Below are 115,343 nucleotides of genomic sequence, written 5' to 3'. Positions count from 1 at the left end.
TCGAGCACCGCCTCGGTCATCATCATCAGACGGCCAGCCAGCTGAATCCCGGAGAGGCGTAGATAGATCTGCTTCTTGACCCCCTTTGGGGAGATAGTCCACCACTCGTTGTAACTTCGCCCCTGCTGAAAATCACCGAGGTAGCGTTGCAACAACAGCGCTATGGCTGTGGCCATATCAGCCGAAAAATCCCTGGAACAGAGCTCGTCCAGGGAGGTGGCCTCCCAGAGGGGAAGTGCTGCGCGGTTTGCCCAGAAAATATGGTGATGTTCGATGTCATAGACCCAGATAGGGGTATGTAGAACATCCATTGTCTTCAGTAACCGTTCGTCAAGCGTATTCATCTGGTCAAAGTCATTCATGCTGGATGGTCACTGGTGAACCGGAAAACAAATGGGCAAACCGCCGTATGCAGAATGCAAGGTGAAAACACCTCTCGGCCACTATTTCTCGCGATGGCCAAAAGCAGATAACTGATTTCAGAAATCAACAACAGGAGAGCCAATCCAGCCACAGAAAAAAGGACTCAGCCAATACTCCTGTCAATCAGAACAAATCTCTCGTTCGTTTTTAACTTTTTTTCCCAGCAAAAACAAGCACTAAGAATTGCACTCTGGATACTTCAAAAAACATTTTTACGATTCACAACAAACACTTATTTACTGATAACAAAGTCAACTAAAAAAAGTGCCGGCATTTCCCTCGTAAAACTTTCATTTATTAACCAGCGCGTTGAATAAACAGACAAAAAAGAGCAAAACCGGCCCCAAATAGCGACTTAACAAGGAACTTAAATACCTCAAAACCGAATATCTACCTTCTCCAGACCGGCATGATGAATATGCGACTGTCATCACATTCACATCGCCGAAAAAAAGAACTGCTCTTGACCAGCACGATCCTCTTTTTGCCTGAGGATGGTTCGTATTGTAGTCATACCATGTCGCCTCTCTCTCTTGAGCTAACGGGTGACATCTCGCAACAATGACTGTGGCGCAGAAAATAATCCTCATTCGAGAACAATTGAAAATTTAAACTGGTATCAGTAGAAATCGAATCCAGATCAATTAAACGCTGAATTACCCTTGCCAAGCGATAAGGCTCTTTTTATGGTTGCCCCCTTGTTACACCCAGAACAGCGTTTATGAAGCACATCGAAGAGTTCTACCTGTTCGTCAAGGTGGTGCAAGAGGGAGGATTCTCCCATGCTGCAGCCGCACTGGGCATGCCAACAGGCACCATCAGTCGACGCATTTCCCAGCTGGAAGAGCAACTGGGTTGCACCCTGCTACATCGCTCTACCCGTAAACTCCGTCTTACTGATGAAGGGCTCAGATACTACGAGCGTCTCTGCACACCGCTTGCACAAATCGAGCAGGCCACCAGCGAGATCCGGGGTAAAGAAGCAGACATCACCGGGCTTATCCGGATAGCCGCGCCGATCGCGCTCTCCAACACCATCCTCATCGATATGCTGGCCGAATTCGGGCTGCACTATCCCGAGGTACAGTTCGATATCACCCAGACCAATGATCACCAGCACCTGTTCGACAATGATCGGGATCTGGTGTTCTTCAACGGTGAGCTGCCCCAGTCGCTGCCCAATGCGATCTGTCTCGGTCATATCGAGTACGGCCTGTTTGCCTCGCCACTCTATCTGACCAAGAAGGGAACCCCCTCCCACCCCAGCCAGCTGGAAGAACATGATCTCATCTACTGCTGGCCACACCAGCACTGGCAACTGACCGACAAGGATGGCCAGAACATCTGCATCAAACGCAGCGCCAAACTGACCGTCAACCAGACTCAGGCCGCCGTGCGCGCAGCCCGGCGTCATCTGGGGATAGTCAACGCCCCGCTGCACTATCTGAGCAGCTTCCTCCATGACGAGCAGCTGGTACCGGTACTGACCGACTGGCAGACCGGCAATCGCCCCTTCTACATGTTGTGTTGCCAGCACCAGTTCGCCCCGTTGCGTGTTAAGATGTTCGCTGAATTTGTTGAGAAATACTCCGCACGCTATCGTAACCGGCAATGGGATAACCAATTTTCACAGGGTGACAACCTCCCACATTGCATCTGACTGTTAGCGGGCCACACTTATAGCAATCCTTGCCAACAGAGCCTGCCTAACGCCATGAATGTATTGATATGTGATGACTCCGGGTTCGCCCGCAAACAGCTGGCACGAGCGCTACCGGCTGACTGGAAAGTCGATTTGCACTATGCGGCGAATGGCCTTGAAGGGATCGAACAGGTGCTGATGGGCCATGGGGATCTCATCTTTCTCGATCTGACCATGCCGGAAATGGACGGTTACGGCGTGCTGGAGACCCTCCAACGGGAGGGTCTACGCAACAAGGTGATCGTGGTCTCCGGGGATATCCAACCAGAGGCCTATCAACGGGTCATGGGGCTAGGGGCGCTCGATTTCATCAAGAAACCTGCCGCCCCAGAAACCCTGCTCGCCCTGCTCAAAAAGCATGATTTCTGGAGTGCCACCCCGAGCGGTCAACCAAGCGCCCCCGAGCAGCAGCCAAACGGAGTGGTAGCCGATGCAGGCGTCAAGATCACCCCCGAAATCCGCGATGTCTATCAGGAGCTGGCCAACGTCTCCATGGGTCAGGCCGCCGATTTGCTGGCTCGTCTGCTCAACGCCTTCGTGGTACTGCCTATCCCCAACGTCAACGTGCTGGAGGTCTCCGAGCTGCACATGGCCCTTTCTGCCGCCGCCGACTCGGATACCCTCTCCGCCGTCTGTCAGGGGTTTATCGGGGCGGGGATCGCCGGCGAAGCGCTGATCCTGTTCCATGACTCCAGCTTCAAAGATTTGGCCAAGCTGATGAACCATCAGGGGACGCTGGATCGCACCGCCGAACTGGAGCTGTTGATGGATACCGCCAACGTGCTGATAGGCGCCTTCCTGCGCGGCTATGCCAACCAGCTCGACACCCCCTTCAGTCAGGGACACCCAGTGGTGCTCGGCCAGCACAGACCCATCAACGAACTGATCCACACCAACAAGAGTCGCTGGCGCCGCACGCTCGCCATCGAGATCAACTACCGGATCCAGGATTACGCGGTGCAGTGTGATCTGCTGCTGCTGTTTACCGAAGATTCCATCGCCACCATGAACAACAAAATCATGCACATGCTCTAGGAGTGACTATGGAAATCCGTGAATTTCATTGGTTGATGAACATAGTCCAGAACCTGGACGTAGGCTTGGTGGTGCTTGACAAGGAGTACAAGATACAGGTGTGGAACGGCTTTATGGAGAGCCACAGCGGCCGACTGGCCAGTGACGTGCGCGATGGCCTACTGTTCGAGCTCTTCCCCGATGTGGACAGAGCCTGGTTCGAGCGCAAGGCCAACATGGTCTTCAAGCTCAACAACCGCGCCTTCAGCACCTGGGAACAGAAGCCCTACCTGCTGCGTTTCTCCAACTATCGCCCCATTACCGGCTCGGCCCCCCACATGTTCCAGAACCTGACGCTGGTACCACTGGCCGATTTCGGCGGTCAGGTGACCCATATCGCGGTGATGATCTACGACGCCACCGATGAGGCCATGCTGATGAGCGGCCAGCGGCAGGCTTAAGTTTGCTGCAAACAACAGAGGGCGCCGCGGCGCCCTCTGTTGTTTCGGTATCAACAAATATCGGGATAACGGCTACATCACCAAGCCGTCTCAACGCGCCCCGAGATACTCGGTGAAAGCGTCGATAACCTCTTCAATATCGTCATCGTTGATCTGCAGATGGGTCACCAGTCGCAGCTCACCGTAACCGGAAAAGAGGATCCCCCGCTCCTTCATAAAGGCCAGCAGAGGGGCTGATTCCCCCTCACGCAGTCGCAGAAACACCATATTGCTCTGCACCAGCGAGAGGTCGAGTTCGATGCCAGGCAGTGCAGCCAACCCTTCGGCCAGCCGCTTGGCACGGCGGTGATCATCGGCCAGACGGGTCACGTGCTGCTCGAGGGCAAACAGACCGGCTTGCGCCAGAATGCCCGCCTGGCGCATGCCGCCCCCCAGCATCTTGCGCTGTCGGCGCGCACGGGCGATGAAGTCGTGACTGCCCACCAGCAGCGAGCCCACCGGTGCGCCCAACCCCTTGGAGAGACAAATCGAGATGCTGTCAAATGGCGCGGCGATCACCTCGACCGGGGTCTCGCTGGCCACGGCGGCGTTAAAAAGCCGTGCGCCATCGAGATGGAGCTTCAAGCCACGTTCAGCAACAAATGCCCCCATCTCTTGCAGATAGGGGAGCGGCAGCACCTTGCCGTTGTGGGTGTTCTCAAGACAGATGAGGCGAGTCTGGACGAAGTGGGCATCATCAGGGGCCAGCTCGGCCTTGATATCATCGAATGCCAGCGTGCCGTCGCGTTGCATCGGCAAGGGTTGCAGGGCCACGGAGCCCAGCACGGCACTCCCCTGCGCTTCGTAGCGATAGATGTGAGCGGCGTTGCCGAGGATGGCACCCTCACCACGATGACAATGGCTCATCACCGCCAACAGGTTGGACATGGTGCCCGATGGCACAAACAGCGCCGCCTGTTTGCCCAGCAATCTGGCCCCATGGGCCTCCAGCGCGTTGACGCCCGGATCTTCACCATAGACATCGTCACCGACTTCGGCGTGGAGCATGGCTTGACGCATGGCGTCAGTAGGCTGGGTGACGGTGTCACTTCGTAAATCGATATAGCGCATGAGATCCCTCCTGAAACAGGAGAGTGACGTTAGCCATGCGCCCCTCGCTTGGCAAGGGGCGCATGAGCAGAATGTGAAGCCAATAGACGTCCATAGAACCCGCAGGCGGGATTTACCAAGGCAGCGGCTGACCGTTGAGATCCAGTAGCTGACCCGATTGGGTCAACGATAACCCCTTGATGAGATTGAGCAGTTTCACCGCCACCTCGGCAGGCTCCTGCAATTGCTCCGCAGGCAACTCACTCAGAAAGGGGGTGTTCATCGGGGAGTCCATCAAGCCGGGCGCCACCGCCACCACCCCCGCTTGCGGGAAACGTTGCGCCCACTCGAGGGCCAGAGTTTTCACCCCCATGTCGAGGGCCGCCTTGCTCATCCGGTAGCTGTAACGCCCCCCCTCCAGATTGGAGGTGATGGAGCCCGCCAGATCAGAGATGGCACACAACCACAGCGGATGGTCATTGCCCATCAACCGACTGAAACGGGCAGCCAGCGCCAGTGTTGGCCAGGCATTGGCCAGCAGGCTGTCGCACAGCCACTTGGGGTGCACCTCTTCGATCCGCCGCTCCGGCATAAAGCTGACATCGTGCAACAGGCCGATGGTGTTGATTACCACAGTGGGAAGCGGATCGGTGTCGTAGAGGGTAAACAGGGCGTCGAACGAGATGGCGTCCACCTCTTGCAGCGGGAAGAAAGCCCCCATCTCGATCCCTTTTGGATAGGTGCGCCCGGCCAGAAGGAAGGACTCCCCCCTTGCCATCAGCTCTCTTGCCAGCGCCGAGCCCAGCGCACCACTTCCGAGGATCAAGTAGCTCATCGCCCATTCCATGGAGAGTTATCTTGCTTAGAGCGTATCAGAATAATCAACCGGCCGTGACACGACCAAAGGGTAATATGCCCCTCATCACGCTTCCCCCAGATGGCGACCAAACTCCCGCGCCAGCGCCAAGTCGAGAAAACCGTCTGCTTTCTTGTGGGTGCGCAAAAACTGGTAATAGGCGAGCAGGGTGACCAGTGCCTCCTTATCGGGCAGCCCCACCCCGGGTTGCTGCTCGCCCAGCAGTAGCTGCGCCGCTGCCAGCGCCTCCCTGTCTACCACTTCCGCCTGACGGTAGAGATAACCGCAGCCGGTTGCCAGCCACTCCAGCGAGCAGTTGGCCCCCATGGCGATCTGGTTGGCCCGCGCCAGGCCGGGCTCGGCCCCTTTCAAATATTTGCGGATCAGCGCTTCACTGAGCCCTACCTTGCGGGCAAACGCGCTCACGCTCATCTCCCCGATCAGGCTCTGCAAGCGCTCGGCAAATCCTTCCATCCAACTCTCTCTCCTACTCTGCGATCAGAACCAAAGTTCGAATCATGCCACTGCCCATTATTGCTTTGCCAGCCACATGAGGCCAAGATGCCCGCAGTCATCTATGTTGCACATCGTTTTCGCATCGTGTTTTTCAAGGAGTCAACCATGTCTGTATCCCGTGTCGCCCTGCATCAGCAAGGCCCCACCTTCTCTCGCCTCATCATGGGTTACTGGCGCCTGATGGAGTGGCAGGTCTCTCCGGCCGCTCTGCTCGATCTGATGAAATATCATCTGGATCTGGGGGTCACCACCATCGATCACGCCGATATCTATGGTGGCTACCAGTGCGAAGAGGCCTTTGGTCACGCCCTACGCCTCGAGCCTTCCCTGCGCAGCCGGATGGAGATCGTCACCAAGTGCGGTATCGCCCTCACCGCCAAGCCGGAGCATGCTCTCAACCACTACAACACCGGCAAGGACCATATCATCGCCAGCGCCGAAGCCTCGCTGCGCAAGCTCGGCACCGACCATCTGGACCTGCTGCTGATCCACCGCCCGGATCCCCTGATGAACGCAGATGAAGTGGCCGACGCCTTTATCACCCTGAAACAGGCGGGCAAGATCAAGCACGCCGGGGTATCCAACTTCACCGCCCGACAGTTCGAGCTGCTGCAATCGCGCCTCCCCTTCCCGCTGGTCACCAACCAACTGGAGATCTCGCCGCTCCATCAGGAAGGGACCCTCGATGGTACCCTGGATCAGTGCCAGCAGCTTGGCATCAAGCCGATGGCCTGGTCATGTCTCGGCGGCGGCCGACTGTTCAGCGATGACGCCTATGCCCCGCTGCGTGCCGAACTGGAGCAGATCCGTCAGGAAGTGGGCGCCCAAACTATCGAGCAGGTGGTCTACGCCTGGGTAATGATGCTGCCAAGCCAGCCGCTGCCATTGATTGGCTCCGGCAAACGGGAGCGGATTGCTGCCGCCGTGGCCGCCGAATCTGTCGAGCTTAACCGCCAGCAGTGGTTCCGCATCCGCAAGGCGGCGCTCGGTTACGACGTCCCCTGATAACAGCAAAACGTCCAGAAACAAAAACGGCATGGGGGAAACCCATGCCGTTTTTTTATTGCCGAGGTACCTTAGCGGTGGCGCTGTTGCGGGCGACCACGGGGAGCATCTGTCTTCGGTTTGGCCTGGTTGACGGTGATGGTACGGCCACCGACTTCTGTGCCATGCAGACCAGCGATGGCCTTTTCGGCATCACCATTGACCGGCATTTCAATAAAACCAAACCCCTTTGACTGGCCGGTATCGCGGTCGATGATGATATCAACCTTGTCGACCTGTCCAAACTGGCTGAACAGGGTTTTCAGTTCGTCGGCCGTCATCCGGTACGACAGATTTCCTACGTAAATCTTCATGCCATCCACTCTCGATTCAAGGTGCCTTCTCTATGCAATTCCCAGCATAACGGTAAGGGCACAACCCCTATGCCGGACCTGCCATGGCTTCATGCCGTGGCCTTCTCCACACTGTCGTCAAGTGATTGATCTCTTGGGTTAACAGTGCAGACAAGATCAATTCGAGTCACTGGCAGTATCTGAGCTTTGTCGGGAATTGTCGAGAAAATAGTCGACTCAGGCCGCTTGCAGATCTGACAACCGTTGCGCCAGCATCCGGCGACCGTGCCAGGCCCGTTTAAAGCCGAAGCGATAGACAGACGGGCTCACCAGATGCAGCTCCCCCGCCTTGAGATCCAGCAAGGCCATGGCCGCCGCCAGCTCCTCTTCACTCAGCTGCAGATCGAGGCTGAAGTCGAGCCACTGGCCGTCGTGACCCACTCGCCGCTCCCGTTCAAGCGCCACCAGCTGGTTGCGGGGCAGCGCCAGCGCCTCATCCTTGTTGCCATTGAGCAGATAGATATGCTGTTCGTCCCACCCCAGCTCCGCCAGGCGCCAGGGCTGCCAGCTGCGGGGCAGCGAAACCATGATCCCGGTGATGCCACCAAAGACCACGCCCACCCAGTTGAGCAGCGCCATGGCGCCCCAGCCATCCCACAAGGAGGCCGCCACCACGCCCCAACTCACCAGCAACAGCAGAAAAATGACGCAGCGATAGCGCACCGCTGGCGGCATCAACAGCTGCACCTGCGAACCGGCAAGCAAGGATGTAATACGCATGAAAAGCTCCTGTCATCACGAAATGGCGTCATTGTGAATAGCCATCAGGATGCTGACAAGGGGGTTTTCTTTGTCATCCCCCTATAAAATCAATACCATGGCGTAAATGATTCTCAGTGGAACCCGCTTCTTGACCAGCTCGCAACCCTGTGTGCGCTTTTGTGGCGTCGACAAATTCTATGGCGATTTTCAGGCTCTTCATCACATCGATCTCACTATTGAACGGGGAGAGAAGTGGGTCATCTGTGGCCCGTCAGGCTCGGGAAAATCGACCCTGATCCGCACCATCAACGGGCTGGAGGGGATCGACGACGGCCAGCTGTTCCTGTTTGGCGAGCCGGTGACCCCCGCCTACCTGCGTCGCCTGCAAGGCCGGGTCGGCATGGTGTTTCAGCAGTTCAACCTCTTCCCCCATATGACGGTGCTGGAAAACCTGATGGTGGCGCCGGTGCATACCCTGGGGTTGCGCCCTCAGGAGGCCAAAGCCCGGGCGCTCGGACTGCTCGAGCGGGTGCGCATTCAGGCGCAGGCCGACAAGTACCCCCACCAGCTCTCCGGCGGCCAGCAGCAGCGGGTCGCCATCGCCCGCTCCCTCTGCATGCAACCCGAGCTGATGCTGTTTGACGAGCCCACCTCCGCCCTCGACCCCGAGATGATCCGCGAAGTGCTCGATGTAATCCGCGAGCTGGCTGACGAGGGGATGACCCTGATCTGCGTCACCCACGAGATGGGCTTTGCCCGTCAGGTGGCGGATCGGGTGCTCTTTATGGATGAGGGGAAAATCATCGAGTCAGCCCCGCCCGCCCAGCTGTTCAACGCCCCCCGGCACCCGCGAACCCGGGCCTTCCTCGAACAGGTGCTTAGCTATCATGGCTAGGCTCAATCGCCCCCGCCTGCTTGGCTGGCTGTCGGGCACTGTGATGCTCTCTGCGCTACTGGGCTGGGCGCTCTATAGCGGCGCTCGCCAGATGGGCTATGAGTGGCAGTGGCCGCGGGTGTTGCCCTTTCTCGGCGAGTGGGATGAGGGAACCTTTTATGCCGGCCCCTTGCTAAACGGCCTGCTGGTCACTTTGCAGGTGGCGCTGCTCAGCCTGTTGGGCACTCTGGCGGTCGGGGTGTGCGTGGTCAGCCTGCGGCTGCTCCCCTCCCGGCTCGGCCCATGGCTCGCCATCGCTTATCTGGCGCTGGTGCGCACCACGCCCCAGCTGGTGCAGCTCTATATTCTCTATTTCTTGCTGGGCCCCATGCTGGGATTGGCCCCCCTTGCCTGCGCCGTGTTGAGCCTCTCCCTCTATCAGGGCGCTTTCACCGCCGAAGTGCTGCGTGCAGGCGTACAGGCCATTCCCAAAGGACAGTGGGAGGCAGCCCAGTCGCTTGGCTTGTCGCGAACCATCACCCTGCGCAAGGTGATCCTGCCCCAGCTGGTGCGCATCACCTTGCCGCCGCTCACCAACGAGCTGGTCTCCCTTATCAAACATTCGGCGCTGGTGAGTGTGATCGCCATCTTCGATCTGACCAACGAAGGGCGTACTCTGGTTGCCGATACGTTTCTGACCTTTGAGGTGTGGTTTACCGTAGCTGCCCTCTATTTGCTGTTAACCCTGACGCTGTCAACCTGTTCGCGGGCACTGGCCCGTCACCTGAATCCGGATCAACAAGGACGCTAACCATGAATCTGTCATTCAAGACCACCCTGTCGGGCGCAGCCCTGCTGCTGGCAAGCCTGCTCACTCCGGCACTGGCAGAAACTGCCCCCTCCGACACCCAGGCGCAGATCGAGCAGAGCGGTACCCTGCGGGTCGGCATGTCCACCTTCGCACCCTGGGCGATGCGCGACAAGCAGGGGGCCCTGATCGGTTTCGAGATTGACGTGGCCCGTCGCCTCGCCACAGATAACGGCTGGCAGGTAGAGTTCGTGCCTACCGCCTGGGATGGCATCATCCCCTCCCTGTTGGCGAAAAAATATGACGTCATCATCGGCGGCCTCACCATCACCCCCGAGCGGGAGAAGAGCGTGCGCTTCACCCAGGCCTACTCCCATTCGGGGGTGCAGCTGGCCGCCTCCAGCACCCTGGCCAAAGAGAAGAAAACCGTGGCGGACTTCAACCAGCGCGGGGTGATCCTGGCGGTACGTCGTGGCGCCTCACCGGTACAGGTGGCAAAAGAACACTTCCCCAAGGCCACCCTGCGCCAGTTCGATGACGAGTCACAGGTATTTCAGGAGGTGCTGAACGGCCGCGCCCACGGCGCCCTCTCCTCTTCCCCGAAACCCGAGCAAGAGGCGCTGCGCCACCCGGATGCCCTCTTTATGCCGTTTGCCGAGCCGTTGGCACAAGGCGATGAAGGCTTTGCCCTGCGCAAGGGGGATGATGCCCTGGCTGAGCAGTTCAACGAGTGGATCGCCGCCCGTCAGGCCGATGGCTGGCTCAAGGCGCGCCATGACTACTGGTTCAAGTCGCTGGCATGGGAAGCGCAGGTCGCCAATCCCTGATGCTGATGGCCCTCAAACAGACCATCCGGCGCATCGTCCGGGAGCCATGTCGGAACATCAACTGGCTGGATGGGGCGATCGCCCTGATCCTGCTGCTGGCTGGCCTCTGGCTGGCCAGCCGCTTGCACATCGGGGTGGCCTATCAGTGGCGCTGGCATGAGGCCTTCGATCTGCTGTTCACCCCAGGCCCTCACGGCGAGTTGCCCTACTTTTTCAGCGGTCTGCTCACTACCTTGCGCATCGCCCTGCTCGGCATGGTGCTGGCGCTGCTGCTCGGCACTGCGCTGGGGGTAGCCGCCTTCAGCCGCCGACCCTGGCTGGTGATGCCCGCGACCCTGTTTATCCAGCTGATCCGCAATCTGCCGCCGCTGGTCTTTATCTTCATCTTCTACTTCTTTATCGCCAACCAGCTGCTGCCTGCAAGCGGCCTCTCCCGCTGGCTCGGCACCGTATCACTCTCCCCGTGGCAAGAGGCGCTGTTTGGCCCACCAGCCCGCTGGGAGAACCTCATCTCAGGCACCCTCTGCGTTGGCATGATCAGCGCAGCCTTCGTCGCCGAGATCGTCCGCGCCGGGCTGGCCGCCATCCCCCGTGGCCAGTGGGAGGCGGCGCAGAGCCTCGGGCTCTCTCCCTGGGTGCGGCTGCGCCATGTGATCCTGCCGCAGGCCATGCTGCTGATGCTCCCCCCCCTCACCGGCCAGCTCATTGCGCTGGTGAAGGATACCGCCATCGTTTCCCTTATCTCGGTGCAGGAGCTCACCTTCGTCGGCACCGAGATGGCCAACTCCAGCGGACTGGTCTACGAGGTCTGGCTGCTGGTGGCCGCGGCCTATTTATTTATATGTTTGAGTCTGTTCGTATTGCTGAGCCGACTCGAAGCAAGACAAGGAGCACGCACATGCTGACGTCCCTGTTGCTGGCGACTGTCTTGCAAGCGGAAGCCATCGGTGGTTATGCCGCCGGGTGCCTGAAAAACGGCGTATCCCTGCCCCTTGAAGGGCCGGGTTATCAGGTGATCCGCACCAAGCGGCTACGCTACTACGGCCACCCCGACCTCATCCACTATCTGCAAGCGCTGGCCAACCAGACCCGCATGGCCGGGCTGCCGGATCTCTATATCGCCGATCTGGCGATGGCCCGTGGCGGCCCCTTTACCTCCGGCCATCGCAGCCATCAGACCGGACTTGATGCCGATATCTGGTTTCGCATGGCCAACCGCCCCATCAGCAAATGGGAGCAGGATGCCCCCAAGGAGTGGGCGCTGATCGACGAACCCAGCTACAAGATGTTACCGGGCCGCTTTGGCCCCCAGCAGCTCACCCTGCTGCGGCTTGCGGCCAGCAAACACGAGGTGGCCCGCATCTTCGTCAATCCGGTGATCAAATCCGCGGTCTGCCAACAGGCTGGTAACGAACCCTGGGTCGCCAAGCTACGCCCCTGGGTGGGCCACTTCAGCCACTTCCACGTGCGGCTGCGCTGCCCGGTGGGCAGCCCAGATTGCGAGCCCCAGGCTCCCATTCCGCCCGGCAATGGCTGTGGGGAAGAGCTGGCCTCCTGGCTCAAAGACAAGCCCCAGTTGCCCAAGGTCTCCGGCATCAACAAGCGACCTGAGCTACCTGCGCGTTGTGGCAACTGACCCCAAGCTGGTATGGTGGTGCACTCTTGGTCGTACACCATCCATGGCGCACTATCGACTCGAAATATCAAAGGAGAACAACAAGATGGCCACATCACTCTGGCGCAGAACCACGCAGAGCCTGTTGACCCTGACCCTGCTGCTCGGCCTGACCGGCTGCGGCATGAACAACATCCCGACCCTGGATGAGCAGGTTAAAGCAAGCTGGGGGCAGGTGGAGAACCAGTATCAGCGCCGCGCCGACCTCATTCCCAATCTGGTCGCCACCGTCAAGGGCTACGCCAGCCATGAGCAGGAGACCCTAAAGGCGGTCACCGATGCCCGCGCCCGGGTCGGCAGCGTGCAGGTGAGCGACCCTGCCCAGCTCAAGGAGTTTGAAGCGGCCCAGAACCAGCTCTCCAGCGCCCTCTCCCGCCTGATGGTGGTGGTAGAACGCTACCCCGAGCTGAAAGCGGATCAGCAGTTCCTTGCCCTGCAGGCCCAATTGGAAGGAACCGAGAACCGCATCTCGGTGGCTCGCCGCGACTATATCGAGGCGGTGCGCCAGTTCAATACCGAGATCCGCACTTTCCCCGGCGTCATCTGGTCCAAGCTGCTCTACTCGGACCTGGAGGCCAAACCCAGTTTCAGTGCCAAACCCGGTGCCGATGAGGCGCCCAAGGTCAGCTTCCAATGAAGATGATGCTGCGCTGGTTTCTTCCCTGTCTGCTGCTCTGGGCCAGTGCCCTGCAAGCGGCACCGGACTTCCCGACGCTGAGCGGACGGGTGGTGGATGAAGCCAGTCTGATGTCCCGCAAACAGGCCCATCAACTGACCCAACAGCTGGCCGCCTTTGAAAAGCGCAGCGGTATCCAGCTGGTGGTGGTCTCTGTCGACAGCCTCGATGGGGAGACTATCGAGGAGTACGGCTACCAGCTCGGTCGCCACTGGGGGATCGGCCAGAAAGGCAAAAACAATGGCGTGCTGTTGCTGATCGCCCAGGATGAGCGCAAGGTGCGGATCGAGGTGGGATATGGGCTAGAAGGCGCCCTGCCCGACGCCATCGCCGCCAACATCATCCATGGCCGCATCCTGCCCGCCTTCAAACGCGGCGATATGGTGGCCGGGATCATGGCGGGCAGCCAGAGCATCATGAAGGCACTCGCCGGAGAGTATCAGCCGGTCGAGCAGCCGAAAAGTGACAACGGCGGCGGCCCCTTGCTGTTTATTCTGGTGGTGATTGCGATGATCGTGCTCCACAACCTGCGCGGCGGTGGTGGCGGTGGGCCAGGAGGACGACGTCGGTCGGCCTACATGGCCGGTGGATTGGGTGCCGGCTCCTTTGGTGGTCGCTCTGGCGGCGGATTCAGCGGTGGCGGCGGCAGTTTTGGCGGCGGCGGAGCCTCCGGTGGCTGGTAACAGGAGTAAAGAGACAAATCATGATTTCTAAACAGTTCTTCCACACGCTTCAGGCCAAGGTGCGCGAAGCGGAGCTAGAGACTGATGCTGAACTGGTCACCGTGCTGGCCCCGGCCAGCGATGGCTATCGCTACATTCCCACCCTCTGGGCGGCGCTGCTGGCGATGCTCACCCCGCTGCTGGTGTTCCAGCTCGGCTTCTGGCTCGGCTGGTACGAAATCCTGCTGGTGCAGTGGTCGGTCTGGCTGCTGCTGAGCCTGCTGTTCCACTGGACCCCCATCAAGATGCGGCTCATCCCGAAAAAGGTGCGCCAGCACCGGGCGGCCCTGATGGCTCGCCTGCAATTTGTCGAGCAAGGGCTGCACCGCACCCGCGACCGGCTCGGGGTGCTGATCTTCGTCTCGGCCGCCGAGCACTATGTAGAAATACTGGTGGATGACGGCATCGCCCAGCATATCGACAACGGCCAGTGGCAGGAGATCATCGACGACTTCGTGGCGCGAGTGCGCAACAAGGAGATCGAACAGGGTTTTCTGGAGTGCGTGGAGCGCGTTAGCGCCATTCTGACCGACGCCTTCCCGGCCACCCGGGATCAAAACGAGCTGCCGGACAGTCTGATCATCCTCGACAAGCCCTGATCCGGTTTAAAAAACCGGCATTCTGCACAAGGGTTAGGCATTCGGAAAAGATTATGAAAAATAAGGGGAAAAGAGGTTGACCCACACAGTCCTTTCCCCTAAATTACGCCCCGTTCCAGCGCAACAGCGCAGCGAACGAAAATTTGGTGAGGTGTCCGAGTGGCTGAAGGAGCACGCCTGGAAAGTGTGTATACGGCAACGTATCGAGGGTTCGAATCCCTCCCTCACCGCCAAATTTAAAAAAACCGACCTCAGGGTCGGTTTTTTGCTTTCCGGAAAACACAAACATCGGTGCCGACAACGGCAACAACGACAAAAACAGGTGAGCACTCTCGCCAGACCATCGCCTGTATGAGCAACACCTCCCCGGCACTTCCCATGGAGCAGCTGGTTGGGCATGGGCTTGCTCATCGCCTTGTGTCATTAGCCGGCATGCCCCCCTTTTCTAACGCTCTGCGACGGGTACCCAGCAAACCCCCCTCAGGGCGATGGTGAGGCATGCCACGTCGGCGTCATCTATCTCCTCGGCATGACAGCTTTATGGCAGCCTGAGCGCTCACCACAAGGTTCTGAGCACAGTTTTCCTGTTATCCTCGGCGCACCAGCACCTTACCGCCTCGCGAGAGGCTGGCACAAAAAAAGGCCGCTCAATGAGCGGCCTTCTTCATAACGGGATCAGCAATCAGCTTTCGCGGCGCTTGCCACCGAATTTGCGATCTTTGTTGAAACCACCTTCGCGGCGATCCTTGTTGAACGGACGGTCACCCTGCGGACGGCGATCCTTGTTGAAAGGACGGTCGCCACGGAACGGACGATCACCGCGCGGCGGACGGCTGCTGGTGTTGCCACCGGCCGGCACCTCGGTGTAGCGAGTGATCTGCAGCGGACGCTGGCAAACACGGGCTTTCTTGATCACTTCCAGCACATCGGCGCTAATGCCCTTGGGCAGGTCAACGGTGGAGAAGTCGTCAGCGATGTCGATGTTGCCGATGAAGCGGCTCTCGATGTTCGCTTCGTTGGCGATGGCGCCCACGATCTGGCCCGGCTTGACACCGTGATGGGCACCCACGTCTACGCGGTAACGCTCCATCTCCACGTCCGGGTTGTCTTTCAGCGGACGCGGCTCCAGGGACGGCATGCGACGGGCCGGACGATCGCCACGGTCACCGAAGTCACGACCGCCGCGATCGTTGAAGTCACGACGCTCGAAGCCACCACGATCGTTGCTGTTGTTGAACAGCGGATCCGGGATGGAGTCATCCAGCAGCAGCGGTTGGTCGCCCTGTACCAGCTTGGCCAGTGCAGCAGCCAGCTCCAGCGGATCGGCAGAATCTTCTTCGATCAGCTCGTTTACCAGGTTGTGGTAGATCTCGAGCTCTTCGCCCATCATGGTTTCGCGGATGCGCTCTTTGAACTTGGCCAGACGGTGCTGGTTGATGTCCTCGGTGCTCGGCATCTTCATCGGCTCGATGGCCTGACGGGTTGCGTGCTCGATGGCGCGCAGCATGCGGCGCTCGCGCGGAGCCACGAACAGGATGGCCTCGCCCTTGCGACCGGCACGACCGGTACGACCGATACGGTGAACGTAAGATTCGGTGTCGTACGGAATGTCGTAGTTCACTACGTGAGTGATGCGCTCAACGTCCAGACCACGGGCAACCACGTCGGTGGCGATCAGGATGTCCAGCTGGCCCTGACGCAGTTTGTCGACGGTACGCTCACGCAGTTTCTGCGGGATGTCGCCGTGCAGCGCTTCACAGGCGTGACCACGGGCGGCCAGCTTGCCAGCCAGCTCTTCAGCAGCGTTCTTGGTACGTACGAATACCAGCAGGGCTTCGTAGGATTCCACTTCCAGCAGGCGGGTCATGGCGTCCAGCTTGTGCAGACCGGTTACCTGCCAGTAACGCTGGCGAATAGTGGTAGCGGTAGCAGTCTTGGAGGCGATCTTGATCTCTTTGGGCTGCTTCAGGTGCTTCTGGGCCACGCGACGGATCTGCTCCGGCATGGTGGCAGAGAACAGAGCAACCTGACGAGAGCTCGGGCACTGCTCCATGATCCAGTCCACGTCGTCGATGAAGCCCATACGCAGCATTTCATCAGCTTCGTCCAGTACCAGAGCTTTCAGGCCGGAGAGATCCAGGTTCTTGCGACGGATCAGATCCATCACGCGGCCCGGAGTACCGACGACAACCTGGGCACCGCGACGCAGGGCGCGGGTCTGGGTTTCGTAGGAGGCACCACCGTAGATCGGCAGCACGTGGAAATCAGGCATGTGGTGGGCATAGCGTTGGCACGCTTCAGCCACCTGCAGCGCCAGTTCGCGGGTAGGCGCCAGCACCAAGATCTGGGTGTTGCGGTTACCAGCTTCCAGACGAGACAACAGAGGCAAGGCAAAAGCAGCGGTCTTCCCTGTACCGGTTTGCGCCTGCCCCAGCAGATCGTGTCCCGCCATCAGGTGGGGAATTGCTGCGGCCTGGATCGGTGACGGGCGCTCATAGCCCACGTCCTGCAGCGCTTTCAATACAGGCGCGGCCAGTCCAAGCTCACTAAAAAGGGGCAGTTGTTCGGTATCAGACATAGATTCTTCCAGATTAAGGCAGGCGGCTAACACCGCGGAATAGCAAAAAGGCGGCGATTATAGCGCCACTTTGTTCTGCTGTCTTGAAAAATGTGATAAGCCTCTCAAGACGTTGGCAATTATAGAGGGATCTGGCGAGTATGGCTTGCTTATTTTGCACTCATAGTGCGTTATTGCAGATCACTCCTCGCTGGAGTCCTTGCCCCGCTTGTGTTTGAGCACCGCCATGGTCAGTCGGCTGGTGCACAATAAACGCTCACGTTCGTCCCGAATTTCAATCTGCCACACCTGGGTTGTTGCTCCCAGATGGAGCGGCGTGCAACGCCCGGTCACCACCCCTTCCCGCTTGGCTCGCAGATGGTTGGCATTCACCTCCAGCCCCACACAGTAGCTATCTGGCCCGACAGCCATATTGGCGGCAATCGATCCCAAGGTTTCCGCCAGCACCACGGATGCGCCGCCATGCAGCATGCCCAGGGGCTGGTGAGTGCGATGATCCACCGGCATGGTCGCTTCAAGCCAATCGGTGCCAAAAGCCGTGTAGACGATATCGAGATGGGCCATCAGGGTGTTGCGAGAGGTGGCGTTGAGCCCCTCCAGACTCATGGGTTTACGCCAGATGGGCGCAATATCGTGACTCATTGCGAGCAGACTCCTTATGTAAGCGATGAATGCGTACCGATATGAGTGAAACGCCCTCCATCGGCAACATGGTTCTGTTATATGAGTTGTTGGTTATCAGGTGACGTGGTAACAACGCAGCCCCGCCCGGCGCTGCGTGTTACACAATCATGCCCTTAAGCGGGATGTCACCAGGGGTAGGTAACGCCGGGCCATTCGGACCAAGGCACTTCTCGCCCCGGCAAGCGGGGGTCTGGCCACTGCCACACCCTGGCGAGCCACTCGCGCAGCTGAATCTCCAGCTCCTCATCCGTGATGGACGCCTCGGCCACCTTCCAGAAGAAGAGCTCCACCGCTACCTCTGGCAACACCGAGGGGTAGAGATAAACCCCGCCCCAAAATTGCGGCTCCCGATCCGGGCTCCAGAGGCCATAGGCAAAGGAGCGCTTGGCCAGAAACTCCGACTGCTGCCACTCCAGATCCCCTTCGTGCTGGCTCAGGCTGAAATTGGCCGAGGGCCAGAGATCGTTCGGGCGAAACAGCTGATGGAGCTGCTCGCGCTCGCGCAACATGGCGACAAACTCCACCACCGCCTGAGCGGGAGTGGCGGGTAACAGCAAGAAACGCGGGTGCCGATAGGCCTTCGGTACCCGAAACCGCTTGGGAAACGTCAGCATCAGAGCAGCTCCAGCAGGGCTTGCAATGGATGTTTGAGCTTTTCCCCCTCCATCCGCTTGACCTGACTGCGACACGAATAGCCGGTCGCCAGGCAGCGCGCTTTGGGTAGACGGGCGAGCGGGTCGGCCCAGCTCAGTCCATAGATGCCCTTGGAGTTCTCCACCTGTTTGACGTCATGACCATAGGTGCCCGCCATACCGCAGCAACCCACAGAGACCGGCTGCAAGCTGGCCCCGAAACGACCAAACAGGGTGCTCCAGTCACCGTGAGTGGAGGGCTTGGCGGTCTTCTCGGTGCAGTGGGCAAAGAGATACCAGGGCTCGCCCCCCTCCTCGCTCTTGGTCTTGTCAGTGCGAGCAGGCAGTTGATCTGCTGGCAGCGAGAGCAGCCACTCCTGCGGCAACAACACCTGAAAATCACCGCGGGCCGACCCCAGCGCCTTGGCATACTCGTCGCGATAGCAGAGCACCATGGCCGGATCCACCCCCACCATGGGAATGCCAAGCGCCGCCACCTTGTTGAGGAACTGGGCGCTGTTGGCCGCTGTACGGGCAAAGGCGCGCAGGAACCCCTTGATATGCTGGGGTTTACCGTTGGGTTTAAAGGGCAACAAGTAGGGCTGGAAGCCGAGCTTGCTGGCGAGTTTCACCAGGTCGCGCACCACAGGGGCGTCGTAATAGCTGGTGAAGGGGTCCTGCACGATGAGCACCACCTGCTTGCGCTGCTCGGCACTCATCCGCTCCAGACCCGGCAGATCAAAATAGCGGGCGCGGTTATCGTGCAGGCTCTCGGCCAGGGTCGGCACCGAGAGCAGCGGCACATCGACCATGCCGATGCTCTTCTCGGTCGCCTTCTGGGCCCACTCTTTTTCGAGAAAGAAGTTGACCAGCTTCGGTGCCTTGGCGAGCAGCGGCGCATAGCTTTCAACGGTGCCGACGAAGTAATCCTTCGGCGCACGCAGGTAGCGGCCGTGGTAGAGCTGCATAAAGCGGGCGCGAAAATCGGGTACATCCACCTTGATCGGGCACTGGCTGGTACATGCCTTGCAGGCCAGACAGCCCGCCATCGCCTCCATCACCTCATGGGAGAAGTCATACTCGCCGCGCTGTTTGGCCCAGCTGTTGCGCACCTTGTACACCAGCTGTTTGAAGCGCACACCACCGGATTGCAGTGCCACCTCTTCCGCCAACGGATCGAAGCCCTGCTCCGCCAGCTGACGCAACCATTCACGCATCAGGCCCGCCCGCCCCTTGGGGGAGTGGCGGCGATCGCGGCTGATCTTGACCGAGGGGCACATGGGGGAGTCGGTCTCGAAGGTGAAGCAGAGACCGTTGCCGTTACAATCCATGGCGCGGGTGTAGCTGGTGCGCACCGCGAGCGGGATCTGGCGGTCATACTTGCCGCGCTTGGGCCCATCCACCGACACTAACTCAGCGCCGCTACCGTAGGGGATACAGATCTTGCCCGGGTTGATGCGGTTGCCCGGGTCGAATACCCCCTTGACCCGCTGCAGCTCTTCCCACAGCTCGCCAAAGAAGGCGGGGCTGTATTCGGAGCGAAAGCCCTTGCCATGCTCGCCCCACATCAGGCCGCCATATTTGGCGGTGAGCGCCACCACCTGATCGGAGATGCGGCGCAGCAGCACCTCCTGCTCGGGCTCGCACAAATCCAGCGCCGGGCGCACGTGCAGCACACCGGCATCGACGTGGCCGAACATGCCGTAGTCGAGGCCGTGGGCATCCAGCAGGGCACGAAACTCCATGATGAAATCGGCCAGAGATTCGGGCGGCACCGCGGTATCTTCGGTAAAGGCCACCGGCTTCTTGCGACCTTCGGCATTGCCCAGCAGCCCCACCGACTTCTTGCGCATGGTGTAGATGGTCTCGATGCTCGGCAGGTGGTCACACACCTGATAGCCGATGATCCCCGCCTCACCCTTGGCCAGCAGCGCATCAATACGGCGACAGAGCTCCGCCACCTTGGCCTTGTGTTCTGCTTCATCGGTATCGGCAAACTCGACGATATTGAGCCCCTGCAGATCCTTGCCGGGCACATCCTGAATAAGTTCTTTCACCGAATGCCAGATGATGTCGGCGCGGGCCAGCCCGAGCACCCGGGAGTCTACCGTCTCCACCGACAGCGCTTGGGCCTCAACCATAAAGGGGGCGTTGCGCAGGGCGGAGGGAAAACTGTCGTACTTGACGTTGACGAGCGTCCGGTAGCGCGGGATTGGCGTGATATTGAGTTTGGCTTCGGTGATAAAGCCGAGAGACCCTTCAGATCCGCACAGCACCCGGCTCACATCCAGCGTGTCGGTATCCGGTTGATAGAGGTGCTTGAGATCGTAGCCTGTCAGAAAGCGGTTGAGCTTGGGGAAGGTCGCCTCGATGTCGGCGCGGCGCTCCTTGCCGATGCGATAGAGGGTGCGATAGATCTCTCCTTCGCGACTCTCCAGCGCCAGCTTGTCGGCCAGTCGCTCACCGGTCAGCGGCTCGGTGGCCATGATGTCGCCATTCTCCAGCACCGCCTTGAGACCCAGCACGTGATCCGAGGTTTTGCCGTAGACCAGAGACCCCTGCCCCGAGGCATCGGTGTTGATCATGCCCCCTAAGGTGGCGCGATTGGAGGTGGAGAGATCCGGCGAGAAGAAGTAACCGTGGGGCTTGAGATAGGCGTTGAGCTGGTCTTTCACCACCCCGGCCTGGGCTCGCACCCACCCCTCCTCCAGATTAATTTCCATGATCTGGTTCATATAACGGGAGAGATCGACGATAATGCCGCCGCCCAATGACTGGCCATTGGTGCCGGTACCGCCACCGCGAGGGAAAAAACTCAGGGAGGCGAACGCCGGCTCTGCGGCCAGCTTGAGCATTGCTGCTATGTCGTCCGCACTGCGCGGATAGAGAACCGCCTGAGGTACTACCTGATAGACGCTGTTATCCGTCGCCATCGCCAACCGGCTTGCATAAGACTTTTCGATATCACCACGAAATGCGCTGCGCTCTAGCAACTCAAGAAACTGCAGGGTTGCGGGTGACAAACTGTCCTGGTAATCGAGTCTCGGGATCATGAATCCTTGTTCCCATCCTTTGCTTGATGCCGGCACGCCGGCGACAACGACTGGCCAGCCGCCTGTCAATGGCAGTCAGGCCAGTCCGCTCACATGTGAGCGGGCAGTATATCAGCTAGAAAACCGCTTGCGCTTGGCAATATTCACCATTTGAAAGGAGGACTTTTATGGCTCACCACAGCCATGTTATCAGTACGCTGGTCACCACCGAAAAACAGGCGCTTACCCTGTCGCTGTTCGGTTGTATCACCTTTGCCATCTTCGGCATCGGCTACGGCCTCTTCGTCGGTTCCAACGCCATCATGCTCGATGGTATCTTCACCCTGTTCAGCATGGGCATGACAGGCCTCGGTCTTGTTACCGCCTATCTCGTTACCCGCCCTTCCGATGCGCGCTTCCAGTATGGCTACGCCCACTTCGAGCCCATCACCAACGTCATCAATGGCACCATTATTCTGCTGCTCTGCCTTGGCGCTCTCTATAGCGGCATCACCACCCTGCTGGAGGGAGGACGGGAGATCGATCTCGGCCACGCTCTCATCTATGCCGCCGTCTCCACCTTCTTCTGCGCCATCATCTATCGTATCGAAGCCCAGGTCGCCGAGCAGGTAGACTCCGAGCTGGTGCGGGTCGACTCCAAGGAGTGGCTGGTGGATACCCTGCTCAGCGCCACCCTGCTTATCGGTTTCGTGGTCGCCATCGGCCTCGATGCCATCGGCTACGGCCAATACAACCGCTACATAGACCCAGTGCTGGTTTCGCTACTGGCCCTTTGCGCCACTCTCATTCCCATCAAGGTGCTCGGTCGCAACCTGCGGGAAGTGTTGAAGATCGCCCCCAAGGGAGATGTGCCACGGCAAGTCGAGCAGGAGATCGAGGCGCTGCGCCAGCGCCACGGCATAGAGTGCTACAGCCATCTGGCCAAAAGCGGTCGCCGCTTCGATCTGGAATTGAACATTCTGGTGGCGCCGGGTCAGGAGTGGCCCGTCGAACGTCAGGATGCCCTGCGCCAGGAGCTCTGGTCTCGCCTTGGCGACACCCTGGGCGATGCCTGGCTCTCGGTCTGTTTCACCCGCGAAAAGCGCTGGTTGTAACGACCGCACGGGGGAGCGCGGCACCGCCGCCTCCCCTGTCGCATCACAACCCCATCACGCCCCGCTGACGCTGCGCTTGCCAAATTGGCGCCAGCCGTTATCATCAGGGCTCATTTTTCACCCGAGGTTTTATTGCCCATCATGGACAATCCCCGAAGTTGCCCTTCGTCTCTCTCTGTCAAAGCCTATCTTTTTCTGCTTAATCAGCGCCTCTGAATAACACCTTTGCCTTGCTGTTACTGCGGCCATCGCGCGCCGTGATTACTCTCTGCTCTGTCTGTTTTTATTGAGGTCATACAATGGAATTGCTGCTGGATCCCCATATCTGGATCGGTCTGTTTACCCTGATCATTCTGGAAATCGTGCTGGGGATCGACAACCTGGTCTTTATCGCCATTCTGGTGAAAAAACTGCCTCCCGCCCAGCGGGACAAGGCACGCGTCATCGGCCTGTCGCTGGCCCTGCTGATGCGACTTGGACTTCTGAGCGTCATGTCATGGCTGGTCACCCTGACCACCCCGATTTTGCACCTGTGGGATCACCCCTTCTCCGGTCGGGACCTGATCCTGATGGGGGGCGGCCTGTTCCTGCTGTTCAAGGCCACCTCCGAGCTACATGAGCGGCTGGAAGCCAAACCCCAGGATGATGGCCCGGTCGGCGCCTACGCCAGCTTCGGCGTGGTGATCGCCCAAATTCTGGTGCTGGATGCGGTCTTCTCGCTCGACTCCATCATCACTGCCGTCGGCATGGTGGAACACCTGGGCGTGATGATGGCCGCCGTGACCATCGCCATGGTGGTGATGGTGCTCGCCTCCAAACCGCTGACCCGTTTCGTCAACGCCCACCCCACTGTGGTGGTGCTCTGTCTGAGCTTCCTGCTGATGATCGGCTTCAGCCTGGTGGCGGAAGGATTCGGCTTCCATATTCCGAAGGGTTACCTCTACGCGGCCATCGGCTTCTCGGTGCTGATCGAGTTTTTCAACCAGCTGGCCCAGCGCAGCGCCATGCGTCACGAATCCAAACAGCCGCTGCGCGAGCGCACCACAGCCGCCATCTTCAAATTGATGGGCAGCAAGGCCTATCAGGATCAGCCGGATGACGATCTGGATGCCCCGGCCGTAGCGCCGGTGAGCTTTGGCGAGGAGGAGCGCTATATGGTGACCGGCGTACTGTCGCTGGCCGAGCGCTCCATTCGCACCATCATGACCCCGCGCTCGGAGATGGCCTGGATCGATATCAACGACTCCAGCGACGAGATCCGCGCCCTGCTGCAGCGCGAGCCCCACAGCCTCTTCCCCATCTGTGACGGGGATCTGGACGAGGTGATCGGAGTGGTCAAGGCGCGGGACCTGCTGTTTGCCTTGAACGAAGGGCAATCCTTGAGCGAACTGGCCAAGCAGAACGACCCCATTATCGTGCCGCAGACCATCAACGTGATCCGCCTGCTGGCGGAGCTGCGCAAAGCCAAGGGGAGCCTTATTCTGGTCTCCGATGAGTTTGGCGTGATCCAGGGGCTGGTCACCACCCACGATCTGCTGGAGGCCATCGTCGGCGAGCTGCCGGACGAAGACGAAACCCCGGATATCGTGCGCGATGGCGAAGGGTGGCTGATCAACGGCAGCACCAACATCCATCATGTGGAGCAGGTGCTGGAGCATGAGGGGCTGGTGAGCGAGAGCGATGAATACGTGACCCTGGCGGGCATGCTGCTCTCCCACTTCGGCACCCTGCCCACCCCGGGCCAGCAGTTGCAACTGCAGCAACTCAACTTCGAGGTGATCGAGGTGAGCGAGCGGCGCATCGAGCGGGTGAAAGTGATGCCCGCCACGGCTTGAGCCTGCCACCAGCAGAACACTGAAGAGGGCCATACGGCCCTCTTTTTTATGCTTCAACTTTATGCCTCAACGCCTTCTATCCCGGCGGTTTGCACTGATTGCTGCATCAAGCACAATTCTCTTGTGCAATTACCCCTCTTTTTCACAACAAGATGGCGGCATAAAGTGGCCTCACTTCCACCATGAGGAACTCAAGATGAGCCACGATCACCTGTTCTGCCCGCTGCGCCTCGGCCAGCTGCACCTTGCCAACCGCATCGTCATGCCCCCCATGACCCGCTCCCGTGCCAGTCAGCCCGGTGATGTGGCCAACGCCATGATGGCCAGCTACTACGCCCAGCGCGCCGAGGCGGGCCTGATCATCAGCGAAGGCACCCAAATCGACCCCATGGGCAAGGGCTATGCCTGGACGCCGGGCATCTACAGCGCCGAGCAGATCGCTGGCTGGAAGCTGGTGACCGATGCCGTGCACGCCAAGGGGGGCACCATCTTCGCCCAGCTCTGGCACGTGGGCCGCGTCACCCATCCGGATAACATCGGCGGCGCCCAGCCCATCTCCGCTTCAGCCCTGCCCGCAGTGGGCGTCAAGGTGTTCGTCGATAACGGCAGCGATGCGCCGGGCTTTGTCGAGACCGTCACTCCGCGCGCCATGACCCGGGCCGATATCGATGCGGTGGTGGGCCAGTTCCGTCAGGCGGCCCGCAACGCCATCAGCGCCGGTTTTGACGGCATCGAGCTGCACGCCGCCAACGGATATCTGATCAACCAGTTCCTCGACTCCGAATCCAACGCCCGCACCGACAGTTATGGCGGATCGCTGGAAAACCGGCTGCGCTTCCTCAAGGAGGTGACAGAAGCGGTTAGTAGCGAGATCGGGGCTGACCGGGTAGGGGTGCGTCTTGCGCCGCTCACCACCCTCAACGGCACCGTGGATGCCAACCCGCAGGAGACCTATCTGGCCGCCGCCCGCCTGCTGGGCCAGCTCAACGTGGTCTACCTGCACATCGCCGAAGCGGACTGGGACGATGCCCCCCTGATGCCGGAGAACTTCAAGCAGGGTCTGCGCGATGCCTTCCCCAACACCCTGATCTATGCCGGCAAATATGATGGCGAGCGGGCGCGCGCCGCCCTCAAGGCGGGCTGGGCCGACATGATTGGCTTTGGCCGCCCCTTCGTCGCCAACCCGGATCTGCCGGAACGGCTGCGCCACGGCTATCCGCTGGCTCCCCACGATCCGGCCACCCTGTTTGGCGGTGGCGAGAAGGGGCTGACCGATTACCCCGTCTATCAGGCCGAGGACGCAGCAGCCAGCCGCTGATTGCCAATGGCCAACCGGCCACGTAAAGCAGGCCCCACAGGTTGGGGCCTGCCGTATTGTTGCGCATTAGCAACAGTGATATGACTGACCGAATCACTGTTGCAATGATCTCGTTGTTCTCTCCCCTCGCTTTCACAAGGAGTCATCATGAATCACACCCAAGCCTGGTGCTGGCATGCCCCCGGTGAACCGACCCAGCTTACCCTCGTCGACCTGCCCCTGGCACCGCTCGCCCCTGACGAGGTACTGGTGGCAAACCGGGTTATCGCCTTCAATCCGGTGGACTGGAAGCTGATCGAGTATGGCCACTCCAACTGGCAGGATGGTCAGGTGCCCGGCGTCGATGGCATGGGCACTATCGTGGCCCTCGGCGCCAACGTCAGCCATCTGCGCCTCGGTGCCCGGGTCGCCTATCACACCGACCTGCGCCACCACGGCAGCTTTGCCCGCCACACCCGGGTACCAGCCCGCGCCCTGCTGCCAGTGCCCGATGCCCTGAGTGACGAGGCGGCCTCCGCCCTGCCCTGTCCCGGCCTCACCGCGTGGCAGGCGCTGGCCAAGCTGCCGCGCCTGCACGGGGAAGCGCTGCTCATCACCGGTGCTGGCAGCAGTGTCGGCCGCTTTGCGGTGCAGCTCGCCCTCCAGCAAGGAGCGCGAGTCTTTGCCAGCGCCAGCCCACGCCACCATCACTGGCTCAAGCAGATAGGTGTGCAGGGGGTGGCCGATTATCGGGATCCCGAGTGGCTGGCCACTTTGCAGGCGGCCAACGGCAACGAGCCGTTCGAGGGGATCATCGATCTGGTCTCCAGCCAACAGGCAGAGAGCCTGCTGCCCGCGCTGGGCTACTACGGTCACATGGTGACAGTGCTGGGGCGCATCCCGCACAATCCGCTGCCCGCCTTTAGCCATTGCCACTCATTGCACGAGATTGCGCTGGGCGCCCAGCACGCCTTTGGCACCGACAAGCAGTGGAGCCGACTGGTGGCCGCAGGTGTCGCCATGATGGAGCAGATGGCGAGCGGCGAGCTGACCCTGCCGCCGCTGGTGGTGGGCGACTTTGAGGCACTGCCTACTTTGCTTGAGCGCTTCAAGCGCGAAGGACAGGGTGAGAAGTTTCTGGTGCGAGTGGCATAACGCTGACCTGCCCCGATAACCACACCGACCATTGAAACGAAAGAGGCCCGCCAGTGATGGTGGGCCTCTCTTTATATAGTGCATGTCATCTCGGCTTCATTGGCGCCTGACTCAATGCAGGATCACCCCGTGAGTCTCGGCATAACTGCGGATCTCCCGGGTCAGCCGCGCCTTGTCGGCCAAGCTTAGCCAGCTCGCCTCCACCGCATTGAGCGACAAGCGGCAGAGCTGACTCATGGTCGCGCCAAGGCCATCGGCCAGCGCCACAAAGTTGGCATTCATATAGCCGCCAAAGTAGGCGGGATCGTCCGAGTTGATGGTGACGCAGAGCCCCTGCTCCAGCAGTCGCAACACATTGTGCTGGGCCATATTGCCGAACACCTTGAGCCGGGTGTTGGAGAGGGGGCAGACGGTGAGCGGCAAGCGGGTATCCGCCAGATAGCGCAGCAGCTCGGGATCATCGGCCGAGCGCACCCCGTGATCGATGCGGCATACCTTCAGCTCGTTGATCGCCTGCCAGATGTAGTCGGCAGGGCCCTCTTCGCCGGCGTGGGCCACCACCGGCAGCCCCAGCTTGCGGCAGCGGGCAAAGACTCGGGCAAACTTGGTCGGCGGATTGCCCCTCTCCCCCGAGTCGAGGCCGATGCCGTGAATGCGTGACAGGAAGGGCATAGCCTCTGCCAACATCGCAAAGGCCTCCTCCTCGCTCAGGTGGCGCAAAAAGCTCATGATAAGCCGCCAGCTGATGCCAAACTCCTTCTCCCCGGTCTGCAGCGCCCGCTCGATGCCGCCCAGCACAGTAGCAAAGGGGACGCCGCGGGCGGTATGGGTCTGCGGGTCAAAGAAGACCTCCACATGCACCACCTTGTCGGCGGCGCAACGCTCAAGATAGGCCCAGGTGAGGTCGAAGAAGTCCTGCTCGGTCACCAGCACGCTGGCGCCGCGATAGTAGAGATCGAGAAAGGATTGCAGGCAGTCAAAGTCATAGGCGGCGCGCACGCTGGCCACGTCGGGCCAGGGCAGTAGCACGCCGTTGCGGCGGCCCAGCTCAAACATCAGCTCGGGTTCGAGGCTGCCCTCGATATGCAGGTGCAGCTCCAGTTTCGGCAGTCCGGCGATAAATTGCGCGGCGGTGAGGTGTTCGGGTGTGACTGGCTTGGGAATCGGGGTGTCCATGGCAACGGCTCCATCAGCAAAGTGATCCGGCGTCAGCCCCTCCACCAGACTGACCCGACGGCAGCTTTATTGTGCACCGAAGTGGCGAGACAGGGGAGACTTGTCATCAAACAGACTTATAATGGCGTCACAAAAATCATAAATGATTGAACATCTTAACGATTGGCGGCTCGCCTGCGCCCTGACAAGGAGTTTTCATGAAGAAGAACGTCATCTGCGATATCGACGGTGTCATCCTGCACAACAACGATCTCATCCCCGGTGCCGACCGTTTCGTCCATCGCCTGCTGGAGCAGGGCAGCAAGCTCTTGTTCCTCACCAACTACCCGGCACAGACCCAGAAGGATCTGCAAAACCGCTTCCGCTCCGCCGGGATCGACGTGCCGGAGGAGTGCTTCTATACCTCCGCCATGGGCACCGCCGACTTCCTCAAGCGTCAGGATGGCAAGAAGGCCTATGTGATCGGTGAAGGGGCGCTGACCCACGAGCTCTACAAGGCCGGTTTCACCATCACCGACATAGACCCGGACTTCGTGGTGGTTGGCGAGACCCGCAACTACAACTGGACCATGATGCAACAGGGGGCCAAGTTCGTCGATCAGGGGGCCCGCTTTATCGCCACCAACCCCGATACCCACGGCCCCATGATGCACCCGGCCTGCGGCGCCCTGTGCGCACCCATCGAGCGGATGACCGGCAAGAAGCCGTTCTATGTCGGCAAGCCAAGCGCCTGGATCATCCGTGCAGCGCTCAACCGGATGGAGGCCCACTCCGACGACACCATCATCATCGGCGACAACCTGCGCACCGACATTCTGGCGGGCTTTCAGGCCGGTCTCGAGACGGTGCTGGTGCTCTCCGGGGTGAGCAAGGTCGCCGATATCGACCGCATGCCGTTTCGGCCGAATCACATCTTCGACTCCGTGGTCGACATCGATATCGTCTAATCACCACCCAAGCGTTAAACAGGGCAGGTCTCTCCTGCCCTTGCAGGATCTGTTATGGAACCCATTCTGATCGCCGTGGCCTTTGGCTGCGGCATGGTAGTCAATCTGATTGGCCTGCCCCCCCTGCTCGGCTTTCTGGCCGCCGGTTTTATCCTCAACGGCATGGGATATGAAAATACCCCCGCCCTGAGCGAGGTGGCCGATCTCGGCGTCACCCTGCTGCTGTTCACCATTGGTCTCAAGCTCAATATCAAGACCCTGATGCGGCGCGATGTGTGGGGCACCACCAGCCTGCACCTGCTGCTCTCCACCCTGCTCTTTACCGTGGTGCTGCTGGTCTGCAAGGGGCTGGGGCTTGAACTTGCCCTCTCGCTGGACTGGAAACTGGCGCTGCTGCTGGGCTTTGCCCTCTCCTTCTCCAGCACCGTCTTTGCGGTCAAGGTATTGGAAGATCGCAGCGACATGAATGCCCTCTACGCCCGCATCGCCATCGGCGTGCTGGTCATGCAGGATGTGTTCGCCGTGGCCTTTTTGGCGTTTTCCAGCGGCAAGTGGCCCAGCATCTGGGCGCTCTGGGTGCTGGGACTGCCGCTGCTGCGCCCGCTGCTGTTCAAGCTCCTGGAGCGGGCTGGTCACGGCGAGCTGCAGGTGCTGTTCGGGGTCTTTCTGGCACTGGTCGTCGGGGCCGCCGGTTTTGAAGTGGTCGGCCTCAAGCCGGATCTCGGGGCGCTGATCATCGGCATGCTGCTCGCCTCCCATCCTGCTGCGGCTGGGCTGGCCAAGGCGCTCTTTAACCTCAAAGACCTCTTTCTGGTCTGCTTTTTTCTCACCATCGGCCTCAACGGCCTGCCGACTCACGACACCATGTTGCTGGCACTGGCGCTGGTGCTGGCCCTGCCGCTCAAAAGTGTCCTCTACTATCTGGTCTACAGCGGCGCTCACCTGCGGGTGCGTACCGCGCTGCTCTCGACCCTGGCGCTCACCAACTTCTCGGAGTTTGGCCTGATCGTCGCGGCCATCGCCGCCAAGGCGGGCTGGCTCTCCCACGAGTGGCTGGTGGCGGTCTCGCTGGCACTGGCGGCCAGCTTTATGATCTCTGCCCCCCTCAATGCCCAGAGCGAGCGCATTTATCACCGCATCGGCCACTGGCTGCGAGGATTGCAAGCGAGCAACCTCCATCCGGAAGACAGGCCCATCGAGCTGGGCGATGCCGAGGTGATCATCCTAGGCATGGGGCGGATAGGTCAGGGGGCCTACTTCGAGCTGGAGAACAAATACGGCAACGTCATCCTCGGGGTGGAGAACGACAGCGAGAAGCTGCCCACCCTGCGTGCCCAGGGGATGAACGTCATCGAGGGGGATGCCACCGATACCGACTTCTGGGACAAGGTGCTGCTCTCCAATCAGGTCAATCTGGTGCTGCTGGCGATGCCCCACCACTCGGGGAATCTCTACGCCATCGAGAAGCTGCGCAGCCACGGCTTTGCCGGCAAGATCGCCGCCATCGTTCGCTTCGAGGACGATATCGCCTCCCTGAAAGAGCAAGGGGTGGATGCTGTGTTCAACGTCTACAACGAAGCGGGCAGCGGCTTTGCCCGCCATGTGATCCGCCGCTTGCAACCACTCTGATCCTGCGGCCAGCGGCCCTTGGCAAAGGAATGCACATCGTTTAAGTTATGCACAACCTCGTTTAATAAAACGAACAAACGCGGGGCCGGGATGGCCCCGCGTTCCTATCTGCCGCAGCCAAGGAGGCACCATGAAGACCCTCAACGACTGGATTTTGCTCGATCGCCACGATGCGGCCCCTACCCCGCTGATGCCAGCCCCCGAGCGCATTAAAGCGGGCAACCCGGCGCAAACGGTGTGGAACCACTACTCCGACCCAAGCCAGCAGTTTCACATCGGCTTCTGGAGCTGCGAGCCAGGCCGCTGGGCCATCCACTACACCGAGTACGAGTATTGTCAGCTGCTGGAGGGGGATGTGGTGATCCACGACAGTCAGGGCGGCCAGCTGGCCCTCAAACCCGGCGATCAATTCGTCATTCCCGCCGGTTTTGTCGGAGAGTGGGAGACCCTTACCCCCTGTCGCAAGGTCTACGTCATCTTCGAACCCGCCTCGGCTTGACGTTCACGTCACCCTGCCCCGTTGCAGCAGCCCTTATCCTGTTGATCCGCTTGACGCTTACGGCATGATTTTCTGCGGTTTTCCCGCTTGCAAAAGGTTTTTCCGCTAGGCATTGTGTCTGACGAGGAATGTAAATGGAATTTCGAGCCCAAACGTGGGGGGCTCATATAAAAATCAAGAGGATTACCGCTAATGTGTTCAATTTTCGGCATTCTGGATATCAAGTCCGATGCAGTAGCCCTGCGCAAATCGGCGCTGGAGATGTCCAAGCGACTTCGTCACCGCGGGCCTGACTGGTCTGGCGTCTACAGCTCCGACAAAGCCATTCTGGTGCACGAGCGTCTGGCCATCGTCGACCCGGGCAATGGCGCCCAGCCGCTCTACAACCCCGAGCGCACCCATGTGCTGGCGGTCAACGGCGAGATCTACAACCACAAAGAGCTGGAAAAGACCCTCAAGGTCGACTTCCAGTTCCAGACCAAATCTGACTGTGAAGTGCTGCTGGCCCTCTACAAGGAGAAGGGCCCGGCGTTTCTCGACGATCTCAACGGCATCTTTGCCTTTATCCTTTATGACGCCGAGCAGGATGCCTACCTGATTGGTCGCGACCACATGGGGATCATCCCCCTCTATACCGGTCGCGACGAGCACGGCAACTTCTATGTCGCTTCCGAAATGAAGGCGCTGGTGCCGGTCTGCAAGAGCGTCGAAACCTTCCCGCCGGGACACTATCTGTGGAGCAAGGATGGCGAGCTCAAACAGTGGTACAAGCGCGACTGGATGGAATACAGCGCGGTCGAGCACAACGTCAGCGACAAGGCCGAGCTGAAAGCGGCGCTGGAAGCGGCGGTCAAACGCCAGCTGATGTGTGACGTGCCCTATGGCGTGCTGCTCTCCGGCGGGCTGGACTCCTCCGTTATCTCCGCCATCACCAAGCTCTATGCGGCGCGCCGCATCGAGGACGATGGCAAGAGCGAAGCCTGGTGGCCGCAACTGCACTCCTTCGCCGTAGGGCTGGAAGGGTCGCCGGATCTCGCCGCCGCCCGCAAGGTGGCTGATCACCTCGGCACCATCCACCACCAGATCCACTTCACCGTGCAGGAGGGTCTGGATGCCCTGCGCGATGTCATCTATCACCTCGAGACCTATGACGTCACCACCATCCGCGCCTCCACGCCGATGTATCTGATGGCACGCTACATCAAGGCGATGGGGATCAAGATGGTGCTCTCCGGCGAAGGCTCCGACGAGCTGTTCGGCGGCTACCTCTACTTCCACAAGGCGCCCAACGCCCGCGAATTTCACGAAGAGAACGTGCGCAAGCTTGCCTCTTTGCACCTCTATGACTGCCTGCGCGCCAACAAGTCGATGGCAGCCTGGGGTGTGGAGGGTCGCGTGCCCTTCCTCGACAAGGAGTTCATGGATGTGGCGATGCGCCTGCAGCCCGCCGACAAAATGTGTGGCAAGGGCAAGATCGAGAAGCACATCCTGCGCGAAGCGTTTGAAGATCTGCTGCCCCACGAAGTGGCATGGCGCCAGAAGGAACAGTTCTCCGACGGCGTAGGTTATTCGTGGATCGACAGCCTGAAAGCCATGGTGGAGCAGGAAGTGACGGATCAGATGTTCGAAGCGGCCGCCTTCCGCTTCCCCATCAACACCCCGCTCACCAAGGAGGCCTACTTCTACCGCGCCATCTTCGACGAGCACTTCCCGCTGGAAGCTGCCGCCCGTACCGTGCCCTACGGCAAGTCGGTCGCCTGCTCCACCCCCACCGCGCTGGAGTGGGATGCCAAGTTCAAGGAGATGGCCGACCCGTCCGGCCGCGCCGTGATGGACGTGCACCAGCAGGGCTACTAAGCCAGAGCGGGGCGACCCCATCGGCTAACGCCAGATAGCAAAAAGCCCTTCACCATGGTGAAGGGCTTTTTATTTTTAAATGTTCCAGATGCAATCAATATTGATAAATGAATATGCCACTTAACTCATCTTGAAATAAATCCACAATAATTGTTGCTCAGATAAAATGGGGCACCATTTTATGACTCACAAGTCAAAATCTGGCCTGAAATATATTTCACACAGCTTGCCAGATTATATCCACCACAAATGTGTATTAAAAAAACGTGGCAAAATGACAAAATACAATGCGTAATGGCGATCATATTTCGCTAATATTACAGCGTCCATCGCAATGAGAAGGTGGTGACCGCGACATGGTCTCCCCCAGGTACCCAATCAACCTTGGGTGCATAACCGACTTCCAATGCAACTGACTTGTAACCCAGTATCACTATCGGCAAAGCGGCAAAACCATCAATACCCGAACCATTGAGATAACCAGCCTGCGCCCCTACCCCAGCAAAAACATGTTCGGTGAGATACCACTCTTTCCGATAAGAGAAACCCGCATAACCAGCTGTATTTTCTAGAGAATCCCGATAAACCCCGCCGCGCAGCGCAAGTTTTCCCGTGTCGTTGTCACCCAAGAACACCCACGCCAATCCCAGCCCCGGGTTAAAACCATTAAAGTCACAGGTTTTGCTTTTTTTTCCTGTTCCCTGCGAACAATCACTGTGTATTGATGCCCCGTGAATAATGAGTGAAAGATCATGTTCAGCTGCCATGGAAAAAGTCGGCAGCCCCAAGAATCCAATGGATAACAAGCAACCGTGAATGTTCATGTTAACCTTCCTGGTTTTATTTACCTCTCACTAACACACTAAATCAAAAATAGGCAGACATCAAACGAGTAACATCAGAGCGGTTGAACCGATAGATGTAAACGGGTCGCTAATACCATCGAGAGTGGCCAGCCAGGGTAATGTAAGGCACATGGTATTATTCACCCTCATACGGCGTTCCGGCGATACAAGCTCATCACGCATATTCGGCGCTGAAAGCTTCATTTTTTCCATGACCGCCAGCGCACTCATTTTCAGATGACGGTAAAAACTGGCATTGAGCTGGGTCAGATGGAGCAAGGAGTGGCGCACCCGTTTGAATGTCTCGGCACATACCGGGCTCTGCGAGTGCCAGAAGGAGGCCAGCGAACCTTTGGTGGTCAGACCGTCAATGTCATAGAGTGCCCGCCCCATGCAGAAGGTGGGTACATCATGGAGCAGAGCAGAGAGACCGACCGTACTGTTGATGGTGATCACCCCTTTGAGCAAGGGATACAGGGTTGGCAGCGGCAGTTCATAACCGTAAAAGACCCTCCCCTCCAGGCCAAGCACCGCGATGAGCCTGTTTATCTGGGCACGATAACTGACATAGCCCCGATCCATGGGGTGGTGCTTGAACAGCAACACATCTTCGGGTTTGGCATGCTCCGCAAAGGAGTTGATCACCTGCGCAACCATCTCCTCTACCCCGCTCAGGTCAGAGTGCTCACGGATCTGAAAATCCTCGGTCACTTGCAGTGGCACAAAGAAGATCCGCCCGGCGTGCTGCGGCAACGCCTTGAGCAGGGCGCGATCCTGGCGCAAGTTGCCGTATTTCACCATGGCGCCACAGACCCACCCCATCGCCTCCTGCACTAGACTCCAGGGACGGTGATTCACAAAGTGGGGATAACGCCAACGGAACAGCGACTTGTTGATGTGGTAGCGACTGGCATACCAGGCGCGCACCGCAAAGGTCTTGCCCACTTTGAGCGAGCTGTCATAAGGCACAGGCCAATCCAGTTGGGCAAGTTGATCGCGCCGCTCATACCAGGGGCTGAAGGCATTGACCCCACCCTGCTCCAGCGTGACGAAATCGGGTCTGAGATAGCCCTCCTCCATCGCCCAGAATGGCACTCGCTTCAACTTGCAGATACGGCCAGCCTCCAGATGGTAATAACGGCAGTCCCCGTAACAGATCACCGTATCGATACCCTGCTGCTTGAGCACCCGGCGGAAAAAGGCGTTCCAGCTCTCCGGTTTCCCGCGAAAACACAGATTTTTTCCGGCACAGGGCCAGCACTCATCCCCGCCATTGAAATGGATCTTCACCACCTGATGTCCCGCCTCGGTCAACTGGCGACTCAGGGTCTGAAAGAAAGGGCCAAGCGGGCCTTGCAGTAACAAAATCTTCATTGACGACTTATCTCAAAAACGGGGAGAGAGAGGGGCGCTGCATGAGCGTCTGGAACAAGTAACCGAGCTTGAGCTGCCAGCGTTGCAAGCGGCTCGCTTTTTGGGCCGATGAGTGTCCCTGCTTCGCCAGTTGGTGGATCAACTGCTCCGGACTTATCCAGAGCCCGGTCTGCCAATCGAGATAGAGCGGATAGGCAACCAGCGTCAGATAGACCAGCGCCGCCAGCGGCAGACTACGTTGACGACGAGCAGGCGGATTGGCATCCGTGGTCAACCCCCAGCCACTGTAGAAGGGTTGGCCCCAGGTCGTCACCTTGACCCCCTGCACCAGCGCCTCGAAGCCACTGAGCGAGGTCATGGTATGCAGCTCATCCACATGGGGATAGAGGCTGGTGAGCCCAATATCCAGCACCTGGCTATCGACACACTCCGCCAGACAGGCCGCAGAAATCGCCCCACCACGATTGCCCGCCACCACATCAGGGTGTGGCTTGTAGAGAATATGAGCATCGGGTTTGGCCGCTCGCACCGCCCACAGCAACTGCTCATTGCTGCGAATATGGGGGCTCCCGGTCAGAATGGAGGCATCGCCATCTACCTGACCCACCACCAGCACCAGCTCACGACCATCATCGGGCCTGGTGTAGTGCTGCGACTCGCCCACATTGTATTTGCTGACCCTGTGTTCCCGTAGCAAGGCGAGCAGCGCATCCCCGCGCTTGACCTCCACCTCTGTCAACTCCTGATAGTTGAGCAACTGTTCCAGCCCGCTGGGAGTGCGACAGTCGAAATAGATCCCGACCGGGTCCAGTGACAAGGAGGAGGGACGACAGAGATTGGAGCCCAGCCCCCTCGAGCGAATAAAACCATCCTCGACCCGGATCGCAGAGGCGAGATCAGGGTGGCGGCTACCCCACACCAATATCTGCTCGTCACCGGTCAACCGCTTGGGTGGCTTGCGCACAAAGCGCAACTCATCGGCCAAATGCTGGCAAAACGCCTGCATAAATGCCCGCTTCCACAGCGAGAAACCGACCAGATAGAGCCGGCGCCAGCGCGGCGCGGGGCGGCGCTGATTGTCAATAATGGCGATCACCTCCTCTACCTCGCAACGCTGGCCCAGTACAGGGTCGAGATAGCGGGGATAGCGGATCAAGGCTGCCGCGACCAGCTGGGCGAGCGACACTTTTACGTTGCGCCGTTCACACTGCTTGCTGTCATGGGTCAGCCCCCAACCGGCATAAAACGGCATACCGAAGCAATAGACCGGCTTGCCAAGCAACAGGCCCTCAAAACCAAGCTGGGATGACACCGTATAGACAGCATCCACCACATTGAGCAGCGCATGAGGATGGCAGTGATCGGCCACAATCTCCACATCATCCAGGTTCAGACGGGCCAACACCCCGCGCTTCTTGCCAAGGCGAGTATCGGGATGGGTGCGCAGCAGCAGGCGCGCATCGGGATGATTGCGGCGGGCCGCCTCCACCATCGCCACAAAATCAGCTTCACTGGCCAGCGCCCCCGGAATGGAGAGATCCCCTGCGACCTGATCGACCAGCAGGACCCTGGGTTTGGCGCTCTGCTGCAGACGTGTGGCAAGCCCTGATGGCAAGCCGCCATAGTCCCCGACAGCAGAGAGGGCGGTCACGCTGCCGCTGGCAATCGACTGACCGGGGGCAGTGGCATAACAGTTGTATTTGGTGACCCCGAGGCGTACCAGCTCATCGATCAGTCGCTCGGCCCGTGCCAACATCTGTGGCTCGCACGGGGTGGCAATCAACTGCTCAAGCTGGCTGGGCTGGCGGGCATCGTAATAGATCCCCACCGGATCGGCGATCAGCGAGACCGCCTTGCCCCCCCTGGCGGGATGGCCGATATAACCGATAAAACCATCTTCAAGCTGCCAATAGGGCACTCCTAATGCTTGTGCCTTCTGCTTAATCTGCCTGGTATTGGCTTTTTGGCCCCAACCAACTAAAACATCATTTTCAGAAAAAGAGACAACCCCTTCCATATGACGTAATGGGCAACCAAGCATAGGTTCAATACTGTTTTTTCTAGCCAGAATGCCTTTCGAACCCGTATATAAAGCCATATCATCTCAGCGAACTAAAGACTCCCTGCCGTAGTGCAGGGAGTGTAATTTAGATAAACAGTTCTGCGGTCTCTAATGACTTGGCAGTACTATCTTTTGCAGAGGTAAGGATGTCCGCGTTTAATTCGGGCCATTTAATACCAATCGAGGCATCATTCCATGCAATACCTCTATCGCTCACTGGTGCATAATAATTCGTTGTTTTATATAAAAACTCGGCCGTTTCTGTCAGTGTGATAAAGCCATGGGCAAACCCTTCCGGGATCCACAACTGTCGCTTGTTTTCACCAGACAAGTGAACCCCAACCCACTGGCCGAAGGTCGGTGAGCTTCTGCGGATATCGACCGCCACATCAAACACTTCACCCGCCACACAGCGCACCAGCTTGCCCTGGGCATGGGGAGGCAATTGATAATGCAAGCCACGCAATACCCCTTTCGACGATTTGGAGTGATTATCCTGCACAAAGTTAACCTGATATCCGACGGCCTCTTCAAACAACTTGTGGTTGAAACTCTCAAAGAAAAAACCACGCTCATCACCAAATACTTTTGGCTCAAAAATAAGCACGTCAGGGATCGCTGTCTTGATTATATTCATCTGTCTATCCACATTTGATTCATTTTTTATGGGGGGAGCATCTTCCCTCCCCCCTATATCACATCAGGCTTTGGCAACCATTCTTAACAAATATTGTCCATAGGCATTCTTTGCCAATGGCACTGCGAGATCTCGAACCTGCTCGGTAGTAATAAATTTCTGGCGATAGGCGATCTCTTCTGGGCACGCAACCTTCAACCCCTGACGGGTCTCGATGGTCTGAATAAAGTTGCTCGCTTCAATCAGGCTTTCATGAGTACCGGTATCCAGCCAGGCATAACCACGGCCCATCATCGCCACCGACAGATTGCCTTGCTCCAGGTAGATACGGTTCACATCGGTAATTTCCAGCTCACCACGGGGCGACGGCTTCAGGCTCTTGGCAATCTCCACCACGCTGTTGTCGTAGAAATAGAGGCCGGTCACCGCATAGTTGCTCTTGGGCTCCAGTGGCTTCTCTTCCAGAGAGATAGCGGTACCCTCTTTATCAAATTCCACCACCCCATAACGCTCAGGGTCATGCACGTGGTAGGCAAAGACGGTAGCGCCACTCTCTTTGGCTGCTGCGGCTTCCAACTGCTTCTGCAGGTCATGGCCGTAGAAGATGTTGTCGCCCAGCACCAGCGCACAGGGGTCTGACCCGATAAACTCTTCACCCAGAATAAAGGCTTGTGCCAACCCGTCCGGGCTTGGTTGAACCTTGTACTGCAAATTCAGGCCCCATTGGCTGCCATCACCCAGCAATTGCTCAAAACGGGGGGTATCTTGCGGCGTGCTGATGATCAGAATATCGCGAATACCCGCCAGCATCAGGGTGCTGAGCGGATAGTAGATCATCGGCTTGTCATAGATGGGCAGCAGCTGCTTGCTCACTGCCATGGTCACCGGATAGAGACGGGTGCCTGAGCCACCGGCCAGAATAATGCCTTTACGTTTGGTCATGATGCTTGTTTCTTATTTTTAAATTGCAAAAGAAAAGGGTGGCTTGCGGCCACACCTTTTACGTTTTATCCCTGCCAGCCAGGGAGGCAGTCACTACATCCCTGGCCAGTGATCTACTTGCCGAGGATCTCGGTCAACATCCGCTCCACACCGACGGTCCACTCCGGCAGCACCAGATCGAAGGTGCGCTGGAATTTGCCAGTATCAAGGCGGGAGTTATGGGGGCGTTTGGCCGGAGTCGGGAAGGCGCTGGTCGGCACCGCATTGAGTTGTGTCACCGCCAGTTCAACGCCAGCCTCTCTGGCTTTGGCAAACACCAGCTGGGCGTAGTCAAACCAGGTGGTGGTACCGGAGGCAATCAGATGGTACAGCCCGGCGACCTCGGGTTTGCGCTGCGCCACGCGGAGAGCATGGGCAGTACAATCGGCCAGCAACTCGGCGCCGGTCGGGGCGCCAAACTGGTCATTGATAACCGACATCTCGCTACGCTCTTTGCCAAAGCGCAGCATGGTCTTGGCAAAGTTGGCGCCGCGGGGGGCATAGACCCAGCTGGTGCGGAAGATCAGGTGACGAGCGCAGAGAGCGGCGCCTTGTTCACCCGCCAGCTTGGTTTCGCCGTAGACGTTAAGCGGTGCCGTTGCATCGGTTTCTACCCAGGGGCGCTCACCGCTGCCATCGAACACATAGTCGGTGGAGTAATGTACCAACCAGGCACCCAATGCTTCCGCTTCTTTGGCGATAGCAGCCACACTGGTGGCATTGAGCAGTTCGGCAAACTCCCGCTCGCTCTCTGCTTTGTCGACTGCGGTATGGGCCGCGGCGTTGACAATCACGTCCGGCTTGACCAGACGTACCGTTTCGGCTACCCCTGCCGGGTTGCTGAAATCACCGCAATAGTCGGTCGAGTCAAAATCAACGGCAGTGATACGGCCCAGCGGGGCCAGTGCACGCTGCAGCTCCCAGCCTACCTGGCCGTTTTTGCCAAACAGCAGAATATGCATCAGGCACGCTCCCCATCATTCTGTTCAATCGCGGAATAGTGCTGCTCAATCCAGGATTGGTAGGCACCGCTCTTGACGTTGCTGACCCACTGCTGGTTATCCAGATACCACTGTACAGTTTTGCGAATGCCAGACTCGAAAGTTTCTTGCGGTTGCCAAGCAAGCTCGGCACTCATCTTGGTCGCATCGATGGCATAGCGGCGATCGTGGCCGGGGCGATCCGCCACATAGGTGATTTGCTCACGATAAGAGCCCGCCTTCGGCACCATCTCGTCCAACAGATCGCAGATGGTGTGTACCACCTCCAGATTCTGCTTCTCGTTATGACCGCCGATATTGTAGGTCTCCCCCACCAAGCCCGTGGTCGCCACCTTGTAGAGCGCGCGCGCGTGGTCTTCCACATAGAGCCAGTCACGGATCTGGTCGCCCTTGCCATAGACCGGCAGCGGTTTGCCATCCAGCGCGTTAAGAATGACCAGCGGGATCAGCTTCTCGGGGAAGTGGTACGGGCCGTAGTTGTTGGAGCAGTTGGTGACCATGGTCGGCAGGCCGTAAGTACGGCGCCAGGCGCGCACCAGATGGTCGCTGGAAGCCTTGGAGGCAGAATAGGGGCTGCTGGGGGCGTAAGGAGTAGTTTCGGTAAAGAGCGGCAATGGCTCATTGGCAGCCACTTCATCCGGATGGGGCAGGTCACCATATACCTCGTCAGTGGAGATATGGTGGAAGCGGAAGGCCGCCTTGCGTACCTCGTCCAGACCGTTCCAGTAAGCGCGAGCCGCTTCCAGCAACATATAGGTGCCAACGATATTGGTCTCGATAAAGTCAGCCGGCCCTGTGATGGAGCGGTCAACATGGCTCTCGGCGGCCAGATGCATCACGGCATCCGGCTGGTGCAAGGCAAACACCCGATCCAGCTCGGCACGATTGCAGATATCCACCTGCTCAAATGCATAACGCTCGCTTGACGATACATCGGCCAGGGATTCCAGATTGCCGGCATAGGTAAGTTTATCGAGATTGATGACTGCATCCTGAGTATCACGGATGATATGGCGCACCACAGCAGAGCCGATAAAGCCGGCACCGCCGGTCACGAGGATTTTCATATTACACATTAACCTTTTTTGTTTTTTTTGAAGTTAGGGAATTGATATAGTCAGTCACTGACTGACCAATTTCATTGTGCCTCACGGCATATGATATATTAGCCTTCATATAACCAGTTTTATTACCACAGTCGTGGGACAGCCCTGTCATATGAAATGCATCAACTATCTCTTGCTCAATCAACATGGCAATCGCATCGGTCAACTGGATCTCATTACCAGCTCCGGGAAGCGTCTTTTTGAGCAAAGGCCAGATATTATTGCTCAACACATAACGGCCAACGACGGCCAGGTTGCTGGGGGCTTCATCAATATCCGGTTTTTCAACCAAGCCGGTAATGGGTGCGGATTGACCAGGCTGCAACTTGACCTGATTGCAATCGGCTATCCCATATTTATCGGTATCGGTCAGTGGCACTGGCTCAACCATTACCTGGCTTTGTCCAGTCAACTTGTAACGCACCAACATGGCAGCCAAATTTTCGGTGTGTTGATCGGCTGTATATTCGTCCAGAATCACATCAGGCAAAACAACGGCGAACGGTTCATCACCAATCACCGGATAGGCACACAAAATGGCATGGCCCAACCCTTTGGCTTCTCCTTGACGTACATGCATGATGGTCACATCTTTCGGACAAATATTCTGTATCTCGTCAAGCAGCTTTCGTTTAACGCGAGACTCGAGAGTCGCCTCCAGTTCAAAAGAAGTATCGAAATGGTTTTCGATAGCATTTTTTGAGGAGTGGGTCACCAGAACAATCTCTTTTATTCCGGCAGCCACACACTCGTTTACCACATATTGGATAAGCGGCTTATCCACGATCGGTAACATCTCTTTCGGAATAGCCTTGGTGGCAGGTAACATACGGGTACCCAGTCCGGCTACAGGTATGACAGCCTTTCGTACCAAAAAATTTTCATTAGGCATGTAATATCTCGTGCAAATTATATTTATCAATTCACTAAGGAATAGGCATAACTTCTTGCATTATTAGCGAGTTCAGCTCGTTTCTTCTCTTTACTAATCAGTAATGTTATTGCATCAACCCAACGCTGGGGATCATTTTCCAATAGAATACCGTTGATGTTTTGTTCGATAAAATCGTTATAGGGAGCACGATTACTATATACACCCACGGCGCCCATTCTCACAAAGTCATAAAATTTTACGGGGCCTCGCGCCAAATTAAAATCAGAGTCAAGTAGTGGCGCCAATCCAATATCCAACTGATGGGTCTTGGTATACGCAAGATAATTTTGCCAACTCATTGGATGTAACACTGAAACTCTTGGCAAGTCCCGATAATATTTATATATATCATGCTCACCAAAAATTTCAAAGCTGGCATTGGGGCAGGCTCCCAATACCCCCTCGACGATTTGCCGCAACCAATACTTCTCTTCCCGATGAGAGCTTGAACCATGATAAGCTATTTTTACTGGTCGGAGTGTTTCAAGAAGAGATCGTGATGGTTTAGCAGAAACAATTTCCGGGTTAAGGTGCACATACTTTTTAGCCAAATAGGCAGTTGAAACCCAGACATCATCGCAATACTGCGTGATCCATCGATGTTGAGCCGCCGAGCGCCTTATTATCTTGCTGCGATACTCTTTCGGTAACGTAGATAGAGCCGTCGGGTCAAAAAGGTCGTCATCCATGAAATAAACTATTCGGGAGCATCTGTCGATATATCTTTCTATATGCTGTTGCCATTTAGGAGAGATAAATCTAATGATGACCAGAGAAGTCCCAGCAGGAATTGGTATATCAGGTGGTGCTAACGTATCAATAAAATGACATATTGTATCAGGGAATCGACTGGAAATAGCCGATTCAAAATAGGCCAATGTAGGGGATCTCCCCTCATGCAATATAAACAATCGCTCACTGTCAATTTCAGAGTTCTGCTGGCTGCCATAACTCTGTTTATTGAGTTTAAGATAAGGCTTGAATAGTTTCCTGCGAATTAATTCATCCATGGCAACACCATATTAGGAGCTCTGCTTAGAGAGAAATCAGGACGTTCATAACTCAGGTTGGGGTTGTAGGCAGGATCGTGATTAAGCACATGTGCCCATCGTCTTTTCATATAGCGCAACTCAGATTTGGCTCTTCTCTGCTGTTGTGTTGATACATCTTTACCGCGGGAAATAGACTCATGATGATACAGTTCAGCAAAGGGCGTCCAGATTACTCGCCAACCGGCCTCTCGCACTCTGAGGCAATAATCGACGTCATTAAACGCTATCGGCAAATGCGTTTCATCAAGTCCACCGAGCGCCAGATATAAATCTTTATGAGTCAATAAACAGGCAGCAGTCACAGCTGACAACTCTTGAGCACTGACAGCCCGCCGCTGGTATCCGGGATCGTTTGCGGACAAACCATTATGAAGGTGATCTGCACAACCACCAGGCCCAACAGCATCGCCGGCATGCTGGATCAAACCATTTCCGTAATAGAGCTTTGCACCGACGACGCCCACTCCAGGGCGCAATAAATGGGAAACCATTTCATCCAGCCAGTCAGCGCTGATCACCTCGGTATCGTTATTCAGCAAGCAGACCAGATCACCACGTGCTTTGCTTACCGCCAGGTTATTGATGGCTGAATAGTTAAACGGATGATCATAAGAAATCACTCGGACACCATAAACCTGTTCGATATGGGCAAGGTAAGCAAGGGTCTCCTCGTCGTCGCTCTGATTATCCATCACCATGACATCCATATTGGTGTAATGGGTTTTGTTGATCAGGCTTTCAATACAGGGGCGTAAATGAGCGAGACCATTTCGGGTGGGGATAATCACAGAGACCAATGGCAATTGCGTTGGCAATGGCCAGAACCAACGACATACACCATGAGGTGCAGCCCCAATGCTCACACCTGATGGCAATAAATCCTCTCTATCTTTCAGCGGATCACAATCATTCGAAAGCAACGCACTTGCGGGCAGATGCATCATCAATGACGGAATATGGGCAATCTGGTTTGGCTCACACTGCTGTGCCAACTGTAGCCACCACTGATGACATGCCGCCGCATCAAAGGGGATTTGGCTTGCGCCTTGTTCACGCCACAAGCCACACCAGCCAATATAGTTTTGGCTCTGCAGCAGTGTTTCATTCCAGTCAGGTTTAAAGTTGGGAGAGTGACGTTTGCCTCTCTCGTCAAGCAGGTCGTGGTCCCCGTATAGCCATAAACAATCCGGATCCTGGCGTAACTGATATGCCACCCAGAATAGGGCGCTGGGGGACACCAGGGCACCCGCAGGCAACACCCACTGCCACTCGCCGCCAGGCTGACTGGGGATATCTGAGGATGCGCCATGCTCCTGCAGCCTGATGTGACTTGCCGGATAACAGAGTGCCTGGATGCTATCCAGAGTCTGCTGGCGGCTCTGCTCACTCTTTTCGCCAACAAGATGAAAACAGACACGTGGCAATGAGTCCCAACGTGCCAACAGGCGTTCAATCAGCTTGTACTCGGCGGGTTCCAGGGTGTCGAAGTTTGCTAGCCACTCTTCATAGCTATCGAGTGGCTTGTCGTCACGTACTCTACCGACAAGTTGGTAAGCCTGCTGTAGATCCGTGAGCCACAAATGCCATGAGAGACCCAATCTCTTGCGTTTGGTGTTCGTCAGGCGTCGATAAAAGGGCAAGACCCGGCGCAATCGACGCCAGAGACTCTCAATGGGAGAGACACAACGAAGCTCGCTAATCTCTACATGGCAATCCGCGCCCTTGCTGCTGGCAAGTAAAGAGAGATGGCTGGCTCCTGTGGGCAGATAGACCAGCTCCTGCAAGGTGCCACGACGTGTGACTGGCAACACTTGTTCGTGCCATCTCCCCTGCCCGCACTGCCAGCACAGACGAGTCTCCCCTCGTGGTTGGCTAGCCACGATTGTCCCCCGGATCAGGAGCCAGCCAGAGTGGCACGAAAAAGCGTCAGGCAATGCCAGAGGTTGCCAATGACCATCGTTATACATATATGAATTTACAACCTGAGGGCACATTGAAATAGTCCGCCACATCAGTGACAGACCATGAAGAATAGAATTAATAAGTAACAGCAGTTATTTAATCAGCTTTTTAATACTGCTCGCTAACCAGGAGTGATTGGACACCTCTCTTTCTGCAGGCAGGGCGGCTAATTGTTCACTCAGTGTCATCATCTCGGCCTTCACTTGGGGGGCCAGAGCAGCGGCCAGCAGACATTGCTCGTCATTGCGATCATGCGCCTGAAAATAAGCCTTATGTTTGACTCGATTAGCCGTTGCCGCACTACCACGCAAATGCTTCCCAAGCAGGAACTCTTCCAATGATTTAACTGCGTAATGGTTGACTCTTATGCCATTCCAGATGACCTGAGCACTCACACCATTACCGTGTTTGGCATGTAATGCCATATCACTACCATTGGCATCGATATAACGCCCATAACGCAAATTGGCAAAATGAGGGTTGAAAAAACTGTCAACCCGGGAGGGGCGCACAATACTCTTGAAGTTGTGGTTCACATTGAAACCAAGGGGGGCACGCTGCGTGAAGCGTTCAATCACCAGCCCCTCACCTGCAAAGGTCTCACCATTGGAGCCAAAATTAGACCAATTCAATCCAACGGCACTGACACTATTATCTGCAAACCATTGTGTGACCACCGGACGCAAATCATTTGACTCCAATGGCAACAAAAACTCGTCAGCATCGATAAATGCCAACAGATCTACATCACGCGGGCAAGTGCGCAAAATTTTATCGTATGCAGGTAACTGCGGTTTCTGCAGCCCCACAGTTGGATGGTCAAATATAGTAACCACCCCTAATTTGGCCAGAGAGCCGAGCAGTTCACGCGAACCGTCGTTACTCCCATTATCTGCAATAATAAATCCACTGACACCGAGTGCCCGGTGAAAAGCGATCCATTCGAGCAATCCATCTATTTCATTTTTGACAATTGCAGCAATAAATAATTTCAAGGCGGGTTCTCAATCAGGATGAAAAACTGCAGGATTATACATCATGATGCGGGGGCTGGGAAAACAGACCCCAGCCCCATACGCTATTGCAGATATCAGTCGGAACCGAATAGATCCCTGGTGTAAACCTTGTCCGCCATATCGCTCAATTCAGCGGCCATCCGGTTGCACAAAATCACATCACTCACAGCCTTGAACTCGTTCAAATCGCGAATAACACGAGAGTGGAAGAAATGCTCCTCCCTGATGGTCGGTTCAAAGACCACCACCTCGATGCCTTTCGCCTTGATCCGCTTCATGATCCCCTGAATGGCGGAGGAGCGGAAGTTGTCCGAGCCCGCCTTCATCACCAGACGATAAATCCCCACTACCTTGGGGTTGCGGCGAATAATGCTGTCGGCGATAAAGTCTTTGCGGGTGGTATTGGCATCGACGATGGCCCGGATCAGGTTGTTGGGCACCTTGTTATAGTTGGCCAACAACTGCTTGGTATCTTTGGGCAGGCAATAACCACCGTAACCGAAGGAGGGGTTGTTGTAGTGGTTGCCGATACGGGGATCCAGGCCAATCCCTTCGATAATCTGGCGACTGTCGAGACCGTGAGACTGGGCATAGGTATCCAGCTCGTTGAAATAGGCCACCCGCATCGCCAGATAGGTGTTGGCAAACAACTTGATCGCTTCCGCCTCAGTGCTGCCCGTCAGCAATACCGGAATATCCTGCTTGATGGCCCCCTCTTGCAACAGGTCGGCAAAACGTTGGGCCCGTTCGCTGCACTCCCCCACCACGATACGGGAAGGGTGCAGGTTGTCATACAGCGCCTTGCCTTCGCGCAGGAACTCTGGTGAGAAGATCAGATTCTCGGTACCGAGCTCTTCGCGCATCCGCTCGGTAAAGCCCACCGGAATGGTGGACTTGATCACCATCACCGCATTGGGGTTGATGCTCATCACATCGCGGATCACCGCCTCGACCGTGCTGGTATTGAAGTAGTTGGTCTCGGGATCATAATCGGTGGGAGTGGCGATAATCACAAACTCGGCCGCCTCATACGCTTCGTATTTATCAAGTGTCGCTTTAAGATTTAGCGGCCTGGTTGCCAGATACTCTTCCAGCTCCTTATCCACGATGGGAGATTGACGGCGATTAAGCAGTTCGACTTTTTCTGGCACCACATCCAGTGCAATGACCTGATGGTGTTGGGCCAGCAATACCGCGTTGGAAAGACCGACGTAACCAGTACCGGAAATTGTTATTTTCATATTAATCCTATAAGGAAATTGTATAAACTAGGAGGATATCTCAGATATAAACTCTTTTAGATGATTATCAACCATCAACTCCCATGAAGATTCTCTTCGCGCCTTTTTACTACTACCATTAGTAACCTGATCACCGCCTGAGATAAAAAATGCGTTCCTATGACCAATAGCGCTCAATATAAAATCATCAAAAAGAAGGAAATCATTAGGATGGATAACTATTGTTGACGAACCTCGCTTTTGAAAAGCGGCTAAATATAGTCCACTGCCTGTAGTTCCTATCAAAATCTTGGACGACGCAGCTAACTGAACCTGCTCAGCGACACTTAAGCTTTCAGGAATAATTATTTCATAACCTTCCGAAGATAGTAGCGATTCAATGCAACTCTCATTTGACAACCTCCTTGCCAATTGGTTACGCCTAGATAAATAAACTTTTCTTGTTGGTTTTACATCTAATCGATTACAGTAAAAATCTCTAATTGTGTCAAATACGCATTGAAATTCTGAACTAGCTGATATATGGGTTCGATAGGACTCTAAAGGCATAATTAGATTTTTTACTAGCATGCCTTTCTTCATAAAAATGAGATTACGTTCATTTATTCCGAAAGCATTTAAAAGTTCCCATCCCCAAGTGGGAATATGATTATCATAACAGATAAACTTTAATTTTTCTCTCAGTTCATTAGGTAAACGAAGTAAAAACCAAAGCCTTGATATGCCATCAAGTAAAAAATGTCCCCAGTGTGGCAATAAATTACCTAAAAAATAACATAAGCCTTCAACTGTATCCTCATGGAGAGTTTCCACATCTCGCTTAAATATTTCGCCATCTTTTTCGTAAAAATAATCTGACGAAAGAGATAGATGCGAATCTTGGGTTGAGAATGTGGGTTCGATTATACTGCCATCTTTGAGAAACACCCCAGCACCACCACTAAATAAACCGATTCTACGCCCATTTATTTTGGTTGTTGATGGAAGATACTGTGGTTGTTTATAACCTCCTGGAGTTAAAAACATATCCTTTCCGAAATAGCAAATTAAATCCATTGGTTGGTTATATTTTAGGTCTGTCCAGTTTTCTGGTTTAACATTTTCTGCACGCAAGCGCAGTGACGAGGAATTTAGGCTACTTCTTTGATCTTTTTTATTGGGATAAAAGATGGTTGAAATTGGTTGTGTCGGACTATCTATGCAACAAGAAAAATAAAAAAGAGGTGGTGTATTATCACTCTCAAAAGAAGTGAGCTTTGTTATGAAGTCAGCCATCTTCAATCTTAATACATTTTCTCTTTTAATATATTTCATCGTCCCTCCAAATTATTATAAATTGTTTTTTATAACACTAACCAGAGTGTCTGAACTACCAATACAATGCATCCCAATCAAATCCGATTTAGCTTTCTTTAATATTTTATCTCTACTTTCAATACTTATTATCAACTGCCTTAAAGATTCATACCATTGTTCTACTGTATTATCCACTACGATAGCATTCTCATAATTACGGTATATACCACTATCACTTTCAATATTTGACACCACAACAGATAGACTCAATGCTGTATACTCAATAAATTTAAGGTGACTTTTACCTTTACTAAAACCATTATTAATTAGTGGGATAATACCTATATCCCAATGCACTCTTCTTTGTAACCAATCTACAAAATTTGGGTAGTCATCTTTTTTGGGTAATCCAACCCGTTTTCCAAAAAGTGGCTTCGTATTTTGGAAACCACCAATGACCTCAATCTCAACTTTCTCACCAAACTCTTGCTCAATTTTTTTCATTGCATCAGCAATCATCTCAAGGTTAGCAAGATCGGTAGGATTCCCAACATAACCAATTCTGATAGGATCCCCATCTTTCCGTTGATAAATCCCTTTACCGGTGAGTTTTGGTTTACCGATACGCCATAACTCTTCGTCTAGCAAATTAGGAACCAGATACACTTTCGAGTTATATGCAGAAAAAATTTTCATCAATTCAGAGGTAGAAACCATCACAACATCGGCATTACTGGCCAACCAACGGACCTTCTGTACAAGTAACTCAGTATTGTCTTTAAATCCTCTCTGGATTAATCCTTCAACATCAAGCAGGTCATCATCAATTTCATAAATAAACCGGCCTCCAGCAGCGCGCCACTTTACTAACCATGATTCGAGTTCGGCTACAGTTAATGAACCTGCATGACGCTGAATCACAATAGAATGTGCCGAGCCAGGCTCAGGCAACGTATGATCTTTTAGTTCTATCACACGCCAATAACGCTGTACACTTGGGTGAGTATATGGCAATACAACTCGCACATACCCACCTTCTGTTGGCAAATCATCACCACGCCGTTCTGGCATCAACATCAGCACAGGTTTATCTTTTTTGGGATATTTATCTCTATGTTTAGCTAACTCTTTACTAAATAGACATATCTCAGATATTGCAGCTTGATGTACCGAGAAACTAGCTGCCGTCAATAACGCAGCGGATTGCATGCTCCTAATCTTATCAAGATCTAGCAATAACTCATTCATTCTATTAAAGCAAACATCCTCATCGAAAGTATCGACAACAATCGCATTAATATTGTCTCGAGCATACTCGTCTCCCCCACCATGTATTGGCAACATAGCTGTCGCACCACATGCCATCGCTTCGAGTGACGTACGCCCAAACGCCTGATAATCAGAAAGATCAACAAAGATATCACTTTGCGAGAGCAGTGAAGCCACTTCTGGCCTTTTTAATATTCCACGATTTTCAAACTCGAAATCACACTGCAATGATTTAAAACGCTCATCATTACTTTCACATCCAAAAAGATGAAAGATAATTTTATCTTTATGTATCTTCGCTAAACGAGAAAATAACCTCATAGTCCTCTCAGCACCACGCCGCGGAGTCTGTGGCCTTATCATTGCTGATATATGAATGAAGTTATCATCTACTTTTTTAGTTGGTTTATATGTAGAATGATCAATGCTTGGTGAAACCTTAAAAACTTTCACACTGTGCTCTTGCTTTATTTTATCAGCAATCCAATGGGTTTTTGCAAAAACAAGGGAATTAGGAATCAAGGTATATGATTCACGAGCAACATGCCAATTATCACTTTCCTCAGGGAAAAACATTGGTTCATAATCTTGTGCATAATAAGCCGGCAAGATATGTGGATTTACATCAATTATTTTCTTAAGCAAAGACACAGATGTGAATATGGTTGCCACTACTACATCAAATTTTTCACTAATGTGAATCAAATTATCATTTTCAAATCCAATAAAAAGCCCATTCACATCATCAATATCTTGGTAGAGGTCACGCAAGTGTGCAAGATCTACTTTCCTTACAGCAATATTAGCATCCATACCCAATCTGCGCATTTCCGTGACTTCTTGAACCACGGAATGAGCACCACCACTTCCCCCTTTCACCGGCAGGAGAAAGAGAATTTTCATTGACATGATATTTTGTGGTCTTGTCTGGCAGCAGGTATGGCTGTGCTCTAAAGCAGATGTAATGTTCGAGCGAACTCTATCGAGTTGAGTAGTATTTTTTACCTTTTCAACAAGGGATGCAAACTTTTCATGACCATGTTTTTTCTTTAAATTATCAGAGCCTTGCTTAGATAGCTTCGCTCGACGACTATGGCCAAAACTTTTTGATTTAGCATGATATACATATGTATCATCAGCAATTGCAAGCTCATAACCAGCATCAGCAGCACGAATACAAAAATCATTTTCCTCCCCATACCCGATAGGAAAGTTCTCTTCATCCATGATTCCTATTTTGTCAATGACCTCTCTTTTTATCATAAAGCAGAAGCCATTAACAAATGGTAATTTTGGATAACATCTTTCAGATACCTTGGCCACTAAGGCAGCCATTTCATCAGGCTTCAAGTTATTGGGTATGTCGTTGACTGCAAAATTCCTATTTTCATCATATAAATTCGGAACGTTTTGCCAACTGGCGGCATTAGACAAGGGGCCAACAATACCTATTTTATCCGAAGAATTAATACAGCGAACCAGACCACGTAGCCATCCATGAGTAGCTATCGTATCACTATTTTGAGTAATAATATAAGGAGCATCAGACACTCGCAGGCCGGTATTCACTGCCTGAGTGTAACCTCGGTTTACCGAATGTTCATGCAGCTCAAAAATACTATCCCCATGACAATATTTTCTAAGCCAATTCGTAGTCTCTTCATCAGAGCCATCATTAACAACAATGATTCTGACGGCATACCCATCTTGCTTTTCTTTTAAGGAGTGAAGGCAGTTTTTAACATCATCTAATGCATTATATACAGGAACAATAATATCTATTCTGATAGCACAGTCGCGCCCTGCTATAATTGTAGATGCGGGGGAACGCCCTTCTTTTATTCCGTATTTAATATAGTGAACAAGAGGATTAATACCCGCTTTTTTCACATCTGGGTTTTGATTTAAATAGAATTCACTGTTAAATCTTGGACCTGGGTTTCGTCCCATATAAAGGCCATATTTAATGAAATGCACTCGAGATGATAACCCTGTAGCAGCGACATCTGGATACTCACCCAGATACCACTCATCATCAAACAATCCAGATTTATCAATTAATTCTATAGTATTTTTTTCTAACATATCGTGCCCGTTAAATTATGTTTATTTTATTTTTGAAATAATATTTCTATCTTCCCTTACACCATAACGAATATAGTGTTCGAGAGGATTTATACCGCTTTCTTTAACATCTTCGTATAAGTCTAAGTAGCCTTGGCTGGAGAATTTAGTTGACGGATCTCTTCCTTCAAACCCACCAAATAACAGATAATGACGAGCAGGGTCGATATTTGACTCACTAACATCTTGATTTTGGGCCAAATACCATTGCGGATCAAAAAGGTTGGAATTTTTGATCAGATTAATAGTTTCCTCAATTTTTTTTGTTTTTTTATTTTTTTTCAGTTTCGTTGGATGACCTAATGCACGTATTGGTGCAGTTGCCCTCCATGAAAGACTATTTTTAATTGCTATATTTTTTTCATTCGCAGTAGCTAGTTGCTCTTTTAAGTCCATTACTTCTCTGCTTGATGTTTCTAGCATGCTCGTAATAGCAGCGAGCTCTGAGTATCTGTTTTTAATTGATTGCTTACTCGCTTCTACCTCAGTCGACAGAGCTGCACATATATTATTTATTTCCTCATTTTTTTCTCTCTGCAGAGTAATTTCTTTTTTTAGATTCGTTACCTCTTGATTCAGTATATTGATCCGTTCCAAATACTCATCATTTTGGCTGTTATTTATTTTTACATTTTCTTCTAGAATGGCATTTTTTTTATTTAGAGTAGAAAGACACTCGTTGTATTCAACCTGAATCTTCTCATAATTTTTTTGTGCATTAGTAATTTTGCAATCTTTTTCTTTTATTTGTTGCGTAAGTGAAATTACTTCAGCAGACTTTTTCTCTACTATCGATGTAAGTTTTTGACTTTTTTGTTGCTCTGTTATAACTTTCCCGTTAACGTCTTCCAACATAAGTGTTAATTTTGCCAATTCATCGAAGCGTAGAGATAACTTCTTATTAAGCTCTATATTTTCATTATGATACTGACGTGTTAATGACAGAAAGTCTAGCCAATATGTTAAAACTTCTTTAGGCTTTGTTGTGAATTTATTTTTCCTTACTTGCTTAATATTGCTTAGCGTAAAAGATAATTTTTCCAATTGTTCTAAGGTATTCCAGTATTGCTTACCCCAGACACTTATCAGACTAAGATAAAGTATATCACTATCAATATTTTTGTTTTGAGTAGTATTTAAATCATTATCACTCGCTGTTGTTTTTAGTGTCTTGTTTAAGACATCGAATAATGACATGTAACTTTCATTAAATAAAACGACCGTTTTTTTTTCTTTTTTTATCGCATCAATAATGACTTGTTGCTGAACACACCACTCATCAAACGCCTCTAGATTTAGAGCGTTACTATTTTTTTCGTTTCGCCAAGGATATTGATATTGCCAAACAATAATATCATTATGACTATAATTTTTAAGCTTGGATAACCACTCCTCACACGTAATATAATGTATTGTATGATTGTCATAGTTATCTATGTTAGGTGATGTCCCACCAGATATATATATATTCACAATTATCCCTTAGCATTGCACTTTATTTAAAAGACAATTTCATTAATAATGCCATTTATATTTAATAAATTTAAATGATATTTGTCAGTCTTGATGTTCACGAAGCGTGGCCAATCCCATGACAATCAAACCATAGAAGAGGCAAAGCAGTACACCCACGGTTGCAAGGTTATAGAGGCGGCGCGGATATTCGGCATCTTCAGCCAAAGTCGGTTGGGTAATAACCAACAGGTGCTTCAACTTGCGATATGCTTCAACCCTGGCTTGCTCCAGGCTGATAAGACCGGTTTTGTAGAGATCTGCAGCCAAGGTGGCCTGGGTTTGCACATCCAGATAGCCGGCGGTGATTTCATTCATGGCGTCCTTGTCCTGACCGGTCAGCTTGGCACGTTCCTGCTCAAGTTGCCTAGTCAAGGCATCAACCCGGCTCTGTACCGAGACAATGGCGGGAGCGGAATCCTTCATATAGCTGCGCAGTTGTTTCAGCTCGGCCTGTTGGCGCACCAGTTCGCCTTCAATCTGGCTGACCACCCCCAAGCGCGCGCTACTGGTCGACTCTGGGCTGATAAGTTGATGGCTGTTTTGAAAGGCCAGCACCTTGGCTTTTTCATCTTGCAACCGTTGATAAGCCCGATCGACTTCCTTTTCGACAAAGGCAAGTTGATCGAGAGCCACCTGATGCCCTAACTTGTTAATAAAGCGTTCTGACTCTTTAAGCATCAAGGCCACAACCTGTTGGCCATATTGGGGATCAAATGTCTGCAACTCGATGGTAAGTACACCGGACAACTCATCAAGATGTAATCCCAGATGCTGGCGATAGTACTTGATGAAATCCTCTCGACTGACATCATCAGACAAGCGTGAAAAATAATCTGCCGCACCACTTTGATAGTGTGATTTGAGGGCGAGCTCTTTATCCAGCTTGGCTAACATATCCCATGACTTAAGATAATCCTGGATTAACAATACATCTTGATGATTGCTGCCACCAATCCCCAACATTGACAGCGCATCGGGTAACATCTTGATTTGATCAGCTTGCTTGATGATCAACTCGGCACGACTGACATAACGGTCAGATGCCATAAAACCAAAATAGACTGTCGCGATCGCAAAGCAAAGTACCACCCACAAGAAGCTACCTAATTTGAGACTACTTTGCCAAGAACGATGAGCAATCTGATAACCGCTGGAGTCAATAAAAAACTGTTTCGGCTCTTTACTTAACTTGCGCAACTTGCGCACAAAGCGTGAGGACTTTTCTGATTTGATAAGTTGAGTCATGTTGAATTTGGCTTATTATAGATTCTGATAGATACGGATGGCATCGTCGATATTGTCAAATACTTCCAGTCTGCTATTACGCAACAGAATACCCATATCGCACTGCTGACGAAGGTTTTTCATATCGTGCGACACCATGATAAGACTGGCTGTTTCGCGTTTTTGATTAAACACATCAATACATTTCTGTTTAAAGCGCGCATCGCCTACCGAGGTGATCTCATCCGTCAGATAAATATCAAAATCAAAGGCCATACTGACGGCGAAATTGAATTTTGACTTCATACCACTGGAATAGGTTTTGATGGGTAACTCGTAGTGCTGACCGATCTCTGAGAACTCCTTCACCCACTCTTCAACCGTCTTGGTATCCCGTACACCATGAATACGACAGACAAAGCGCGTATTCTCTCGTCCGGTCATACTGCCTTGAAATCCACCACTTAATGCTAACGGCCAGGATACACGGCATTGACGAATAACACGCCCTTCATTAGGCGCATCCATACCCCCCAACAAGCGTAACAAGGTAGATTTACCAGCCCCGTTGACACCTAAAATGCCAATGTTACGATCCCGCGGCAATTCAATACTGACATCCCGTAGTACATAGTTGCGTCCAAATTTTGTCGGATAATACTTGGTTACATTATCAAGAATGATCATATTATTTCACATTAACTGGAAATTAATCGACGATGATTCAAACGATAGCAGCTCATAGCAAATGTCAACAATATCAGTGTCACACTTGAAAAGTATATCCAGCTAACATTTGGACTACTGTAACCAGCAAGCCACCCACTTCTGATCAATTCAACTGCATGCACTAGCGGATTCCATAAAAACCAGTGCTGATACTGGGCAGGAATTGTCATAAGTGGATACATGACACATGAGATGAACATCAACGGCATCATCAACAAACCGAGAAATTTATCGGCCTCTTGAAACAAATTACAAACAACACAAAAAATAATACCAAGTGAAAATGAAAATGCCATCAATAAGAAATAAATGAGTATGACTTGCAACGGGTCATCAGGGATGGCATCAAAACCAAACCACAAAAGTCCCATGACTAAAATGCAGCCGACGATGATTCCAATCATGGTTTCAAGCATGAAGCGAGCAATAAAGGTAGAAAACGGCGTTACCTGTCTATAGCAGAACAAGCCCATATTGGCACTAACTGCTGATTGCAATTTACTGACGACATTTCTAAAAAAAAGAAAAGGTAAATAACTCGCAGTAATAAATAGTGGCGCAGGTGCGCCGCCAAAACCACTCGAACCTCGTAAACCAAAGATCAAACTAAATGCGCTTATCATCAACAATGGGTCTAGCAATGCCCAAGCATAGCCCAGCCGATAATTGCCAAAGCGGGTTTTAAGCTCGCGAATAAGCAGGCCAAATACAACATCTCGCAACACCTGCAGGGATGTGCGCGGCGTTTGATTAAGAATCGGTTTATTCATTAAGTCGCTCTACCGTATAACAGACTCGCCGAGGCGAGTCTGTCTTACGCCGCAATCAGCGGCTTAGTTAATTGCTACGTTAGCAGCCACGGCGATCTGATAGATAATTTGAGTAATATCCTTGACCGATTGCATGGTTTTGCTGTCGACCTTGGGCAACACCAGGATCTGATCACCGGGCTGGACACTCCCCTTATCTTTAAACTCCACCAATCCGTTGGCATGAACCACGGCTATCCGCTGGTCATTCGCACGCTCGGTGAATCCGCCCGCCCAGGCCACATAGTCATCGAGAGTCGCATTGGCGTTATAGACCACAGCCTGTGGCATCAAGACTTCCCCACCGACCTGGATCAGGTCCGTTCTGTTCGGTATGACTATCTGGTCACCCTGTTCCAGCTGAATGTTCGCAACAATTCCCTTGTCTGCGACCACCACCTTGCCAAGAGGCTGGATTTTTCTGGCCTTTTCGACAAAGCGCATCACCAGTTCTGCCTCTTTGGCACGGATCGCCGCTTCACCATCCGAACTGGCGGGAGCAGTAAACACACTGCGTTCCAACCGGTTGAGCGACTCTTCCAACATCTCTTTTTGCCGCGCAGCGACACTCTTGCGCATAAGGTAGATGGATTGGTAATCGGCAAGCTGTGGGTCAATGGGAATATGGTTGAGCAGCTCATGCAGTTTGGTCTGCTTGCGCACTGTAAAATATGAGGGTCCCATATAGCTACCAGCGACCTGCACATCATAAACCTGAGCATGCATGTCATCGTTGAACAAGACTTTGTCACCATCCTTAAGCTGGAGGCTGGCAAAATCCTTGTAAGGTAAATAGATGGAGAATGGACCACTTGGACGGTCACCTATCACCCCGACATGACTCACCTTGGCAAGCGGCAGAGCATAGTTGACCAACTCCGAGCCTAGCGTATTGCGCTGAGTCAATTCGAAACGGAATGGGTTACGCACCTTGCCCGCGACATTTATCATCGGGCCCTGTGGCTCTACCAGGATGACATCCTGATCTTTAAAAGAGAGCTTGGGCATTTTGCCTTGCTGCATGAATTCATACAGATCGATTTTTTGGATGACCTGGTTCTGGCGTAATACCTTAATTTGACGATAGCTGCCGCGCTCCGAGTCTATCCCCCCTGCCCGCTTGAGAAAATAGAGCACACTGTCAGAGGATTGACCCGCATACTGGCCTGGCCGTATTACCGGGCCTGTAACAAACACACTCACGGGAGTTGTTGTCAGCAGGTTGACGTAGATATTGACATTATTCGTAAAAACATCACCAATCCTGCTGGTCACCAGATTATTGACCTGGCTGGCAGGTACATTCTTGACATTTATCGGGCCGACATCAGGAATGAAAATATTGCCTTGATTATCTACCGTCACTACATTGGAAAAATTGACGGCCCCCCAGATCCAGATATTAAGTTTGTCCCCTGGCGCAATCAGATAATTGTCATTCAGGCCATCGCTGCGTTCGGTCTCATAGCCACCGGCAAACAGATTGGCGCCATAAGGAGGAGGTAATCCAACCTCTGCCTGGGGCAGTAATTTACGTACATCTGCCTCACCGGGTAACAACATTCCTTGACGATTCTGTTGAGTAAAACTCCCGGTCGTTGAACTTGTGTTGGCCTGCCCACTCAGTGCTGCTTGACCACCAAGCTGGGGGCCGGTGTTTTCAGCAGCCTTTCCTGAAAGGGTGTAACCAAATGATGATCCATTTGCTTGCGCTAAATCCGGGGCGGCAACGGCCATGGTTGCGCAGGATGTACTGATGAGAAACAGAAGTGTGCTGAGCTGATAAATTTTCATTTTGTTCAAAACATGTGCCTTCATTTTATTGCTCAGCAAGAAGGTTGCTGACAGAGGTCTGTTCCAGTTGAGGTATCAGATACCATTGTTCTTCAGTCTTGCATGCCGCACGTCTTTGCGAATGGCCTTGCATGCTGTTAAACAACAGCTCAACGCACTCAAGACCCAGAGCCGAAACATAGCGTTGCCCCAGGGTATAGGTAACATTGTTTCTACTGAATGCAGCGCCTTGTGGCAGTGTATTCAGCGCCTGCTGCAGGTCAGGAGGCATGGCATACAATTCGGTAGCAACAGACGGGTTGACGAGAGGACGAGACGCTTCTACCTGCTTTGGCTCATATGCACAGCCACCAACTTGTATGGCTAACGATATGGCCAATAACCGGGTTGCAAAATTCATGTGTCAATTTTTCCCATGGAGTCAAGTGTTGATCTGTTAAAACCAGGTCGCCTTATGGTCTGGCAACGCTATTGCCGATCGACTCATTATCTTTCATGACCAAAAAACGAACTGACATGTGGCTGTTCATCCCCAGCCCTGCAACTGCAAAAGCGGGTTTTGAGTTCCTCATCAACAGACAATCTGCCGAGACTGCGAAGCGATGCCAGGCAGTCTGAACAAGAGCAGTTTGCTCAAAAAATTACCATTTACAGCACACATTTCAGAATGTTCTGAGTGAATCGAGCAAGGCACGATATATGATGGATCTCAGACAGAACAGCAATAGTCTCATCAGGAGTAGGCATGAGCCCTAAAATGAGCAATGCGGCTCAATTGCTGTAAAGATGTAGCGATGTTGATGCGAAACACTGTTTTTTTGCCATAGCTACCGCACGGCAACGACATCTTCCCGGACAAAAAACAGACAAAATGGATGTAAAACTAAAACAGGAGGGAAAATAACGAGGACTGCCAGCTCAAAAAGCAGACAGAAATTGATTGCAATGTAAGCACCCATCCCGTGCATGAGAACGTCACAATGTGACGTATATCATACTTATTCTCATTTTTTTCGAATGCTATCAATAAGCCACAATTGGGTCAACACTCAAAAAACTCACCTGCATTCTTCACACGACAAGGAGGGACACAAGACTCTGTTTTTAAAAGATTTACGCTCAAAGCAGCATTGGTAATAAATGTATTCGTACGGTGTAAATATTTTTGACGACAAGCAAGATTAATTTAGAAATTTCTTAATTATCCCTCGCCCCTCCAAAAAGAAATTAATTTTTTGTGAGTTACATCCATTGAACTTTCAATCAAAATATGGTTGGCAATACTTTATTCGAGTTCGGCAACCTCTCTGATATCCCCATCAATCCACTCAGCCATTGCCTGAAAAGTGACCACCATTAACATCACACATAACAAACTGTTCAAATAACGTTCAGCCAGACTCCGTTTTTCCCCCGTTATTGAGAACATAAAAGCGATAGACCATTTATTCGCCAACATGGTTTTTTTTAGTTTTTCTGGCCGTGATTGACAGGGTTATTGCCTGTTGACTATGCCTGATATGTGTCCGATTGAATCGGCACCACAGGGTCTCAACGACATTGGAGGGGGCATGGACGCTAACACTCTATCAAGGATTGGCCTGCTGGTTTCACTGTTCACCAGCGCAGGGGCCGTGGCCAATGACAATATTCTTGCCCTGCAGCTGGGCAAGGCGTTCAGCAATGAAAAGCTCGACATCAAGATCGCCGATGCCAAGTTTCACCACATGTTCTGGCGCTGGGGAGACTCGGCCTGTCAATTTGGATTGGGAGTGCGTGGCGGTACCCTCAAGGTAGAAGATGAAGAGACAGCAAGACTGGGAGGCGGTGCCCGTATCGAATGCCAATGGGGTAACTGGGTGACCTGGATCCCCGGCGAAATGGTCTGGCTCGATCAGTATCAATTTGGCACCCGCGGCCACGGCTACAAGGATTACGGCGGTCCCTTGCAGTTCGCTCTGGGTATCGGCCTCGGTTACGCCATCACCAAGAATTGGCTGATCGGCTATCAGTATGAGCACATGTCCAACGCCTATATGTATGACAAGAACCCGGGGCTGGACAGCCATACCCTCCATATCGAGTACCGTTTTTAGCCAGACAGACTTCGTCGTGCTCATCTGAACACACTCTGCAAAAAAGCCTTCACTCCCGTGAAGGCTTTTCGTTATGTCGTCTTCTGATAACAAAGGTGACAGTGAGAAGATCACCATACTCAAGACATGGATGACGACACGCTCTGCCGCCTTACCACATCATGGGGGCAATCAGTCCTTTTTCGCCTTGTTGGCGAAGAAGATATCGGCCTGAATATCCTGGGTGCGCACCGTGAAGATCTGGTTGGTGAGATCTTCGGTCAGCGTTTCCGCCTCCTTCATCACCCGCAGATTGAAGTCGTTGAGCATGCTGTTAGCGGCGGCCTTGTCGGTTTTGACCGTTTTCAGGTAGCTGGCTTCCATCTCTTTCTGCTCTTTGGCAATCTTCGCCTCCCAGCTCTGGTACGCCTGCTTCACTATGGGGGCCAATTTGGGGTAATCGGTCATCACCAGGGTCTGCAGCTTGCGATATTTCCAGTAGATGGAGTCGCTGTCGGCCTTGTCGCTACCCATGGCATAGTGGGCCGGATAGGCTTCCAGACTGCTGTAGTAGGGAACGAAGGCGGTCAAGTCCGCCATGCCGAGGCCCACATAGGTCACCTCCCCCACCTCACGCGGCATCCAGGGGCGTACCTGCATCACGTGGGACTCGTAGGTGCGGAACACACTGACAGGGCGCCACGGCTCCTGACCGTTCAACCCCTTGCTGTAGGGATCGTGCTCGGTGCCGTCATAGTGATTGCGCAGCACCGCCTTGACCTCCTCCAGCGTCATCTTCTTCTCGGGGGCGAGGGTGACCGGGAACTGACGACCGGCATCCACCGCCTGCTTGAGCGAGGGGTTGAACATCTGCTGGATGGTCCAGACCCGCGGATCGTTATAGGTGCGGTCCCGCTCGTCATCACGGGTATAGGCTTTCGAGAAGTTGAACGCCCCATCCTTTTGCGGATGGTAGAGCCCCTTCTCGGTGGCAAATTCGATCAGATTTTTCGATCCCATCATATCGGCACTGGCGGGATCGTACTGCTGCAGGCGGCCCTGATTGCCGGTGGCAAAGTAGTGATTTTTCGGCAGACGCTGCGCCATCCAGTGATGGCCGGTGGCAGTCTCCAGATACCAGAGCTCGTTATCATCCACCACGGCGACACCAAATCCCTCTCCCGCGCCTATGGTCTCGATGATGTTGCCAAGCAACGAGATCGCCTCGCGGGCCGATGTGGACCGGGAGAGCAACACATCGGGAATGTCATCCTCGGTGATCCCCTTATCTTCCACATAGGGGTCAAAGGCGAGCGCTTCGGGTGAGGCAAAAATGGACTCGGTGCCGCTCACCCCGACTCCCTTCTCGTTGAACCCGGTGGCGCCATGCAGCTGGGTCTTCCAGTTCGGTACCGTGGTATAGCGCAGGGAGTTTTTCGGCAAGGGGTAGCTGAAATCATTGGCGCCATTGTGAGCCTTGGAGCTGTGCATACCGCTCTGCCCCTGCTTGGCCGGATGGATCACGAAATGCTGGGCTTTCAGGGCATCGCTGTCGGCGCTGCGGGCCACCATCATGGAGCCATCGGCGCTGGCTTCACTACCGACCAGCAAGGTGGTACAGGCGAACGCCGACGAGAAGAGAGCAAGGTTGATGGAGAGTGCGACGACGCACTTTTTGAAGGAATACATGAGATCTCCTTGTTGCACAGAGTGGTTGCAAATAAGCGGTGGCGCGCCAGTCAACCTGCCGCTGTCACAAGGGATCTGCGCGGTGACACGGGCCGGACAGTGCGGGCCATCAAACCGTAAACACGAAAAAGAGCAGTGCGAATAAACCATGGAAACCAAGGAGGTAGCCAAGGCCCCCTGATAGGCGACCTGTACGCATTTCTGCTTTCCACTGTTCCGCTGGCGTGGCGATACTAGGCCCAATCAACTGACTTGAGTGTGACTAACAGCCCAAAACACCAACAATAAAGACTCAATCGATGCAAAATGTTGATAAGTGTGACAAGTGCAGGATCCTTGGCGACATTCAGCCGTCAACACAAGGCACGCAAGGCGCATACAGAAGGGAAATAAAGAGATGAGGAGATATAACGCGCGGGATGGCGTGCTGACGCCATCCCGCGATTCAAGTCAGTAGGTCACTGCGCGTCCGGCTGGTTGGCGGGGGCGGCCTTGATAAAGGCTTGCAACTGTTCGCAGTTGGCGACGATGCGGCGGATGGTGGGGTAATCGTCCAGGGTCATGTCGTAGCGGCGGGCGTTGTAGACCTGAGGCACCAGCATGCAGTCGGCCAGGGTGACTTCGTTGCCGACACAGTAGACACCGGCGGTGGTCATCAACAGCTGTTCGAGGGCGGTGAAGGTCTCGTCAATCCAGTGGCGATACCAGCGGGCCTCCTGCTCGTTGTTGGCCCTGAAGTGCTCTTCCAGATAGTTGAGCACCCGCAGATTGTTGAGCGGGTGGATATCGCAGGCGATCATATTGACGATCTGGCGCACTCGGGCCCGCGCGTCGGGGGAAGAGGGCATCAGGGAGTAGGCGGGATAGGTCTCGTCAAGGTACTCCATGATGGCGACCGACTGACCGATCTGCACATCGCCATCCACCAGAAACGGCACCAGCCCTTGCGGATTGATCCGGCGATAGGCCTTCTCGCTCTGCTCGCCTTGCCGCAAATTGATGGGATGCTGCTCGTAGGCGAGCCCCTTGAGCTGCAACACGATCCGTACCCGAAAACTTGCCGACGAACGCCAATAGCCAAACAACTGCAACATAATCTGTCCCTGCATCTTATCTGGGCCCGAAGCCCGGCAGGTGCTCGCCACCTGCCTCCTTGTGTATCCGGCACCGGTTGAGGGCTCTTCGTGATCCGGACATATCCCGAATATCCTTGCCGCCAACCGGCGCTGGCCATCAACCTCCCTGACCGCTCGCTGGCACCACCTGTTGAGAGATAGTGCCAAACAGGTTTTGGCCAGAGCGATCTTCCATCGCGATCGACACTCTATCACCAAACTGCAAATAGGGGGTTATAGCTTGATCACAATCAAGAATTTCCAGCATGCGCCGCTCGGCGATGCAGGATGAACCGGTGCTGCGATCGTAGTTGGAGACAGTACCCGAGCCGATGATGCAACCGGCACCAAGGGGACGGGTCTTGGCCGCATGGGCAATCAGCTCGAAGAAGTTGAAGGTCATGTCCACCCCGGCTTCGGGCGCACCGAACAGCGCACCATTGAGGTGAGTCAGAAGCGGCAGATGGACCTTGCCATCGCGCCAGTCATCGCCCAGCTCATCTGGGGTGATGGCCACCGGCGAGAAGGCGCTCGACGGCTTGGACTGAAAGAAACCAAAGCCCTTGGCGAGCTCCCCCGGAATGAGGTTGCGCAGGCTCACATCGTTGACCAGCATCAGCAATTTGATGTGGCTGGCAGCCCCCTGCGGGCTTACCCCCATCGGCACGTCGTTGGTGATGATGGCCACTTCCGACTCGAAATCGATCCCCCACTCCTCGGAGCCCATGACAATCGGCCCACGGGGGGCGAGGAAGCTGTCGGAGCCCCCCTGATACATCAGCGGATCGTGCCAGAAGCTCTCGGGCATCTCGGCGCCGCGCGCCTTGCGCACCAGCTCCACATGGTTGACATAGGCACTGCCATCGGCCCACTGATAGGCGCGCGGCAGCGGAGAGAGGCAAGACGCTTCGTCAAAGACGAACGCGTCTGCCGTTCGGCCCTCGTTAAGCTGCTGATAGACAGCCTCAAGCCTGGGGGCAACCTCGGCCCACTCGTCGAGGGCGGCCTGCAAAGTCGGGGCAATCTCGCTCACCCGTACCGCACGGCTCAGATCCCGGCTCACCACCACCAAAGCGCCATCGCGCTTGCCATTGTTCAATGTTGCCAATTTCATAAGCGATTCCTTATTTGCCGGCAGCAGCGTCCGGGCGCTGCCAGCTGGAGACATACCGGGTGTTCTCGATCCCTTCGCACAGACTGCCAACGTTCAGCGCATCGCGGGTGTCGAGCATCACCGCCACCTCGTCGGTGAACTTCTTGGCATAGGCCTGCCCCGCCGCAAACGCCTTGGGATGGGGGCCGTGGGTGAAGCCGGCAGGGTGGAAGGTGACCATGCCCCGCTCGATATTGTCCCGGCTGAAGAAGTCCCCGGCGTGGTAAAAGAGCACTTCGTCGTAATCGTCATTGCTGTGATAGAAGGGCACCTTGAGGGCGCCGGGATCGCTCTCGATGGGGCGCGGTACGAAGGTACAGATGACAAAGCGGCTCGCCACAAAGGTCGAATGAGCCGATGGCGGCAGATGGTAGCGGTGGCTCATCAGCGGGCGGATATCCCGCCAGTTGAGGCGCACCACGCACAAGTCGCCGTGCCACCCTTGTGCATCCAGCGGGTTGAAGGGCCAGGTGATGACCGACACCTGATCGTGGCGCTTCACCTGCAGAGACCAGGGATTCTCATCCTGCTGGGCCAAAAAGCGCTCGTTGATGGCGGGCACATCCAGCGCCGCCGGGTCGAAGATGGCGTGATTGCCCACCAGCCCCTTGTCCGGTAGCTGATAGCTGTCGTTGGTCGCCTCGATCATCAGGATGAACATGGGTGCGCTGGGTTCGATGCGCCACATGGTGCCACGGGGGATCACCACATAGTCGCCGTCCCGCAGAGTCAGATGGCCGTAATCGCAGAAGAACTCGCCGCCCCCCTCGTGAATAAAGAGCAGCTCGTCACCGTCGGCGTTGCGCACCAGAAACGGCATCGCCTCGGAGAGCCGCCAGATGCGATAGCGGCAGTGGGGGTTGCTGAGAATGTCGGGGGCCACCCAGGGGGAGAGGGAACTCACCTCTTCCTGCAGGGCATTGAGGTCAAACAGCCGTGGCCGCAGCGGCCCCTCCCAACTGCTCCAGTCGGTAGGGGCATGCTTGTGGTGCATGTGGGTGGCGGGGCCGAAAAAGCCGCTGCGCCCCAGTTCGCGCTCATAGATGGCCTGCTCCGGCAGGTCGGCATGGGCTTGCCGGGAGTGGGCCCCCTCCCGATGGGGGAAGTTAATCCAGTTACGCATCGCTCGCTCCCTCTTTGCGGGCACCCTTCTCATCCTCGGCGCCACCCAGCACGCCGCGGCGGATCTGGTCCAGCTCTATCGATTCAAACAGCGCCTTGAAATTGCCCTCACCAAACCCTTCGTTGCCCTTGCGCTGGATGATCTCGAAGAAGACCGGCCCTATCACGGTATCGGTGAAGATCTGCAGCAAGATGCCATCCTTGGTGGGGGAGCCGTCGATGAGGATGCGCAGCTCTTTGAGGGCCGCCAGATCCTCCTGATGCCCCTCGACCCGACTGTTCACCTTCTCGTAGTAGGTATCCGGGGTCGGCATAAAGCCGGTACCGCGGCTGCGCAGGGTGCGGATGGTGTGGTAGATATCGCTGGAGGCCATGGCGATGTGCTGGATCCCCTCCCCCTTGTACTGACGCAGGTACTCCTCAATCTGGGACTTGTCATCCGCCGACTCGTTGATGGGGATACGGATCTTGCCGCAGGGGGCGGTCATGGCACGGGAGTGCAGCCCGGTCAGCTTGCCCTCGATATCGAAGTAGCGAATTTCGCGGAAGTTGCCGATCCGCTCGTAGAAATTGGACCAGACATCCATATTGCCGCGATGGACGTTGTGGGTCAGGTGATCGATCTCCATAAGACCGGCATCCACCTCCGCCATCCGGGCCTGCCAGTCGGGGTAGAAGACAAAATCCACGTCATAAATGGAGCCTTTGTCGCCGTAGCGGTCGACAAAGGAGAGCGTGCTCTCGCCGATACCGTAGATGGCGGGAATATTGAGCTCCATCGGGCCAATCTTGCCGACAAAGGGCTTGGCCCCCTTGGCGATGGCGAACTGCTGGGCCTTGCCCGCATCACTTACCCGAAACGCCATGCCGCAAACGCTCGGCCCATGCAGGCTGGCAAACTGCTCCGCTTGGGAGTGAGGCTCGGCATTGACCACGAAGTTGATATCCCCCTGCCGGTAGAGCCAGCACTGCTTGTGTTTGTGCCTGGCGACCTCGGCAAACCCGAGCGAAACGAACAGGCTCTTGAGGGCAGCAATCCCTTTGGCATCGGGGGCTGTGTACTCGACAAACTCGAAACCGTCTGTGCCTAACGGATTGATGGTATGGGTGGCGGAAGAGGTGGCATTCATCGGGCGCTCCTTGCTCTTGATTCGGTTAAAACGGATTGCAGCACCCAGCGGCGCGGCAAGTGTTAACAACTTGTTTCATTAGAAGCAGGGCGTAGCAGGAAGAGAAGAGGCGGGTTGCAGATAGTTTTTCGCAGCTGGCAGCAAAGGATGTAAATGAATTGTGACATTTAAGCCACAGCCTTGCGGATCAAACGGTGACGACCCGCATGGCTGTCAGCTTTGCATTACAGTTGCCAGTTTTTGACCAGCAGATGGGGCAAGCAGGCCCGGGCTTTTTGCAGTCGCGTGGGCGTTGGATTGATCAGCCACGCCTCTTTCCCCAACCCCAGCAGTGGCAGATCGTGCAGGCTGTCGCTAAGCGCCAGCTCGACATCGAGGGCGCAGATCTCCGGCAGCAGCTTGTGCTGGCCGTGGCAATAGAAGCGCGGCATCAGGCCGCCAAAACGGTAGTGCATCTGCGAGCCAATGAGCCGGTGGGGCAACTGGCCGGGCAGTTGCTGATAGAGCTGGGCGCGCACCAGCGCGCAGGGACTGGCGGAGATCACCCAGCAGCACGCCCCCTCGCGTTGCAGCAGCTCGCGAGCCTGACGAAACAGTCCCGGCCTGGTGCGGCAATAGGCGCGCACCAGCTTGCGCCAGTCCAAAGGGGAAAGCCCCAGCGTGATGGCCCACCAGATAAGGGAGATACCGCGCCGCCGCTGGCTGGGTAGCAGCTGACTTGGCAACAAATAGACCAACCCACCCAGAGCAATCACTGGCAACAGCAGCAGCGGCCAGAACCGGCGGCGCAGGATATAGCACAGCAGACCGGCGTGGCTGTCGCCTGGAGCCAGGGTGTCGTCAAAGTCGGCCAGGATCCAGCGCGGAGTGCTCCCGTCAGAGGCATTGGATGCATCACGCTCTTTTGCTGAATGGATCATGGCGTCAGGCTCTCGGCGCATAAACATTAGGGCACAAGGGCTGCGATGGCTGCCGTGAGTTCGGGAGTGACAAATTCACTCCCCACATCGGGCGGGCAGACAAAGTCGAACGGCTCGCCCGCCAGGGTAAAACTCAGTCGCCAGGCATGCAGATAGCCACGAGCGGCTGACGTGCCGCCATAGCGCTCATCCCCGAGAATGGGGGCGCCGATACTTTTGAGGGCAACCCGGATTTGGTGGGTCTTGCCGGTCTGGGGCTTGATGCGATAGAGCCGCAGCCCCTCGCGCACCGACACCGAATCAAACCAGCTGATGGCGGGATTATCCAGCGTGCGCGCCAGCATCCAGCTGCCGCCGCGCCCCTTTTGCATATCCCCTTTCACCCAGCCCTGCTTCTTCTTGGGTTTGCGATCGGAGAGCGCCAGATACTGCTTGCTCACCTCACGGGCCGCAAAAGCCATGCTCAGCTCACGGTTAGCCTCTGTGGTGCGAGCCAGCAGCACCAGCCCGGAGGTCATCTTGTCGAGCCGGTGTACCGGATAGAGGGTGAGCCCGGTATCGGCCTTCACGCGATTGACCAGCCCCGGATTGACCGCCTCCCCGTCGCCCTTCTCGTCATGCATGCCGATGCCGGGCTGCTTGTCGATAACCAGGAAAGCGGGATGCTCAAACAATATCCGGTACATAAAACCTCGGGAACTGGGGAATAAGGCTCACAGCCAGCGGCTGGCGGCGCTCGGGAGTGCTGCATTCTCCCTGCTCGTCCGCCATTTGGCAAACCGGGCGGCAGACGATGAAGATAAAAAATGGCCCCGCCTGCAACAGGCGGGGCCATTTTCGCTCATCTTGGCAGCTCAACCCTTACACATTGCGCGGGCGCAGGTGGGCGTGCCAGCGCGCTTCCCACTTCTTGAACAGCCAGACGATGACAAAGGTGAGCAGCATATAGAGCAGCCCTGCGGTCAAAAACGCCTCGAACGGACTGTAGTAGCGAGAGTTGATGATCCGCGCCGCGCCGGTCAGATCGACGATGGTGATGATGCCCGCCACCGCCGAGCCTTGCAGCATGAAGATCACCTCGTTGCTGTAAGCCGGCAGTGCCCGACGAAACGAGTTGGGCAAAATGATCCGGGTCAGGGTCTGCCAGCGGGTCATGCCAAAGGCGTTGGCAGCCTCAATCTGGCCGCGCGGCATATTGTGTACCGCCCCGCGCACGATCTCGGCGGTATAAGCGGCGGTATTGAGGGTGAAGGCCAGCAGAGCGCAGAACCAGGCTTCGGAGAAGAGCGACCAGGCGGCACTGTTCTTCAGCCACTCCCACTGGGCGGCGCCGTAGTAGATGATAAAGAGCTGCACCAGCAGCGGGGTGCCGCGAAAGAAGTAGATATAGGCCCAGATTGGCCCCTTGATCAGCCAGTTGCGGCTATTGCGCAAGATGCCCATGGGCACCGCCAGCATCAACCCAAGGATCAGAGAGAGGGCCACCAGCCAGACGGTGGTATAGAGCCCCTCCCAGTAGGTGGGCCACTCTTTGAGAATGATTGAGAAATCCATGGCTTACCTCGTCTTGATGGCATAGTGACGCTCGGCCCACTTGAGCGCCGAGGTGGAGACTGCAGTGAAGATCAGGAAGATCAGCGCCACCGCCATGTAGAAGGTGAAGGGTTGCTGGGTCGAGCCCGCCGCCAACGAGGCTTTGCGCACCATGTCATCAAGGCCGATGATGGAGACCAGCGCGGTGGTTTTCAGCAGCACCAGCCAGTTGTTGCCAAACCCGGGCAGCGCGTGGCGCATCATCTGGGGGAAGAGGATCCGCACAAACACCTGGGTTGCCCGCATGCCAAAGGCCCGTGCTGCCTCCAGTTCGCCTTTGTCCACTGCCAGAATGGCGCCGCGAAAGGTCTCGGTCATGTAGGCGCCGAAGATAAAGCCGATGGTCGCGACACCGGCCACAAAGGGGCTGATGTCGATATAGTCCGGCAGCAGGGAGACCCACTCCTGATTGGGATTACTCTCCAGTAACCAGCTGTTGTAAGTCTCGTTGACCCAGGTGCAGATACCGTTGATCAGCACCTGACCGCCAAAGAAGAGCAGCATCATCAGCACCAGATCGGGGATGCCGCGAATGATGGTGGTGTAGCCGGTGGCGATGGCCCGGGCCCACTTGTAGGGAGAGAGTTTGGCCAGCGCCCCCAGCATCCCCAGCAGCAACGCCAGCAGCAGGGAGGCCAGCGCCACTTCCAGGGTGACCCAGGCGCCCTCCAGCAGCGAGGCTTCGTATCCTTTCAAATCAAACATATGCAGCTCCATCGCCACTGAATCTTCACGCACCTGCTAACCAGAAGGCTCCATAGCAGTCCGAATGAAATATGTGCAGCTCCATTGCAATCAATGCGGGCCCGTAAACTCCCTCAGGGAGGTGACGGGCCCGATGACTACTGACGGGATCAACCTGTCGTTACTTGCCGTAGACGTCTTTGGACTTACTCGCCGTAAACGTCTCTTTGTTTTACTCTCCGTAAACGTCGAACTCGAAGTACTTGTCGTTGATTTCCTTGTACTTGCCGTTGGCACGCAGCGCCAGAATGGCGGCATTGAATTTCTCTTTCAGATCCTTGTCAGCCTTGCGCACCGCAATACCGGCACCCTCGCCAAACCACTTGGGATCGGTCAGTTTCGGGCCGACGAATTCGAAGGCATCACCGCCCTCTTTCTTCAGCAGACCGTCGGTGATGGCGGCAGAGTCGGCCAGCACATAGTCCACACGACCGGATTTCAGATCGAGATAAGCTTCATCGGCGGTGCCGTAACGCTTGATGGTGGCATTGGGGAAGTTGTCGGTAATAAAGGTATCCATGGAGGTTGCACGCTGCACCGCGACGGACTTGCCTTCCATAAAGGCTTTGTCGAGCTGCACATCAGTGCCCTTCTTGGCGGCAAAGCGGGCCGGAATGTGCTGGTACTTCTGGGTGAAGTCCACCTTCTTCTTGCGCTCTTCGGTGATGTCCATGGTGGCGATGATGGCGTCAAACTTGCGCGACAACAGCGCCGGAATGATGCCGTCCCAGTCCTGCTTGACCAGGGTGCACTTCACTTTCATCTCTTCGCACAGGGCGTTGGCGATGTCGATATCAAAACCTTTCACCTCGCCACTGGGCTCGGTCCAGGAGAAGGGGGGATAGGCACCCTCAACCCCGATCCGGACCTCTTTCCACTCCTTGGCCATCAGGCTACCGGACGCGAGGGCAGTAACTACGGCTGTCGCCAGCATCAGCTTGTTCATGTATCTCTCCTTGATAAAACAGTTGATTGGGTAACCAGGCATCCCGCCATCAGTAGATGGAGGAGATGAATTGCTTGAACCGCTCGGATTTGGGATGGGCGAAAATCTCCTTGGGGTTGCCCTCCTCTTCCACCCGCCCCTGATGCAGAAACATCACCTTGTTCGATACATCCCGGGCAAAAGACATCTCGTGGGTTACCACCAGCATGGTGCGCCCCTCTTCGGCCAGCTCGCGCATCAGGCCGAGCACCTCCCCCACCAGCTCGGGATCCAGTGCCGAGGTGGGTTCATCAAACAGCATCACCTCGGGATCCACCGCCAGCGCACGGGCAATAGCGGCCCGCTGCTGCTGACCACCGGAGAGGTGGCCGGGATAGTAGTCACGCCGCTCCCACAACCCCACCCGGTTGAGCAGGAGTTCCGCTTTGGCCATCGCTTCGGCGCGAGGGACCTTGAGCACCTGGATCGGCACTTCGATGATGTTCTGCATGATGGTCATGTGTGACCAGAGATTGAAGCTTTGAAACACCATGGCCAGTCGGCTGCGGATCCGCTCCACCTGACGCATATCCTCGGGCAACCGCTCGCCGGCGCGGCTGGTTTTCATCCGGATCAACTCGCCATGGAGCGAGACGGTGCCGGATGAGGGGGTTTCGAGCAGATTGATACAGCGAAGAAAGGTCGACTTCCCCGAGCCGGAGGAGCCGATAAGGGAGATCACATCCCCCTTGTGGGCGGTCATGTCGATGCCCTTGAGCACTTCGTGGGTGCCAAAATATTTGTGCAGATCACGTACTTCCAGTGCGGCAACGTCGCTCATCCATTACAACCTTGTCTGTCCCTAGACGCCGCAGGGGCGTGACTCAACCATCGTCCATTTAACAAAAAGTTAACCGATGGCAACCTTCAGCGAAAATATCACCCGGATAGTGAAAAAACAATACAGAACGAGGGTCTTCAGAGGATTCGCTCTATTTTTATTCGCTCCTTGCGTATTTTTCAGCACTTTGTTTGCATAAACAGCCGTTTCAATGGCTGTTTCGATACCGCCTTTTTATACCCCAATCATATCAGTGGCAAGAGAAAAGCGTGATGTGTGCCAAACCGGCACCAAAATGGCTTTATGCAGACCCTTGCAGAGCGAAATATCAGACCCCAAGATCGGATCAACTTGATTTTATTGGTGCACTCGGGCTCGCACAGAACCTTATCAAACAGAGAGGTTGTGGCAAAAAAGTAACAATTAGCCCCAAAAAGGGCTGTTTTTGACCATGAAAGCGAGAGATATGTGACACAGAGCCAATAAGTAATGATAAGGTGGTGTTTTTATCAGTTTTTGTGATCGAGGCCTCGATGCTGCTCAATGTGTTGCTGATCCTGTTGCCACTGGCAATCGGCTATCTGATTCCCCTCTCCTCTGCCCGGCTGATCAAGCTGGTCAACCAGAGTCTGGGCAAGATGGTCTACCTCATTCTGTTTCTGATGGGGCTCGGGCTTGCCTATGTGGAGAACCTGGGCAGCAATCTGGCGGTGATCTTCAAGGTCGCCGGGGTGATGCTGACCGCGATCACGCTCTGCAACCTGTTGGCCCTCTGGTGGCTCGACAAGCGCACGCCGCCGACCCACGAGGCGAACGATGCAAAGATGCCGGGCAAGCTACACCTGCTGTGGGAATCCCTGCAGCTCTGCTTTGTGGTGCTCGGCGGTGTGCTGCTCGGGCTGCTGGTGGATCTGCGCGCACTGCCCATCGACAAGTGGAGCGAGTGGGCCCTGATGCTGCTGCTGTTTCTCATCGGGGTGCAGATGCGCAACTCCGGCATGCGGCTGCGCCAGATCCTGCTCAACCCCTGGGGGATGAAAATCGCCGCCACCGTCATCCTCAGCAGCTGGCTTGGCAGCCTGCTGGCGGCCCAATTGCTGGGCATGCCCTTTGCCCATGGTCTGGCGATGAGCTCGAGCTTCGGCTGGTATTCGCTCTCCGGCATTCTGGTGGCCGACAAACTGGGGCCGGTGCTCGGTTCTGCTGCCTTTATCAACGATCTTGGGCGCGAGCTTATCGCCATTCTGATCATCCCGGTGCTGATGCGCCATCACCCCTCTGCCGCCATTGGCTATGGCGGCGCCACGGCGCTTGACTTCACCCTGCCGGTCATCCAGAAATCAGGGGGCATTCAGGTGGTGCCGGTGGCCATTGTCTCCGGCTTTATCCTGAGCCTGCTCGGCCCCATCCTGATCCTCGGGTTTCTGGCGATCTAAGCCTGATTTCCACATTGCAGATAAAAAAGCCCGACCTTGTTGTCGGGCTTTTGCTGTTTGAAGCAACCACGCACTGGCTGCGATATTGCTCGCAGCCTTATTCGCGCCACAGGCCGCCACTCATCACCCTTTCGATAGCAAACGTCCGGTCGTGCACCAGCAGCAGATCCGCATCCTGCCCGACCCCGATACGGCCCTTGCTGCAGAGCCCCAGCGCCTGCGCCGGATTGCTTGTCACCACGGCCAACGCCCTCTCCAGCGAGACACCGAGCCGGGTCGCGCGCACGCACTGCTGCCACAGGCTGGCAATCTGGCCACAGCGCATTTCGATTAGCCGCCCTTCGCCATCAAAGCGCGGCAGGCTGGCGTTGGCATCCGAACTGAAGGTGATGCGATCGGCAGGCACATTGGCGGCCAGCAGCTCGACGAGCGCATCGGCGGCAAGCCGCTCGCCATCCTCCAGCAGATCGGGAAAGCTCGAGGTGGTGAGGTCGACCCAACCTCCCGCCTTGCCCCACTCGATGGCCTCGGCAAAGAGCCAGGGGTTGCGGTTGCAGTGGGTGGGATAGAGCTGGCGCAGCGGAATGTCGGTCTCATCGCGCAGGGCCCGCAGGGGGGCCAATGCCCCCTTGCCATCCCCGACATGAAAGAAGCTGACCCCGCTCTTGCCCGCAAGCAGCCCGGCCACTCGCGCCTCGCTGGCAAGCCTGGCCAGCTCATCGTGGGTCGGCGCACTGGATCTGTGGTCGCTGATGGCCACCTCCCCCACCCCCAATACCTCGGGGATCAGGATGATGTCCGACTCCACCGTACCGGTCAGAGTTTTGACAGGCAGATGGTAGGAGCCGGTATACATAAAGGCGCTCACCCCGGCGGCGCGAAACTCGCGCACCTTGCCGAGCACCTGCGCGGGGGAGCGGGTCAGGCTATCGGTGCCGAGCGCCGCCACCAGGGTAGTGACACCGGCCATAAGCGCCTCGCTCGCCGCGAGTTCAGGGGTGCGAAAAGCAAAGCCCCCCTCACCACCGCCCCCCGTGATATGGGCCAGCGGATCCACCAGCCCGGGCACCAGATAGCGGCCACGACCATCGACCCGATGCAGCGGCCAGTCGGCGGGCACCGTCAACCCCTTGCCCATCCAGGCGATACGGCCATCGGCCACCAGCAGATCCTGCTGGCCAAGGTGGGTGGGGCTGAAGATCTCGGCTCCCTCGATCAGGGTCAGCATGGCGATCCTCCTTGCACGATTGTCGCTTGCCCAATGAAAAGAGAGGGAGCAAGCTCCCTCCCCCCGTCAACCACCATATATATCGTACTTGAAGTACTTCTGGTTGATCTGCTGATAGGTGCCATTGGCACGCAGGGCCTTGATCGCCTCGTCCAGCTTGCCCTTGAGCTCCTTATCGCTCTTGCGCACGGCGATCCCCATGCCATTACCAAACCACTGGCGATCGGTCAGGGTGGGCCCCACATAGTCGAACTTGTCGCCCCCCTCTTTGCCAAGCAGCCCCTGCTCGATGGCAGAGGCATCGGCCAGCAGGGCCAGCACCCGACCCGCTTTCAGATCGAGATAGGCCTCATCGGCATTGCCGTAGCGGACTATGGTGACATTCGAGCCAAAATTGTCGGTCAGGTACTTGTCGTGGGTGGTGGCACGCTGCACCCCGATGCGCTTGCCCGCCATGCCTTCCGGGGTCAGCGTCAGCTCGGTCCCCTTGGCCGCCACAAAGCGATTGGGAATATGGGCATATTTCTCGGTGAAGTCGACCTTCTGGCGCCGCTCGTCGGTGATCGACATGGCGGCTATGATGGCGTCGTATTTGCGCGACAGCAGGGCCGGGATCATGCCGTCCCAATCCTGCGCCACCAGCTCGCACTTGACCGCCATCTGCTTACAAAGGGCGTTGGCGAGATCGATATCAAACCCCTTGATCTCGCCCGACGCATCGGTCCAGGAGAAGGGCGGGTAGGCCCCCTCCACCCCGAAACGCACGGTTTTCCACTCCTTGGCCATGGCGGGGGTGGCCAGCAGGCTGGCAACAAACAGGGCTGAGAGGGTCAGTCTGATCTTCATCATGTGTACTCCATTACATAAAAAGCGCACAAGCGCGGACAATGCACCGCAGGCGAATGCATGCGATGACCAAAAGCGGCAAAATCTGGATGAGCGAGATCACGCCCGAGCGGGCGTCAGTGAACTGCTCCAGAGGTTCGATCTATTCGTCGAACCACTCGGAGAGATAGAAAGGCTTGAAGTAGAAGGCCAGAAAAAAGCCTCTGGCTTTGCGCATCATGGTGGTTTGTCGCGTCCTGTGACAAAGATGGAATCACCTTAGCACGCCCGAATTTTGCCCGGCAAGAGGCAGCCGCCAGGCAGTAGCAAAATCCCGACATGGTCAAGGCGGGCGGGATCCGTTAGGCTCGAAGCACCTTGCCATCCCATAACAGACCCACAGCGACCGATGAATTTTCTGGCCCATCTCCATCTGGCTGCCCACACCCGAAGCTCCCTCACCGGCAATCTGCTCGGCGATTTCGTCAAAGGCACGCTGCCCACGGGGCTTGCCGCCCACTTCGATGAGGGGATCTGGCTGCACCGCAAAATTGATGCCTTCACCGACAGCCACCCCGAGCACAAGGCGGCCGTCGCCTGTTTCGAGGCTCCCTGGCGCCGCTTTGGCGGCATAGTGGTGGATATGATCTACGACCACTGGCTGAGCCAGCACTGGGAGCTGGTCAGTACCGAACCCCTGCCCCGCTTCCTGCAACGCAGTTATGACCAGCTATTGGCCGATCACCCACGCCTGCCGGACGGACTGCCACTCCCCCTCAAACGGATGGCCGAGCAGAACTGGCTCGCCTCCTACCGCCACAGGGAGGGGCTGGGGCAAGCGCTGAATGGCATCGGTCGCCGACTGCGCCGCCCGGTACCACTGGGAGAGGCGCTGCAACTCCTCGATGAATCGCAGTGGCAAACATGCGAGGCGGGATTTCTGCGCTTCTATCCCGCGCTGATGGACTTTAGCCAGCAGCAGCTGGCCCAATATCGGGCAGCCCAAGGGGCACAGTGATCCCTCTGGATAGAGCTGCTTCCCCATAAAAAACGCCCCTTGCGGGGCGTTTGTCATCAGTTGGCTTCGTCTTTCTTTTTGCGAATGCTTAAGCCAAGTTCGCGACCACGCAGTCGGGCGTAATAGATGGTGCCGATAAAGGCGAGAGTGGTGAAGACCAGCTCCACCACCGCCAGCCACCGCTCCCCCTCATCCGTAGTGATCAGGGTGAGGGCGTGGAGGAAATAGGGCATCAACACGAAGTTGCCCCAGGCGTGGGTGTAGGGGTTGCCCTGCACTATCCCCTTGAGGGGGAAGAGCAGCGGCACCGTCCAGATCACCGGCAGCAGCCAGGGGTTGAGGTCCGGATGGGGTGATAGCCACAGATGCCAGAGGATGACCCAGCCCAGCAGACCAAAGAAGCCGACCAGAGTCAGCAGACGGGCAAAGCGGGTGCTCACTTGAGGATCTCCAGCACCTGCTCCGGCGGCCGACCAATGCGGGCCTGACCATTCTTGATGACAATGGGGCGCTCGATCAGCTTGGGATGCTGGTGCATGGCGCTAATAAGGGCATCACTGCTGACATCGGCCAATCCCAGCTCCTTGTAGAGATCCTCCTTGGTGCGCATCAGCTGGCGCGGATCGTTAAAGCCGAGCAGAGAGAGCAGGTTGCGGATCTCATCTTCGCTCGGGGCCTGCTCCAGATAGAGCACCACATCAGGGGCGATCCCGTGCTGTTCCAGCAGAGCCAGGGTTTCGCGACTCTTGGAGCAGCGCGGATTGTGGTAGATTTGGGTCTCGCTCATGGTAACTCCCTGATTAATCGCAAGATGGGACTAGAAACGGCGCTATTGTAGGGGAAAGTGATGGTCAGGGTAAGCGGCAGTGGAAAGGAATTGAAACGAATTTGTTGGCTGATTGTGGCTGGCCTGCTGGGCGCATGCACACCTGCCCCCGAATTTACCGATGCAACAGGGCAGTCGGTCAGCCTGCGCCACTTTGCCGGCAAGCCGCTGCTGGTCAACTACTTCGCCCCCTGGTGTGCCCCCTGCCTGCGGGAGATGCCGCGCCTCAACGCACTGGCGGCAGAAGGCCAGATCACCGTGGTGGCCATCAACTACGACCCGACCACCCCAGCAGAGCTGAACAAGCTGGCTGCGCAGTATCACATCAAGGTGCCGCTCCTTATTGCCAATGAAGATGCCAGGCTTCCCTTCCCTCGCCCAAGCGGCCTGCCCACCAGCTATCTGCTTGATAGCGAGGGCAAGCTCAAGCAAACGCTGGTCGGCGAGCTCGACCAGCAGCAGATCGAGATGCTCAAGGCGACCGCCAGCAGCATGAGTCACTAGCCCATCGCTGCTATCACCGTCATGTACATCACGCCACCGCCATAAACAACAAGGGCGCACCGTGGTGCGCCCTTGTTTGATAGGTCAATGCCAGGTTTCGTTAGCCCTTGAGGCTGTCGAGATCCTTCTTGGCACGCTCCAGCTCGGTGATGCGCGCCTCCAGACGAGCCAGGGTCATCCGGTCGCTAGTGGTACCGCGCGCCACGATCAGTTCGTCGATGGCTGCCTGATAATCCCCGCGCAGCGAGAGCATCTCGGCCCGCGCCATATGCAGCTCGGTCATTCTGCCCGCCTTGCGATAGGCATCAGCCAGCAGGTTCCAGGCCAGATTGTTCTCCTCGTGGGCACGGGCATAGGGGTCAAGGATGGCGATGGACTTCTTGTAGTTGCCGCTCTCGAGGTAGGCGTTGCCGAGATTGACCACCACCACTTCGTTGTCCGGCATCCGGCTGCGGAACTTCTCGAGGCGCGCAATGGCCTGGGCACTGCGCCCCTTGGCCAGATCGATGTCAGTCTGGGCATCGACGATAAAGAGATCTTCCGGATGACGGGCCGCCAGCTCCTGCATCAGGGTATCAGCCTCGTCGGTGCGCTTGAGCTGGATCAGCGCCAGCGCCTTGCCATAGATTGCGGCATCCTTGAGCGGGTAATCCCCCTTCTGGATCCGGGTATCGAAGTAGCTCAGCAGCCCCTGCGGGGTATCTGTACCAAAACGCACCTGAATCCGCACCTTGGCCAGCCAGAAGTCGAGGCTGGGCGGCAAGTCGCGGCGGCCATAGCTGCCCGCCCGAGCGCGGGCCTCGCTGATCCGGGTCTCCGGCAGCGGGTGAGTGAGCAGCATTTCCGGCGGCTTGCTGGCGTAACGGTATTCGGCAGCCAGTTTCTGGAAGAAGTTGGCCATCCCCATGGGGTCGAAACCGGCATCATAGAGGGTCTTCATGCCGATGCGATCCGCTTCATATTCGTTGTCGCGGGTGTAGTTGATGGCCGACTGCATGGAGAGGCCCAGCGTAGTCTGCAGCGCGGCGATACCGGCAGTCGGGTTGATCACCGCCAGCGCGATGGAGCCCACCAGACCGGCCAGGGTCACTGCAGAGCTGCTCGCCTGCGCCTCCATGTAACGGGCGATATGGCGCTGGGTCACATGGGTGATTTCGTGGGCCAGTACCGAGGCCAGCTCGCTCTCGCTGTCGGCGTAGAGGAAGAGGCCGGTGTGCACCTTGACTCGCCCGCCGAGGAAAGCGGCCGCGTTGATGCTGGGATCATTGATGAGGAAGAAGGTAAACGGGAAACGCACCCCATCGGCGTTGGTCAGCAGTCGCTGACCCAGATCGTCAATGTACTGGCTCAGCACCGGATCATCGATGATCGGCAAACCCGCACGAGCAAAGCGCATAAAAGCGTTGCCGTAACGCACTTCCTGCTCGATGGGCAGGGCCGCCACCCCGGCCGTGCCGATGTCGGGAAGCTGATTGTTGGCCTCGGCATGAAACGTGGCGCCCATCAGGGAAGCCAGCAGGGGAAGCGATGCCATCAGGGGGGAAAAGCGTGCCACGTTATCTCTATCTCCATCAGAAAGGGCCTCGGCAGAATACCCTTGCCCATCAAGGGCTACAAGCGTTGTTTCACGCTCTTATCACGGCCATAATAGCGGCCACCTGCCTGATGGAGCCCCCATGGAAGTTCTCGACCTGACCCCCTGGCGTTGCCCTGAGCCGCTGATCCGGCTCAAGCTCTGGTTAAGGGGGGCCAAAAGCGGTCAAACCGTCACCATCCGGCTGGCCGATGCGGGCTCCCGGCAGGATATTCCGGCCTATCTGCACCGTCAGGGCCACCATGTCGAGATGCAGCAAGAAGCGGACAAAACCCTCTCTTTGCAGTTGGTTGTCGGGGCGAAACAACCATCTTGAGCCCCAGTGATGTAAGGATGCAGTCATGTTAGAAGTATTGAAGCGCTGGTATCAGACCCGTTTTTCCGATCCCGATGCCGTTACCCTTTTCCTGTTGCTGGTGTTCTGCTTTGCCATCATCTGGCTGTTTGGCGATCTGCTGGCCCCCCTGCTGGTGGCGCTGGTAATGGCCTATCTGCTGGAGTGGCCGGTCGCCCGGCTGCAAAAAGCGGGGCTGTCGCGCACCCTGGCCACCAGCGTCATTCTGATCCTCTTTATTGCGGTAGCAGTCGCCTCCTTGCTGGGCCTTATCCCGACGCTGGTGAGTCAGGGGATCAATCTGGCCAAAGAGGCGCCGGCCATGCTGACCCACGCTCAGGATTATGTGCGCACCCTGCCGGACAAATACCCCGAGCTCATCGACGTCAGTCTGGTGGAGACCGTCATCGACAATATTCGCCAGCGCATCCTCAGTGGCGGCGAGCATCTGGTGAGCGCCTCCCTCAGTTCGCTGGTCAACGTGGTCGCCATCATGATCTACCTCATTCTGGTGCCGCTGATGGTCTTCTTTATGCTCAAAGACAAGCGGGTACTGATGGGCAGCCTGCGCCGCTTCCTGCCGCGCAACCGCACCCTGGTCAACCGGGTGTGGGTCGAGATGAACAACCAGATCATCAACTACATCCGCGGCAAGGTGATCGAGATCCTTATCGTCGGCATCGCCACCTATGTTCCCTTCGCCCTGATGGGACTGCGCTACTCGGTGCTGCTGGCTGTCGCGGTCGGCTTCTCTGTGCTGATCCCCTATATCGGCGCTGCCGTGGTGACCGTACCGGTAGCCATGGTCGCCCTGTTCCAGTGGGGGCTCACCCCCGAGTTCGCCTGGCTGATGGTAGCTTATCTGGTCATTCAGGCCCTCGATGGCAACCTACTGGTGCCGGTGCTTTTCTCGGAAGCGGTCAACCTCCATCCGGTGGCCATCATCATCGCCGTGCTGGTCTTCGGCGGCTTGTGGGGATTCTGGGGAGTCTTCTTCGCCATTCCCCTCGCCACCCTGGTCAAGGCGGTGATCAATGCCTGGCCAAAACGCGAAGAGATGCCCGGTGCCGCAAAATAACCTGCTTCCCCTGCAATCGTGACAACGGAGTGTCCATGACCTTTTTTCGTCAAATCAGAGCGGCAGGGCTGACGGCCCTGCTCCTCGCTGCCGCCATGCCAGCGCGTGCCGATATCGATCTTGGCGCCATGGATCTGCTCACCAGCGACAGCCCTACCAGCCCGGTGCCACAGGGCTTTGTCGCCGGAGCGGCGCTCATCGGGGGACAGGCCCGTTATGAAGCGCAGGACAACGCCCTCTACGCCATCCCCGGCTTTATCTATTTTGGCGACCAGTTCATGTTTCTCGGCGATCGGGCCCGCTACTACTTCCACAAGGATGAGAACGTCGCCCTCTACGGCTATGGCCGGGTCCGTTTTGGCAATCTGGATCCCGAGGATTCTCCAGCCTTTACTGGCATGGAGCAGCGAAAATGGCAGCTGGAAGGCGGGATCGGTGGCAACATCATCACCCCCTACGCCCTGCTGACCGTGCGTGCCAACAGCGATGTCACCGGCCGCAGCAAGGGACAGGAGCTGCTGCTGTGGGCCGACTTCCCCATCCTGCGCGACAACCTGCTGATCATGCCGGGGATGGGGCTGATGCTGCGCAGCGACAAGATGGCCAACTACTACTTCGGCGGCATCTCCGAGAGCGAGGCAACCGCCCAGCGGCCTGCTTGGGATAGCGGTACCACCCTCTCCCCGATGACGGCCCTCATCACCAGTTACCGCTTCAGCCCCAACTGGATTGGCATGTTTGCCATGAACTACGAATGGTATGATCGGGACATCAAAAACAGCCCCATCGTCCAGCACGATGGCGAGCTCTATGCGGGTTTTGCGCTGGGCTATATCTGGTAACAGTTATGAGCCTTGAACCGTGAGACACGACCAAACAAAAGGGAGCCATCGGCTCCCTTTTTCACGACCATCAGGCTGGTAGTACAGCCTGCTCAAGCTGCCAATTCAGGCTTACAGCGTCGCCAGAAAATCGGTCAGCTGCTGATTGACGAAGGCCGGATTTTCCAGCGACGAGATGTGGCCAGCCATCGGGATCTCCCTGAACGGGCAACCCAGCACCTCGGCCATCAGATAGCCCTCCAGCACCGGACGGGCCTTGTCCTCGCAGCCGGTCATCACCAGTGCGGGAGTGGTGATCTCCTCCAGCCACTCGATACGATCTTCGCGGGTCACAAAGCTGCGGCCCACCGCCACCATGGCGGCAATATTCTCGTTTGGCCAAGCGGCCAGACGCGCCTTGAAATCGGCCAGCAAGTCGGCATCGGGCTGGTTGGCAAAGAAGATCGGCGCCACCTGTTCGATGATGGGCGCCGGCACGGTGCCGAGCTGCTCGATCATCGCCAGCATGCCAAGGTAGCGCTCGCAAGTGATCTGCGGCTCGAGGCCGACAAAACTATCCATCAGCACCAGACCCTTAAGGCGGTTTGGCACCATGCGCGCCAGCTCCACACCCCACATGCCACCGATGGAGAGGCCCACCAACACGAACTCCTCAATGCCGAGGGCATCGAGCAGCGCCAGGTGATCCCGCGCCAGAGTCGCCAGGGTGCAGCCACCTTCGGGGAGCAGGTCGGAATCGCCGTGGCCCCACAGCTCGGGAACGATGCAGCGATAGCTGCCCTTGAGCGCCTCGATTTGCGGCGCCCACATGGCGCTGTCCCACAGATAGCTGTGACCAAACAGCAGTACCGGCCCTTGCCCTTCGTCCAGATAGGCCATCCGGCGGCCCGCTATCTCCATAAAATGCTTCATGTTATCTCCTGTTGCCAGCGATGGGCGGGCAGTGTATCACGTCCCCCTTGGCAGGTGACGCCTCCCTGGTGCAAGCTGACAGTGACTCAAAGAAGTCACCCATGAAAGGATGCCAAAAGGAGAAGCCCATGGCGAAGGAGAAGAGCAAGAAGCGGCCACGTCTGGACAAGAAGTGCTACGAGCACCACCTCGCCCATCTGCAGGAGGAGCTGGTCAAGCTGCAGGAGTGGGTCAAGCAGGAGGGGCTCAAGGTAGTGGTACTGTTCGAAGGACGGGACGCCGCCGGTAAAGGGGGCGTCATCAAGGCGATCACCGAACCGCTCAACCCCCGGGTCTGCCGGGTCACGGCGCTGCCCGCCCCCTCCGATCGAGAGCGATCCCAGTGGTACTTTCAGCGTTATGTGGCCCACCTGCCCGCCGCTGGCGAGATGGTGCTGTTTGACCGATCCTGGTACAACCGGGCCGGAGTCGAGCGGGTGATGGGATTTTGCAGCGACGCCGAGTATCGCGAGTTTCTGCGCGCCTGCCCCGAGTTTGAGCGGATGCTGATCCGCTCCGGCATCACCCTGATCAAATACTGGTTCTCGGTCAGTGACGAGGAGCAGGAGAAGCGCTTTAAAGAGCGGATCAACACCCCCATCAAGCGCTGGAAGTTCAGCCCGATGGATTTGCAGTCCCGGTCACGCTGGGTGGAATACTCCCGCGCCAAGGATGACATGTTCACCTACACCGACACCGAGGATTGTCCCTGGTTCGTGGTGGAGGCAGATGACAAACGCCGTGCCCGCCTCAACTGCATCGCCCATCTGCTGAGCAAGGTGCCCTACGAGGCGATCCACTACGAGCCTATCAAGCTCCCCCCCATCAAGACCGAAGGGTATGAGCGCCCGCCGCTGGCCAGCCAGACCTTTGTGCCCGATATTACCGCCGAACTCGAGGCTTGAACCGGGTTACCTTGCCTACCTGCATGTTCAAATCGCAGGCAATAAAAAGCCGGTCTGACGACCGGCAAAAAGGCATTGATTATTAAGAAAGGAAAACCGGCACAACAAAAAATCAGGTACGGATATATTTGGCGGTCCGGGGGAACGCCTGCTCCTTGGCATCGAACAGGTAGCAGGCTTCGGCCGGGATACCCACGCTGTAGGTCTGACCGGTCGCCACATCCACATCCGAGGTGGCCTTGACGGTAAAGTCGTGACCATCCACATCCATATAAACGAAGGACTCGGCACCCAGGTGCTCGGCCACCTGCACGACCCCGCTCACCTTGCTGTGTGCATGGGGGTGATCCAGCGGCATCAGGTGCTCAGGGCGAATGCCCAGCTCCACCTTGTCACCCACAGCGCCACTGCGTGCATCGACCCGGGCACGCACGGTATCGCCAGAGGTCAACTTGACCAGGCACTCCTGCTCGCCAATCTCCAGCAACTCGCCCGCAAGGAAGTTCATCTTGGGAGAGCCGATAAAGCCCGCCACGAACTTGTTGTCCGGGTTGTGGTAGAGATCCAGCGGTGAACCGAACTGTTCCAGGTTGGTGGCAGCTTCGGCCTTGAGCGGGCTCAGCACCACAATCTTGTCGGCCAGAGTCATCGCTTCCACCTGATCGTGGGTCACGTAGATGATGGTGGAGTTAAGCTCTTTGTGCAGCTTGGCGATCTCGATCCGCATCTTGACCCGCAGCGCGGCATCCAGGTTTGAGAGCGGTTCGTCAAACAGGAACACCTGCGGCTGCTGCACGATGGAGCGACCGATGGCGACACGCTGACGCTGACCACCGGAGAGCGCCTTGGGCTTTCTGTCCAGCAGCGGCTCAAGACCCAGGATCTCGGCGGCGCGCATCACCCGCTTGTGGATGTTCTCTTTGTCCATCTTCTTGAGCTTCAGACCAAAGGCCATGTTCTCGTAGATGTTCATGTGTGGATAAAGGGCGTAGGACTGGAACACCATGCCGACGTTGCGCTCTACCGGCGGCACGTCGTTCATGTAGCGACCGCCGATGGTCAACTCACCGCTGGTGATGTCTTCCAGACCCGCGATCATCCGCAGCAGGGTGGATTTACCGCAGCCGGACGGGCCGACGAAGACGATGAATTCGCCCTCCTTGATGGAGAGGTTGATGTTGCGCAGGGTGTCCTTGTGAACAGCCGGATCGTAATTTTTGCGAACGTTGTTGAGTACTACTTCAGCCATGACGAGCTCCGCTCTTGAATCTTTGCAAATCGTGATAGCGGGGGGAGTCTGCTCCCCCGGCCATAAACTTAACCTTTCACACCGCCAGCAGTCAGACCGCCAACCAACCAGCGCTGTGCCAACAGGAAGACCACAGTGATGGGGAAACCGGAGAGCACTGCGGCCGCCGCGAAATCACCCCACAGATAGTTCTGCGGATAGAGGTACTGCTGGGCCCCGACCGCCAGGGTCAGATTGTTCACATCCTGCAGCAGGATGGAGGCCATGGGCACCTCGGTAATGGAACCGATAAAGGCCAGAATAAACACTACCGCCAGGATGGGCACCGACAGGGGCAACAGGATCAGACGAAATGCCTGCCACGGGGTCGCACCGTCGATGGCCGCCGCCTCCTCCAGGGAGGAGTCGATGGTCTCGAAGTAGCCCTTGATGGTCCAGACGTGGAGGGCGATACCACCCATGTACGCCAGGATCAGGCCACCGTGGGTATTGAGACCCAGCCAGGGAATGTAGTCACCAATCTTGTTAAAGAGCGCGTAGATGGCTACCAGTGCCAGCACTGCCGGGAACATCTGGAAAATCAGCATGCCCTGCAGGATGGTGGACTTGCCACGAAAACGCAGGCGGGCAAAGGCGTAGGCACAGGTGGTGGAGAGCGTCACGATCATCAGGGCAGTGATGCCGGCGATCTTGATGGAGTTCCACAACCAGGTCAGCACCGGGAACGGCGGCGGCGTGATGCTGCCGTCGGCGTTGGTGATGGACATGCCCAGCGCCAGCTTCCAGTGATCCAGCGTCGGATTGGAGGGGATGATCTCCCCTACCGCGAAGTTACCGTTACGGAACGAGATGGCGATAACCATGATCAACGGGAAGATGATCAGCGCCAGGAAGCCCCACATGACCAGGTGGGTTGCCCACACCCGGTATTTGACTGATTTGGGTTGTACGATTGCCATGTTGAAGCCTCCTTACAGCTGCTTGTCGGCTTTGGACAATTTCAGGTTGAGCAGCGCCAGCGCACCCACGATGAGGAAGATGGCTGTGGCGATGGCACTGGCCAGACCGTAGTCCTGACCACCCGATCCCTGGAACGCAATCCGGTAGGTATAACTCACCAGCAAGTCGGTGGTACCGGCCGGGGTGCTGGCGCCGATGATGTCGGGCGCACCGTTGGTCAACAACTGGATAAGCACGAAGTTGTTGAAGTTGAAGGCGAACGAGGCAATCAACAGCGGTGTCAGCGGCTTCATCAGCAGCGGCACGGTGATCTTGAAGAAGTTCTGTACCGGACCGGCACCATCCATGGCTGACGCTTCATAGAGATCTTCCGGAATGGCTTTGAGCAGGCCCATGCAGAGGATCATCATGTAGGGGTAGCCGAGCCAGGTGTTGACAATCAGGATCATCACCTTGGCCAGGAAGGGGTTGGTATACCAGTCCGGTTTGATGCCAAACGCCGCTTCCAGGAACATGTTGATCTCACCGAAGTTCTGGTTGAACAACCCCTTGAACACCAGGATGGAGATAAACGCCGGGATCGCATAGGGCAGGATCAACATGACCCGATAGAAACCGCGCCCCTTGAGCTCTTCCCACTGCACCAGACAGGCCAGCACCATGCCGATAGCCAGGGTGAAAGCGACGGAGCAGGTTGAGAAGATCACGGTCCAGATGAAGATCTGCAGGAAAGGTGACTGGATGCCCGGATCGGTGACGATGCGCGCGAAGTTCTTCCAACCGACGCTCACCACAAAGCCCGGAGCAATACCCTTGCCGACAAACTGACCCTGTTCGTCGATGTACTGATAGAAGCCGGTCTCGCCATTGGGCAGCATCAGCTCGCCATTTTGGGTATCACGCAGCAGGTTGCTGTCTTTGATCACCACGCCGGACTTGAGCACGGCACCATCCATCAGACGGGTGTAGTGCTGCTTCTGGGCGGCAAACTTGCGCAGGCTGCTCAGGGTCAGGTGGGTACCGCCATCCGGCAGCACCAGATCAAGGTCACTCAGGTGAGTACGATGCTCAACAATGGCGCGGATCGGTGCGGCCTTGCTGGCCGCTTCGCCGGTGAAGGGCTGCAGCTCGACCACTTGCTGGGTGTTCTGCACACGGCCCTCGCGGGACGCCAGCTCACGGGCCTTGTTGGTCATCAGGGAAACAGGTTGGCTGATAAAGGATTGATCATCCTGTGTCAGCAGCAGCTGGAACTGGCCGTTGTCGCCACCCAGCAGGGTAAAATCGAATTCACCGCCCGCCACCTTGTAGGTTTTCTTCAGGTGGTAGTCCCGCGCCTGCTCCACGGAGAGCAAGTTGGACCCCGAATAGTTGGTGAAGGCAATGCCAATGGTGTAGGCAAGAGGGAAGATGATAAACACAACCATGCCCGCAACACCCGGAAAGATGTAGCGATGGGCATAGGTCTTCTTGTTCATGAAGACATACAGACCGACGGAAACCACCACCAGATCCAGCAGCGCGAATACCCACTCGCCACTGGCGTACATCATCACGGCTGCGTAGCCATTGAGGATGGCAACCAGGGCCGCTATGGTCCACTTAAGCCAGGTGTGCTTATCCTTCGGACCGGCATAGGACTCAACAGAAGGTACTACTTCCATGCCAATTAACCTTTATAACGCCAAGAGAGATTTGAGAGAGTGGGAGGCCATGAGGGCCTCCCGGGTAGTGCGTGCTTACTGAACGATACGCTTGGCAGCGGTATCCAGAGCTTCGTCAACACCCTGACGACCGGAGGTCACGTTCTTGAGGGCAGTTTCGAAGGAAGACCAGAAACGGCTCATCTCGGGAACGGATGGCATCGGCTCGCCAGCCTGGGCGTTCAGCATGGTGGCCTTGATGTGCGGATCGGATTCCAGGGTCTTCTGGAAGGATTTCAGCGCAACGGCACCCAGCGGCTTGTCGGCGTTAACCGGCGCCAGACCGGCATCGGTCAGCAGGTAGTTTTCCAGGAACTCGATAGCCAGATCCTTGTTCGGGCTGGCGGCGTTGATGGTGGCTCCCAGTACGCCAACGAAGGCTTTGGCCGGCTTGCCGTTCAGGGTCGGCAGCGGCGCTACGCCGTACTTGATGCCGCTCTTGTCCAGGTTGCTCCAGGCCCAGGGACCGTTGATCATCATGGCCACTTCGCCCTTGTTGAACTTGGCGTCCATCACACCGTAGTCGATGCCTTTTTCCAGGTGACCGGACTTGATCATCTCGGAGATGTAGCCCACGCCCATCTTGGCACCTGCGTTGTTCACGCCGGTATCTTTGACGTCATAACCGGTAGCGGTTTTCTTGAAGGCGTAACCACCGTTGGCGGCCACCAGCGGATAGCTGAAGTACGGGGTGTCATAAGCCCACATGATGGCGCGCTTGCCATTTTTCTTCAGAGTCTCGTCAATCTTGGCGATCTCTTCGAAGGTTTTCGGCGGCTCGGGCAGCAGGTCCTTGTTATAAATCAGGCTGACCGCTTCCATGGCAACCGGGTAGCCATAGGTTTTGCCATCAACAGTCATGGCATCCCATGCCAGCTGTTCAAATTTGCCTTTGGTGGCAGCGTTCGGCGTTACCGGAACCAGCAAACCGGCTTTGACCCACTCACCGTAACGGTCGTGAGCCCAGAAGAAGATGTCCGGGCCGTTGCCAGTGGCGGCGGCTTGCTGGAATTTCACTTCAACCTGATCCGGGTGGGCCACAGTAACCTTGATGCCGGTTTCTGCTTCAAACTTCTTACCCACTTCAGCCAGACCGTTGTATCCCTTGTCACCGTTGATCCAGATGGTCAGCTGGCCTTCATCGATGGCAGCAGTAGCAGAGCAAGCGACGCCAAGAGTGGCCAGACCGATCAGGGATGACAGCAATTTCTTTTTCATGAGCCTTTCCTTGTATTAGTTCCGCGCTGTAAGAGCATTGTGTGCGAGATGAATATTATCCCAAGCGGCAAACGGCTCACATGACGCAACTCGCATTTTTGAAATGCAATTACGTATTTCCTTCCAGAAAGTTTTGAAAACATTTTCTTATTTCAGGGAATTACGGCCATTTATCGGCTTAATTCCAGACAACCACAGAATAATAATTACCAAAATGAAATAAAATTTCATGAATGAAAGGGTTTTCACCTCAATGAAAACCCTTTCAGATGGTTTATTTTGTTTGATTTGTTAACAAAGTACCGCGCCAGTTTCGAGGTCTGCCCGGGCGCAATAAAAAAAGAGACCCCGCCGGGGCGGAGTCTCTTTTTGCCAGAAATGACGACTTGATCACACTCGGGAGCATGACTACGACTGGCGCAGCAGCTGATCCTTGAGATTGGGCGGCACACCCTTGATGGTCAGGGTGTCGGTCTGGGGATCGTAAAAGATCCGGCTGTTCAACAGCTTCTGCTCAAAGCTCAGAGTCAGACCGCCGCCGGAGCCAACAAACTTGGTCAGCCCGCGCAGGGTAGAGCGATCCGCCGGGAAGCGCTCTTCCAGCTCATACTCCTGACCGATAAAGCTGTAAAAATCGAGGTCACCGTCGCCAGGCAATTCTGCAGACAACTCCTTGATTTCGATCTCTTCACCGGCACTCGCCTGTTCGGTGCAATATTTGAAGACCTGCTTTTTATAGTCATTGCGCTCGGTCGGCTCGAGCTGGCGACTGTCGCAATAATCTTCGACCGCCTGCAGCAAGCCTTTATTTTGTACCTTGGCATCCATGCCCTCGCGGGCACCCAGCAGATCCATAAAGAAGTCGCCCAGTTTGCGACCAATGCGCCCCTTGCTGAAGGTGATATAGCGGCGCGAATCAGGTTGGGTTTTCCATTCGGTCAAATCAATGCGGGCCACCAGATTGAGTTTGCCGATATCCAGATACTGGATATGGCGCAATTCCAGCGCTTCGCTGACGGTGACGCTCTCCTTGCCCTCCAGCAGGGCAATCAGCAGATAATCGACCCCGACGTAGTTATATTTGGCAAACAGCAGCACCCCCTGCTCATCGAGGGCGTGCTCCACCAGCTGCTTGACCAGCATCTGGGTCACAGTGACCGAGAAGGGAACGAATTCGGTCTGCTCGTCGAGCAGCTGTTCGAGGGCGATACGAAACGCGGGTGAAGGCTGCTTGGGAGCCTCTTCACCGTCGGCCAGCTCGGCGACGGCGGCCTCGGGGTCGGCAAAGAAGCCAAAGCCCTTGCCACCCTTGCCGTTGTAGATCCGATGCAGTTCCGCCATCAGTCCCTGTACCGCCTCATCAGGGGGCAGGGTCTGGCTGCGGGTATCGGCGTGGGGTTGACCATCGCCGCCCTGGCGCAAGGAGTGAAGAATGATCTTGTCGATATCGAGACTCATGTCACAAAGCCATAGTGTTAGCCGAAAGGGTGAAGTATTATAAGGCGCTTTGAACCGAGATGAACTGAAGATTATGCCTATCGTATCAAAGTACAATAACGAGCAATTTGACGCCCTGATGAACGACCTGATCACCGCGCTGGAAAAGCATAAAGCGCCGGTGGATCTCAGCCTTATGGTGCTTGGCAATCTGACCACCAATATCATCAACGGTATGGCACCGGCCCAGCGCCAGGCCATCACTGAAAAGTTTGTCCAGGCCCTGACCGCATCGGTCGATAATCGCCACGACGCACACTGAGTCCCCGACTCTGTTGATTTGACGTTTCTCAACGCAGATGGATCACTATGGTCGAAACCGGTAACCCCTATCGTGATAATGTCTCTCGCCTGATCACCTGGGGGCATTGGTTCTCCTTCTTCAACATTATTCTGGCCATGCTCATCGCCACCCGTTATCTGGGTGCCATCAGCTGGCCATCGACCACGCTTGGCGTGATCTATCTCGTTGTAAGCTGGATTGGCCACTTCTCGTTTCTGAGTTTTGTCACCTACCTGTTGACGATCTTCCCGCTCAGCTTCGTGCTGCCCAAGGAGAAGTCGTTGCGGTTCATCTCCGCCATCATCGCCACCCTGGCGCTGGTGTTGCTGCTGATCGACACCCAGGTATTCCGGCTGTTCAAGTTCCACCTCAACAGTCAGGTATGGCAGTTGCTGCTGGATCAGGCGCAAACCGAAGAGGGCTCAATCTGGAGCATCATCTTCGTTGCCGTGCCCACCATCTTCCTGCTGCAACTGCTGCTGTCGGCCTATGTCTGGCGCAAGATCAACAAGCGCAAGCGCCGCCAGTACGGCAATCAGGTGGGGCTGGCCCTGCTGATCTGCTTTATTCTGACCCACGTGGTCAACAGCTGGGCGGATGCGACCCTCTATCAGCCCATCACCATGCAGAGAGCCAACTTCCCCCTCTCCTACCCCATGACGGCCCGCTCCTTCCTGGCCAAACATGGCTGGCTGGATCTGGATCAGTACGAGAAGCAGGCGGCCTCCCAGGGTGATAACAGCGACAGCCGGATGCATTACCCACTGCGCCCGCTCAACGTCAACGCCCCCCTGACTCACAACAATCTGCTGATTGTGGTGGTCGACTCATTGCGTTTTGACATGCTCAACAACATCAACATGCCCAATCTGCAGCGCTATGCGGATCAGCATCTGACGTTCCGCAATCACCTGAGTGGTGGCAACGATGATCTTATGGGCATGTTCAGCCTCTTCTACGGGTTGCCCGGCCACTACTACAAGGACATCAGCAGCGACAAGCGTCCGCCGGTGCTGTTCGACGAGATGCTGCGCCAGGATTACCAGTTCGGGCTATTCGGCGCGATGGAAGATGCCCAGAAGTATCGCAAGAGCATCCTCGCCGGTCTGCGCAAACAGGTGTTTGTCTCCGAGCAGAGTGACGATGGCAAGCTGCTGACCGACTGGCAGCAGTGGCTGGAGAAGCGCTCTCCCGAGCGTCCCTGGTTCTCGCTGGTCTATCTCTCGAGCCCCGGCGACTACCAGTTGCCCGCCACCATGAAGGGGCCGTTCCAACCGGAGCTCGCCAACTTCAATCCGGCGACCGCCTATCGGGCGGAGAACCTGCAAAGACTGGAGAACCGCTACAAGAACTCGGTCTTCTATACCGACCAGTTGCTTGAGCAGATGCTGACCAAATTGCAGTCGCAGGGGATGGACAGCAACACCATCGTCGTCATCACCTCCAACCACGGCCAGGAGTTCAACGACACCCGCAGCAACAGCTGGGGCGCAGGCAGCAACTACTCACTCTATCAGGTGCAGGTACCGCTGGTACTGGCCTGGCCGGGGCGCGGCAGTGACGTTCGGGAACAACCGAGCAGCCATTTCGATCTGGCGCCGACCCTGATGCAGGGGATGCTGGGCGTGCGCAATCCGGCGCGCGATTACAGCGTTGGCCGCTCGCTGTTTGATACCAGCCCGCGCAACTGGCTGCTGGCCGGGGATCAGAACGACTTCGCCATCTATGAAGGGGAGACCATCACCCACTTCAACAAGCAGGGTGACTTCGAACTGCTGGAGCGCAACAGCTATCGCCCGATCAAGCACGGCACCCCGGATATGGGCGCCATGATCCAGGTGATGAACGAGCTGAACCGCTTCTATCGCAACCAGTGAAGCGCCCGTTGATGGCTTGATACCATAAAAAAACGCCCCGAATTCGGGGCGTTTTTCGTTGTATAGCCGGGCCACATTTACGACTGTTAGCCACCCCACCCTTGCGGGTACTTGTAGCCGACGAAACGCTTGGCTGCATAGGCTTTGAACGCCGCCGAGTTGTAGGCCGCCACCACATCTTTGGCAAAAGGCTGATCCGCATCTGCGCTTTTCACCACCACCCAGTTGATAAAATCATAGCTGCGCTCCAGAAACAGTCCTTCACTAAACGGGATACCGCTGGAGGCGGCAAAATTACCGTTGATCACCGAGAAGTCCACATCCTCGCGCGAGCGGGGCAACTGCGCCGCCTCCAGCAGTACCAGCTTGAGATTGTGCGGATTGTTCACCACATCAAACTCGCTCGCCTTGAGCGGTTTTATCCCCTCCTTGAGAGTGAGCCAACCAAGATCCTGCAGCATCAACAGCGCCCGCGCCTGATTGGTGGGATCGTTGGGGATGGCCACCGTGCTCCCCTCTTTCACCTTGTCGAGTGCCACCAGCTTGCCGGAGTAGAGCCCCATCGGACCGGTTGGCACCTGGGTAATAGGTGCCAGCGACAAGCCGCGATCTTTGGCAAAACTCTCCAGATAGGGTTTGTGCTGGAAGCAGTTCACATCCAGTGATCCGTCAGCCAGAGCAATATTGGGGGTCACATAGTCGGTGAACTCCACCAGCTTGACCTTGTACCCCTTGGCCTCCAGCTGCGGCTTGATGGAGTCGGTCACCATGTCGGCAAAATCCCCCACAGTGGTACCAATCACGATCTCCTGTTTGGCCGGCAAGGACGCATCGGCGGCAACCACGGAAAAAGAGAGGCTCCCGACCGCCATCGCGGCAATAAAGGTGCTGGCGCCAGCAGTGGCGCGCAAGGAAGCAGTGCAAGAAGAAGGTAAGAAGGAACGAAACGGCATAGGGACTCCCTGTCAGGTACGCATCAAGCTATGGGCCTGCGGCGGGGCCGCCCTCAGAAGTAACGCCCTTCACACCGCAGCAATCTAGCCATCCAAACGGCTATTTGAGTTACCATAACAGAGCCATCCACCGCCGCCAAGCAATAAACCACTGACCCACCCCCACCTCATCACTCTTGCAGGCTCACCCGAACGCATACCAGCACTCACATTGGCACACACCACCATGCCGTTTATTTCCAAGAGCGCACGAGCTCCCCTCGGGATTGCCCCGAATCGAGATGGCTGCGGCGAAGGAGAGTCGCGAGAGGAGTGAATTACAGATAAAAAGATCAGTAGTGAACGATGAGAACTATTCTCAATAGAACACATAACCAGCGTCATTGGAATACCTACCATAAACCAGATCGGATTTCTTTGAACCTCATTGCGTTTTTTGAAAATGGCTCTTTTTGAACCCCTACCACCCGTGTATAGATTTCCGTCGCACTCAGGATGGTGCGATCCAAGATGGAGTTAAAAAAATAATGAAGCAAACATCGTTAGCACTGGCGATCACAGCACTGCTGTCGACCCTGCCCAGTGCGCTCGTTCAGGCAAATGAAGGTTGTGCGCCGCTCACCGGTAAGGAGAGCGGCATGGATATCGGACGCAGCAGCACCGAGCGCTGCCTGCCAGGTGCCAATCCCCTGCAGGATCAGCAGTGGTATCTGCTCAACAGCGGCCAGGATGGATTCAGCGCCCGTGGCGGCATAGCAGGCAATGATCTCAACCTCTGGTGGGCTCATCGCACCGGCGTGCTGGGCCAGGGAGTCAATGTGGCCGTGGTGGATGATGGTCTGGCCATCGCCCACCCGGATCTGGCGGACAACGTGCGTCCGGGTTCGAAAAACGTGGTGACCGGCAGCGATGACCCGACACCGACCGATCCGGATACGGCCCACGGCACATCGGTCTCCGGCATCATTGCGGCGGTGGACAACGTCATCGGTACCAAGGGGATTGCCCCGCGAGCCCAGCTGCAGGGGTTCAACCTGCTGGATGACAACAGCCAGCAGTTGCAGAAGGATTGGCTCTACGCCCTTGGGGACAGCGATGCCAGTCGCGACAACCGGGTGTTCAACCAGAGCTACGGCATGAGTGTGGTGGATCCCCGCTCTGCCAACTCTCTGGATCAATCCCAGCTTGATCGCCTGTTTGAACAACAGACCCTCAAGGCGCAGGGTGCGGCCTATATCAAGGCCGCCGGCAACGGCTTCAACAAGATAGCGGCGGGCGGCTATGTGCTTAACCGCACCGGCAATGGCCCCAAATTGCCGTTTGAAAACAGCAACCTCGATCCCTCCAACAGCAACTTCTGGAACCTGGTGGTAAGCGCGCTCAACGCCGATGGCGTCAGATCCTCCTACTCCAGCGTCGGCAGCAACATCTTCCTGAGCGCGACCGGCGGCGAATACGGTACCGACTCTCCGGCGATGGTGACCACGGATCTGCCCGGCTGCGACATGGGTTACAACCGCACCGACGATCCCAGCACCAACCGGCTGCACGGCAACCCGCAACTGGATGCCAGCTGCGACTACAACGGTGTGATGAACGGCACCTCCTCCGCCACCCCCAGCACCTCCGGCGCCATGGCGCTGCTGATGTCCGCCTACCCGGATCTGTCGGTACGTGACCTGCGGGATCTGCTGGCGCGCAGCGCAACCCGGGTCGATGCCACACAGAAACCTGTGATGGTCAGCTACACCAGCAGCACCGGCAAGGTGCGTGATATGAAAGGGCTGGAAGGGTGGGAGCGCAATGCCGCCGGCATGTGGTTCAGCCCGACTTACGGTTTTGGTCTGATTGACGTCAACAAGGCCCTTGAGCTGGCAGCCAATCACCAGCCCCTCCCCCCGCTGGTACAGCTGCCATGGCAGAAGATCAATGTCACCGGCAGTGCCGCCACTATCCCGGATGTGGGCAACAGCCCGACCAGCTCGACAACCCGCATTGCCACACCATTGACGGTAGAAGCGGTTCAGGTGATGGTGAGTCTGGATCATCAGCGCCTGCCCGATCTGCTGATCGAACTGGTTTCCCCCGCCGGTACCCGCAGCATACTGCTGAACCCGCTCAACAGCCTGGTTGGCCAGTCGCTCGATCTGCAAAAGCTGGGTTATGTGCGTACCAAGGGCTTGCGTGACATGCGCCTGCTCTCCCACAAGTTTTATGGTGAACCGGCGCAAGGCACATGGCGACTGGAGGTAACCGACGTTGCCAACGGTACCCGTCAGGTCTCTCTGCTCAATCGCGAGACCCGTGAGCGCACCACCCTGACCGAGCGCAACAACCGCCAGCCAGGCAAGCTGATCGAGTGGTCCTTGCGGATCCTGGGTCACGACGCCAACCACAGCTAACAAGCGAGGAGTTTTATCATGAACAAACCGGTTACCTTACTGCTGGCCAGCCTGTTGGCCCCCCTCGCCCTTAATGCTGTGGCGGCAGAAGCCGTGACTCTGGAGGGCAAGCAGTACAGCACTATAGAGGTAAATGGCCAGACTTACCTCATCCCCGACCATGGCAGCAAGTCGCGAACCACCCGCAGTCTCGATGGCAAGGAACCGCTGCAGACCCTGCACCGTGGCGATGTGCTGATGCAGGGGGCCGCCAGCCCCGAGCTCACCGTCAGCGGCACCCTGCTGGTGGAGGCCGATGACAACCAGGCCAGCGCGCTGGCCAGCCGGCACGGCCTGCGCTTCAAGCAGAGCAGCGGCGGCATCGCCCTGCTGGAAGCCAAGCCGGGCACCGATCTGAACGCCGTCGCCACGGCGCTCAAGCAGGAGGGGGTCAAGGTGCAGATTGAACTCGCCGGGGCCCTCAAACAGCCCAAGTGAGCCGTCCCGGGCCATTGCCCGGGCATATCAGCTGATCTTCGAGGGGGCCGCCGGCCCCCTCGCGTGTTGATCGCAGCCATCCTCATTGGCCGTCAGGCCATCCGTTTTCCCTCCTTCTCCCCTGCCCTTTCCCCTCTTGCCACCCCCACCTTTGCTTTGGCACCGCCTTTCGATGCGACCTTGCTCACAACTCGGCCCCCTTGCTCCCGCCGGCACATTTCTCGCTCCCTCGGGGCAAGGCAGCCATCGCCCGGCTTGTTAACCTGCCTGCAGCCAAACGCCGGCCCACCGGCCCGTTCGGCCTTCCTTGCGATATCCAATGGCAGCCGCCAGCAGAGCGGCCCAGCCCGGGCGGATGCCTTGCGCCCGGTGTCGATATCTCCTTTGTATTTTTATTCAGACAGTTACGAGGACGTCTTCATGCCTATCACCACAAAATTGAAAGCGGTTTCACTGGGTGTCAGCCTGGCGCTGGCCGGCCTGCTGGTCGGTTGCAACCAGAATGACTCGGATCCCCTGGTCAAGGACGATGCCTATTACCGCGGCCAGGCCGAGGCCATGGTGGCCAAGCTGACCCTGAGCGAGAAGCTGGACCTGCTCTCCGGCCCCGGTTACGGCAGTGCCAACGGCGCTATCAACGTCAAGCAGGACGTGCCCGGCGTGGCGGGTTACATCAACGGCGTGCTGCGCAGCGCGGACGGCATCGACATTCCGGCCCTCAAACTGGCGGACGGGCCGGCCGGGGTGCGGATCAACGCCAACCGCGACGGTGACAGCGCCAGCTACTACGCTACCGCCTGGCCCATCGGCTCGCTGCTCGCCTCCAGCTGGGACGTCAAGCTGGTCAAGGCCGTCGGCGAAGCCATGGGGGACGAGGTGCGCCAGTACGGGGTCGACATCCTGCTGGCTCCGGGCATGAACATCCAGCGCAACCCGCTCAATGGCCGCAACTTCGAGTACTACTCGGAAGATCCCCTGCTGACCGGCAAAATCGGCGCCGCCATGGTCAACGGGGTGGAGAGCAACGGGGTGGGCACCACCATCAAGCACTACTTCGGCAACAACTCAGAGACCAACCGCAACCAGATCAACGACATCGGCGAACCGAGAACCTTCCGCGAGATCTATCTGCGCGGCTTCCAGATAGCGGTGGACGAGGCCCAGCCCTGGGCGGTGATGACCTCCTACAACAAGGTCAACGGCACCTATGTCAACGAGCGCAGGGATGCGGTGACCGACCTGCTGCGCGGCGAGTGGAAGTTCGACGGCCTGGTGATGTCCGACTGGTTTGCCGGCGATGTGGCCAACAATGCCTACAAGCAGGTGCTGGCGGGGCAGGATTTGATCGAGCCGGGGAACGTCAAGGAGCAGTTGCAGCAATCCATCGAGCACGGCGATCTCGACGAGGCCAAGGTGAACGAGGCCGTCATCCACATCCTGACCCAGGTGATGAAGAGCCCCTCCTACAGCCAGTTGGCCATCAGCAACAACCCGGATCTGACCGCCCATGCCAAACTGGCCCGTCAGGCCGGCGCCGAGAGCATGGTGCTGCTGCGCAACGAGGCCGCGGCCCTGCCGCTGGCGGCAAGCAGCACCCTGGCCAGCTTCGGCATCAATCAGATCAACACCTACAAGGGCGGCACCGGCAGCGGGGATGTGAACGCCGCCAGCACCACTACCATCGCGCAGGGACTGGCGGCACGCTTCCCGGTCAACGAGGCGTTGCAGAGCTACTACCGCGATTTTTACGAGAACAACAAGGTCTATCACGAGGGGCAATTTGGCGCCAAGGGCTACTACACCTGCGCCGAGGCGCCAATCAGCGGCGAGCTGGCGGCGCTGATCGCCAATGCAGCTGCCACCCAGCAAGCCGCCGTCATCAGTATCGGCCGCCAGGCCGGGGAAGGGGCGGATCGCAGCAGCGGCAAGGAGGACTATCTGCTCGGTGATGACGAACGCGCCCTCATCGACGCGGTGAGCAGCGCCTTCCAAGCCCAGGGCAAGAAGGTGGTGGTGGTGCTCAATGTCAACGGCGTCATCGACACCGCCCAGTGGAGCGACAAGGTGGATGGCATCCTGCTGGCCTACATGGCCGGCCAGGAGACCGGTCACGCGGTGGCGGACGTGCTCTCCGGCGCGGTCAACCCGAGCGGCAAACTGGCCCAGAGCTTCCCGCACAGCTACGCCAGCGTACCCTCCGCCGGCACCTTCCCGGGCGAGGACACCGACGGGGACGGCGAACCGGACGATCTCTACTACAACGAAGGGATCTACGTGGGCTATCGCTACTACAGCACCTTCGAGCAGGCGGTCTCCTACCCGTTCGGCTTCGGTCTCTCCTACACCAGCTTCAGCTACACCAGCCCCGCCATCGCCAACAATACCCTGGCCGATGGTGCAACCGGCAGCCTGGTGCTGACCGCCACCATCACCAACACCGGCGCCGTGGCAGGCAAGGAGGCGGCCCAGGTCTATGTGACCGCCCCCGAGGTCAAGCTGAAGAAACCGCTCATCGAGCTCAAGGCCTTTGCCAAGACGGCGCAACTGGCACCGGGGGCCAGCGAACAGCTGAGCTTCACCATTCCGGCCAGCATCCTCGCCAGCTTCGATGAGGCCAGCAACCAGTGGATCGTGGAGCCGGGCCGCTACAGCGCCTACATCAGCCCCTCGTCGGATGTCTCCGCCAGCACGCCGGTCAGCTTCACGGTTAGCAAAGAGATCGTGGTGAGCAACACCACGCCAGGGGCACTGGCACTGCCGACCGGGGTGGATCCCGCCAGCGTCACCACCATCACCCGCTAACAAAGGCAGGCACGGCCGGGCCCCCAGCCCGGCCTTGCCCGACAATAGCCCAGCAATGACCCGACCACGGGACCGGCCTTGCGCCAGTCCCGTTTTTATTGGCGGGAGTTGCGATAGGCCAGCGGCGTCATCCGGGTGTTGGCCTTGAAGAAGCGGTTGAAGGCGCTCTGGGACGAGAAGCCGACCCGATCGCTGATGTTCTGTAGCGGTTGATCACCCTCCCCCAGCAAGCGGCAGGCTTCGCTCACCCTCGCCTCCCTGAGCAGGGTGGAGAAGCTGCGTCCCTCCCCCTGCAATTTGCGATTCAGGGTCCAGCGGCTGACATTCATGGCCGTGCACACCTCCTTGAGCAGGCTCTCGTCGCTCTCCAGCCCCCCTTCTCGGATCTTGTGGCGGATCCGCTCCCCCACCAGACAGGCAAAGGGGGCCCGCTCGGCGATGTCGGCACAGATCTGCGCCAGCTGAGCCAATTGCAGATGACCCAGCGGCTCGTTGTAGCACTGGCTGGGACAGTCGAGTTGGGCGTTGTCGATGGTCAGGGTGTTTTCCTCCTGCTCCCAGCGGCAGCGGGTGGCGAAGAACTGGTCCAGCAACTGATGGCGCGGTGGCGGCCGCCCCGTGAAGCCCACCGAGACCCGGGGATCCGCCAGATAGACTCGCAAAATTCGGTAGAGCATGATGAAGTTGGGGATAGCCTGACTCGCCCCCAGGCTGGCGGGCCCCTGATTGACATACAGGTATTGGCTGGCCTGCGCCCCCCGCAGCACCCGCAGCTCGTCACAACTGCCGATGATGGGGCGATAGGCCAGCAGCACCTCAAGCGCAGCCCGCGGCGAGGGCTGATTCAGGCACAGGCTGATAAGGGGTGGATAGTGCTGGTAGAGCTGCCCGATGTCGTAGGAGAGAATGGTTTCGTGAAAACTGGCCAGATAGGGCTGCATCAGTTGCAGCATCCGGTAGTGGCTGTGGGCCGGCAACCGTCCCTGTTCCCGCTCGATGTCGAACGACGTGAGACCGCCCGCCATTAGAATGGCATCGGGATCGCCCCCCTGCTGCTGGCAGGCTCCCAGCATTCGTCTGATCACCTGGTTTGATACGCTCTGTGACATCTGCCGTCCTGGCCTCCGTGCTGACAGGAAACTGCTCGTGATCTCCACCTTATCGACTACTGATCCGCCCCCCATCGCACAGGGTTAGGGGATCAGGGGTCATTATGGGGCGGTCACAGGACGAGCAGATGTAACGGAGTGTAAAAGCACGGGCCAGCACGCATATTTACTCCCTATCGTCAGCCTCACCCATTAAGAGAGGCAGTCCGGCAGGAATCGAACAAGAGCAGCGATAGTCAACCAGTCGCCCACCGCGATAGGGAAGAGAATCACCCATATCAGGAGGCATACGACGAGCCGACAAAGCCTCATACGGAGTCAACCCATCCATCTAATGAGCTGCATGGATCAGATGTGTCCGTTCATTATTCAGAAGCGGGCGGCAGAGTTGGAAAAAACTGGCGAGGTTGTGTGGATTAGCGACACGAAGCTCACTGTGACATGGAGCCAAGCCACGGGAGTGGGTGTGAAGAAGCCGATAAAAACAATGCCAGTCAGGCTTCACTGACTGGCATTAGCCTCATACCGAGGTTTTTATCACTGGGTAATCGCCATCTCCATTCAGGAGGGCTGTTCGCCTTTGCTCTGGGCACCCGGCGGCAAGGGTTTACGTGCCATCAGCTCCAGTTCGAGCAGAGCATAGCGGTGCTCGATGAAGTCATAGACGTTGTTGGAGAGCGCCAGCTTGAAGTAGCTGATGGCTTCCTTGCGGTTGCCTTTGCCCAACTCGAACTTGCCCAGATAGAAATAGGTTTCACACAGGCGCTCGGCCAGCTCCCGGTTATCCTTCACCCCTTTCACCACATTGCCCATCAGCTGGGACGCGTTGATCTCACCGGTGTAGAGACGCACCAGATCCCAGTTCCATGCATCGTCATCGTACTTGTTGAGGCGCTCGCGCATCCGGCTCATGGCCGCAGCGGGATTGAGCTTCTGCTCGGCCAGATAGAGCCAGATCACCCGATAAGGGTCTTCCGGCTGCGCTTCGTAGAAACGCTTCATATCGGCCGCTGCCAGCTCGGGACGATTACCGTAATAGAGGGCAATACCGCGGTTAAGGTAGGCATAGTCATAATCGGGTGCCAGCTCGAGGGCTGAGTCGAATGCCTCATAGGCTTCGTCGTAGTTCTGCTGCTGTACCAGATAGACACCGATGAAGTTATAGGCTTCAGCGAAATCCGGTTTCTCCCGCAGGGCCCGGTTGAAATCGAGACGAGCAAGGGAACGCAAGCCGACGCGATCAAACACCACGGCACGTTCATAGAACAACTCGGCCCGTTGCTCCGTGGTCAACTCCATTTCACTCAGCATCTGCCCGAGTCGGGCGAGCGCCAACTCGCTTTGGTAGGAGACCTGCAGGGGGGTCGCCAATACCAGTGAAGCAGGCTGCGCCTTGGGAACCTTAGGGGTGTTGACATGACTGCTACTGCTGCAACCCCACATGGGTAGCAGCAACAGGATACCAAGGAGGTATCCAATCCCTTTCCTGACGTTCAATGAACACTCCGACGCTTACGCTTGACCCCGCATATGGTAAAGGTCAGCCGCCACTTTGTCATGTAGCTGAGCCCCTCTCCATCAAATAAATCAGGATTCGACAGGGTATCCGGCCTCCAGCCAGCCGCGAAAACCGCCGTCAACACTGATTACGTTGCGATAACCCATCTGTTGCAAATTGTCGGCCGCCAGTACGGAGCGAAAACCGCCACCACAATAGAGATAGAGCGTGGTCTCGGGATCCGGGAACAGGGTCTCGATATCCCGCTCAATCACGCCACGACCCAGATATTGGGCTCCGGGCAGATGGCCTTTGGCCCACTCGCTCTCTTCCCGCACGTCGATCAGGTGAAACGTGCGCCCTTCGTCCTGCCAGCGCTTGATCTGGTGAACATCGGTTTCGGTGATGCGGGAGCGGATCCCGTCAACCAGCGCCAAAAAACGGGGATTGTGTTGCATGGCAAGCTCCTTTTGTTGAAATCATCTGCGTCAGCAAACGACACGCAGAGATAAGAAAAGAGCGCCATGAGGCGCTCTTCACTGTTACGGCAGGATTTCCTGTTGGTCCGCACCCTCTTTCTCTACCTGGGTGGGCAGCATGTGCTCGCGCTTGACGCCGAGGAACATGGCAAACGCACTCGCCACATAGATGGAGGAGTAGGTACCGAACGCCACACCGATCACCATGGCCACGGCAAAACCGTGGATCAGCGCGCCGCCCTTAAGCAGCAGCGCCAGCACCACCACGAAGGTGAGCCCGGAGGTGATGATGGTACGGCTCAGGGTCTCGGTCATGGAGAGATCGAGAATGTAGTCGGTATCCCCTTTGCGCACCTTGCGGAAGTTCTCCCGCAAGCGGTCGAACACCACTATGGTATCGTTCAGGGAGTAACCCACTAGGGTCATCAATGCCGCCAGCACGGTCAGGTCGAACTCGTACTGGAAGTAGGCAAAGACGCCCAGGGTGATCACCACGTCATGCACCAGCGAGAGGATGCCGCCCATGGCCAGACGCCATTCAAAGCGCACCGCCACGTAGATCAGGATACAGATGATGGAGGCCAGCATCGCCAACGCCCCGTCAGTAGCCAGCTCGTCACCGACTGAAGGGCCGACGAATTCGACGCGTTTGAGTACAGCGCCCTCATCGAGCAGCTTGGCCGCTGCCAGCACCTCGTTACCCTGCTGCTCGACCTTGACCCCCTCTTTCGGAGCCAAACGGAACAGTACGTCACGGCTGGAGCCAAAGTGTTGCAGGGTGGCCCCTTCAATCTTCTGCTCTTCCAGAACGTCGTGGATCTTGTCCAGGCTCACCGACTGCTGGAATCCCACCTCGATGGTGGTACCACCAGTAAAGTCCAGACCCCAGTTCAGCCCCCGATCAAACAGGAAGAACAGGGCTACCACCATCAGCACGGAAGAGAAAACCACACCCGGCTTGGCATAGCGCATAAACGGGATCGGTTTTTCAAAATGTAGAATCTGAAACATTTCTCTATCCTCAGATGGGCAGCTTGTCGATACGCCGTCCACCCCAAGCCAGGTTGATAATGGCACGGGAAACTGTGATGGCAGTAAACATGGAGGCGGTCAGACCAATGCCCAGCGTCAGGGCAAAGCCCTTGATGGCGCCAGTACCGATACCGAACAGGATCACGCAAGTGATCAGCGAGGTCACGTTGGAGTCGGCGATGGTGGAGAATGCCCGATCAAAGCCCAGATGGATGGCTTGCTGAACACCGCGACCGTTGCGGATCTCTTCACGAATACGCTCGTAGATCAGTACGTTGGCATCCACCGCCATACCCAGCGTCAAGACGATACCGGCGATACCCGGCAATGTCATGGTGGCCCCAGGGATCATCGACATGATGCCGACAATCAACACCAGGTTCATGCAGAGCGCCAGGTTGGCAACCCAGCCGAACGCGCGGTAGTAGATCCCCATGAACAGCACGATCACCAGCATGGCCCAGCCGATGGCTTCCATACCGCTGTCGATGTTCTGTTGACCCAGGCTCGGGCCAATGGTGCGCTCTTCCACGATCTGGATCGGGGCGATCAAGGCACCGGCACGCAGCAGCAGCGCCAGGTTGTGGGCTTCGTTGGCATTGTCGATACCTGTGATACGGAACTGGCTGCCAAGACGCGACTGGATGGTGGCGACGTTGATCACCTCCTCCTGCTTGCGGAACTTGCGCTTGCCATCCGGACCCGGTTGACCGACCGGCTTGTACTCGATGAAGACGGTCGCCATCCCTTTACCGACGTTGTCCTTGGTAAAGTTGGCCATCTTGTTGCCACCCTGGCCATCCAGCTTGATGTTGACCTGGGGACGGCTGTACTCGTCGAAACCGGACTGGGCACCCACGATGTGGTCACCGGTCAGGATCACTCGCTTTTGCAGCACCACGGGACGACCATTGCGATCGGTATAAACCTTGGAACTGGGGGGAACTCGCCCTTCAGCAGCCGCCTGAATATCAGCCGCCTCATCCACCATGTGGAACTCCAGGGTCGCGGTTGCACCCAGGATCTCCTTGGCGCGGGCGGTATCCTGAATACCGGGCAGTTCAACGACAATGCGCTCGGCGCCTTGCTGTTGTACCAGCGGCTCGGCCACACCCAGTTCGTTGACCCGGTTACGGATGATGGTGATGTTCTGCTCGAGGGCGTACTTCTTCACCTCCTTGATCTTGGCTTCGCTCAGACCAGCCAGCAGGATGAACTCATCCCCCTTCTGCTCGGTAGTGAAAGTCAAATCAGGGTTCTGACGACGCAGATGAGAAACGGCGCGTTCCTGATCGGCTTCGTCACGGAAGATCACCTGCACCTGATCACCGACCCGGCGTACGCCGGAGTAACGGATCTTCTGGGTGCGCAGCTCGGAGCGGAAATCCTGCACCATCTGCTCTTGCTGCTTGGTCAGTGCTTCGGCCATGTCCACTTCCATCAGGAAATGCACACCACCGCGCAGATCAAGACCCAGCTTCAGAGGCGCCGCACCGATGGCTTCGAGCCAGGCGGGAGTGGAAGGTGCCAGGTTGAGTGCGGTAATGAAGTTGTCGCCCAGCTTGTTGGCAACGATATCGCGCGCCTTCAGCTGGTCTTCGGTGTTCTTGAAACGGATCAGGATAAAACCGTGCTCGAATGCAGCATGTTTGACCGGGATCTTGGCCGCTTCAAGGGTCTCTTTCACCAGATCAAGAGTATCTAGCTTGACTTCGGCACCACGGCTGGCAGAAACCTGCAAAGCCGGATCTTCGCCGTAAAGATTGGGGGCTGCATATAGAAAACCGATGGCGATCACCAGGATCACCATCAGGTATTTCCACAGCGGATAGCGATTCAACACGCTGTGCTCCTTGGGAGATTAAAGGGACTGGATAGAACCCTTGGGCAGAACGGCAGAGACGAAGTCCTTTTTGATGGTGACTTGAGTCTGGTCGTTCAGGGCGATCACCAGGTAATCGCTGTCTGCAGCCACTTTGGCAATTTTGCCAACCAGGCCACCGGAAGTGAGCACTTCATCACCCTTGGACAAGGAGCTCATCAGATTGCGGTGATCCTTGGCACGTTTGGCCTGGGGACGATAGATCATGAAGTAGAAGATCAGGCCGAATACGGCCAGCATGATGATCATTTCCATACCACCACCCTGTGCACCCGGTGCTGCGCCTTCTGCATACGCCTTGGAGATAATGCTCATTTAACAACCTCTTATTGATGTAGATTAAAAAAATTATATGTTGTTGTTATTTAACGTCATTTTCAGCTAACGGAGGCACAGGCTTCCCTTGCCGACGGTAAAACTCTGTTACAAAGTCGTCTAATTTACCCTGCTCGATCGCGTCCCGCAAACCCTGCATCACACGCTGGTAGTAACGCAGGTTATGAATCGTATTCAGACGGGCACCGAGGATCTCGTTGCACTTGTCCAGATGGTGCAGGTAGCTGCGGCTGTAGTTCTTGCAGGTGTAGCAATCACACTCGGCATCCAGGGTGCTGGTGTCGTTGCGGTGCTGGGCGTTGCGGATCTTCACCACGCCATCGGTGGTGAACAGGTGGCCGTTGCGGGCGTTGCGAGTCGGCATGACGCAGTCGAACATGTCGATACCACGGCGCACCCCTTCCACCAGATCTTCCGGCTTGCCGACACCCATCAGGTAGCGCGGCTTGTCAGCCGGAATTTTCGGGCAGACGTGCTCGAGGATGCGGTGCATGTCCTCTTTGGGTTCACCCACGGCCAGACCGCCGACCGCATAACCGTCGAAACCGATCTCCAGCAGCCCCTTGAGGGAGACATCCCGCAGATCTTCGTAGACCGAGCCCTGAATGATGCCGAACAGGGCGTTCTTGTTGCCCAGCGCATCAAACTTGTCGCGTGAGCGCTTGCCCCAGCGCAGGGACATCTCCATGGACTTGCGCGCTTCTTCATAAGTGGCCGGGTACGGGGTGCACTCGTCGAAGATCATCACGATGTCGGAGCCCAGATCGTACTGGATCTCCATGGACTTCTCGGGGTCGAGGAAGATCTTCTCGCCATTGATGGGGTGACGGAAGTGGACGCCCGCTTCGGTGATCTTGCGAATATGGCCCAGGCTGAACACCTGGAAACCACCGGAGTCGGTCAGGATCGGGCCCTGCCAGTTCATGAAATCGTGCAGATCGCCGTGGGCACGCATCACTTCCTGACCCGGACGCAGCCAGAGGTGGAAGGTGTTACCCAGCAGGATCTGGGCGCCGGTTTCACGCACTTCTTCCGGGGTCATCCCCTTGACGGTGCCGTAAGTCCCGACCGGCATAAAGGCCGGCGTTTGTACCACACCACGTTCGAAGACCAGTTGACCGCGACGGGCACGGCCGTCGGTGGTTTTCAGTTCAAATTTCATTGCTACCTCGGCTGCGTCAGATAAACAGTCTGACAATAGGAGGGCCGCTCACGGCCCGGTAAATAAGCTGAAGCTTATGCTTCAACCTGGCGACGGGTGACGAACATGGCGTCCCCGTAGCTGAAGAAACGGTACTGCCCGGCCACGGCTGCCTGATAGGCCGCCATCACGTTGTCATAACCGGCAAAGGCGCTGACCAGCATGATCAGGGTCGACTCCGGCAGATGGAAGTTGGTGACCATGGCATCGACGATCTGGAACTGGTAGCCAGGGAAGATGAAGATATCGGTGTCACTAAAGAAGGGCGCCAACGGTTTGCCCTGGGCCAGGGTGACCTTGGCCGCGCTCTCCAGCGAACGGACCGACGTGGTCCCCACCGCAATCACCCGGCCACCACGGGCACGGGTGGCCGCGATGGCATCTACCACCTCTTGCGGCACTTCCGCATACTCGGAGTGCATGTGGTGATCTTCAATCTTCTCAACCCGCACCGGCTGGAAGGTCCCCGCCCCTACATGCAGGGTGACGAAGGCCGTTTCAACCCCTTTGGCCCGAATTTTCTCAAGCAGCGGCTCATCAAAGTGCAGGCCGGCGGTCGGCGCAGCGACAGCCCCCGGTTTTTGATTGTAAACGGTCTGGTAGCGCTCCTTGTCAGCATCCTCGTCGGGACGGTCGATATAGGGGGGCAGCGGCATGTGGCCGATGGCCTCCAAAATCTCCAGCACCGGACGCGGGTCGAGGAAGTGGATCTCGAACAGGGCGTCGTGGCGGGCGCGCATCTCTGCCTCCACACCACCATCCATGCTCATCCGGGTGCCGGGCTTGGGCGCCTTGGAGGCACGGACATGGGCCAGCACGCTGTGCTCGTCCAGAATGCGCTCGACCAGTACCTCCAGCTTGCCGCCGCTGGCCTTCTGGCCAAACATGCGCGCCGGAATGACACGGGTGTTGTTGAATACCAGCAGGTCACCCGGATTGAGCTGATCCAGCACATCGACAAATTGACCGTGGCGCAGGGCGCCAGTTTGACCATCGAGCTGCAACAGGCGGCTGGCGGTACGCTCTGCCATCGGATAGCGGGCAATCAGCTCGTCTGGCAGATCAAAATGAAAATCGGATACTTGCATCTTTCACCTCGGGGGGAATCGGCGGCTAGTCTAGTTATCCCCATCTTCCAAGGCAACCCAAAAGACCAAAAACCCAAGAGAGACAAGGGGTAGCGAGCAATATTGAGACACACCTCCGGTTAATGATTCTTTAATGTTCTGTATTGACCCTGATCATGTTTTGCCAGTTGGGGCTGGGCTAGGGTGAAAGCAGATACACAAGGAGGCCCACCATGATGACCCTATCCGAAATCATGACCGAACACCCCTTCACTCTGGGTCCGTCAAACAGTGTCAAACAGGCGATGGACCTGATGCAGCAGGAGCGGATCCGCCACATTCCCATCGTCGACGAGCAGCACCACCTGCTGGGGCTGGTGACCCTTACCGATATCCTGGCCACCCGGGAATCCAAGCTGCTGCTCATCAGCCCGGAGCGGGAAGCCGAATTTACCGACAGCGTGCAACTCGACGAGATCATGACACGGCAAGTGGCGAGTGTAGATCCTCACGCCGGCATCAAGGAGGCGGCACTTTACCTGCAGCGGCACAGATATGGCTGCCTGCCGGTACTCAAAGGACGCAAGCTGATCGGCATTGTCACCGAGTCGGACTTCATTGCCGTGGCCATCAACCTGCTGGAATTGATGGAAGAGCAGGAACCACCTACCGACTTTTGACAGATCTGGATGTAATTAAATTACAATAAAAGCGTTTTCAGCCGTCGAAATAAGCTAAAATGATGAAACACTTTCATTTTGATTGAAAAATTACACCAAATACTTGCCTTGTGATCTGCGTCACACTATCATCCTCTCATGCAATAGTTGCCGAGGGGGAGACGAGGGATTGTGCACCCATTATCTTCCTCTCATATGTCTGCAAGTTTGCACACCCCGTAGTTAGTCTTTGCTGTAAAGCATTTGTTTATATAGCCATTCCTTGTTTGATGACCCGGCCCTGTCGTTGCGATAGCGCCGGGATTTTTTTATCTGCGCTTTTCGGCTTCCCCCTTACCAGCACATCCCCCATCGCTGCGAGCAGCGGTCTCAACCTCCTGCGCCACCTGTTTGCACCACCGTTTATCTCATCGCGTCATCGTGGATCTGCACACCCCTTCTTATGCCTTGAAAAGGCGATGTAGCGCACAGATATTGAACCACGACAAGGAGTTATCTCAGTAGGCCAGAGATATTCATGTTAGGTACAGCCATAGTGAGCTATCTAATAAGTAGATTTAAGCGATTCAAAATTGCGGCTTTTATCGATTAGCGGAAGCCCCTATGATGAATCTATCGAAAGTTAAGCGCCTCGTCTGGCAAGACTCTTCAACACCAGACCGGCATATGTACATCACCAAGGAGCAATTACATGTCTACCTACATCAACACTGAAATCAAGCCGTTCAATGCTACCGCCTACCACAATGGCAAATTCGTTCAGGTGTCTGACGCTGACCTGAAAGGCAAGTGGTCCGTGGTCTTCTTCTACCCGGCTGACTTCACCTTCGTTTGCCCGACCGAGCTGGGCGACCTGGCTGACAACTACGCTGAATTCCAGAAACTGGGCGTCGAGATCTACTCTGTCTCTACCGATACCCACTTCACTCACAAAGCATGGCACGACACTTCTGACACCATTCAGAAGATCCAGTACCCGATGATTGGTGACCCGACTGGTACCATCACCCGCAACTTCGGCGTGATGATCGAAGAAGCTGGTCTGGCTGACCGCGGTACCTTCGTGATTGACCCGCAGGGCATCATCCAGATCGTCGAGATCAACGCTGGCGGCATCGGCCGTGACGCACTGGAACTGCTGCGCAAAGTCAAAGCCGCCCAGTACGTTGCCTCCCACCCGGGTGAAGTGTGCCCGGCTAAATGGAAAGAAGGCGAAGCCACTCTGGCCCCGTCCCTGGACCTGGTAGGCAAGATCTAAGCCTCCCGCTTCCAAGACCGGCCCGCATAAGGGCCGGTCTGCTTTCCGGCATTTCCAAATAGGCCTGAAAGCAGACCGACTCACATTTAATGCCAACTCGCCATTACAAGAAGGAATTCGACCATGTTGGATACCAACCTCAAACAACAGCTGAACACCTATCTGCAGTACATCGTCAATCCCATCGAGATCAGCGTGTCCGGCAACGACAGCGACAAATCTGCAGAGCTGCTGGCACTGGCCAGCGAGATCGCCGAGATGTCCCCCAAGATCACCCAGACCTCTGGCACTGCCGCTCGCAAGCCTTCCATGAGTGTCGCGCCGCAGGGCCAAGCCCCGCGCGTTCACTTTGCCGGCATCCCCATGGGTCATGAATTTACCTCTCTGGTGCTCGCCCTGCTGCAAAGCGGCGGCCACCCCTCCAAGGCCGATGCGGCCGTGCAGGAGCAGATCCGCAATCTCAAGGGTGAGTTCCACTTCGAGACCTATATCTCCCTCTCCTGCCACAACTGCCCGGACGTAGTACAGGCCCTCAACCTGATGGCGACCCTGAATCCCGGCATCACTCACACCATGATCGATGGCGCCCTGTTCCAGGAAGAGGTTACCGAGCGTCAAATCATGGCGGTACCGAATGTCTACCTGAACGGCCAACCGTTCAGCCAGGGCCGTATCTCGCTGGAAGAGATCGTCGCCAAACTCGATACAGGTGCTGCCGAGCGCAAGGCCGCCGAGCTGAATGAGAAAGCTCCCTACGACGTACTGGTGGTGGGCGGTGGCCCGGCTGGCGCCGCAGCGGCTATCTATGCCGCTCGTAAAGGCATTCGCACCGCCATCGTTGCCGAGCGTTTCGGTGGTCAGGTGATGGACACCGTCGGCATCGAGAACTTTATCTCCGTGCCCTATACCGAAGGCCCCAAGCTGGCCGCCAGCCTGGAGCAGCACGTCAAACAGTACGGCGTGGAAGTGATCACCGAACAGCGTGCCGCCGCCATCAGCAAAGATGGGTATGTGAACGTGGATCTCGCCTCTGGCGCCACCTTGAAGAGCCGTGCCGTGATCCTGGCGACCGGTGCCCGCTGGCGCGACCTGAACGTGCCGGGCGAACTCGAGTACCGCACCAAGGGCGTGGCCTACTGCCCGCACTGCGATGGCCCCTTCTTTAAGGGCAAACGGGTTGCGGTGATCGGGGGTGGTAACTCCGGCATCGAGGCGGCCATCGATCTGGCTGGCATCGTCGAGCATGTGACTGTGGTGGAGTTCGCCGACACCCTGCGTGCCGATGAAGTGCTGCAGAAGAAGGCTCGCTCCATGGGCAATATCGACATCATCATGAGCGCCCGCACCACCGAAGTGATCGGTGATGGTAGTAAGGTGGTCGGTATGGACTACGAAGATCGCACCACAGGTGAGATCAAACACCTGGCGGTAGCGGGCATCTTCGTCCAGATCGGCCTGGTACCGAACACCGAGTTCCTGAAAGGGAGCGAGATTGCCATGACCCGCTTTGGCGAGATCGAGATCGATACCAAAGGGGCGACCTCCCTGCCCGGTGTCTACGCCGCAGGAGATGCCACCACGGTACCGTTCAAGCAGATCATCATCTCCATGGGTGCTGGCGCCACCGCTGCACTGGGTGCGTTTGATTACCTCATCCGCAACCCTGCTCCTGAAGCGACCAAGGCTGATGCTGTGACCGCCTGATAAACCCAGCGCAACAAAAAGCCGACGCCCGATGAAGTAAACACGAGCGTCGGCTTTTTTATATCTGCATCGATGCGCAATAAAAACCCCGCAGCAAATGGCGGGGTTGTTCATGACTGGACTTAAACGACGGGCATCACTCCAGCAAGAAAACAGCCTCGATATTATCACTTACCGTGATCTGCTGTTGTTGATAGCTGTTGTCCGCCATATCCGCCGCAGGTGCAGCCATCGCCATGGCCTGCACCACCTTCAGGTTGCGGCTGTAGGCGGTAATGGGCGAAGCATTGCGGTACTCCACACTGTAGACCTTGCCAAGCTTCATCCCGAACGCCTTGGCCAGAGATTCAGCCTTGGTTTTGGCATCCTCAACTGCATTCAAACGGGCCTGCTCCTTGATGACCTGCGGCGACTTCAACCCGTACTCAATCTGTGATACGGACTCCAGCCCAGCTTTGAGGGCGGTATCCATCAGGGGGCTCAATTTATCCAGTTGATAGAGTTTGACCGCCAATTGCCGCTGGGCACGGTATCCCAGCAATACCGGCTTTTTGTTCTCGCCATACTGATATTCCGGAGAGACCATCAGGTTGCCAGCCTCAACATCGCTGCGCTTGATCCCCAGCCCTTCCAGTTGGCTGAAAAAGGCTGCGACCTTGGTATCGACCTGCTGCTTGGCCTTGAGGCCCTGCTTATCCAGTGCACTCACCGCCACATTGAGGGTGAGCATATCGGGTTCGGTCTTCTGCTCGGCATAACCACTCACCACCAGATGGGGCGCTTGCGGCACTTCAATCGCCAGCAGCGGAGCACTGACAACCAGAGCAGAAAGAGTAAGAAGGGGACGCCACATAGAAAAAAACCTCAATCGGAAAGATTGAGGTCATTATGCCCGTGCAGTTACGGGATTCATATATCATGCGAGGGGGGGAACTGATCCAGTATCTGATTGGTCAGATCGAGACTGATGGTGACCACGCTGCAGACATCTGGGCTCTGCTCTACCTTATCTTGTGACGATGTCGCACCGCAGACCTGCACCTCATCATCGAAATGGAACGAGTCCCACGACAGAACATGTCCTTGCACCGCCTGTCCGAGATCGGTGCCACCAATTGCCTCCTCCATCGCAGACCAAGGGATGGTATCAGACGGCCCAAGCAAATTTTGCAACAACGGAGGGTGAAAACTGACCAGTGGATACTCCTGCTGACCCTGCTCATGGCCAACCAGAATCATGTTATGGGCAGACTCGGTATCCAAAACAGGCACATAGGTGATAGAGGCTGCAGCAAAGTCAACATAGAGCGAGCCCGCGACATCACCGGCCTCATTCTCTATCTCCATCCCATCCAGCCGATCACCGGCGATCGAGGCCTGATAGCCAAACTGACCTGCGCAGGTAATGTTGCCCTGTCCATCCCAGCTATAACGGATGCCATCAATGTCGACCCAGTTGAATGACTGCATGATTACCCTCTCTTCTACGGCCGCTATCTTATCCATCCACCTAAAGAAAAAACAGGGGCCAGGCAAGCCCGGCCCCGAGAGAGGGTTACGGATCAACCTTCAAGTTACCGTCATCCAGCAAGTGCTTGATGATCTCCTGATTGGAGCCCAGTGAGGCGAGGTCGAGTGAGTTCTGGAACTGGATGGTCAGTTCTGGGCTCCCACCGGCCCCGGCAGGATCTATCGTCAACGTCTTGGTCGTCGTGTTGAACTGCAGATAGTTGTCCAGCACGGCTGCCAGATCCTCGTTGTTCCCCACTGCAGGTACGCCGACCAGCAGATCCGAGAGATCCAGTACATCTCCACCATTGTTGGTATCACCTAAAGTGAAATCAGTAATGGTATCGATACTGCCGTCCGCATCCCCCGCCAGCCACTTGAAGGTGTCACTCTCCCCACCACCGGTCATGGTATCGCTGCCAAGGCCGCCGATCAGAATGTCCTTACCAAGGTCGCCCGTGAGTATATCGCTACCAGAACCACCATCCAGATAATCATCACCGACACCTCCAACAAGGGTGTCGTTCCCTTCCTGGCCAAAAAGGATATCGTTGCCACTGCCACCATATAGGGTGTCATTACCACCACTGCGGCTACTCTCCCCACTCAGCTCAGTAATATGGGTCCGGATGTAATCCACCGTCTGTTCACGTGTCCACCCATGACTGGACTCCAGCGTTTCAAATACCAGCCAACCAGAACCTTGGGGCAGATCCAGTCCCAACTCGCTGGCCAGCGTATCGGTATTGAGTACATCGCCAAACAGGATGTCATTGCCAACACCACCATCGGCCACGTCATTGCCGGCCCCCAGCAACACGGTAATCTGATCCCCCTCGGTCAGGGCTGCCGTCAACTGCTCGGCACTGGTCACAATCTGGGCATCGCCGATCGGGGCATTGAAACCCTGCTCGATCCGGATATTGTCTATCCGTACCTCAGCATTCCGGTCATTGGAGCTGTCGAGCAGTTCGAACACAAACCCGTATTGCCCGACAGGCAGTCCATCGGTTGTGATAGTGCTGTAAGCCGTCAAAACAGATGAACTAACGCCAGTAATGGTGCCCGTTTGCACTGGATTGAGCATATCCCAGACGCCACCCTCGAGTTTCACCAACTTCCAGGTGAAGCTGTCGCTGCTATTAACACCATTCAAGGCATACTGGAACTGCAGACTTGCTCCGGCTTGTGCCGCAGAAACCTGGATGGCATTGGCCACGGCGAGCGCCAATATTGTCCTGTCAGAATCAGAACCGGTTCGATCATCCCGGATCCGCAAGCTTCCATTTGTAACGGTATGCGATCCCTGAGCATCACCACTGAGCACCCATCCCGAGGCGGCATTTATGCCGCTACCACTACCAAATGTGGCCAAGTCAAGGAAGCTGCCTGCCGAGTAAAACTGATCTGCCGTTTCAGTCGTGTTATCAAAGAACTTCAACAAATCCTTGTTAACATCATTGGTCACCCCGATTGCATTGACCTGGCTGATGGCACTGAGTGAAACAAAAGCATCCACCGACTCCTTGATCACCTCAAATGTGGTGCTGTTGCCTGGTCCAGCGACCTGATTGCTGTCATTGAGGTAGTAAGTCGGGTTACCATCCGTGACAAAGAATGTCAGGTTCTGGTAACCGGGAGCAGCCTTGCTACCATCATTGAACCACTGCACGGCCTGATTGAACGCGGCTTCATAGTTGGTGCCACCATTGGCAACCAGTGCATCAATGGCATTGGTCAGGTTGCTCACATTACTGGCATCAAGCCCTACTATTGTCACACTCTCGCTGGCATTCGCCGCAAAACCAATCAAGGTGATATTGATCTCACCATCATGATCTTTCAACTGGTTCGCCAAATGGGTCAGGGAGGCCTTGAGCATACTCAGTCGTGATCCAGCCATACTGCCAGACACATCGACCACCAAGGCAATATTGTAATTCTCACCCGGGATGAAATTGGTACTGGTGCCGCCGATGTCCCCCACCACAATATCGTGACCAGCACCGCCTGCAACCAGACCATCCACACTACCGTTGGAGTTGGGCACCTTGTGATCATCATCCGTGCCGGGGGTCCCGGTAGTGTCGGGGGTATCCGAGGTGTTGCTACCCACAACCAGAATATTGGACGCGACGGGAGGCTCATTGCTCTTGACCGATACGGTAAAGTTGGCGCTGGCTTTATCTCCATCGGCATCAGTCAAGGTAGCACTGAAATCAAGGTCAATATCAGGAGGCGTGATCTTGTCGATCACTCCGAAATTCTCGATCCTCACTGAGTCATTGCCATTCAGCACAAAGCGGACATAAAGCTGGCTGAACTCCCCATCGGGTTCTATGCTGGCCAACTGCATCGACCCTTTGAGTCCTGACAGAACAAGCTCTCCGGAATCGACGACGGTCACGCCATCGGCAGCATAAGCCACCCACTGTATGGTGCTGGTATTGGTGTTGCCAACCCCGTAGACGTTGAAAGAGAGCCCATCAACGGCTGCAGTCGTGGATACCTTGAACCCTTCGTTATTGTCCAGGTTGCCGTTCTTAATCCCGAAACCATTGTTGTTCGGGTTGAGATTATCTGCATCACTCCCCGGCAGATCCTGAGGATTATTGACGCTGCCATTGAACAGCAGACCATCGAACAGTACACCAATCCCGCCAGCAGTAACCCCGATCGTCTCAACAGGCCCTCCAGCACCGAACTGTGCCCCGATCGAGAAAGTCTGGGTTGGCTGGGGAGTAACCAGTTCAAAGCTGTAAGTATTGTCGTCATTGAGTGTCAATGTATAGAACACTTTAGGTGGCTGCCCACTACCATCAATGGTTGCTACCAGAGTCTTGCCATCAGTCGACAAGGTTTCGGTGATCCCTGCCAAATCAGGCCATCCAGTCAGTTTCAGTCCACCAGTACCCAGAGGGCCATCAGCACCAAAAGAGACGCCAAACAATCCACCGGTAGTGATGTCGGCTACATTCATCACTTCCAGACTTTCGATGCCTGTGATCACGGGCATATCGTCTTCAATAACAACACTGACCTGCTTGGTATCACTCAAGTCACCATCACTGGCTGACAGGTTGAAGGTAAATGTCTTCAGTCCTTCCTTATTGTCTCCAAATTCATGATCGATGGGCCCCAGCAAGGTGACGGTATATTTACCAACCGGATCTACAGATACTTGTATGACTGGGATCCCTCCCGCTGAACCCACCAGTGTCGCAGACCCTATACCACTCCACACAACTGGTACCCCTCCAGAGCTCAGGCCAGATGGAGCAGAAAGAGTGAACGTAAAGGTATTGCTGTCGATATCTGTCACACTTGCCGTCGCATGGGTCGAGGTGCTATCGGTAATATCGCCGGGATTGGGTGAATTGTCTGGATTGGATCCCGGTAATCCCTCCTCGGATATGCGCAGATCCGAGACAGTCAGCATGGGAGCATCGTTAGTTGCAGTGACGGTCACGGTGAAGGGCTTGTTGTCTGCCCCGCCCTCGTCCGTGGTCCCCGCCACGTTGCCATTCACGACCCCGCTCCAGTCCGCCGGCAAGCTAAAGCCCGGCACTCC

Annotated in this window: 101 protein-coding genes and 1 tRNA gene (1 of these 102 running past the window's edge); 37 read left to right on the top strand and 65 right to left on the bottom strand. The window is 56.2% G+C overall.

The features are described 5' to 3' along the window. Positions 1-311 carry the 5' end (the start) of a putative bifunctional diguanylate cyclase/phosphodiesterase gene (locus G5315_RS12945; RefSeq protein ID WP_421172599.1) on the bottom strand. Its footprint begins 1,642 nt before the window's first position, so the window shows 311 of its 1,953 coding nt (coding positions 1-311); the start codon lies at positions 309-311; its stop codon lies beyond the left edge, outside the window. Positions 312-1,144: 833 nt separating this feature from the next. Between G5315_RS12945 and G5315_RS12940 the strand changes: the two genes are divergently transcribed. The 3 genes from G5315_RS12940 to G5315_RS12930 are packed head-to-tail and all read left to right on the top strand — an operon-like array spanning position 1,145 to position 3,600. Continuing rightward, complete coding sequence (locus tag G5315_RS12940; RefSeq protein ID WP_421333160.1) at positions 1,145-2,083, top strand: LysR family transcriptional regulator; 939 nt, start codon at positions 1,145-1,147, stop codon at positions 2,081-2,083. A 54-nt stretch (positions 2,084-2,137) separates the two neighbouring features. After that, complete coding sequence (locus G5315_RS12935) at positions 2,138-3,160, top strand: response regulator (RefSeq protein ID WP_042055618.1); 1,023 nt, start codon at positions 2,138-2,140, stop codon at positions 3,158-3,160. An 8-nt stretch (positions 3,161-3,168) separates the two neighbouring features. Then, a complete protein-coding gene (locus tag G5315_RS12930) occupies positions 3,169-3,600 on the top strand; it encodes a PAS domain-containing protein (RefSeq protein WP_042055615.1) in 432 nt (143 codons plus the stop codon). Between the two features lie 90 nt (positions 3,601-3,690). On the opposite strand, the gene ltaE is transcribed toward G5315_RS12930, so the two are convergent. The 3 genes from ltaE to G5315_RS12915 form a co-directional block, all read right to left on the bottom strand. Then, complete coding sequence (gene ltaE, locus G5315_RS12925) at positions 3,691-4,710, bottom strand: low-specificity L-threonine aldolase (protein ID WP_421333159.1); 1,020 nt, start codon at positions 4,708-4,710, stop codon at positions 3,691-3,693. Between the two features lie 112 nt (positions 4,711-4,822). Beyond that, positions 4,823-5,524 (bottom strand): short-chain dehydrogenase, encoded by a 702-nt coding sequence (locus tag G5315_RS12920; RefSeq protein WP_204477337.1) that lies wholly within the window; start codon positions 5,522-5,524, stop codon positions 4,823-4,825. An 87-nt stretch (positions 5,525-5,611) separates the two neighbouring features. Then, positions 5,612-6,019, bottom strand: a complete 408-nt coding sequence (locus G5315_RS12915; protein ID WP_204477339.1) for a helix-turn-helix domain-containing protein — start codon at positions 6,017-6,019, stop codon at positions 5,612-5,614. Between the two features lie 147 nt (positions 6,020-6,166). On the opposite strand from G5315_RS12915, the gene G5315_RS12910 reads away from it, so the two are divergent. Further along, the gene (locus G5315_RS12910) at positions 6,167-7,066 is read left to right on the top strand and encodes an aldo/keto reductase (RefSeq protein WP_421333158.1); all 900 of its coding nucleotides are present in this window, start codon (positions 6,167-6,169) and stop codon (positions 7,064-7,066) included. A 71-nt stretch (positions 7,067-7,137) separates the two neighbouring features. Here G5315_RS12910 and G5315_RS12905 read toward each other — a convergent pair whose 3' ends face one another. Both G5315_RS12905 and G5315_RS12900 read right to left on the bottom strand, forming a co-directional pair. Further along, positions 7,138-7,419 (bottom strand): RNA recognition motif domain-containing protein, encoded by a 282-nt coding sequence (locus G5315_RS12905; RefSeq protein ID WP_005337180.1) that lies wholly within the window; start codon positions 7,417-7,419, stop codon positions 7,138-7,140. A 216-nt stretch (positions 7,420-7,635) separates the two neighbouring features. After that, positions 7,636-8,178, bottom strand: a complete 543-nt coding sequence (locus tag G5315_RS12900; RefSeq protein WP_216978991.1) for a hypothetical protein — start codon at positions 8,176-8,178, stop codon at positions 7,636-7,638. Between the two features lie 106 nt (positions 8,179-8,284). Here G5315_RS12900 and G5315_RS12895 point away from each other — a divergent pair, with 106 nt between their 5' ends. The 9 genes from G5315_RS12895 to G5315_RS12855 all read left to right on the top strand — a co-directional run bounded on the left by G5315_RS12895 (position 8,285) and on the right by G5315_RS12855 (position 14,574). Further along, entirely contained in the window at positions 8,285-9,055 is a 771-nt protein-coding gene (locus G5315_RS12895; protein WP_019444712.1) for an amino acid ABC transporter ATP-binding protein, read from the top strand. Then, positions 9,048-9,845, top strand: coding sequence for an amino acid ABC transporter permease (locus G5315_RS12890; protein ID WP_421333157.1), 798 nt, complete (start codon positions 9,048-9,050; stop codon positions 9,843-9,845). The genes G5315_RS12895 and G5315_RS12890 overlap by 8 nt, the downstream gene beginning before the upstream one ends. Positions 9,846-9,847: 2 nt before the next feature. Beyond that, the gene (locus G5315_RS12885; protein ID WP_019444714.1) at positions 9,848-10,669 is read left to right on the top strand and encodes a transporter substrate-binding domain-containing protein; all 822 of its coding nucleotides are present in this window, start codon (positions 9,848-9,850) and stop codon (positions 10,667-10,669) included. Beyond that, on the top strand, positions 10,669-11,574 hold the full coding sequence (locus G5315_RS12880) for an amino acid ABC transporter permease (RefSeq protein ID WP_323935409.1): 906 nt from the start codon (positions 10,669-10,671) through the stop codon (positions 11,572-11,574). The genes G5315_RS12885 and G5315_RS12880 overlap by 1 nt, the downstream gene beginning before the upstream one ends. Further along, positions 11,568-12,305, top strand: a complete 738-nt coding sequence (gene mepA, locus G5315_RS12875; protein WP_227342556.1) for a penicillin-insensitive murein endopeptidase — start codon at positions 11,568-11,570, stop codon at positions 12,303-12,305. The genes G5315_RS12880 and mepA overlap by 7 nt, the downstream gene beginning before the upstream one ends. A gap of 85 nt (positions 12,306-12,390) precedes the next feature. Continuing rightward, a complete protein-coding gene (locus G5315_RS12870) occupies positions 12,391-12,981 on the top strand; it encodes a LemA family protein (protein WP_005346564.1) in 591 nt (196 codons plus the stop codon). Beyond that, positions 12,978-13,703 carry a TPM domain-containing protein gene (locus G5315_RS12865; RefSeq protein WP_227342552.1) on the top strand — a complete coding sequence of 242 codons (726 nt, stop codon included), beginning with the start codon at positions 12,978-12,980 and terminating at the stop codon, positions 13,701-13,703. The genes G5315_RS12870 and G5315_RS12865 overlap by 4 nt, the downstream gene beginning before the upstream one ends. A 20-nt stretch (positions 13,704-13,723) precedes the next feature. Next, positions 13,724-14,341 (top strand): TPM domain-containing protein, encoded by a 618-nt coding sequence (locus tag G5315_RS12860; RefSeq protein WP_005337196.1) that lies wholly within the window; start codon positions 13,724-13,726, stop codon positions 14,339-14,341. A 145-nt stretch (positions 14,342-14,486) separates the two neighbouring features. Beyond that, a tRNA-Ser gene (locus tag G5315_RS12855) sits at positions 14,487-14,574 on the top strand. A 449-nt stretch (positions 14,575-15,023) separates the two neighbouring features. Here the strand turns inward: G5315_RS12855 and G5315_RS12850 are convergent. The 4 genes from G5315_RS12850 to G5315_RS12835 all read right to left on the bottom strand — a co-directional run bounded on the left by G5315_RS12850 (position 15,024) and on the right by G5315_RS12835 (position 21,288). Further along, the gene (locus tag G5315_RS12850) at positions 15,024-16,919 is read right to left on the bottom strand and encodes a DEAD/DEAH box helicase (RefSeq protein ID WP_199258754.1); all 1,896 of its coding nucleotides are present in this window, start codon (positions 16,917-16,919) and stop codon (positions 15,024-15,026) included. 180 nt (positions 16,920-17,099) lie between these two features. Then, a complete protein-coding gene (locus G5315_RS12845) occupies positions 17,100-17,561 on the bottom strand; it encodes a hotdog fold thioesterase (protein ID WP_064336666.1) in 462 nt (153 codons plus the stop codon). A gap of 167 nt (positions 17,562-17,728) precedes the next feature. Further along, on the bottom strand, positions 17,729-18,217 hold the full coding sequence (locus G5315_RS12840; RefSeq protein WP_421263190.1) for a hypothetical protein: 489 nt from the start codon (positions 18,215-18,217) through the stop codon (positions 17,729-17,731). Then, on the bottom strand, positions 18,217-21,288 hold the full coding sequence (locus G5315_RS12835) for an FAD-binding and (Fe-S)-binding domain-containing protein (RefSeq protein ID WP_421333156.1): 3,072 nt from the start codon (positions 21,286-21,288) through the stop codon (positions 18,217-18,219). The genes G5315_RS12840 and G5315_RS12835 overlap by 1 nt, the downstream gene beginning before the upstream one ends. Positions 21,289-21,455: 167 nt before the next feature. Between G5315_RS12835 and G5315_RS12830 the strand changes: the two genes are divergently transcribed. From G5315_RS12830 to G5315_RS12815, 4 genes are all read left to right on the top strand, one after another. Further along, positions 21,456-22,382 carry a cation diffusion facilitator family transporter gene (locus G5315_RS12830; RefSeq protein WP_042080468.1) on the top strand — a complete coding sequence of 309 codons (927 nt, stop codon included), beginning with the start codon at positions 21,456-21,458 and terminating at the stop codon, positions 22,380-22,382. Between the two features lie 299 nt (positions 22,383-22,681). Beyond that, positions 22,682-24,217, top strand: a complete 1,536-nt coding sequence (locus G5315_RS12825) for a TerC family protein (protein ID WP_101531322.1) — start codon at positions 22,682-22,684, stop codon at positions 24,215-24,217. A 196-nt stretch (positions 24,218-24,413) separates the two neighbouring features. Continuing rightward, entirely contained in the window at positions 24,414-25,535 is a 1,122-nt protein-coding gene (locus G5315_RS12820) for an alkene reductase (protein WP_421323477.1), read from the top strand. 147 nt (positions 25,536-25,682) lie between these two features. Further along, positions 25,683-26,669, top strand: a complete 987-nt coding sequence (locus G5315_RS12815) for a zinc-binding dehydrogenase (protein ID WP_421333155.1) — start codon at positions 25,683-25,685, stop codon at positions 26,667-26,669. A 111-nt stretch (positions 26,670-26,780) separates the two neighbouring features. Here the strand turns inward: G5315_RS12815 and G5315_RS12810 are convergent, their stop codons facing one another. Then, positions 26,781-27,845 (bottom strand): adenosine deaminase, encoded by a 1,065-nt coding sequence (locus G5315_RS12810; protein ID WP_421333154.1) that lies wholly within the window; start codon positions 27,843-27,845, stop codon positions 26,781-26,783. A gap of 197 nt (positions 27,846-28,042) precedes the next feature. On the opposite strand from G5315_RS12810, the gene G5315_RS12805 reads away from it, so the two are divergent. The 4 genes from G5315_RS12805 (at position 28,043) to asnB (ending at position 32,777) form a co-directional block, all read left to right on the top strand. Beyond that, the gene (locus G5315_RS12805; RefSeq protein WP_139405489.1) at positions 28,043-28,792 is read left to right on the top strand and encodes an HAD-IIA family hydrolase; all 750 of its coding nucleotides are present in this window, start codon (positions 28,043-28,045) and stop codon (positions 28,790-28,792) included. Between the two features lie 54 nt (positions 28,793-28,846). Then, positions 28,847-30,421, top strand: coding sequence for a cation:proton antiporter family protein (locus G5315_RS12800; RefSeq protein ID WP_124929183.1), 1,575 nt, complete (start codon positions 28,847-28,849; stop codon positions 30,419-30,421). Between the two features lie 130 nt (positions 30,422-30,551). Beyond that, positions 30,552-30,920 carry a cupin domain-containing protein gene (locus tag G5315_RS12795; protein ID WP_421333153.1) on the top strand — a complete coding sequence of 123 codons (369 nt, stop codon included), beginning with the start codon at positions 30,552-30,554 and terminating at the stop codon, positions 30,918-30,920. A gap of 192 nt (positions 30,921-31,112) precedes the next feature. Beyond that, complete coding sequence (gene asnB, locus G5315_RS12790; protein ID WP_005361356.1) at positions 31,113-32,777, top strand: asparagine synthase B; 1,665 nt, start codon at positions 31,113-31,115, stop codon at positions 32,775-32,777. A gap of 317 nt (positions 32,778-33,094) precedes the next feature. Here the strand turns inward: asnB and G5315_RS12785 are convergent, their stop codons facing one another. From G5315_RS12785 to G5315_RS12690, 20 genes are all read right to left on the bottom strand, one after another. Then, positions 33,095-33,601: a hypothetical protein gene (locus G5315_RS12785; protein ID WP_421333152.1), complete on the bottom strand. Its 507-nt coding sequence runs from the start codon at positions 33,599-33,601 to the stop codon at positions 33,095-33,097. A 60-nt stretch (positions 33,602-33,661) separates the two neighbouring features. Further along, positions 33,662-34,996 carry a capsule biosynthesis protein gene (locus G5315_RS12780; RefSeq protein ID WP_421333151.1) on the bottom strand — a complete coding sequence of 445 codons (1,335 nt, stop codon included), beginning with the start codon at positions 34,994-34,996 and terminating at the stop codon, positions 33,662-33,664. A gap of 7 nt (positions 34,997-35,003) precedes the next feature. Beyond that, positions 35,004-37,037, bottom strand: a complete 2,034-nt coding sequence (locus G5315_RS12775; RefSeq protein WP_421333150.1) for a capsular polysaccharide biosynthesis protein — start codon at positions 37,035-37,037, stop codon at positions 35,004-35,006. A gap of 106 nt (positions 37,038-37,143) precedes the next feature. Then, on the bottom strand, positions 37,144-37,695 hold the full coding sequence (gene rfbC, locus G5315_RS12770; protein ID WP_323913133.1) for a dTDP-4-dehydrorhamnose 3,5-epimerase: 552 nt from the start codon (positions 37,693-37,695) through the stop codon (positions 37,144-37,146). A 63-nt stretch (positions 37,696-37,758) separates the two neighbouring features. Continuing rightward, the gene (rfbA, locus tag G5315_RS12765; RefSeq protein ID WP_421333149.1) at positions 37,759-38,637 is read right to left on the bottom strand and encodes a glucose-1-phosphate thymidylyltransferase RfbA; all 879 of its coding nucleotides are present in this window, start codon (positions 38,635-38,637) and stop codon (positions 37,759-37,761) included. A 113-nt stretch (positions 38,638-38,750) separates the two neighbouring features. Beyond that, positions 38,751-39,638: a dTDP-4-dehydrorhamnose reductase gene (gene rfbD / locus G5315_RS12760; protein WP_421333148.1), complete on the bottom strand. Its 888-nt coding sequence runs from the start codon at positions 39,636-39,638 to the stop codon at positions 38,751-38,753. Then, the gene (rfbB, locus tag G5315_RS12755; protein WP_421333147.1) at positions 39,638-40,744 is read right to left on the bottom strand and encodes a dTDP-glucose 4,6-dehydratase; all 1,107 of its coding nucleotides are present in this window, start codon (positions 40,742-40,744) and stop codon (positions 39,638-39,640) included. Before rfbB ends, rfbD begins: the two co-directional genes overlap by 1 nt. A 1-nt stretch (position 40,745) precedes the next feature. After that, complete coding sequence (galU, locus tag G5315_RS12750) at positions 40,746-41,675, bottom strand: UTP--glucose-1-phosphate uridylyltransferase GalU (protein WP_236302829.1); 930 nt, start codon at positions 41,673-41,675, stop codon at positions 40,746-40,748. 26 nt (positions 41,676-41,701) lie between these two features. Then, positions 41,702-42,727 carry a glycosyltransferase family 1 protein gene (locus G5315_RS12745; RefSeq protein WP_421333146.1) on the bottom strand — a complete coding sequence of 342 codons (1,026 nt, stop codon included), beginning with the start codon at positions 42,725-42,727 and terminating at the stop codon, positions 41,702-41,704. Beyond that, positions 42,715-44,580 carry a glycosyltransferase family 2 protein gene (locus tag G5315_RS12740; RefSeq protein WP_421333145.1) on the bottom strand — a complete coding sequence of 622 codons (1,866 nt, stop codon included), beginning with the start codon at positions 44,578-44,580 and terminating at the stop codon, positions 42,715-42,717. The genes G5315_RS12745 and G5315_RS12740 overlap by 13 nt, the downstream gene beginning before the upstream one ends. A 243-nt stretch (positions 44,581-44,823) precedes the next feature. Beyond that, complete coding sequence (locus G5315_RS12735; protein ID WP_421333144.1) at positions 44,824-45,726, bottom strand: glycosyltransferase family 2 protein; 903 nt, start codon at positions 45,724-45,726, stop codon at positions 44,824-44,826. Positions 45,727-45,821: 95 nt separating this feature from the next. After that, the gene (locus tag G5315_RS12730) at positions 45,822-46,988 is read right to left on the bottom strand and encodes a nucleotide sugar dehydrogenase (protein WP_421333143.1); all 1,167 of its coding nucleotides are present in this window, start codon (positions 46,986-46,988) and stop codon (positions 45,822-45,824) included. Positions 46,989-47,015: 27 nt separating this feature from the next. Further along, positions 47,016-48,302 (bottom strand): glycosyltransferase family 61 protein, encoded by a 1,287-nt coding sequence (locus tag G5315_RS12725; RefSeq protein WP_421333142.1) that lies wholly within the window; start codon positions 48,300-48,302, stop codon positions 47,016-47,018. Between the two features lie 15 nt (positions 48,303-48,317). Continuing rightward, positions 48,318-51,638, bottom strand: coding sequence for a glycosyltransferase (locus G5315_RS12720; protein WP_421333141.1), 3,321 nt, complete (start codon positions 51,636-51,638; stop codon positions 48,318-48,320). A gap of 21 nt (positions 51,639-51,659) precedes the next feature. Then, entirely contained in the window at positions 51,660-53,150 is a 1,491-nt protein-coding gene (locus G5315_RS12715) for a coiled-coil domain-containing protein (RefSeq protein WP_421333140.1), read from the bottom strand. An 84-nt stretch (positions 53,151-53,234) separates the two neighbouring features. After that, positions 53,235-54,437, bottom strand: coding sequence for a sugar transporter (locus G5315_RS12710; protein WP_421333139.1), 1,203 nt, complete (start codon positions 54,435-54,437; stop codon positions 53,235-53,237). Positions 54,438-54,452: 15 nt separating this feature from the next. After that, positions 54,453-55,103, bottom strand: coding sequence for an ABC transporter ATP-binding protein (locus G5315_RS12705; protein ID WP_213388796.1), 651 nt, complete (start codon positions 55,101-55,103; stop codon positions 54,453-54,455). Between the two features lie 11 nt (positions 55,104-55,114). Beyond that, on the bottom strand, positions 55,115-55,915 hold the full coding sequence (locus G5315_RS12700) for an ABC transporter permease (protein ID WP_421251452.1): 801 nt from the start codon (positions 55,913-55,915) through the stop codon (positions 55,115-55,117). Positions 55,916-55,978: 63 nt separating this feature from the next. Continuing rightward, a complete protein-coding gene (locus tag G5315_RS12695; RefSeq protein WP_421333138.1) occupies positions 55,979-57,787 on the bottom strand; it encodes a polysaccharide biosynthesis/export family protein in 1,809 nt (602 codons plus the stop codon). Continuing rightward, positions 57,774-58,148, bottom strand: coding sequence for a hypothetical protein (locus G5315_RS12690; protein ID WP_201996467.1), 375 nt, complete (start codon positions 58,146-58,148; stop codon positions 57,774-57,776). Before G5315_RS12690 ends, G5315_RS12695 begins: the two co-directional genes overlap by 14 nt. Before the next feature lie 1,171 nt (positions 58,149-59,319). Between G5315_RS12690 and G5315_RS12685 the strand changes: the two genes are divergently transcribed. Beyond that, positions 59,320-59,844, top strand: a complete 525-nt coding sequence (locus G5315_RS12685; RefSeq protein ID WP_201996469.1) for an acyloxyacyl hydrolase — start codon at positions 59,320-59,322, stop codon at positions 59,842-59,844. 171 nt (positions 59,845-60,015) lie between these two features. On the opposite strand, the gene G5315_RS12680 is transcribed toward G5315_RS12685, so the two are convergent. From G5315_RS12680 to G5315_RS12630, 11 genes are all read right to left on the bottom strand, one after another. Continuing rightward, a complete protein-coding gene (locus tag G5315_RS12680; RefSeq protein WP_421333137.1) occupies positions 60,016-61,512 on the bottom strand; it encodes a C69 family dipeptidase in 1,497 nt (498 codons plus the stop codon). A gap of 458 nt (positions 61,513-61,970) precedes the next feature. Then, positions 61,971-62,606 carry a maleylacetoacetate isomerase gene (gene maiA / locus G5315_RS12675; protein WP_005361400.1) on the bottom strand — a complete coding sequence of 212 codons (636 nt, stop codon included), beginning with the start codon at positions 62,604-62,606 and terminating at the stop codon, positions 61,971-61,973. A gap of 139 nt (positions 62,607-62,745) precedes the next feature. After that, a complete protein-coding gene (locus G5315_RS12670; protein ID WP_421333136.1) occupies positions 62,746-63,741 on the bottom strand; it encodes a fumarylacetoacetate hydrolase family protein in 996 nt (331 codons plus the stop codon). Between the two features lie 10 nt (positions 63,742-63,751). Beyond that, positions 63,752-64,903, bottom strand: a complete 1,152-nt coding sequence (locus G5315_RS12665; RefSeq protein ID WP_421333135.1) for a homogentisate 1,2-dioxygenase — start codon at positions 64,901-64,903, stop codon at positions 63,752-63,754. Further along, the gene (hppD, locus tag G5315_RS12660) at positions 64,896-66,032 is read right to left on the bottom strand and encodes a 4-hydroxyphenylpyruvate dioxygenase (RefSeq protein WP_421333134.1); all 1,137 of its coding nucleotides are present in this window, start codon (positions 66,030-66,032) and stop codon (positions 64,896-64,898) included. The genes G5315_RS12665 and hppD overlap by 8 nt, the downstream gene beginning before the upstream one ends. Before the next feature lie 224 nt (positions 66,033-66,256). Then, a complete protein-coding gene (locus G5315_RS12655; protein WP_421333133.1) occupies positions 66,257-66,952 on the bottom strand; it encodes an HAD family hydrolase in 696 nt (231 codons plus the stop codon). A 26-nt stretch (positions 66,953-66,978) separates the two neighbouring features. Next, positions 66,979-67,638, bottom strand: coding sequence for a TIGR01621 family pseudouridine synthase (locus tag G5315_RS12650; RefSeq protein WP_421333132.1), 660 nt, complete (start codon positions 67,636-67,638; stop codon positions 66,979-66,981). 175 nt (positions 67,639-67,813) lie between these two features. Continuing rightward, the gene (locus G5315_RS12645; protein WP_005337302.1) at positions 67,814-68,506 is read right to left on the bottom strand and encodes an ABC transporter permease; all 693 of its coding nucleotides are present in this window, start codon (positions 68,504-68,506) and stop codon (positions 67,814-67,816) included. A gap of 3 nt (positions 68,507-68,509) precedes the next feature. Continuing rightward, the gene (locus G5315_RS12640; RefSeq protein ID WP_005352911.1) at positions 68,510-69,250 is read right to left on the bottom strand and encodes an ABC transporter permease; all 741 of its coding nucleotides are present in this window, start codon (positions 69,248-69,250) and stop codon (positions 68,510-68,512) included. A 211-nt stretch (positions 69,251-69,461) separates the two neighbouring features. After that, positions 69,462-70,235 (bottom strand): ABC transporter substrate-binding protein, encoded by a 774-nt coding sequence (locus G5315_RS12635; protein WP_005337307.1) that lies wholly within the window; start codon positions 70,233-70,235, stop codon positions 69,462-69,464. Positions 70,236-70,284: 49 nt separating this feature from the next. Next, positions 70,285-71,055, bottom strand: a complete 771-nt coding sequence (locus tag G5315_RS12630; RefSeq protein WP_005344729.1) for an ABC transporter ATP-binding protein — start codon at positions 71,053-71,055, stop codon at positions 70,285-70,287. Between the two features lie 533 nt (positions 71,056-71,588). Here G5315_RS12630 and G5315_RS12625 point away from each other — a divergent pair. Beyond that, a complete protein-coding gene (locus G5315_RS12625) occupies positions 71,589-72,491 on the top strand; it encodes a lysine exporter LysO family protein (RefSeq protein WP_421333171.1) in 903 nt (300 codons plus the stop codon). 97 nt (positions 72,492-72,588) lie between these two features. Here the strand turns inward: G5315_RS12625 and iadA are convergent, their stop codons facing one another. After that, positions 72,589-73,719, bottom strand: coding sequence for a beta-aspartyl-peptidase (iadA, locus tag G5315_RS12620; RefSeq protein ID WP_421324783.1), 1,131 nt, complete (start codon positions 73,717-73,719; stop codon positions 72,589-72,591). A gap of 66 nt (positions 73,720-73,785) precedes the next feature. After that, entirely contained in the window at positions 73,786-74,568 is a 783-nt protein-coding gene (locus G5315_RS12615) for an ABC transporter substrate-binding protein (RefSeq protein ID WP_421333131.1), read from the bottom strand. Positions 74,569-74,953: 385 nt separating this feature from the next. Here G5315_RS12615 and G5315_RS12610 point away from each other — a divergent pair, with 385 nt between their 5' ends. Continuing rightward, positions 74,954-75,562 (top strand): ACP phosphodiesterase, encoded by a 609-nt coding sequence (locus tag G5315_RS12610; protein ID WP_216962089.1) that lies wholly within the window; start codon positions 74,954-74,956, stop codon positions 75,560-75,562. 56 nt (positions 75,563-75,618) lie between these two features. Here G5315_RS12610 and G5315_RS12605 read toward each other — a convergent pair whose 3' ends face one another. Both G5315_RS12605 and arsC read right to left on the bottom strand, forming a co-directional pair. Next, positions 75,619-76,002 carry a DUF2069 domain-containing protein gene (locus G5315_RS12605; protein ID WP_421333130.1) on the bottom strand — a complete coding sequence of 128 codons (384 nt, stop codon included), beginning with the start codon at positions 76,000-76,002 and terminating at the stop codon, positions 75,619-75,621. Beyond that, on the bottom strand, positions 75,999-76,349 hold the full coding sequence (arsC, locus tag G5315_RS12600) for an arsenate reductase (glutaredoxin) (RefSeq protein ID WP_304520777.1): 351 nt from the start codon (positions 76,347-76,349) through the stop codon (positions 75,999-76,001). Before arsC ends, G5315_RS12605 begins: the two co-directional genes overlap by 4 nt. A gap of 60 nt (positions 76,350-76,409) precedes the next feature. Here arsC and G5315_RS12595 point away from each other — a divergent pair, with 60 nt between their 5' ends. Further along, positions 76,410-76,892, top strand: coding sequence for a TlpA family protein disulfide reductase (locus tag G5315_RS12595; RefSeq protein ID WP_421333129.1), 483 nt, complete (start codon positions 76,410-76,412; stop codon positions 76,890-76,892). A 100-nt stretch (positions 76,893-76,992) separates the two neighbouring features. Here G5315_RS12595 and G5315_RS12590 read toward each other — a convergent pair whose 3' ends face one another. Further along, complete coding sequence (locus G5315_RS12590) at positions 76,993-78,447, bottom strand: M48 family metalloprotease (RefSeq protein ID WP_367948260.1); 1,455 nt, start codon at positions 78,445-78,447, stop codon at positions 76,993-76,995. A gap of 121 nt (positions 78,448-78,568) precedes the next feature. Here G5315_RS12590 and G5315_RS12585 point away from each other — a divergent pair, with 121 nt between their 5' ends. From G5315_RS12585 to G5315_RS12575, 3 genes are read left to right on the top strand one after another with little or no spacing between them, the layout of a single operon-like run. Beyond that, positions 78,569-78,802, top strand: coding sequence for a sulfurtransferase TusA family protein (locus G5315_RS12585; protein ID WP_236317642.1), 234 nt, complete (start codon positions 78,569-78,571; stop codon positions 78,800-78,802). A gap of 25 nt (positions 78,803-78,827) precedes the next feature. Next, positions 78,828-79,898 (top strand): AI-2E family transporter, encoded by a 1,071-nt coding sequence (locus G5315_RS12580; RefSeq protein WP_069529160.1) that lies wholly within the window; start codon positions 78,828-78,830, stop codon positions 79,896-79,898. 35 nt (positions 79,899-79,933) lie between these two features. Continuing rightward, positions 79,934-80,740, top strand: a complete 807-nt coding sequence (locus tag G5315_RS12575) for a MipA/OmpV family protein (RefSeq protein WP_421333128.1) — start codon at positions 79,934-79,936, stop codon at positions 80,738-80,740. Between the two features lie 111 nt (positions 80,741-80,851). Here the strand turns inward: G5315_RS12575 and G5315_RS12570 are convergent, their stop codons facing one another. Beyond that, entirely contained in the window at positions 80,852-81,652 is an 801-nt protein-coding gene (locus G5315_RS12570; protein WP_421333127.1) for an alpha/beta fold hydrolase, read from the bottom strand. Between the two features lie 128 nt (positions 81,653-81,780). On the opposite strand from G5315_RS12570, the gene ppk2 reads away from it, so the two are divergent. Beyond that, positions 81,781-82,596: a polyphosphate kinase 2 gene (gene ppk2 / locus G5315_RS12565; protein ID WP_005361444.1), complete on the top strand. Its 816-nt coding sequence runs from the start codon at positions 81,781-81,783 to the stop codon at positions 82,594-82,596. 112 nt (positions 82,597-82,708) lie between these two features. Here the strand turns inward: ppk2 and G5315_RS12560 are convergent, their stop codons facing one another. The 5 genes from G5315_RS12560 to yejK form a co-directional block, all read right to left on the bottom strand. Then, the gene (locus G5315_RS12560; protein ID WP_421333126.1) at positions 82,709-83,845 is read right to left on the bottom strand and encodes an ABC transporter ATP-binding protein; all 1,137 of its coding nucleotides are present in this window, start codon (positions 83,843-83,845) and stop codon (positions 82,709-82,711) included. Between the two features lie 68 nt (positions 83,846-83,913). Next, a complete protein-coding gene (gene malG / locus G5315_RS12555) occupies positions 83,914-84,804 on the bottom strand; it encodes a maltose ABC transporter permease MalG (RefSeq protein ID WP_005333868.1) in 891 nt (296 codons plus the stop codon). A gap of 12 nt (positions 84,805-84,816) precedes the next feature. Next, on the bottom strand, positions 84,817-86,469 hold the full coding sequence (gene malF, locus G5315_RS12550) for a maltose ABC transporter permease MalF (protein WP_005333870.1): 1,653 nt from the start codon (positions 86,467-86,469) through the stop codon (positions 84,817-84,819). Positions 86,470-86,544: 75 nt separating this feature from the next. Next, positions 86,545-87,726, bottom strand: coding sequence for a maltose/maltodextrin ABC transporter substrate-binding protein MalE (gene malE, locus G5315_RS12545; protein ID WP_005333871.1), 1,182 nt, complete (start codon positions 87,724-87,726; stop codon positions 86,545-86,547). 408 nt (positions 87,727-88,134) lie between these two features. Then, complete coding sequence (gene yejK / locus G5315_RS12540) at positions 88,135-89,184, bottom strand: nucleoid-associated protein YejK (protein ID WP_005333872.1); 1,050 nt, start codon at positions 89,182-89,184, stop codon at positions 88,135-88,137. A gap of 73 nt (positions 89,185-89,257) precedes the next feature. Here yejK and G5315_RS12535 point away from each other — a divergent pair, with 73 nt between their 5' ends. Beyond that, positions 89,258-89,485, top strand: coding sequence for a YejL family protein (locus G5315_RS12535; protein WP_005333874.1), 228 nt, complete (start codon positions 89,258-89,260; stop codon positions 89,483-89,485). Between the two features lie 47 nt (positions 89,486-89,532). Continuing rightward, positions 89,533-91,383 (top strand): DUF3413 domain-containing protein, encoded by a 1,851-nt coding sequence (locus G5315_RS12530; RefSeq protein WP_338455102.1) that lies wholly within the window; start codon positions 89,533-89,535, stop codon positions 91,381-91,383. Positions 91,384-91,469: 86 nt separating this feature from the next. Here the strand turns inward: G5315_RS12530 and G5315_RS12525 are convergent, their stop codons facing one another. Then, positions 91,470-92,255: a MetQ/NlpA family ABC transporter substrate-binding protein gene (locus G5315_RS12525; RefSeq protein ID WP_421333170.1), complete on the bottom strand. Its 786-nt coding sequence runs from the start codon at positions 92,253-92,255 to the stop codon at positions 91,470-91,472. A 608-nt stretch (positions 92,256-92,863) separates the two neighbouring features. Here G5315_RS12525 and G5315_RS12520 point away from each other — a divergent pair. From G5315_RS12520 to G5315_RS12510, 3 genes are all read left to right on the top strand, one after another. Beyond that, complete coding sequence (locus G5315_RS12520) at positions 92,864-94,738, top strand: S8 family serine peptidase (RefSeq protein ID WP_421333125.1); 1,875 nt, start codon at positions 92,864-92,866, stop codon at positions 94,736-94,738. 15 nt (positions 94,739-94,753) lie between these two features. Continuing rightward, the gene (locus G5315_RS12515) at positions 94,754-95,215 is read left to right on the top strand and encodes a serine protease chaperone (protein ID WP_421221665.1); all 462 of its coding nucleotides are present in this window, start codon (positions 94,754-94,756) and stop codon (positions 95,213-95,215) included. 420 nt (positions 95,216-95,635) lie between these two features. Then, a complete protein-coding gene (locus G5315_RS12510) occupies positions 95,636-98,017 on the top strand; it encodes a beta-glucosidase (RefSeq protein WP_421333124.1) in 2,382 nt (793 codons plus the stop codon). 95 nt (positions 98,018-98,112) lie between these two features. Here G5315_RS12510 and G5315_RS12505 read toward each other — a convergent pair whose 3' ends face one another. From G5315_RS12505 to queA, 8 genes are all read right to left on the bottom strand, one after another. Continuing rightward, positions 98,113-99,090: a helix-turn-helix domain-containing protein gene (locus G5315_RS12505; protein ID WP_421221667.1), complete on the bottom strand. Its 978-nt coding sequence runs from the start codon at positions 99,088-99,090 to the stop codon at positions 98,113-98,115. A 597-nt stretch (positions 99,091-99,687) separates the two neighbouring features. Continuing rightward, positions 99,688-100,623, bottom strand: coding sequence for a lipoprotein NlpI (gene nlpI / locus G5315_RS12500; RefSeq protein WP_005344691.1), 936 nt, complete (start codon positions 100,621-100,623; stop codon positions 99,688-99,690). A 90-nt stretch (positions 100,624-100,713) separates the two neighbouring features. Then, positions 100,714-101,082 (bottom strand): rhodanese-like domain-containing protein, encoded by a 369-nt coding sequence (locus tag G5315_RS12495; RefSeq protein ID WP_005344690.1) that lies wholly within the window; start codon positions 101,080-101,082, stop codon positions 100,714-100,716. A gap of 84 nt (positions 101,083-101,166) precedes the next feature. After that, positions 101,167-102,114: a protein translocase subunit SecF gene (gene secF / locus G5315_RS12490; protein ID WP_421173000.1), complete on the bottom strand. Its 948-nt coding sequence runs from the start codon at positions 102,112-102,114 to the stop codon at positions 101,167-101,169. 10 nt (positions 102,115-102,124) lie between these two features. Further along, positions 102,125-103,978 (bottom strand): protein translocase subunit SecD, encoded by a 1,854-nt coding sequence (gene secD, locus G5315_RS12485; protein WP_421333123.1) that lies wholly within the window; start codon positions 103,976-103,978, stop codon positions 102,125-102,127. A gap of 18 nt (positions 103,979-103,996) precedes the next feature. Continuing rightward, complete coding sequence (gene yajC / locus G5315_RS12480) at positions 103,997-104,332, bottom strand: preprotein translocase subunit YajC (RefSeq protein ID WP_005337327.1); 336 nt, start codon at positions 104,330-104,332, stop codon at positions 103,997-103,999. Between the two features lie 46 nt (positions 104,333-104,378). Then, positions 104,379-105,515 carry a tRNA guanosine(34) transglycosylase Tgt gene (gene tgt / locus G5315_RS12475; protein WP_005337329.1) on the bottom strand — a complete coding sequence of 379 codons (1,137 nt, stop codon included), beginning with the start codon at positions 105,513-105,515 and terminating at the stop codon, positions 104,379-104,381. A gap of 74 nt (positions 105,516-105,589) precedes the next feature. Beyond that, positions 105,590-106,642 (bottom strand): tRNA preQ1(34) S-adenosylmethionine ribosyltransferase-isomerase QueA, encoded by a 1,053-nt coding sequence (gene queA, locus G5315_RS12470; protein ID WP_421333122.1) that lies wholly within the window; start codon positions 106,640-106,642, stop codon positions 105,590-105,592. 212 nt (positions 106,643-106,854) lie between these two features. On the opposite strand from queA, the gene G5315_RS12465 reads away from it, so the two are divergent. From G5315_RS12465 to ahpF, 3 genes are all read left to right on the top strand, one after another. Continuing rightward, entirely contained in the window at positions 106,855-107,301 is a 447-nt protein-coding gene (locus G5315_RS12465) for a CBS domain-containing protein (RefSeq protein ID WP_013723842.1), read from the top strand. A gap of 691 nt (positions 107,302-107,992) precedes the next feature. Beyond that, the gene (ahpC, locus tag G5315_RS12460) at positions 107,993-108,559 is read left to right on the top strand and encodes an alkyl hydroperoxide reductase subunit C (RefSeq protein WP_005337335.1); all 567 of its coding nucleotides are present in this window, start codon (positions 107,993-107,995) and stop codon (positions 108,557-108,559) included. A gap of 123 nt (positions 108,560-108,682) precedes the next feature. Further along, positions 108,683-110,263 carry an alkyl hydroperoxide reductase subunit F gene (ahpF, locus tag G5315_RS12455; RefSeq protein ID WP_270906245.1) on the top strand — a complete coding sequence of 527 codons (1,581 nt, stop codon included), beginning with the start codon at positions 108,683-108,685 and terminating at the stop codon, positions 110,261-110,263. A gap of 136 nt (positions 110,264-110,399) precedes the next feature. On the opposite strand, the gene G5315_RS12450 is transcribed toward ahpF, so the two are convergent. The 3 genes from G5315_RS12450 to G5315_RS12440 form a co-directional block, all read right to left on the bottom strand. After that, positions 110,400-111,116, bottom strand: coding sequence for an SIMPL domain-containing protein (locus tag G5315_RS12450; RefSeq protein WP_005337338.1), 717 nt, complete (start codon positions 111,114-111,116; stop codon positions 110,400-110,402). 56 nt (positions 111,117-111,172) lie between these two features. Then, a complete protein-coding gene (locus G5315_RS12445) occupies positions 111,173-111,733 on the bottom strand; it encodes a hypothetical protein (protein ID WP_042056172.1) in 561 nt (186 codons plus the stop codon). A gap of 85 nt (positions 111,734-111,818) precedes the next feature. Continuing rightward, positions 111,819-115,301 (bottom strand): VWA domain-containing protein, encoded by a 3,483-nt coding sequence (locus G5315_RS12440; RefSeq protein WP_421333121.1) that lies wholly within the window; start codon positions 115,299-115,301, stop codon positions 111,819-111,821. Between the last annotated feature and the right edge of the window lie 42 nt (positions 115,302-115,343).

Source organism: Aeromonas sp. 603607 (genome assembly GCF_049171595.1).
Taxonomy (GTDB): domain Bacteria; phylum Pseudomonadota; class Gammaproteobacteria; order Enterobacterales; family Aeromonadaceae; genus Aeromonas; species Aeromonas veronii.
This window is presented reverse-complemented; position numbering and strand designations above follow the sequence as displayed.

What these genes read in the sequence shown, in the direction of transcription:
- G5315_RS12940 (WP_421333160.1), top strand. Translation starts at nt 1,145, where the DNA reads ATGAAGCACATCGAAGAGTTCTACCTGTTCGTCAAGGTGGTGCAAGAG.
- G5315_RS12935 (WP_042055618.1), top strand. Translation starts at nt 2,138, where the DNA reads ATGAATGTATTGATATGTGATGACTCCGGGTTCGCCCGCAAACAGCTG.
- G5315_RS12930 (WP_042055615.1), top strand. Translation starts at nt 3,169, where the DNA reads ATGGAAATCCGTGAATTTCATTGGTTGATGAACATAGTCCAGAACCTG.
- ltaE (WP_421333159.1), bottom strand. Translation starts at nt 4,710, where the DNA reads ATGCGCTATATCGATTTACGAAGTGACACCGTCACCCAGCCTACTGAC.
- G5315_RS12920 (WP_204477337.1), bottom strand. Translation starts at nt 5,524, where the DNA reads ATGAGCTACTTGATCCTCGGAAGTGGTGCGCTGGGCTCGGCGCTGGCA.
- G5315_RS12915 (WP_204477339.1), bottom strand. Translation starts at nt 6,019, where the DNA reads ATGGAAGGATTTGCCGAGCGCTTGCAGAGCCTGATCGGGGAGATGAGC.
- G5315_RS12910 (WP_421333158.1), top strand. Translation starts at nt 6,167, where the DNA reads ATGTCTGTATCCCGTGTCGCCCTGCATCAGCAAGGCCCCACCTTCTCT.
- G5315_RS12905 (WP_005337180.1), bottom strand. Translation starts at nt 7,419, where the DNA reads ATGAAGATTTACGTAGGAAATCTGTCGTACCGGATGACGGCCGACGAA.
- G5315_RS12900 (WP_216978991.1), bottom strand. Translation starts at nt 8,178, where the DNA reads ATGCGTATTACATCCTTGCTTGCCGGTTCGCAGGTGCAGCTGTTGATG.
- G5315_RS12895 (WP_019444712.1), top strand. Translation starts at nt 8,285, where the DNA reads ATGATTCTCAGTGGAACCCGCTTCTTGACCAGCTCGCAACCCTGTGTG.
- G5315_RS12890 (WP_421333157.1), top strand. Translation starts at nt 9,048, where the DNA reads ATGGCTAGGCTCAATCGCCCCCGCCTGCTTGGCTGGCTGTCGGGCACT.
- G5315_RS12885 (WP_019444714.1), top strand. Translation starts at nt 9,848, where the DNA reads ATGAATCTGTCATTCAAGACCACCCTGTCGGGCGCAGCCCTGCTGCTG.
- G5315_RS12880 (WP_323935409.1), top strand. Translation starts at nt 10,669, where the DNA reads ATGCTGATGGCCCTCAAACAGACCATCCGGCGCATCGTCCGGGAGCCA.
- mepA (WP_227342556.1), top strand. Translation starts at nt 11,568, where the DNA reads ATGCTGACGTCCCTGTTGCTGGCGACTGTCTTGCAAGCGGAAGCCATC.
- G5315_RS12870 (WP_005346564.1), top strand. Translation starts at nt 12,391, where the DNA reads ATGGCCACATCACTCTGGCGCAGAACCACGCAGAGCCTGTTGACCCTG.
- G5315_RS12865 (WP_227342552.1), top strand. Translation starts at nt 12,978, where the DNA reads ATGAAGATGATGCTGCGCTGGTTTCTTCCCTGTCTGCTGCTCTGGGCC.
- G5315_RS12860 (WP_005337196.1), top strand. Translation starts at nt 13,724, where the DNA reads ATGATTTCTAAACAGTTCTTCCACACGCTTCAGGCCAAGGTGCGCGAA.
- G5315_RS12850 (WP_199258754.1), bottom strand. Translation starts at nt 16,919, where the DNA reads ATGTCTGATACCGAACAACTGCCCCTTTTTAGTGAGCTTGGACTGGCC.
- G5315_RS12845 (WP_064336666.1), bottom strand. Translation starts at nt 17,561, where the DNA reads ATGAGTCACGATATTGCGCCCATCTGGCGTAAACCCATGAGTCTGGAG.
- G5315_RS12840 (WP_421263190.1), bottom strand. Translation starts at nt 18,217, where the DNA reads ATGCTGACGTTTCCCAAGCGGTTTCGGGTACCGAAGGCCTATCGGCAC.
- G5315_RS12835 (WP_421333156.1), bottom strand. Translation starts at nt 21,288, where the DNA reads ATGATCCCGAGACTCGATTACCAGGACAGTTTGTCACCCGCAACCCTG.
- G5315_RS12830 (WP_042080468.1), top strand. Translation starts at nt 21,456, where the DNA reads ATGGCTCACCACAGCCATGTTATCAGTACGCTGGTCACCACCGAAAAA.
- G5315_RS12825 (WP_101531322.1), top strand. Translation starts at nt 22,682, where the DNA reads ATGGAATTGCTGCTGGATCCCCATATCTGGATCGGTCTGTTTACCCTG.
- G5315_RS12820 (WP_421323477.1), top strand. Translation starts at nt 24,414, where the DNA reads ATGAGCCACGATCACCTGTTCTGCCCGCTGCGCCTCGGCCAGCTGCAC.
- G5315_RS12815 (WP_421333155.1), top strand. Translation starts at nt 25,683, where the DNA reads ATGAATCACACCCAAGCCTGGTGCTGGCATGCCCCCGGTGAACCGACC.
- G5315_RS12810 (WP_421333154.1), bottom strand. Translation starts at nt 27,845, where the DNA reads ATGGACACCCCGATTCCCAAGCCAGTCACACCCGAACACCTCACCGCC.
- G5315_RS12805 (WP_139405489.1), top strand. Translation starts at nt 28,043, where the DNA reads ATGAAGAAGAACGTCATCTGCGATATCGACGGTGTCATCCTGCACAAC.
- G5315_RS12800 (WP_124929183.1), top strand. Translation starts at nt 28,847, where the DNA reads ATGGAACCCATTCTGATCGCCGTGGCCTTTGGCTGCGGCATGGTAGTC.
- G5315_RS12795 (WP_421333153.1), top strand. Translation starts at nt 30,552, where the DNA reads ATGAAGACCCTCAACGACTGGATTTTGCTCGATCGCCACGATGCGGCC.
- asnB (WP_005361356.1), top strand. Translation starts at nt 31,113, where the DNA reads ATGTGTTCAATTTTCGGCATTCTGGATATCAAGTCCGATGCAGTAGCC.
- G5315_RS12785 (WP_421333152.1), bottom strand. Translation starts at nt 33,601, where the DNA reads ATGAACATTCACGGTTGCTTGTTATCCATTGGATTCTTGGGGCTGCCG.
- G5315_RS12780 (WP_421333151.1), bottom strand. Translation starts at nt 34,996, where the DNA reads ATGAAGATTTTGTTACTGCAAGGCCCGCTTGGCCCTTTCTTTCAGACC.
- G5315_RS12775 (WP_421333150.1), bottom strand. Translation starts at nt 37,037, where the DNA reads ATGCTTGGTTGCCCATTACGTCATATGGAAGGGGTTGTCTCTTTTTCT.
- rfbC (WP_323913133.1), bottom strand. Translation starts at nt 37,695, where the DNA reads ATGAATATAATCAAGACAGCGATCCCTGACGTGCTTATTTTTGAGCCA.
- rfbA (WP_421333149.1), bottom strand. Translation starts at nt 38,637, where the DNA reads ATGACCAAACGTAAAGGCATTATTCTGGCCGGTGGCTCAGGCACCCGT.
- rfbD (WP_421333148.1), bottom strand. Translation starts at nt 39,638, where the DNA reads ATGCATATTCTGCTGTTTGGCAAAAACGGCCAGGTAGGCTGGGAGCTG.
- rfbB (WP_421333147.1), bottom strand. Translation starts at nt 40,744, where the DNA reads ATGAAAATCCTCGTGACCGGCGGTGCCGGCTTTATCGGCTCTGCTGTG.
- galU (WP_236302829.1), bottom strand. Translation starts at nt 41,675, where the DNA reads ATGCCTAATGAAAATTTTTTGGTACGAAAGGCTGTCATACCTGTAGCC.
- G5315_RS12745 (WP_421333146.1), bottom strand. Translation starts at nt 42,727, where the DNA reads ATGGATGAATTAATTCGCAGGAAACTATTCAAGCCTTATCTTAAACTC.
- G5315_RS12730 (WP_421333143.1), bottom strand. Translation starts at nt 46,988, where the DNA reads ATGAAAATAACAATTTCCGGTACTGGTTACGTCGGTCTTTCCAACGCG.
- G5315_RS12725 (WP_421333142.1), bottom strand. Translation starts at nt 48,302, where the DNA reads ATGAAATATATTAAAAGAGAAAATGTATTAAGATTGAAGATGGCTGAC.
- G5315_RS12720 (WP_421333141.1), bottom strand. Translation starts at nt 51,638, where the DNA reads ATGTTAGAAAAAAATACTATAGAATTAATTGATAAATCTGGATTGTTT.
- G5315_RS12710 (WP_421333139.1), bottom strand. Translation starts at nt 54,437, where the DNA reads ATGACTCAACTTATCAAATCAGAAAAGTCCTCACGCTTTGTGCGCAAG.
- G5315_RS12705 (WP_213388796.1), bottom strand. Translation starts at nt 55,103, where the DNA reads ATGATCATTCTTGATAATGTAACCAAGTATTATCCGACAAAATTTGGA.
- G5315_RS12700 (WP_421251452.1), bottom strand. Translation starts at nt 55,915, where the DNA reads ATGAATAAACCGATTCTTAATCAAACGCCGCGCACATCCCTGCAGGTG.
- G5315_RS12690 (WP_201996467.1), bottom strand. Translation starts at nt 58,148, where the DNA reads ATGAATTTTGCAACCCGGTTATTGGCCATATCGTTAGCCATACAAGTT.
- G5315_RS12685 (WP_201996469.1), top strand. Translation starts at nt 59,320, where the DNA reads ATGGACGCTAACACTCTATCAAGGATTGGCCTGCTGGTTTCACTGTTC.
- G5315_RS12680 (WP_421333137.1), bottom strand. Translation starts at nt 61,512, where the DNA reads ATGTATTCCTTCAAAAAGTGCGTCGTCGCACTCTCCATCAACCTTGCT.
- maiA (WP_005361400.1), bottom strand. Translation starts at nt 62,606, where the DNA reads ATGTTGCAGTTGTTTGGCTATTGGCGTTCGTCGGCAAGTTTTCGGGTA.
- G5315_RS12670 (WP_421333136.1), bottom strand. Translation starts at nt 63,741, where the DNA reads ATGAAATTGGCAACATTGAACAATGGCAAGCGCGATGGCGCTTTGGTG.
- G5315_RS12665 (WP_421333135.1), bottom strand. Translation starts at nt 64,903, where the DNA reads ATGCGTAACTGGATTAACTTCCCCCATCGGGAGGGGGCCCACTCCCGG.
- hppD (WP_421333134.1), bottom strand. Translation starts at nt 66,032, where the DNA reads ATGAATGCCACCTCTTCCGCCACCCATACCATCAATCCGTTAGGCACA.
- G5315_RS12655 (WP_421333133.1), bottom strand. Translation starts at nt 66,952, where the DNA reads ATGATCCATTCAGCAAAAGAGCGTGATGCATCCAATGCCTCTGACGGG.
- G5315_RS12650 (WP_421333132.1), bottom strand. Translation starts at nt 67,638, where the DNA reads ATGTACCGGATATTGTTTGAGCATCCCGCTTTCCTGGTTATCGACAAG.
- G5315_RS12645 (WP_005337302.1), bottom strand. Translation starts at nt 68,506, where the DNA reads ATGGATTTCTCAATCATTCTCAAAGAGTGGCCCACCTACTGGGAGGGG.
- G5315_RS12640 (WP_005352911.1), bottom strand. Translation starts at nt 69,250, where the DNA reads ATGTTTGATTTGAAAGGATACGAAGCCTCGCTGCTGGAGGGCGCCTGG.
- G5315_RS12635 (WP_005337307.1), bottom strand. Translation starts at nt 70,235, where the DNA reads ATGAACAAGCTGATGCTGGCGACAGCCGTAGTTACTGCCCTCGCGTCC.
- G5315_RS12630 (WP_005344729.1), bottom strand. Translation starts at nt 71,055, where the DNA reads ATGAGCGACGTTGCCGCACTGGAAGTACGTGATCTGCACAAATATTTT.
- G5315_RS12625 (WP_421333171.1), top strand. Translation starts at nt 71,589, where the DNA reads ATGCTGCTCAATGTGTTGCTGATCCTGTTGCCACTGGCAATCGGCTAT.
- iadA (WP_421324783.1), bottom strand. Translation starts at nt 73,719, where the DNA reads ATGCTGACCCTGATCGAGGGAGCCGAGATCTTCAGCCCCACCCACCTT.
- G5315_RS12615 (WP_421333131.1), bottom strand. Translation starts at nt 74,568, where the DNA reads ATGATGAAGATCAGACTGACCCTCTCAGCCCTGTTTGTTGCCAGCCTG.
- G5315_RS12610 (WP_216962089.1), top strand. Translation starts at nt 74,954, where the DNA reads ATGAATTTTCTGGCCCATCTCCATCTGGCTGCCCACACCCGAAGCTCC.
- arsC (WP_304520777.1), bottom strand. Translation starts at nt 76,349, where the DNA reads ATGAGCGAGACCCAAATCTACCACAATCCGCGCTGCTCCAAGAGTCGC.
- G5315_RS12595 (WP_421333129.1), top strand. Translation starts at nt 76,410, where the DNA reads ATGGTCAGGGTAAGCGGCAGTGGAAAGGAATTGAAACGAATTTGTTGG.
- G5315_RS12585 (WP_236317642.1), top strand. Translation starts at nt 78,569, where the DNA reads ATGGAAGTTCTCGACCTGACCCCCTGGCGTTGCCCTGAGCCGCTGATC.
- G5315_RS12580 (WP_069529160.1), top strand. Translation starts at nt 78,828, where the DNA reads ATGTTAGAAGTATTGAAGCGCTGGTATCAGACCCGTTTTTCCGATCCC.
- G5315_RS12575 (WP_421333128.1), top strand. Translation starts at nt 79,934, where the DNA reads ATGACCTTTTTTCGTCAAATCAGAGCGGCAGGGCTGACGGCCCTGCTC.
- G5315_RS12570 (WP_421333127.1), bottom strand. Translation starts at nt 81,652, where the DNA reads ATGAAGCATTTTATGGAGATAGCGGGCCGCCGGATGGCCTATCTGGAC.
- ppk2 (WP_005361444.1), top strand. Translation starts at nt 81,781, where the DNA reads ATGGCGAAGGAGAAGAGCAAGAAGCGGCCACGTCTGGACAAGAAGTGC.
- G5315_RS12560 (WP_421333126.1), bottom strand. Translation starts at nt 83,845, where the DNA reads ATGGCTGAAGTAGTACTCAACAACGTTCGCAAAAATTACGATCCGGCT.
- malG (WP_005333868.1), bottom strand. Translation starts at nt 84,804, where the DNA reads ATGGCAATCGTACAACCCAAATCAGTCAAATACCGGGTGTGGGCAACC.
- malF (WP_005333870.1), bottom strand. Translation starts at nt 86,469, where the DNA reads ATGGAAGTAGTACCTTCTGTTGAGTCCTATGCCGGTCCGAAGGATAAG.
- malE (WP_005333871.1), bottom strand. Translation starts at nt 87,726, where the DNA reads ATGAAAAAGAAATTGCTGTCATCCCTGATCGGTCTGGCCACTCTTGGC.
- yejK (WP_005333872.1), bottom strand. Translation starts at nt 89,184, where the DNA reads ATGAGTCTCGATATCGACAAGATCATTCTTCACTCCTTGCGCCAGGGC.
- G5315_RS12535 (WP_005333874.1), top strand. Translation starts at nt 89,258, where the DNA reads ATGCCTATCGTATCAAAGTACAATAACGAGCAATTTGACGCCCTGATG.
- G5315_RS12530 (WP_338455102.1), top strand. Translation starts at nt 89,533, where the DNA reads ATGGTCGAAACCGGTAACCCCTATCGTGATAATGTCTCTCGCCTGATC.
- G5315_RS12525 (WP_421333170.1), bottom strand. Translation starts at nt 92,255, where the DNA reads ATGGCGGTCGGGAGCCTCTCTTTTTCCGTGGTTGCCGCCGATGCGTCC.
- G5315_RS12520 (WP_421333125.1), top strand. Translation starts at nt 92,864, where the DNA reads ATGAAGCAAACATCGTTAGCACTGGCGATCACAGCACTGCTGTCGACC.
- G5315_RS12510 (WP_421333124.1), top strand. Translation starts at nt 95,636, where the DNA reads ATGCCTATCACCACAAAATTGAAAGCGGTTTCACTGGGTGTCAGCCTG.
- G5315_RS12505 (WP_421221667.1), bottom strand. Translation starts at nt 99,090, where the DNA reads ATGCTGGGAGCCTGCCAGCAGCAGGGGGGCGATCCCGATGCCATTCTA.
- G5315_RS12495 (WP_005344690.1), bottom strand. Translation starts at nt 101,082, where the DNA reads ATGCAACACAATCCCCGTTTTTTGGCGCTGGTTGACGGGATCCGCTCC.
- secF (WP_421173000.1), bottom strand. Translation starts at nt 102,114, where the DNA reads ATGTTTCAGATTCTACATTTTGAAAAACCGATCCCGTTTATGCGCTAT.
- yajC (WP_005337327.1), bottom strand. Translation starts at nt 104,332, where the DNA reads ATGAGCATTATCTCCAAGGCGTATGCAGAAGGCGCAGCACCGGGTGCA.
- tgt (WP_005337329.1), bottom strand. Translation starts at nt 105,515, where the DNA reads ATGAAATTTGAACTGAAAACCACCGACGGCCGTGCCCGTCGCGGTCAA.
- queA (WP_421333122.1), bottom strand. Translation starts at nt 106,642, where the DNA reads ATGCAAGTATCCGATTTTCATTTTGATCTGCCAGACGAGCTGATTGCC.
- G5315_RS12465 (WP_013723842.1), top strand. Translation starts at nt 106,855, where the DNA reads ATGATGACCCTATCCGAAATCATGACCGAACACCCCTTCACTCTGGGT.
- ahpC (WP_005337335.1), top strand. Translation starts at nt 107,993, where the DNA reads ATGTCTACCTACATCAACACTGAAATCAAGCCGTTCAATGCTACCGCC.
- ahpF (WP_270906245.1), top strand. Translation starts at nt 108,683, where the DNA reads ATGTTGGATACCAACCTCAAACAACAGCTGAACACCTATCTGCAGTAC.
- G5315_RS12450 (WP_005337338.1), bottom strand. Translation starts at nt 111,116, where the DNA reads ATGTGGCGTCCCCTTCTTACTCTTTCTGCTCTGGTTGTCAGTGCTCCG.
- G5315_RS12445 (WP_042056172.1), bottom strand. Translation starts at nt 111,733, where the DNA reads ATGCAGTCATTCAACTGGGTCGACATTGATGGCATCCGTTATAGCTGG.